We start from the raw sequence: 114,014 nt of genomic DNA on the forward strand, positions 1-114,014 counted from the left end.
TGGCTCCGCACAAGATTGATTTGCAGTTCCGCCAGCTTGTCGCCCGGTACGCGAACATCCGCCAGCTTTCCAAACCCGGTGTTCACGCCATACACCGTCTCACCCGCCGCCAGAATCCCCTCAATCAGCCCGCGGCTCTCCGCTACACGCCTCAAAGCCTCCGGCGCCACCTCCACCCGCATGCCTTTAGCCGCCACATCCTCGATCTCGTTCAGCGTCAGCGCCTGCCCATCCAAAACCAGCTTTTCCATAAAGCCGATCTTAGCGCGACGGCTCCTCCCCGCGGTCGGACGATCGCGTCTACCTCGAAAGCCCGCACCATCAAAGCTGTGCCCCGTTCATCGCTTCGTCCGGGGTCCCCGGGCGACAGGTCTTCGTCGCTGGGGTGGTTGAGCGATGAGCGGGCGTCCTCCTCCCAGTCCGATATCTGCAGCCACAAAGCCCGCACCACCACAAACCCGCTGACTCGGCAACTAGCTACGGCGCGAAGCGCCGCTAACTTGCTAAACGATCAAAAACGACATCATCCACCCTTCAAACTGCTCCTCCATCAGCCTGGCCTTCCGGATCTACCTGTTTAGAAAGGCACCGTCCACATCGTCCGCGACACTACAATCGGTGTGTATCCCTCTTCGAGGTCCCATGACCATCACACGCAGAGACTTCTCCCGCCTTGCCGCTTTCGGCGCAGCCGCTCATTTAATCCCCGCATCTGCCCGCGCCCAATCAAGCGAAAAGAAAATCGGCTACGCCGTCATCGGACTCGGCCGCATCGCCGGACACTTCATCGCCGGTGCACATGCTACCAACAACTCGCAAATCACCGCCCTCGTCAGCGGACACCGCGACAAAGCCGAAAAGATCGCTGCCCAGAACAACATCCCGTCCAGTTCCATCTACAGCTACGAAAACTTCGACGAGATCGCCCGCAATCCCGCCGTTGACGCCGTTTACGTCGCCCTGCCCAACTCGATGCACGCCGAGTACACCATCCGCGCCGCCAAGGCCGGCAAGCACGTGCTATGCGAGAAGCCAATGGCCACCAGCGTCGAAGACTGCGAAAAGATGATCGCCGCTTGCAAAGCCGCTAACAAAAAGCTGATGGTCGCCTACCGATGCCACTATGAGCCCACCAACCTGCGCTCCATCAAGCTCATCCGCGACGGCGTCCTCGGCCAGGTGCAGACCATCCAGAGCGCCTTCGGCTTCAACATCGCTAAAGGCGAATGGCGTCTCAGCAAAGCGCTCGCCGGCGGCGGGCCGCTCTACGACGTCGGCATTTACTCGCTCAACGCCTGTCGCTATCTCACCGGCGAAGAGCCCGGCCACATCTCCGCGTACTCCTCCGTCATTGATCACGACGGCCGCTTCAACGAAGTCGAAGAGAACGTCTCATGGTCGATGCACTTCCCCTCCGGCATCCTCGCAAGTTGCAGCACCACCTACGGCGCCAACATGGGGGGCTACTTCCGCGTCTACGGCTCCAAAGGCTGGTTCCAGGTCGATAACGCCTTCGCATATGACGGCCTCCATCTACGCGGCGAGCTCTCCGGCAAGCAGCTCGACGAGCCAAACCCCTCGAAAGACCCTTCCCACTTCCAGGCCGAATCCGAACACTTCTCCCATTGCCTTCAAAACAACCTCGAACCGCAGTCGCCCGGAGAAGAAGGTCTCCGCGACATGCAATACATCGCTCAGATCTATAAATCTGCCGGCATTGCCGTGTGACGCGCCCAGCCCGACTCCTGAGTACCGCCATTCGACCGTGGCGCATTTGACGCACCCGCGCCATCTCCCTGAGACTTCTGTGTGACAACAGAACGAAAGTTGAGGAGCTTCAATGGCTGTTCAGCGCAAATTGCGCATGGGAATGGTAGGTGGCGGACCAGGTGCTTTTATTGGACCGGTGCATCGCATCGCCGCAGAACTTGACGGCAAGATCGAACTCGTAGCTGGAGCGTTCTCTCAGTCTCCGGAGCGCTCGCGCGCCGCCGGCGAGATGTACAAACTTGACCCGGCCCGCGCCTATGCCGATTACAAGGCAATGATCGAAGCCGAGAAGAAGCGCAGCGACGCCATCGACTTCGTCGCTATCGTCACGCCCAACCATCTCCACATGCCCGTCGCCGTAGCTGCGCTCGAGGCTGGATTTCCGGTCATGAGCGACAAGCCGGCAACGGCGACCTACGCCGAAGCCGTTGACCTCGAAAAAGCCGTCGCAAAGAGCGGCCTCCCCTATGGCCTGACTCACACCTACGCCGGCTACTCCATGGTCCGCGAAATGCGCCACATGGTCGCGAGCGGCAAACTCGGGAAGGTTCGCAAGATCGCTGTCGAATATCTGCAAGGCTGGCTGTCGAATCCCATCGAAACCTCTGGCCAGAAGCAGGCCTCCTGGCGCTCCGACCCCGCGCAGAGCGGTGCCGGCGGATGCATCGGCGACATTGGCACGCACGCGTTTCATCTCACCGAGTACGTAACCGGCCTCAAGGTCGTTGGCGTCAACGCCTCGCTTCTCTCCGTCGTTCCGGGCCGTAAGCTCGACGACGACTGCACCGCTCTTCTGCGGATGGACAATGGTGCGCAGAGCGTTCTCATGACCTCGCAGATTGCCGCGGGCGAACGCAACGACATGCGCCTCCGCGTCTATGGCGAAAAGGGTTCGCTGGAGTGGCATCAGGAGGATCCGAATCGCCTCAGCGTCAAGTGGCTCGACGGCCCGGAAGAAATCCGGCACGCCGCTGCGGGATATCTCAGCGACGACGCACGCGCCGTCACGCGTCTACCCGGCGGCCACCCCGAAGGCTACCTTGAAGCCTTCGCGGTCCTGTACCGAGAGTTCTCGGACGCGCTAATAGCGTGGCAGGACAGCCACACAGCTTCACTCCCATCCACGCTGCCCTCAATCGAAGCCGGCGTGCGTGGCATGCGCTTCATCGATCGCGCCGTTGAGAGCAGCAAAAAACAGAGCTGGGTTGAGTTTTAGAGCAGGATTCATAGGAGCGAAATCATGAAAACAATTCTTGGGCCGGCAATTTTCCTTGCTCAATTTGCTGATGATCAGGCGCCGTTCAACACCCTCGAAGGCATGGCGCACTGGGCCTCGCAGCTCGGCTTCGTAGGCGTCCAGATCCCCTCATGGGACAGCCGTCTGTTCAACCTCAAACTAGCCGCCGAGAGTCGCGACTACTGCGAAGAAATTACGGGCATCCTCGACGGCGCAGGCCTTAAGCTCACCGAACTTTCAACGCACCTCCAGGGTCAGCTCGTAGCCAGCAATCCCGCCTACGATGCTCTGCTCGATGGGTTCGCGCCAGCCCAGATCTCCGGAAGGCCGAGAGAGCAGCAGGTCTGGGCAACGCAGCAGTTGCAGTGGGCTGCCGAAGCCAGCAACAATCTCGGCCTCAAAGCGCACGCGACCTTCTCAGGCGCTTTGGCCTGGCCCTACTTCTATCCATGGCCGCAGCGTCCCGCAGGCTTGGTCGAAGAAGCCTTTGACGAACTAGGCCGGCGCTGGACTCCAATCCTCAATCTCTTCGAGGAAGCAGGCGTCGACGTCTGCTTCGAGTTGCATCCCGGCGAAGATCTCCACGACGGCGTCACCTTCGAGCGCTTCCTCAAGTCAGTAAACAACCACAGGCGCGCCAACATCCTCTACGATCCCAGCCACATGATCCTGCAACAGCTCGACTATCTCGAGTTCATCGACTTCTACCACGACCGCATCCGCGCCTTTCACGTCAAAGACGCCGAGTTCCGCCCCAACGGAAAGGCCGGCGTCTACGGCGGCTACCAGGCATGGATCGATCGACCCGGCCGCTTCCGCTCCCTCGGCGATGGCCAGATCGACTTCAAAGCCATCTTCAGCAAAATGGCGCAGTACGACTACCCCGGATGGGCCGTGCTCGAGTGGGAGTGCTGCATCAAGCACCCCAAGGTCGGAGCCGCCGAAGGCGCGCAGCTCATCAAACAGTGGATTATCAAGGTCACGGAGAAAGCCTTTGACGACTTCGCCGGATCGGGAGCCGACGCCGAAAAGAACCGCAAGATCCTCGGGCTCGGCGCAAAGCAAAGCGGATCCGGTGCGGATCAGGGTGCCTCTTCGGAACAGACTGTAGAAGCAGCTGACAAATCCCGGGCCGAAGGTTAGGGATCCTCGCAACGGCCGGGCAGTTGCTTCATCAACTGCTCGGCAGCTCCGCCCTCTTGAGTCCCGGCGCCAGCATCCGCAGCAGCAGGAGTGCAATCAGGTACGCACAGCCCGAATAGATAAACAGCGGTACGAATCCCGACTGCGTGTGCAAGTCCTTCGCTCGCTGCAAAACGTCGCCCGCGATCGGCTGAAAAATTGCTCCGCCCAATGCGCCGGCAACCTGCCCAAAGCTCACCACAGTGCCAACATGCTCCGACGGGAACATATCGGACACTGTCGTAAAGATGTTCGCCGACCATCCCTGATGCGCCGCCGCCGCAAGTGCCAGCAGTCCCACCGCGAGCCACTGCGACTTCAAGGTGCCCACCGTAACCACCGGCAGTACGCAGCATGCGCAGGTCAGCATCGCGGCCAGTCTAGCTTTCTTCAGGGGCATCCCCAGCCGCGTGTAGCCCTTCGGCAGCCACCCGCCATAGACACTTCCGAAAGTCGAGACCACGTACACCGACACAAGCGGCAGTCCCATGTGCGTCAGGTCAAGTGAGAAGCGCGAATGAAAATATTGAGGAAGCCAGAACAGAAAGAACCACCACACGGCGTCCGTTAAAAACTTCCCCACCATAAACGCCCACGCCTGCCGATACTGAAGCAGTCGCCACCACGCAAACTCGCTTGCATTCGGCGCCTTGAACGAAGGTCCATCCGCCGAGTCCATCGATTGGCTCGGCTTGCGGTACTGGATAGACCACCAGACGATCCACACCAGCGAGAAGATCCCCGTCACCAGAAACGACGCTCTCCAGCCGAAGTGCACAGCAACCCACGGCACGAGCACCGGCGCAACAATCGCTCCAACACCGGCGCCGGAATTGAAGATCCCCGTTGCCAGCGAGCGCTCCCGCGGTGGGAACCACTCCGCCGTAGCCTTGATCGCCGCCGGAAAATTCCCGCTCTCGCCGAGCCCGAGAAAGAATCGCGCCACTCCAAATCCAGCCACTGAGCGAACCAGTGCATGCGACATCGCTGCCAGGCTCCACAATCCGGTCACAAGCGGATAGCCCTTTCGGCAGCCCATCCGGTCCACAAGCCGCCCGGCGAAGACGACTCCCAGCGCGTACGCGATCTGAAACGCCCACAGAATCCATCCGTAAGCGTGATCCGTGATATTGATCCTCGTCTCGAACGAAGGCCATCCCGGGAACAACGGATGCAACTGCACCACCTGTCCGCGCAGGTCCGGTTTGAGCACGGAGAGAACCGTACGATCCACATAGTTGATCGTCGTCGCCACAAACAACATTGCGCAGATCGTCCAGCGCCCCTTCAGTGCCGGAACTTCTTCTCCAGCCATCGTCCGTGTTCGCTCGTCTACCGGCTTCGTCGGATTCACCATTTGTCTCACCAGTCCGTGAGTGTTCCATCCAGCTTACGGTTCACGGGCAGATACGCCCGCTCGTACTCGTACTTCGCCGCAAGCTTTTCATCCAGATCCACGCCAAGCCCCGGAGCATCGCCCGGATACATCATTCCATCTCTGAAGCTGTAGTTATGAGGAAACACAGCGTTCGTCTCGTCCGTATGCGGCATATGCTCCTGGATACCGAAGTTGTGTATTGCCAAATCAAAGTGCAGCGCCGCAGCCATCGTCACCGGCGACAAGTCCGTCGCCCCATGAAATCCAGTCCGCACGTGATACATCGCCGCGAAGTCCGCCGCCTTCTTAAGGTGCGTCAGCCCGCCTCCATGCACCACCGTCATACGCAGATAGTCGATCCACTGGTTACGAATCAGCTCATGTGCATCCCACACTGAGTTAAACACCTCGCCAACAGCAATCGGCGTAGTCGTGTGCTCGCGAATTCTCTTGAAACCTTCCTGCAACTCCGCCGGCGTCGGATCCTCCATCCAGAACAGATGGAACGGCTCCAACTCCCTGCCCAGCCTTCCCGCCTCAATCGGAGTCAGCCGGTGGTGGCAATCATGCAACAGGTGCAGTTCCTCGCCGAATTCCTCCCGTACACGCGCAAACAGATTCGGTACATGCCGCAGATACAGTTCCGTCGACCACTCATACTCATGCGGCAATCCGCGCTCCGCTGGCTCATAACGCCCCGCCCCCTTCGGAACCCCGTACGTGCTCTTCAGCCCTGGAATCCCACTCTGCACGCGAATCGCCTTGTATCCAAGCTCCTTGTGCTTCGCCACATCTCCAATCGCAGCGTCGATGTCGCCTCCGTTCGCATGCGCATACACCAGCACGCCCTCGCGGCTCTTTCCCCCAAGCAGGTTGTACACCGGCGTATTCAGCGCTTTGCCCTTGATATCCCACAGCGCCACATCCACGGCCGCAATCGCCGTCATCGTCACTGGCCCGCGCCGCCAGTACGCGCCGCGATAAAGGTACTGCCAGATGTCCTCGGTCTGAAAAGGATCGCGTCCAACAATACACGGAATTACATGCTCAGTGAGATAGCTCACCACAGCCATCTCACGCCCGTTCAGCGTGCCATCCCCGAGTCCGTAAATCCCTTCGTCCGTCTCCACCTTCAGCGTGACAAAGTTCCGCCCCGGCGAAGTGACATTGACGTACGCATTCGTGATCTTCAATTTGCTTCACCCGCCCTGCGATCCGGGCCAGTTCGCATACGCGCCAATCTGATCACTGACCCTGACCACTGATCCCTGTCCCTACTGATTCACTCCACTCGCCAGGAACCCGCCATCCACCGCCACAATCTCGCCCGTCACATACGACGCCGCTTCTGATGCAAGAAAAATCGCCGCTCCCGCCAGTTCGCTCGTCTTCCCCCAGCGGCCCATCGGCACGCGCATGTGCAACTCCTCGCCTCGTGGCGTGCCCGTGATCAGCTTTGCGTTCAGTTCAGTCGGAAACATTCCCGGCGCAATCGCATTGACGTTCACGCCGGTCTTCGCCAGTTCCACAGATAGCACTTTGGTCAGCGAACCCACCGCGGCCTTCGACGCCGAATACGCCGCCACCTGGAAGAAACCAACAAAGGTCGTGAGCGAAGCAATATTGATAATCCGCCCGTATCCAGCCTTCACCATCGTCTTCCCAAAAATCTGGCATGCGCGCAGCGTCCCGGTCAGGTTCGTCTCAATCACCCGCGACCAGTCCGCCTCTGAGGTCTCCAGCGTCGGAGCCTTATACGTCACTCCTGCCGCATTCACCAGAATGTCGACCTTGCCAAACGCGCTCAGCACCTCATCATGCACCTTCTCGAGCGAACCGCGATCGAGCACATCGCTCGTCACCCGCAGAGTCTTGCGCCCCAGCGCCTCAATCTCGCCGGCAGCCTTCTCCACCTGCTCCTTGCGCCGCGAACTCGCCACCACGTCCGCCCCAGCCTCCGCCAGTCCCAGCGCAATCGCATGGCCTATGCCCGTGGTCCCACCCGTAACAACTGCAACCCTGCCGCTCAAATCAAACAGCTTCGTGCTCATCTCTATCCTCGTGTTTTCTAAAGGCGAGCGCTCAACTTCGCGCTCCAGGTCAACCCCATTTTGCTGACCCCCAAAATCTATCACGGTGCATCGCTGCGCCTCTCAGCCAGGTAGCCACGCACCACCTCGCCCACCCCATGCATTACAGTTTTCAGTGAATCGATTTTCTCTATGGAACCTCTTCTGATTCCCGACGCAAACCGCCGCTGGGACTGCATCAGCCTCGGCGAAGTCATGCTGCGCCTCGACCCTGGCGAAGGACGCATCCACACCGCGCGCCAGTTCACCGTCTGGGAAGGCGGCGGCGAATACAACGTCGCCCGCGGCCTTCGTCGCTGCTTCGGCCTGCGCACCTCCATCGCCACCGCGCTTGCCGACAACCCGGTCGGCCGCCTTGTGGAGGACTTCATTCTTCAGGGCGGCGTCGACACCTCCCTCCTCCGCTGGATTCCCTACGATGGCGTCGGCCGCACCGTACGGAACGGGCTCAACTTCACTGAGCGCGGCTTCGGCCTTCGCGCCGCCGCAGGCTCCAGCGATCGCGGACACACCGCCATCAGCCAGGTCAAACCCGGCGACTTCGACTGGTCCGCAATCTTCGGCTCAACGAACGGCGCCCGCTGGCTCCACACCGGCGGCATCTTTGCCGCCCTCTCCGCCTCAACTGCCGACGTTGCCGCCGAAGCCATGGACGCAGCCCGCGCGCACGGCACGCCCGTGTCCTACGACCTCAACTACCGCGACTCACTCTGGCGCTCCATCGGCGGCAAGGCCAAGGCACAGGAAGTCAACCGCACCCTCGTCCGCAAAGTCGACCTCCTCCTCGGCAACGAGGAAGATTTCTCCGCCATGCTTGGCGTCGAGTTGAAAGGAGTGGCCGAGGACTTTTCCGAACTGCCCGTCGACGCATATGAAGAGATGCTCCGCGAAGTAGCCGCTCTCTACCCGAATCTCAAGCTCATCGCCAGCACGCTTCGCACAGCCACCACAGCCAGCCGCAACGCCTGGGGTGCGATCGCCCTTTACCAGGACAAGATCGTCCACGTCCCGCAGTTCGAAATGGACATTCTCGATCGCGTCGGCGGAGGCGACAGCTTCGCATCCGGGCTCATCTACGGCCTGCTCGCCGCCAAGCCGATTGACTGGGCTGTCCGCTGCGGCGTTGCCCACGGCGCGCTTGCAATGACGACCGCCGGAGACACCAGCATGGCCACACTCCCCGAGGTCGAACGCGCCATGAAAGGCGGCTCTGCCCGCATCGCCCGCTAGCCGCGAAAAATCAACCTGCGTGGTTCACACCGTGCGAGTGCGCATGACTCCGTCTGGCGGTATGGCCATAATCCGCGAAGGCAGTCATTGGCTTGCCGCTCAACTCTTCATAGACTTTCTGAACCTGGCCCGGGAAGCCATCGTCCTTCCCTCCATCGGAAACATAGCGTGCCACCTGAGCATTGACCTTCATCGCCTTGCGGATTTCTTCGATCTTCGCCTTTGCGACCTCGGGCGAAGCGTTCATCAGCTTCGAATGCACCTGGTCCTGTAGAACCTTGAAGAACGCCTGCTGATCATCCAGCACCGATGCCACCGATCGCGGACCGTGTCCTGTGCAGATCGTCGTGGCGCCCAGCTTCTTCGCCGCTTCCAGAGTGGCGATCCACTTTTCCACATCGCCATCGCCGACAAAGTTGTACGGCCCGTTCACGCACACATCGCCGGTAAACAGGATCTTCTCCTTCGGCAGCCACGCCACCGCATCTCCGCGCGTGTGCGCAACGCCGAGGTGCATCAACTCCACGCGATGCTTTCCGTCATCAAAGTAGAGTTCCTTCGGAAACAGCACACTGGGAGGCTTCAGCCTTGTGTCCTTCAGATCGGGCCTCCCACCAACCGCCTGCTCCCACCGCCCGGGCTTGCCTCCGTAGTAGCCCGTCTCCAGCCGCCGCATTTCATCCAGCACGCCCGTGTGCGCCACGGGAACTGCGCCGGCCTCAACATACACCTGATTGCCGTAAGCGTGATCTCCATGATGATGCGTGTCGAAGGCGAACCGGATCGGCTTATCCGTGAGCGCTCGAATCTTGCTAATCATCAGTTTGGCCCCAGCCGGATAGTTGGCGTCCACCACAAGAACGTAGTCCTCAAAGACAATCCATCCGTTGTTGCAGGCCGCAGGAGCATCATCTGCAAGGCTGCCTTCGTGGAAATAGACGCCCGGAGCGATCTGGTCCACATCCACCGATTCCGCTGCAGATGCCACCGTCCTGCCGCGCAGAATCTCCGCTTCGGCCGCCACGCTCAAAAACGCCGTGCTGGTCGCAAGAAACTCCCGTCGATTCACCTTGCACATCGCGCACCCTCCTGCCCTGTTCATGAATGCGCGAATTATACCGGTCGACCTTGGGCCCCGGCGTACAATTGCGAAACCTACGAATCGGTCAGGACAGGTCAGTGAGGGTGCTGAGGATCTTCGCGCTTTTAGCTATCGTCGCCTACGCCGCGATCGTCGCGGCTTTCTACTTCTCTCAGCGAAGCCTGCTCTATTTCCCACCGCGCGGGTATCTGGAGAAAGCACCGAATAAGAGGTTTCTGGAGGTCCCCGTCACCACAGCGGACGGTCTCAGCCTGAAGGCATGGTACGCTCCGGCAAGCTCAAAATCTTCCACTATCGTGTTCTTCCATGGCAACGGTGACTCGCTGCTCGGTGCCGCCCAGATCGCCGAGCCGTACATCAGGGCCGGTTACGGATTTCTCGCAGTAGAATATCGCGGGTACAGCGGATTGCCGGGCAAACCGACTGAAGTAGGTTTGTACAACGATGCACGCGCCTGCATCGAGAAACTGATCGCAAGCGGTGTTGCGCCGCAGCACATCATCTTGTACGGACACTCTCTCGGCACCGGCGTAGCTGTGCAGATGGCGCGTGAATTCCCGGTGGGTGGCCTGATGCTTCTCGCGCCATGTCTTTCCATTGCATCACTCGCACAGATTCACTACCCTTTTCTCCCCGCAAGGCTTCTTGTCCTTGACCGCTTCGAGAACGACAAGAAGATTAGCCATATTCATGTCCCGGTTCTGATTGCAAACGGTGCGGAAGATCAGTTGATTCCTCCGTCCCACGGCGCGAAGCTCTTCTCGCTAGCTCGCGACCCGAAGGAGTATCACTCAATCCCCGGCACGGGACACAATGATTCCTTCGAAGGGTTCACCCCGATCAGTCTTGATTGGATCGCGCACGCGTGTCCGCCGTGATTTGAGGTTCCGCAGGTTGCCCCCGGTGCCTCGCATTTAGGCACCGAGGTCCCTCGACACCTCAAGTACAAGTTGTGCCTCATTCATCCGCAGCATAACCACGGATGAGTGGGATCGCAGAACCTCTCCCTCGTGCTACCGCAATGGCGCGAAGTAGCCTGACCTCACGTTGATCCTGCTCACTCGATCGGGCGGCTGCAATTCGATGTCGTGAAACGCACCGTCATGTTTCAGTTCCGCCGGGTTGTAGACAAGCATGTACTGATTCCGCATTTCCGACTCGATCTCCTCGAGATCGCGCTGGACCGCAGCCTCCGAGTCGTCCCCTTCGAAGACGCGCCCACCTGTTTTCGAAACAAGTTCTCGCAATACCTTAGGCCCGGTTGACGCATGCGCCGACGAAGTGCTGGAAAGAAACGCGAATATCTCGGTATTGCTTTTCTGGCAGGCTCTCGCCGCTTCATCGGAAGACGTTCGCCCGGCGTTGTCTTCTCCGTCGGAAAACAGCAGGATGACGTTCCCGGTTGCGGCCTGATCGACAGACCTGAAGGAAGACGAGCACGCCTGGAAAACAGCATTGAACAGAGCCGTGCCCGGCAATCTGCTTCCTTTGGCCGACGCGATCTGAATCGCTCTCGCAACAGGCGCACGAGCGCCGCTCCACGGCTGCAGCAATTCCGAGACAGACCCGAAGCTTGCAACGAAGGCCTCATCCACTCCCGGCCGGAAAAGCTGGTTGATGAATTTCTCCGCGATGGCTTTGCTCGATGACAAGCCCGGTTGCATGGACTCGCTTGTATCGAGCAAAATGCCAACTCGCAGACGCCGATCCGTCAGCTGGTCGAACGCCACGATCCGCCGTGGAGAAAGCCCATTGTCCCTGATCCTGATTTCTTCAGCTTTCAGATCGTGCACAGGACGGCCATCCGACGCGACCGCGTTGAATGTGACCACAACCTCATCCACATTCACGCGCAGCGGCCCGGATAAAGCATCAGTCGACCGCGCGCTCTGCTGCTCGCTTGTCTGGCAATGTGTAGCTGGAGATTTCGCGCACAGCTGCACCGCCGAAACGGCAACAATCAAGAACGCGAAGCGCAGTTCCCTCACCCCAGCTGATACTTCTCCTTCAGTATCCGGCAATGATGCTCCACGTGCCCAGGAATGATGAAAGCCAGCGCACGCACCGTGAAGCTGAATCCGCTCGCAATCCCCTTCTTCATCCATGCATCTCTGGGCAGGTTCCGATAGAGCGATATCGTTCCCACGCGCACCCGCGTGAACTCCTCCACATGCGCGCTCCACGGAATCTTCTCTGCTTGTGCAGCAGCCACCGCAACCTCCTGGTCGTAACTGGGCAGCGGGTCGGTGAACCCACGGGCAAACCACAGCGCACGAAATGTGAATGCGCGCTCCGTATCCGAGATATGGTTTAGCACCTGCTTGATGCTCCACTTTCCGGGAGCATAGCGGAACAGCGACTTCTCTTCCGAAATTCGGCGCAGCCACGGCGAATACTGATCGAGCTGATTTTCGATGGCGCGCAAGGGGTCATCGCCATTGACCTTCTGGATATAGGTGAAGTAGTAGGAGTCGGCTTCCTCGGGGCTTGGACGACCAGTCATGCAGTCGATTCTATAAGCCGGCTCGCCCCTCTGCCTCCGCTCTTCCCGGTCTGCGAAACGCACCGACGTATCTGAACCCTCTGCACCATTCGTCACAAGTACGAAGATTTTCGTTGACGCCTACGAAGCGCTTCGTATAACGTCTTCTCATCATGGAACACGGTACGACCATCCCCCGCCCCACCGAAGCTGAACTCGAGCTTCTCCAGATCCTCTGGCAGAAGGAGCCGGCAACCGTGCGGGACATTTATGAAGCTCTCAACGAAGAGAAGCCGTCGGGCTACACCACCGTTCTCAAGCTCCTCCAGATTATGACCACCAAGGGTCTCGTGGTTCGCGACGAGGCCGCCCGCGCGCATGTCTATCGCGCGGCCTTTTCGCAGGACACCATGCAGAGCCGCCTCCTCTCCGATCTCAGCAACCGGCTCTTCGCCGGGTCCGCCGCGCAGCTCGCTCTTCACGCGCTCTCCATGGGGCCGGCAAGCGAGGACGAACTCGCTGAGATTCGTGCCCTCCTCGAAAGCAGGCGGTCAGGCGCCGCCTCATCGCACCAGAACGGCACCACCCCGAACAAATCCGCACGAAAGGACCGGCAATGACCTCCATCCCCGAAGCCGTCGCCTGGACACTCATTCACTTCTGCTGGCAGGCCGCAGCCGTTGCTGCCGCTTACCGCCTGCTCTCAGCCCTGCTTGCCCGCCGCTCCGCGGAGACGCGCTACACAGCGGCCCTCGCTTCCCTTATGCTGATGCTCGCGTGCTCCGTAGTGACGCTCGCGTGGGAGCTCCGATCGGAATCCGCGCCCGCAACCTTCACCAGCACCGCAGCCAATTTCGCCGCTCCGCTGACGCTCGATTTGCCACGAATCGCCGCACCCGGAATGATTCAGTCCCGTCCGGATGTGCAGCACATCACGTTGGCCTCGCTCCTGCCCTGGATTGACGGGCTCTGGGTTGCCGGCGTCCTGGCGCTGAGCATCCGCAGTCTCGGCGGATGGTGGTATCTCCGCCGCCTGCGCCAGTCCGCAATCACTCAGGCCCCCGAAACGGTCCGCGCCAGCTTCGATCGCATCTGCTCGGCCCTTGGTCTCAGCCGTGCCGTAGCTTTGCGCGTCTGCACCGCCATCGACGGCCCCATGACCATCGGCACGCTGCGCGCAATCATTCTCCTTCCCCTTAGCGCGCTCACCTCCCTCGGCCCCGATGAACTCGAAGTCGTCCTCGCGCATGAGCTGGCTCACGTCCGTCGCGCCGACTTCTTCTGGAACATACTCCAGACCATCGCCGAAACCCTCTTCTTTTTCCACCCCGCCGTGTGGTGGATCAACGCCCGCATCCGCCACGAGCGCGAACTCTGCTGCGATGACATGGCGCTCAAAATCTGCCCCAACCCCGTCACCTACGCCAGCGCTCTCTATCGCCTTGAGGAGCATCGCTCGCGCCACCTTCGCCTCGCGATGGCACTCGACGGCCACGCCTCACATTCCACCTTGCTGATGCGCATCGCCCGCATTCTCGGAGAACCCATGACCCGCATCCCCAGCACTCGCCTTCGCCCCTTCTCCCTCGTCGCCGCTTCCGCCGGACTTGTCGCGCTGCTTGTTCCTGCGCCCCACGTCCTGGCTAGCCTCAACCCGGCCCCGCAACCCACGGCCAGCCCCGTCGTCTCTACCGTCGTCACACCTGCAGTCCACGTCAACGCCACCGCCGCGGTCGCAGTAAAAGCCAAGCCCTCGCCCTATCCCGCAATCCAGACCACCACCGACGCTAGCGTGGACACAACCATCGCAGCAGAAACCCAACCGCAAGCCAAGCCGGAACCCGCATCCCAGCCTCACAGCGATTACATCGATCGCATGAAAGCCGCAGGCTATGACGTCGATCTCGACAAGATGATCAACATGAAGATCCAGGGCATCACGCCCGAGTACGCGCAGCAAATGGCGAACGCCGGCTTCGGCAAGCTCAGCGCCGACGACCTTGTCTCCTGCAAAATTCAGGGCGTCACGCCGGAGTACATCGCGGACCTCAAGAAGCAGGGCTATCAGATCGACGACGTCAAAGAAGCCGTCTCGTTCAAGATATTCAACATCACGCCCGAATTCGTCTCCGGCATGAAGGCCGCAGGTTTCGACAACCTGAACTCGAAGCAGCTTCTCAACATGCGCATCCAGGGCGCCACGCCTGAGTTCGCTCGAACCCTCAAGCAAAAGTTCCCCGGCGTCACCGCTGAAGACGTCGTCCAGGCTCGCATCTTCCACATCGACGACGAATTTATCGCCCAGGCCAGCCGCCACGGCTTCACCAACCTGCCGTTCAAAAAGCTGGTGCAACTGCGCATCTCCGGCCTCCTCGACGACGAATCCGTAAAGCAGTAGACGCAAGATCCACCACTCAGCTCATCCCAGGACCCGCCTCTGCGCGGCACAGGAAAACCTCGCCTCAAACGAGGCAATGAGGAGACACTCCGATGCGTATCAGCTCCGCAGCTCTTCTTCTCGCAATGGCAACGGCTTCAATCAGCCTCCGCGCTGAGTCGCTCGAATCCCTTCACGCAAAATGCGCCGTCAGCCCCGGCCGGGATGGCGGCAATGGCAGCAAGCTCAGCCTCCATATTTTCGATACAAAGGACTGTCCCGAAAGCCGCCACTGCGGCTCCGACTTCAGCAATGAATCCATGAGCCGCTTCACCGGCGTCTCCCTCTCCGATCTCGCCAACGAAGGCGCGCACCTCACCGCCACGCTCCACGCCGAAGCCGGCACCTTCACCTGCACCGGCATCGTTCACGATCAGGAACTGTATGGCGACGCCCTCTTCACTCCCGATCAGACCTTCGTCGACACCATGGCAAAGCTCGGCTTCACCGGCTATGACTCGCAGAAGCTCCAGGCCTATGCTCTGCTCGACGTCACCAGCGACTATGCCCGTTCCCTTCAGCAGGCCAACATCAGGGGTCTCACCACCGACAATTTGATCGCGATGCGCATCTTCAAAATCGACACCTCCTATCCGCAGAACTTCGTAGCCATGGGATACGAACAACCCGATGCCGACAAGCTCATCGGACTCAAAGTCCAGGGCGTCAACGCCGACGAAATCCGCCAGATTCGCGACCTTGGCTTCAAGCCCACCCTCGACGAACTCATCCAAATCCGCATCTTCAAGATCACGCCGGAATTCGTGCGCCGCATGCAGAGCCGCGGCCTCAAAGACCTCACCATCTCCAAGCTCGTCCAGATCAAGATCTTCAAACTCGACGAATAATCCGCCTCGCGACAAACTCGCCGGTGCCGATCCGCGCTCTCCGACAAAATTTTTCAATAACCGCGGAGGCCGGCGTGCGTCGAATCCTTGTCCTCTCCCTGATCTGGCTGTGTGCGGCCGTCCCTCTGGCCGCACGGGCTCAAGAAGTTCATCCCGTTGCGAAGGATCCACTGATGCCCCTGCATGCTGAAGGAACATTTGAAGTGAAAAACTTCCCGCTCGGATCTGACGAGGCACTCAACAGCACTGCCATTGGCCGCTTCGGCCTCGACAAGCAGTTCCATGGCGACCTAGAAGGCACAAGCAAAGGCGAGATGCTCGGCGCGGGCAATCCAGCCACCGGAACCGCCGGCTACGTCGCCATCGAGCAGTTTACCGGCACGTTAAACGGACACCACGGCTCGTTCGCGCTGCAGCACTTCGGCACGATGGAAGACAACAAATTCGATCTCACTGTGAAAGTGGTTCCCGGCTCAGGCACCGAAGATCTCATCGGCATCAACGGAACCATGACCATCAGTGTCGCGAACGGCAAGCACTCTTGGAAATTCGACTACGCACTCCCGCCTCACAAGTAAGCGAAAAAGAACCTCCATCCCGGCAGAACGTCTTCCGCAGGATGGAGGCAGGAGGGCTGGTCAGGCTCTCAACGTTTTGCAAAATTCACTTCAAGATTGATATCCACTGCAACCTTCTGGTCGTTCAAGGTTGCGGGCAGATACCGATACTGCCGAACTGCGTTCAACACGCGCTCATCCACCGTCGGGTTCGCTGACTTGGTGAGATGAACGTTCTGCGGTTTGCCTCTCTCGTCAACCGTGAAGCTGACGACGACTTGATGAGCTGAGACATTCTGATCGTTGAAATCGGATGATGAAACCTTGAATGAAGGCTCTGAAATCAGCTTCGGCCAAACCACTCCGGAACTGATACGCAGAGGTTGTGCGTTGCTTGACGCGTCGGTTGAGGGTTGCGACTCACCGTGCGCATACAGCACGCCGGCATAGTTGTTTCTCGCTTCCAGATTGACACTCGAGCCCTTGGCGACCGGTTGGGCGTGGAGCAGCACGGAGGAGAAGATAGCACACACTGCAACTACATTCCGCATGATTGTCTCCTTGAGGTTCGAGGGTACCCATCACCACGTTAGCTTCAACTCAACACGATCGTCAACGAAAAAATACGCGCCTCGTGTTTTCAGCAACTTATCGGTTGCATTTTCCCGCTTACACGAGCAGCGTAAAGATCGAATGAAGATCGGAAGAATTAACATCACGCAGGTTCACGTCCCACACTGAACGCACAACGCGAACCCGGCAACAGAACCCGTTACGATAGACGCATGCCCCGGTTCCCTTCAGGCCAGACGCTCCTCATCGATGCCGATGACACCCTGTGGGAGAACAACGTTTACTTCGAGCGCGCCATCGCTGCGTTCATCAGCTACCTCAATCACCACGAGTACTCAGCCGCCGAAGTCCGCCAGACCCTCAACGCCGTCGAGCGCGAAACCATCCTCGCGCATGGCTACGGGCTGCCCAGTTTCACGCGCTCCCTCATCACCTGCTTCGAGCGCCTGAGCCCGGAGCCAATGGACGAAGAGAAGCTTCGTCGAGTCGAGGGATTCGCGAATTCAATTGCAGAGCAAGAAATCGAACTGCTGCCTGGTGTCGATGAAACCTTGAGAGATCTCTCGACCCGGCATAGGTTGATCCTCATGACCAAGGGAGACCAAGCCGAGCAGGCCGACAAGGTGCGGCGTTCCGGACTTGCCTCCTACTTCTCCGTGGTCGAGATCGTTCGCGAAAAAAATCCTGCTGTCTATCAAGCCGTCATGGCTCGCCACGAACTGATCCCGCACGCAACCTGGATGATCGGAAACAGCCCCAAAAGCGACATCAATCCCGCTTTGGCGGCCGGCCTGCACGCCGTGTTTTTGTTTCACAAAGACACGTGGATCCTTGAGCATGCCGCACTTGACGCAGCTCCGGCCGGTCAACACCTCATCGAGCTCGAGGCCTTCCACAAACTATCGGTTCTCTTTTAACCCCCCGCCCGATCTGGGGATTGCCGATCCGGGGTAAGATACGGTATGCATCAATCCCCCTCCTCTGATGCTGCACACAACGGCAGGGAGTTCCCCGCGCCCCCAAGGGTGCACTGGGCCGTTCTTCTTCTCTTGATTGCCTGCACTGAAGCGCTGGTTTGCTACTTCTTCCCGGAGCCGTATCGAAACTTCGCCATCTACGCCGTCGCGGCAGCCTGGCCTACATACCTCTGCATCTGGATCCGTAGACTCAACCCGCGAGCAAGTTCTCTCTACTGGGCGATCGCTTCGATCGTCACCGGTTACGGATTCCTCTTCTCCTGGCTTCTCGGAGTCGTCGTCATCTTCGAACTTCGCGAGGAACTGCTCGAGCACTACAGCCGGCGAGAGCCCATCGGCCTGCGCCTGAACTGGTTTCTCACCATCATCGGCTCGGTAATCTACTTCCAGTTCGCGCTGAACAAAATCGCCCGTCCGAAAGAAGCTGCTGCCCGCGCACTCGAGGTCGAGTCAGAAGGCTCCGTTCCAGCCTAAATACCGCCTCGCGGCCATCTCACGTTCTGAAGGCTGCTCGAAGCGAAGGCCGCAGGCACCCTGCTCATGACACCCGCGAAATGAATAGGAGGGAGCTGCGAGTAACGAGCACGAAGTGCAGATCTCTCGACTCCTCGCTTTGCTCGTCGCTCGATATGACAGGCAGTTCTTAACAGAATAGAAAAACGCCCGGGATTGGATCCGGGCGTTTCTGTTCATGCGGAGTGTTGTTGTGCGATGAGGCGATTAGTTAGCCTCGGCCACCGCCACCACCCTGGCCGGGACCGCGCCCGCCGCGACGACGCCGGCGACGACGGTTGTTGGCTCCGGGTCCGCCGGGGCCGCCACTGGGACGCGGGCCAGTTCCCTGCCCAGCCTGGACCGGAGCGCCATCAGCGCGGTTGAAGTTAGGCTCGTTCTCTTCGTCGAACTCCTCGCCGCCTTCTTCATCGTCGAAGTCGTCGCCGCCTTCGATCAGGATCGTGCTCTGATTGGAGCGGGGCTGACGCTCGTCGAACTCGCTGCGCGGACGTTGAGGCCGGCTGGGCTGCTGAGGAGCTTCTTCGGAGCGGCTGCTGCCGGCGCCGGAGTCGCCTTCTTCAACTGGGGCGCCCGAAGCTGCGGCAAGCTTGGCCTTCTGCTCGCGGATGAGAGCCTTGCGGCTGAGCTTGATGCGGTTGCCTTCGATGGCGAGGACCTTGACCATGACCTGATCGCCTTCGCGGAGCTCGTCCTTCACTTCCTTGACGCGATGCTCGGCGATCTCAGAGATGTGCAGGAGGCCGTCGGTGCCCGGGAAGAGCTCGACGAATGCGCCGAACTCGGCGAGTCGAACGACCTTCCCGAGGTAGATCTTGCCGACTTCGGGGACCGCAGTGATGTTGCCGATCATTTCGAGGGCGCGCTTGAGACCGTCGGCGTCGCTGGAGGCAACGCTGACCTTGCCGGTGTCGTCGACATCGATCTTGGCGCCGGTCTGCTCGACGATGCCACGGATGGTTGCGCCGCCCTTGCCGATCAGGTCGCGGATCTTGTCGGTGGGGATCATGAGAGTCTCGATGCGAGGCGCGTACTGCGAGCGTTCAGTGCGGGGACCGCTCAGTTCAGCGTCCATCTTGTCGAGGAGGAAGAGACGGCCGCGCTTGGCCTGCTCCATCGCTTCCTGCAGAATCTGACGGGTGAGGCCGCCGATCTTGATGTCCATCTGGAGAGCGGTGATGCCCTTGCGAGTTCCGGCAACCTTGAAGTCCATGTCGCCGTAGTGATCTTCGGCTCCGGCGATGTCAGTGAGGATGGCGTAGTCGTCGCCTTCCTTCACGAGTCCCATGGCAACTCCGGCGACCGATCCGGAGAGGGCGATCCCGGCGTCGAAGAGCGCGAGGCTGGCGCCGCAGACGGAGGCCATTGAAGATGACCCGTTCGACTCGAGGATGTCGGAGACGATGCGGATCGTGTAGGGCTGATCTGCTCCCTCGGGCAGCACAGCTGTGATGGCTCGTTCAGCGAGCGCCCCGTGGCCCACTTCACGACGACCAACGCCGGACATACGTCCAGTCTCACCAACGCTGAACGGCGGGAAGTTGTAGTGAAGCATGAAGTTCTTCTTCTTCTCGCCTTCGAAGCTCTCGAGCCGCTGACCTTCGTCGGCAGTGCCGAGAGTCGCGGTGACGAGTGCCTGGGTTTCGCCGCGGGTAAAGAGGGCGGAACCGTGGGTGCGAGGAAGAACCTTGGTCTCGATGGAGATGGGACGAATCTCGTCGAAGGCGCGGCGGTCGGGACGGATGCGGTCCTTGGTGACCTGCTCGCGGAAGGTGCGCTCGCGGAGCGCCTCGTAATAGTGAGCGAGCTTCTTCTTGGCTTCGGGATCGTCGGCGGGGAGCTCGGCTGCAAGCTCGTCCTTGATCTGCTTGACGAGCGCGTAGCTCTTGATCTTGTCGTGGGTCTTCGTGTCGAGGGCGTCTTTGAGGCGCTCGCCGACCTTCGACTTGAGCGAGTTGTAGTACTCTTCGTCGAATGTGGGGGCATTGAAAGAGCGCTTTTGCTTTCCAGCCTTGGAGACGAGCTCTTCGATGGCGGCGCAGATCTTCTTGATCTCTTCGTGCCCGAACTCGATGGCGGCGAGGATGACGTCTTCCGTCTCTTCCTTCGCGCCCGACTCGATCATCACAATGCCGTCTTTGTGGCCGACGACCATGATGTTGATGGTGGTGTTCGCACGCTCTTCGTAGGTGGGGTTGATGACGAACTCACCATTGACGCGGCCGACGCGGACTGCGCCGACGGTGGCGCCGAACGGAATGTCGGAAAGGGCCAGCGCACAAGCGGCGGCGTTGATGCCAATGACGTCGGGGTCATTCTGCTTGTCGGCAGAGAAGACCAGCGCGATGACCTGGGTCTCGTTGCGGAAGCCTTCAGGGAAGAGCGGGCGGATCGGGCGATCGATCTGACGGGCGGTGAGGATTTCCTTTTCACTCGGGCGGCCTTCACGCTTAATGAATCCGCCGGGGATGCGGCCGCCGGCGTAGGTGTATTCGCGGTAGTCGACAGTGAGGGGGAAAAAGTCGATGCCTTCGCGCTGGTCGGGAGACGCAACCGCGGTGGCCAGAACCACGGTTTCGCCCGTGGATACCAGTGCAGCGCCGGAAGCCTGCTTGGCCATGCGACCGGTCTCAAAGACCAGGCGCTTGCCGCCGGCAAGCTCGACTGTCACTTCTTGTTTAGACATAGTGTCCTCTTTTCGTTTTTTCGCTTGGGAAACTTTTCAGGTGAGCTGTACCGGAGGGGCAGAGATGGGTGCCACGTAGAAACGCCGTCTCGAGCGATTGCTTCGAGGCGGCGTTGGCTTGGGTCTGAGGTGAGGATTGCGGACGGAATGAGCCGACAACTCCGCGCAGGACCCGGCGTGATTCGCGATCTGCCAGGTACACCATTGCCCCTAACTCAGAATGTGACGGGGCCATGACCAGGTTCCGGTCTGGGTGCTTCCGGTTCAACGTTTGCTTTCTGATTTACTTGCGGATACCGAGCTTTGTGATCACGTCGCGGTAGCGATCGCCATCGTGCGTCTTCAGGTAGTCCAGCAGGCGGCGGCGCTTGCTCACGAGCATAAGGAGGCCACGGCGTGAAGCGTGATCCTTCTTGTGGGTCTTGAAGTGCTCGGTCAGTTCGCCAATCCGCTCACTCAGAATCGCGATCTGGACTTCGGGGGAACCGGTGTCCGTCTCGTGGGTGCGGAAGCGTTCAATCAATGAAGTTTTCTTTGCAGTCGCCAACACGGCGTATGGTACTCCTCTTGCGTTCTCAGTCCACTCTCAAAGTGTCTCCATAGAGGTTAACATGAATGACTTGCGGGACGGAAACCCGCGGCGGCGGATCTGCAAGTGTCTGGGTTTGAAGGGGTGTGGCCGAGCCGTGGAAACCGGGGATAATGGGGATAATGCCCTTCACTCTCTCCCATGCGGCTGCGGCACTTCCCTTTCGCCGCACACGGCTGGTGATGTCAGCGCTGGTTTTCGGATGCTTCGGTCCGGACCTCGAGTACTTCCTGTGGCTGCGGCCGCATGGGCACTTCGGGCACACGCTGCCGGGGCTGTTCCTATTTGATCTGCCCGCCTGCCTGATCGCGCTGTTCTTTTTTCAACGCTATGCGAAGGCGCCCTTGGTTGCTTGTTTGCCGATGCACTTGCGAGAGCGAATCCACAAAGACGGTGGGTTGGAGATCAGGACGTTTTCGAAGTTCATGCTGGTGTGCGCGTCGATCATGGTGGGCGTGCTGACGCACGTTGTCTGGGACTCATTCACGCATGACTCGTACTTGTTCGGTCGAGATCTGGAATTCCTGAAGAAGAACGTGGATCTGCCGGTGGTTGGTTTACGAGACTGGGCGCTGATCTTGCAGTATGCGAGTTCGGTGTTCGGACTGGTAGCGATCCTGGTGTGGTTCATCTACTGGTATCGGCACACTGCGCCGGATCATCTCGAGAAGGAGAGCGGCTTCTTCTCGCGCGATCGCCTGGTGGTTGCCGGGGCGTTTGTCGCTGCGATTCTTGTGGGGCTGGTGAGGGCGGCGATCGGTGGATTGCCGAATGGAATTCACGGATACCAGAGGTTTATGACGGTGGCGTCGATTTCAAGCATTGCGACGTTCTGTCTGGAGATACTTGCGTACGGGGCTGTGCACAACAGGCTCGGCGAGAAGACCTGAATGCGACGCCTGCGATTCTATGTGGACGGAGGAGCATGAGCACGTCACCTCACAACTACCTGCTTGCGAATACCAGCCCTGAAGCACCGAAGCGGTTCTCAGCTCTCGCTGAGTTGTTCGATCCGGGTACGGTCCGCCATTTGGACAGATGTGGCGTCGGCCGCGGATGGACGTGTTTAGAAGTGGGGGGAGGAGGAGGATCGATCGCCCGGTGGTTAGGTGAACGCGTTGGTCCGAGCGGACATGTGTTGGTCACCGATATCGATACTCGGTATCTAGAGCCGTTGAACGACGCTGGGATTGAGGTGCGTCGTCACAACATCGTGACGGATGCACCTCTGGAACCGATTTTTCAGCTGGTGCATACCCGTCTGGTGCTGATGCACCTTCCGCAGCGCGAGCGGGCGCTCGAGCGCATGGTTGCAGCACTGGAACCAGGCGGTTGGCTTGTTGTCGAGGAGTATGACACTGCATCGATGCTGCCAGATCCGGAGGTTGCTGCGGGCGAAGTCTTTTTGAAAGCACATCGCGCGATGTTGCAGTTCTTTGATGATGGAGGCGTGGACAGGCGCTACGGGCGAAAGCTGTTCGCGAGACTACGCGCGCACGGGTTGTCCGACGTAAGGGCGGAGGCCCAGGTGTTCATGTTCAGGGGTGGCTCTTCGGGAGCTTCTTTGTTAAAAGCGAATCTCGAGCAGCTCAGAACACCGATGATCGAGCGGAACTACATCAGTGCTAGAGCGTTCGACGAGGATCTCGCTCGATTGGATGATTCCGATTTCATTACACCGTCCGGAGTGATGTGGTCGGCTTCGGGATGTCGCTCGTGATCTCAGGCTTCTTAGCTACTCCGTTGATGAATCGCATTCGCTTCAATCTGCCGTTGATCTTTGTTTTCGCCGTCGCGGCTTTGGCTGTGGCGCAGCAGAGTAACGATGCCAAAATCCGTTTTCGCGATGTCTCGCGGGAGGCGGGGCTGACGACTCAGCCGACGCCATCGCTCGAGAAGAAATATCTGGTTGAGATGATGGGCGGAGGCGTCGCGCTCTTCGACTGCGACAACGATGGGAAGCTGGACATTCTCGCGACGAACGATTCGGATGTGGACCGGTATCGCAAGGGAGGCGATCTGATGGTCACGCTGTATCACCAGGAGTCGGCGCTTCACTTCTCTGACATTACGAGTAAGGCGGGGCTGGGGACGAAGGGCTGGGGCATGGGCATTGCCATCGCCGACTTCGACAACGATGGCCTGCCGGATATCTACGTGACCGGGTACGGTCACAACGTTCTCTATCGCAATGTGGGCGGATGCAAGTTTGAGGACGTGACGGAGAAGGCGCATGTGTCGGGAGGCGGCTTCTCTGCCGGCGCGGCGTGGGCCGACTACGACGGGGACGGAAGGGCGGATCTGTTCGTGTCGCGGTATGTGTACACGGATCTGGATCATCTGCCGGGGCCGGGGGCGAAGGGGTTCGGGTATCGCGATGTGCAGATTGAGCAGCCGGTGGCTCACGATGGCTATGCCGATCTGCTGTATCGCAATCGCGGCGATGGGACGTTTGAGGAAGTAGCGGCGAAGGCCGGCGTGGCGAATGCGGAGCATCGGCTGGGGATGGGCGTGGTGTGGGCTGATTACGACAATGATGGCTGGCCGGATCTGTTTGTGACGAACGACATGTCGGCGAACTACATTTATCGCAACAAGCACGACGGAACATTTGAAGACCTTGGCGTGGCGGCCGTGGCGGCGCTGGGGGAGCGCGGGGAGACTCAGGGGAACATGGCGGCGGACTTTGGCGATGTAGCGCATGATGGCACTCTGGGGCTGCTGATTACGCGCTATGCACACCAGCCGTTGAGCCTGTATCACTACAGCGCTGCTGAGGGATTTGTGGATGATACGTATGTGTCGGGGCTGGGGCATGTGGACAGGAACATGACGCGGTGGGGCGGAGGGTTTGCGGATTTCGACAACGATGGTTGGAACGACGTTCTGGTTGCGAATGGGAATTTCACTCCGCTGATCGACGCGATCCCTACGGACCCGCGGTATGCGGAACCGATGCTGTTGTTCCGGAATACAGGGAGCGCGCATTTTGCGGATGGGTCGAGTGCGTCCGGGCTGAATGAGGGCGCGTTGCAGTCGCGGCGCGGAACGGCATTTGGGGACATCGATAACGACGGCAATGTGGATGTGGTGACGTACAACGTGGGAGCGCCGCCGTCGCTATTCCTGAACGTGACGAAGAATATGAACCACCGGGTGGAGTTTCGGCTGGTGGGCGCGAAGAGCAACAGGGCGGCGATTGGAGCGCGGGTGACTGTGACGACGGGAGCGGGCTCAGGCGAGGTGAAGAGGATCGATGAGGTTCGGGCGGGGGGGAGTTATTTGTCGAGCAGCGATCAGCGATTGCATTTCGGGCTGGGGAGCGCAAGTGTGATGAGCCGAGTTCAGATTCGATGGCCGGATAGGACGGTTGAGGAGCTGAAGGATGTGGCGGCGGATGCGGTGTATACGGTTGTGGAGGGGGAAGGGATCAAGGGAAGTGTGAAGTTTCTATCATCGACGAGGTGATCCAGCTTCATCCGATTTCGCTCAGCCTTCAGCGTGATATGTTGAACTGCCAGCTGAAAGACAGCCACAGATCCTTCGACTCACCACCCCCGAACTGAAAAACGTTCGGGGCCCCTTTCGCTCAGGATGACAGGCATCTTGGCTGATGCTTCCCCTAGTCGGCGCCGCGCCAGTAGTTGGCGCGGGCGATGATTTTGGCGCCGTAGTCTTCGACGGTGCGGACGCGGATGGTGTGGAGGCCGGGAGACGGATCGCTCGGGCTGAAGGTGATGAGGTAGCGGTTGCGCACTTCTTTTGCGGCTTCCATGATGCGGTCTTCGAAGCGGTGGTCGCCGACGAAGGTCATGTACTCGCCTCCGCTCATGATGGCGATTTCTTTCGCCACGTTCTTTTTGAACGCGTTGACGGCCATGACGAGCGTAGAGACCATGCTCATCATGCGATCTTCGCCGGAGTCTTTGACGTCGTGGGCGAACTCGGCTTTGGAAGGCGAGTAGGAGACGCTGAGGACCAGCACGTCTGACCGGCCAATTTTGGCGACGAGTTGCGCGGGCTTGGTGTGCTTGCTGCCGTGATCGCGCTGCTCGCTGATGAGGAGCAGGACGCGGCGGTATTGCTTGGGCTGGTCTTCAAGCAGGGTAACGCCGTAGCTGATGGTGTCGAGAATGGCGGCGCCGCCATCGCCGGGCTCGAGTTGCTGAAGGCTTTCCGATAGCTCTTCCTGCGAATGCGTGTAGTCGTGAATGAGGCGAGGGACGGAGCTGAAGCCGACGAGGGCGGCCTGGCTGCGCGGGTCGGAGAGGAACATTTCCAGCAGAGGGCCCATCTTGTTGAGCTTCTGGAATTCGAGCCAGCCTGAGCGGCCTTCCTCCATTGCGATGACTAGAGCGATGGGCGCGGTGTCGAGTTCTTCCTGGACGTGGATCTTCTGCGGAACGCCGTTGTCTTCGACGACGAAGTCAGACTGCTTGAGGCCGTAGACGATGCCGCCGCCGTGGGGCTTCTCAACGAGGGTGGGGACGAGAACTTCGTTGGTGGTGACGCGAATGGTGGGTCCGGCAGCCTGGGAGCCGGGCATGGCCTGCGGCGCTTCGACGGGAGGCAGGGCGGGCTCCTGGGCCAGGGCGGCCGGGACAACGCCGAGCAGGAATAGAAGGAAACAAAGCCGATGCCGCCGGCGCGGTCCGACGCTCATTCTGATAGAGACCTCCGGGTTCGATGATAGGTGATCGCTGCGATCGCAGTTTCATGCCGAAACGCGGCAAGAATGTGATTTGAATCACGATATTGCTCTCAGTATCGGGGGTGATGCCACCTCCAGGGGTCGAGCCTCACCGTAAAGTCTGCAAATCATTGCACGGGGGTGGGATACAGGCGTACCCACTTCGGGAGTACTGTTTGGTCACGGGAGTAAGGAGAAAGACCCATGGGCCGAACCCACGTTGACGAAACCTATCTCAGCGCATTCCATGCCGCAGTAGAGCAACGCGAGTACATCTTCAGAGAGTTTGAACTGCTGAAGCAGCGGAGAACGCTGCTCGAGCAGGCTGCTCGCAGCCTGGAGCCCCTGGTATATCCGGACGAGTACCACGAGAAGCAGGCGGAGCTGGCAGCGGCAGCCGAACAGGCTGTAAAGGCCGTGGTCGAAATCAGAAGCTCAGCGCCGAGCCCGGAGATCTGGAATCCGACAATTCCGGCCGAGGTACCTGCGCCGGTCGTTGCTCCAGCGCCGGTCCCGGAGGCTGCGCCCGTGCAGGCTGTGACGCAGGTTTATGTGCACGGCGACGGCGAGCCGGACGATGAGATTCAGCGGCGCATCAGCATCGCGATTGGGCGCTCGGCGGCAGACTGAGCACGATTCGCCGCGAAGACTGGAAAAGGCCTCGGTGCGCGCCGAGGCCTTCTGTGTCTCCCTACTAGAGCAGCCTATGCGCGAACCCAGATCCTGTAGCGATAGGTGACGATCCGTTCCTGTCCCGGCGCGAGCGTGATCTCCCAGGTCAGACGGGATTTTGGATTGTCGCTCTCAATTCCCTCACCCAGCTGAACGGTCTTGCCTTCGTCGGATTGGAATTCTGATTTGCCGCGCAGGGTCTTGCCAATGGCGAGGTGGACCTCTTTCGATTTGTAGTTCTTGACCTTGAGCCGGCCTTCAACGGTGACGAGGTCGTAGTTGTAGCCGCGGCGGTGGTTGAGCTCCTGCTGGCGGGCGACTTCGCGTTCCTCGTGGCTGGCGCGAAGGTCAGTGGCGACGGTGATGCGCAACGTTGAGGTTGCACTTTTCTGCGTGTAGGCGAGGGTATCCTGCGAGACGGGTTTGTCGCCGGAGATGACGAGAGCGGGCGCACTGGTCCATGGAAACTTCGTTGAGTTCTTGAGGCGGATGGAGTGCCAGATGCTGTCGGCGTGTGTGTTGTCCGGCATGTTCTGGCCCTGGTTGATGACGTTGCCGTAGGGGTCGACGCGGGGCTGGTCTTCGACTTCCCAGTTGTAGAGATGCTGGTAGCCGACGCTGCCGCTGAAGACGTTGTAAGTGGCGCGTTCGCCTTTGGCGAGGGTTACATCGGAACGGCTGTAGAGGAAGAGATCTTCTTCGGGAGCGCTGGACATCTCGTCGACGCCGTTAACGAGGTTAATGGGCGCGGCTTCCCTCTCGTCGGCCATCATGGCCTGCGCGCTGATGGCGTTGGAGAGAGCGCCGAAGGACTTCTTGCGGTCGTAATCGCGTTCGGCGTCCTTCATGAAGTCCACCAGGGATTGCTGGAGGCTCATGGGCGAGATGGTGTTGGAGTAGGCGAAGTTGGGGACGCCGACGACGAAGAAGAGCTGTGCGTTCTGGAGGTCTTCAGCATCGTCGCTGACGACGGCCTGCATGGTGATTTGGGCGTTGGTGTCGTCGGTGAGCGAGACGAGGTAAGAGGGAGTCCAGCCGAGGCCGTGCTCGAGGTAGCCCATGGAAATCTTTTCTCTGGAAGAGGAACTCTTTAGCTTGAGGCGGAGGGCCTGGGTCGGGGTCTGGATGTTTTCGCGAAGCGTAGCGTCATCGGGAAGAGTCGCCATGGAGATGCCGCCGAGCGGAAAGGCCATGAGGCGCTTGTCGGTGCGGAGGAGGAGGTAGTCTTCGTGCGGCTGAGGCTGCGGGTAGCGGGCGTCGGTGGGGGCGATGGGGTTGGGGGCGGGATCGGTTGGCGTGGGCTGGAGGCCAACCACTTCGCCGGTGTAGTCCTTCATCTGGTAGGTGATGGTGACGGTCTTGCCGGCGTTGGCGCGGAGGATTTTGCCTATGGTCTGGATGGGGCGCTGGGACGTTGTGTTGTAGCGGTAGGCGACGATCTCGTCGATCCGAGCTTCGGGATTGACAGGGGCGATCCAGAGAGTGCCGAGGGTGGCGGTCGGAATCGGCGAGAGGCGAGCAGTGCCGGCGGTAACGGGGATTTCGCCCTGGCGAAGGACGAAGGCGAGTCCGTTTTTAAAGGCGGCTACGGCGACGGTTTTGGGAAGGGGCGCGGGGGCGTCGGCAGTTTCTGCGCCCAAGAGGGCGGCGGCGGGGGCGATCAGGATACAGGCGAGACGCAAGGCTTGCGGAGCGAGACGCATGGTTCATCCTCCAGGTTGCTGACCGGAGAACGGACGGAGGGTGAGGGCTTGCGGAGTTTTTTGATCGGGATTGTTGGGGCTGAGAAGGTGGAGGGCTTTCGTTCCCACCCAAGCAGAGCTTGGATGGGGCACCCGGGTGTTGTGGCAATACGAGGGAAGAACAACTGCGGGTTCCTCGACTCCCGATGGTCGCTCGGAATGACACCCGGTGTTGAGACACGCTCGATTTGTGCACACGCGCTTGGGGATCGCGCGCTCGGGATGACTGACGCTTTTATGGGCGGCGACGGGCTTCTTTTTGCACTTGGCCGGTCCAGAGGAGGAAGCTGAGGAGTTCCCACTTGGAGTGCCACATGAAGGCGAAGATGTCGCGGGCGCGAAGGGTTTCGGCGGGCTTGCTGGAGTAGGTCTCGACGCGCCAGCGGAGGTACTCGCTGCGCCAGGGCGCGAGGCGGTGGCCGCGGGTGGCGTTCCAGATGAATCGGAGTGCGCTGAACATCTGTGAAAAGGATAGCAGCGGCGGCGATGCATTCAGGGAATCCTTCCTCCAGCTTTCTAGTGGAGGTTCTTCGTTCCCACCCAAGCAGAGCTTGGATGGGGCACCCGCGTGTTGTGGCAAGACGGGGAAAAGCAGAGCTTGGATGGGCACCCGCGTGTTCGGGGCAAGGCGGAGAAAGAACAACTGCGGGTTCCTCGACTCCCGTTGGTCGCTCGGAATGACAGTCGGTTTTGAGAGAGCGTGCGATCAGGATTACACCTGTATTTCGGAGAGGCGTATCACGCGTTCGATAGACTTTTGCTTTGGAGAGATTCGAATGGATGTGAATGAGTTTCGTGCGGCGGGGCACAAGGTGGTGGACCGGCTGGCAGAGTACTTCGGGAGCATAGAGTCGAAGGCGGTGTTTCCGAACGCGGATCCGAAGATGATTCGCGAGTTGTTCGATGAGGCGCTGCCGGAGAAGCCGGAGTCGATGGAGGATGTACTCAAGGAGCTTGAGGAGAAGCTGCTTCCCTACTGCACGCACGTGGGGCATCCGGGATACATGGGGCTGATTACGCCATCACCGAATCCGGTGGGTGTGATTGGGGACTTCATCTGCTCGGCGCTGAATCAGAATCTTGGCGTGTATTCGATTGGGCCGTCCGCGGTGGCGATGGAGCGGCGCGTGGTGCGGTGGCTGACGGACATGGTCGGATATGGCGAGAAGGCCGGCGGAAACCTTACGAGCGGCGGAATGCTGGCGAACTTTATCGGCCTGAAGCTGGCGCGGGACTGGGCCTCGAAGGATCGCGCGCAGCATGAGGGCGTTCGCGAGCGTTGGGCCGTTTATGTGTCGGACCAGCGGCACGTGTCAGTGGATAAGGCAGTGGATGCGATCGGGCTGGGGCGCGAGGCGCTGCGGGCGCTGCCGACGGATGCGGAGTTTCGCTTGAGGATCGACGAGTTGGAGGAGGCGATCGCGAACGATAAGCGAGATGGCGTGAAGCCGATGTGTGTTGTCGGCTTATTCGGGACTACAAACACGGGTGCGGTGGACGATCTGACGACGCTGCGACGCATTGCGGATCGCGAAGGGATGTGGCTGCATGCTGACGCGGCATATGGCGGCGGGATGCTGCTGTCGCATGATTTTGCGATGAAGGATGCGGGGGTGGAACTGGCGGATTCGGTAACGATCGATCCGCACAAGTGGTTCTATGCGCCGCTGGATGCGGGCGCGGTGCTGGTGAAGGATGAGACTCGGCTGACGGTGTCGTTCGGGATGAAGCCGGCGTATCTGACGGACGAGATGGAGGGCGCGGAGGAGCGGTACCAGTACTATGTGCACGGGTTTGAGCAGTCGCGGCGGTTCCGAAGTTTGAAGGTGTGGATGAGCTTTAAGCGGTATGGGACGGCACAGATCGGCGACTGGGTCGATAACAACGTGCGGCAGGCGCGGCATCTGTATTCGCTGGTGGAGAACGACGCCGAGTTTGAAGCGGCGAGTGAGCCACCGATGTCGGCGATTTGTATTCGGTATTTGGGGCCGGGTGCGGAGCGCGTTGATGACAAGAAGCTACATGCGGAGGTTGCGGATCGCGTGGAGCGGAGCGGGCGGTTCTGGATTGGCACTACGGAGTTAGAGGGGAAGATGTGGTTCCGGATTAATCCGGTCAACTTCAGGACGCGGCAGGAGCATATGGAGAGGTTGCTGGAGTTGTTGCGGGAGGAGTGCCGGGCGGTTGTGCGGGGCTGAGTCATCCCACGTCTCAGAATCGAGACGTGCGGCACCCAGAGATGTGGCAAAGCGGAGGAAGAGGGTTCCTCGACTCCCGTTGGTCGCTCGGGATGGCACCCGATCATTGAGAGGCGAGCTATCCGCGCTTGGCGAGGAAGCGTTCCATGAATTTGGTGTCGAATTCGCCGGCGCGGAAATCGGGGTCGGCGAAGATTTCCTGGTGGAGCGGGATCGAGGTGTCGATGCCCTGCACGATGAATTGAGAGAGGGCGCGCTCCATTTTGGCGATAGCGGCTTCGCGGTCGACGCCGTGAACGATGAGCTTGGCAATGAGGGAGTCGTAGTAGGGCGGGACTACCCCTTCGGCGTATTGCGCGGTGTCGACGCGGACACCGTTGCCGCCGGGGACATTGAATGCTGTGATCTTTCCGGCTGACGGTGTGAACTTGACGGGGTGCTCGGCGTTGATGCGGCACTCGATGGAGTGGCCGCGGATTTCGATCTTCTCGGGAAGAATGTCGGAGAGGCGCTCGCCGGATGCGATGCGAAGCTGGGCCTTCACGAGGTCGATGCCGGTGATGGCTTCAGTGACTGGATGTTCGACCTGGATGCGCGTGTTCATCTCGATGAAGTAGAGCTTCTTGTCTTCATCCATGAGGAACTCAATGGTGCCGGCGTTCTGATAGCCGATGTCCGACAGGCTGCGGCAGAGGGTCTTGTGAATCTCTTCGCGGAGCTTCGGCGTGACCTGGAGCGAGGGCGCTTCTTCAATGAGCTTTTGATGTCGGCGCTGGATCGAACATTCGCGCTCGAAGAGCGTGGTCACATGACCGTGTTCATCGGCGAGAACCTGGAACTCGATGTGGCGCGGCTGCTCGATGAACTTTTCCATGTAGAGCTCGCCGTTGCCGAAGGCGTTGGCTGCTTCAGTGGAGGCGGAGTGATAGAGATTCGGCAGATCGTCGGAGTTGCGGACGATGCGCATGCCGCGACCACCGCCGCCGGCTTTGGCCTTGAGGATGACGGGGTAGCCGATCTTGGAGGCGATGTCCTGCGCTTCTTCGGTTGAGGAGATGACGCCGTCGGAGCCTGGGAGGATGGGGACCTTAGCGGCCTTCATGGCCTGACGCGCTTTTTCTTTTTCGCCCATCAACCGCGTGACTTCAGGCGGAGGTCCAATGAACTTGATGTTGGAGGCGCGGCAGACTTCGGCAAAGTTGGCGTTCTCGCTCAGAAGGCCGTAGCCGGGATGAATCGCGTCGACGTTGGCGATCTCAGCCGCGGAGATCACGGCGGGAACGTTCAGGTAGCTGTCAGCAGGACGCGGTGGGCCGATGCAGATGGCCTCGTCGGCAAATTTGACGTGGAGAGAGTTGCGGTCCGCTTCGCTGTAGATGGCGACGGTGCGGACTCCGAGTTCGCGGCATGCATTGATGACGCGAAGGGCTATTTCACCGCGATTGGCAATCAGAACCTTACGAAACATTCGGGACCTTTAGAAGCAGCGGAGCTAGCAGAGTCAGCGGGGCTAGCGGAGTTAGTGGGTGCTCCCAATCAAACAATCTGAGATCATCGCGCGTGATTCAGCCAACTCGAATGGAAAACAGCGGCTGGCCGAATTCGATGGGCTGGCCGTTGGTGATGAGGCACTTGACGACCTCGCCGGAGGCGTCGGCCTCGATCTCGTTCATCAGCTTCATGGCTTCGACGATACAAATGACCTGGCCCTTTTCGACGTGATCGCCGGGGGAGACGAAGGGGGGCGCGCCGGGCGATGGCGATCCGTAGAAGGTTCCGACGATGGGCGATTTGACGATATGGAGGTTCGCGTCGGGATCCGCAGCGGGCGGAGCGGCTGCCTGCTGCGCGGCTGGAGCCGCGGCGGGCGCAGCTGCGGCCTGAACAACCGGAGCTGCGGTGACGAGTTTGGCAATGTCGGCGATGCCTGCTGCGGTGGCGGGCTGTGCAAACTTCAGGCGGATCTTCATGTCGCCGCGATCGAGGTCAAACTCCGCGACCTGATATTCCTTCAGGAACTCGATCAGTTCCCTGAGATCCTTCATGTCCTGTGGTTTCATTCGTTCCTTAACTTTCTCGCACGGGCGAGGTCAATCAATGTTCGTGTCAAAAAAAGAGCGTTCAGAATTCGATCAGGGCCTTGGGTGCGGGGGTGAGCACCTGGCCTCCGGTTTTGGTGACGGCCACCATATCTTCGATGCGCAGGCCAAACTTTCCCGGCCAGTAAACTCCGGGTTCAATGGTAACAACCATGCCCGGCTGAAGCTTTGTTTTCTGTCCCGCACCGAGGCGGGGTTGTTCGTGAATCTCGAGCCCTACACCGTGGCCCGTGGAGTGGGTGAAAGCATCCGCCATCCCGGCTTTGCGAAGGAGACTGCGTGCCGCTTCATCGACCTCTCCGCAGCTGGCGCCTCCGCATACTGCGGCAACCCCAGCCTCCTGTGCTTCCAGGACGGCTTCGTACGCTTTTCGTTCTTCCGACCTCGGGGCGCCCAGGCAGACAGTTCGCGTCATGTCGGAGCAGTAGCCCTCCCGGATTATACCGAAGTCGAGTGTCACGAATCCTTTGCGGGGGAGCTGGGCGGTGGAGGCTTTTCCGTGGGGTAAAGCGGAGCGTTCACCGGAGGCGACGATGGTTTCGAAGCTCATGCCTTCCGCTCCGTGAAGGCGAGCCTGGTACTCGAGCTCGGCGGCAACCTCGATTTCGCGGATGCCGGGGCGGATGACGGTGAGGATGTGGTCGAAAATTCTGCAGCCGATGAGGGCATTCTCGCGGATGATGGCAAGTTCGTCTTCGTCTTTGATCAGGCGGAGAGGTTCGACGAGCGGGGCAGCAAGCTGTGTGAGGAAGTTGCGACGGAGTTTGGAGGGAAGTTCTGAGCGGAGACGCGCGAGCTCGGCGACCGTGGTGTGGGTGGGATCAAAGCCGGCGGCAGTAGAGGCGGGCTGGGCGGCGAGCCATTGAGTAGCTGCGATGGCGGGCGGGCCGGAGACGATTTCAACCTGCGCGCCTTGGACCTGCTGAGCGGCTTGTGTGGTGTAGCGGCCGTCGGTGAAGAGGCGGGCGGATCGTTTGGTGACGGCTAGGGCGGCGCTTGAGCCGGTGAAGCCGACGAGGTAGCGAATGTCGATGAGGTGAGTGACGAGAAGGCCTGTAAGTCCGGATTTTGTCAGGCGGCGGCGTAGCGCGCTGAGGCGGCGTGCGTGGTCCATTGGGGAAGATGGTAAATCACGAGACGAATGCTTGATTGAAAGGGACAGAGGGACAGAGGAAGATCGGCTTACGATCTAAACTTGGTTCGGGAGAAAGTACCATGGGCGCTTCATTCAAGGACTTGATTGTTTGGCAGCGGGCGGTAGAACTGAGTGTAGTCACCTACAAATTGACTGCGGCCTTTCCGTCCTCGGAGCGCTTCGGGCTCACAAATCAGTTGCGTCGTGCATCCGTGTCGGTCGCAAGCAACATCGCTGAAGGATACGGACGGGCCACAAAGAGCGAGTATGTTCAATTCCTCGGCCACGTTCGCGGCTCGAGCTCTGAGGTTGAAACGCAGCTGATCAGTGCGAAGAAGGTGGGCTTTGGTAAGAAGCCGGATTTAGAAGCAGCGCAGCACCTGTGTGCGGATGTGAGCCGGTTGGTAGGTGGACTGATGAAGTCGCTGCGACGCTAGCAGTCCGATCCCTTTGTCCCTTAGTCCCTCTGTCTCTGCTCTTACATCGCGGGCTTAACGGGCTTCTTCTGCTCGGGGTTGACTTCCGCGGCGGTGGCGTCGGACTGGCGGTCCATCCACTCGTCGAGGCGGCTGCGCTTGAAGCGCCAGCGGTTGCCAAGTTTGAACGCCGGGACGAAGCCCTCCGAGGCGTACTTGTAGAGGGTGTCTGGCGAGATGCCGAGGTAGTCGGAGGCCTGGCGGATGTCCATGACTTCGCGGATTTCGGGGACAAGGAGATTGGAGCGGAGTGCTGAGTTGCGCATGATGGGTACCCCAGGCGTGATTCCGACAGAGAGTTAGAGGATCTGGCGGTGATCCTGTTTATAACTCGGTTTCGGCGGGGATTTCAAGGTATTTTGGGCAGTTCTGCCGGATTCCAGGGTGAGTTCCCTGCCCTAAGCTGATCCTTTCGTGACGTTTATCCTGTGGAATCGCAATCTGTAGGGGTTTGTAGCTCCGGCGGACCCAAGCGATGGGATTGTTGAAGCGGATGGTGCATTCCAGATGGTCGGACGCCTTCCGGCAAACGATGTGACGAGTTTGTGACGAACGCGCAGACTGCGGGCCATGGCCAACCGTAGACTATGCCTGACTCCGGCTGTCTGGACCCAATGGAAAACCAATCAACCCTCGATGCTGCCACGGCGGATGCGTACAAGATGCGGCTGTTCCCTTTCCTGGGCAGCTTTATGGCCGTCGCCCTGCTGTTCGCTGTTCAATCATGGCTCAATGCGCGGATATGGTATCCCAGGACGCACGTAAACTCGATCCTGCTTATCAGCGCGTGGGAAGTGCAGTACTTTCTCTGGGGAGTGATCTGCTGGCTGTTGTGGCTCTGGCACGGTGAGAAGCTGCGGCAGGCTAGCTGGCGCTACCTGCTCTTTGTGATGGGGCCACTCAGCGTGGTGCTGGGAATAGGCGTGGAGATGGTGCTGGTGGGCATTTTCCCGCAACTCACCATGGCTCACGGGCACCTGACCTTCTGGCAGAGGCTCGACTTCTCGCTTGGCGAGGAATTCCTTGAAAACACGGCGGTGTTCTGGGCCGCTTACGCAATTGCACGCGGGCTCGGACACTATCGGGAGTCACGTCAGCGGGAGAAGGCTATGTCGAAGCTCGCTGTGGAACTGGCAGAGGCGCGCATGATGGCGCTGCGCATGCAAATCAATCCGCATTTTCTATTCAATACTATGAACGCCATCTCGAGCCTGATGTACAGCGATGCGCACGCAGCCGACCGCATGATGGAGCAGCTGAGCAATATGCTACGCGTTTCGCTGGCACGCGGGTCGAAGCAGATGATCACGCTGCAGGAAGAGATGGAGTTCAATGAGATGTATCTTGCGCTGCAGGACATTCGATCGTCGGGCCGGGTGCGGCAGGAGATCGATATCGATCCGCACCTGCACGACGCGTTGATTCCTGCAATGCTGCTGCAGCCGATTGTCGAGAACGCGTACGTGCACGGACTGTCGAAGGTGTGCGATGGGGCTTTCATTGAAATAGCGGCAACCCAGGTGCGGGACATGATGGAGATCGTGGTTCGCAACCTCGGGGCAGGGCTGGCTTCTGTGGAGCAGAGCGGCAGAACGGGAGCCGGCATCGGACTGGGCAACATCAGGAGCCGGCTGCAGTTGCATCTCGGAGAGCGGGCCCATCTGTCGATCTCCGAGAGCTCACCGGGCGTGGTCGAAGTCAAGGTCAGATTCCCCTTGACGTTTGCATCCATGAGCGAGCAGAACGAGGCGTCCGGCGTTGATCGTCAGGTGTTGTACGAGCCGACCCGGAGTCTTGTTGCCGGAAGCACTCGATAGAGCAGGGTGGGGGATGGCGCCATTTATCAGTTTGGACTCGAGCTTGCTGCGAGCGCATCTCGATTGCGGCGCTCGGCGTAGAGAAAATGGATATTCTTTGTGGCGGATTCAAAGCCCGCCAGGTCGCCCGCATCGCGGAATGCAGGCAAGGCGCGGTTGTAGCAGTCCAGGGCGCGTGCCACATCGCCCACATGCGCGTACGCCAAACCCATATTGTTGAGGGTCGTTGCCTGGCTCTTCTGGTCTCCGGTTTCTTCGAAGATGGGGAGAGCCGTGTTGAAGAACTCGATGGCTTTGCGGCGATCTCCAAACTGGTTGTAGACTCCGCCGATATTGTTCAACGTGGTCGCTTCGCCCGCTTTGTTACCGATTGATTTGTAGATGGCAATGGCCTGATTGAAGTAGTCGAGGGCCTTCTTTCTGTCGCGGCGGGCGAAGTAGATCAGCCCCACATTGTTGAGGACAGCGGCCTGACCGGCGCGGTTGCCGGCTTCGATATGCAGCGGCAAAGATTGCAGGTCGAAGCGAAGGGCTTCGTCAGGATCGTTGAGGGCGCGGAAGACTTCCGCGATGTCGCCGAGAGTCGCGGCTTGATGATCTTTGTTGCCCGCAATGCGCCAAAGCGGCAGCGCTTCCTTGTAGGAATCGAGAGCTTCTTCGGCTCGCCCCAGCGCAAATTGAGAAGCGCCCACATCGCAGAGCGCAGTCGCTTCATCGGCCGGCTGCCTGAACTTGCGAATGATTGTCAGGGCTTGCGTAAAGGCTTCGAGAGCGTCGGCTGCATCAGCGTGGGTATAGTAGAGCGCGCCGATGCGGTTGAGGATGACGGACTGGGCATGGGTGTCCTTTAATCTGGTGGCCGCATTCAGACTCTGTGTGAGGGCGGCAATCTGCGATTGAAGCTCCGCCGGTAGTCTTACGGCGGGATGCGGAACGTTGGGGACTTCAGAGGTCTGGGAGATGGCGGCGCTGGGTACGAGCGCCGCGATGACTGCGGCCAGAGACACTTCTGCAAGCAGGCGCAAGAGCACGAATGCACCTCAGTGGAATGAATTTGGCCCAACAGCCAAGGGAAGCCGCGGCCAGAATGGCGGAGAAGTTGTGGGAACTGTACCCCGATTTCAAATGCAGGCGCAATAAAAATCGGAGCAGCTAAGCTGGATTCTTTCCGTGTGTCCAGAAACAGAAACGCCGCTCGGTCCTATGAGGAGGATGAGCGGCGTTTGTGCGGTGCCCCAGGCGCACCGTTGGAGGATGTCGGTTACTGGTTCTGGTCGTCGCGGCGGTGGAGCGTCGGACGATCGTCGCCGTCTTTTCCCTGCCCTGCCTGACCGTTCCTATCGTCGGTGGTGCTGGCGCGGCGGAGAGAAGGCTTGTTCTTGTCCTTGGTGTCGAGCAGGCGGCGCTTGTTCTCGATGCGGGCGAGGCGAGCCTTTACGTCATCGAACTCGGAAGTCGTGACCGTGTACTCATCGCGCGCGGGAAGAATGCGGGCGATCTCCTCCTGCGAGTGGAGGATGCGATCAGGCGTCTGCGGATGGTCAGAGAACGCCTTGGCGACCAGACCGGGCTTGCGCTTTTCGAGAGCCTGCACCTTTTCGAAGAAGGCGATGAAGGCCTGTGGATCGTAGCCGGCACGGTACATGTACTGGATGCCGAGGTAGTCGGCCTGAGCCTCGAAGTCACGCGAGAACTTGAGGAAGGTCAGCGGCACGGCGAACTGCGTGGCTTCGTAAATGCCGTAGCCGGTCCAGCTGTAGCCGGTCATCATGATCAACGGGATCGTGCCGAGCTGCGCGTAGTTCATGCGGGTCTGCTCGCGGACGGCATGGTGCGCGCAGACGTGTGCTGTCTCGTGGGCCATGACGCCGGCGAGTTCGGCTTCTTCATCCGCGTTGAGGATGAGGCCGGAGTTGACGTAGAAGAAGCCGCCCGGAAGGGCCATCGCGTTGATCTCGTCAGAGTCGATGACCTTGATGGTGAACGGGACTTTGCAGTCGGAGTTCTTGACGATGTTCTGGCCGACGCGGTTCACGTACTCCGTCACGACAGGGTCAGTGATGAAGCGGGTGCTCTTCTCGATCTCGGTGGCGTACGACTTGCCCATCTTGATCTCGGTGTCGGTGGAGTACCAGTTGCCCATGCCGCGGCCGCCGATGTCGCGATTGCCCACGGCGCTGACGTCGTGGATGCTGCCGGGCTTGACGTTCTGCTTCTGGCTGCCGACTTCGACGATCTTATCGGGATCGACCTTGACGTTGGTGGCTGCGACGTCCCCTGAAACGGGCTCGGTGCCGACCGGGCAAGGATTGTCCTTGTCGGCCTTGTCCTTCTTGTCCTTCTTATCTTTCTTGTGCTTGTCCTTCTTGTCGCTGTCAGCCGAGGGTACGCAGTCAGAAGGATCGGCAGAGGCGGTGTCCTTCTTGTCTTTGCTGCTGTCGGAGGCCGTCGGCGGCGTGTCTCCGGTGACCGGGACGGTTCCCGGAGGGACAGGCTGAGCCGAGGGCGGAGTAGACTGCGGCGCAGATTGCGCTGAGGGGTCGGTGGGCGAGCTGGGCTGAGGGCTGGACTGGGCCCACGCGAGTGAGCCAAGCGCCAGCGTGACTGCTGCCAGGATTGCCGCTCTGGAATGGTGGAAGGATGCTGTCATGACCTCACCTCTGGTCTGCTTTAGCCTGCGATGCAACTGCCGACAGTGGTGCCGCTTCGCTGTACCTATTAGACGCTACTACGCGGCTGGAGGGGAGCGGTAGTCCCCGGTATTTCCGTTAAGGAATGTGCAGTGTACGGGGTAGGGCCCTGCAGGACTGCCCGTTCAGCCTCGCGACGGCTGTCTCCGCTTCTGCTTGGAGAGGGACGCTGCGTGAATTAAAGTGGTGAGCACGGCAGCAAACTGCGGAGGAGACGTGCGTCGGGCATCTTTGTGGGCCATTGCCGTTTTTGTGCTTTTTGCGGTGCAAGGCCCTGCGCTGCAACTGCATCCGCGTTCTCCGTTCGGCGTCCATGATCGGCGGGAGAAGCCTAAAGCCGCTCCCACCCCCGCGCAGGAGTCGACGGTCGTCGACGCCACGCACTTTGGGTCCCCGATCGTACTGGAAAAGGGCTGGCGAGTAGGCATCAGTTCGGATCCGGCGGCGGCCTCGCCGGGGTTCGACGACTCGGGATGGGCGATTCGCGATGCGACCGGGACCATTGAAGATGTGCACGAGTCTGATGGTTCGGACCCGGACATCAAGCCGCACGACGAGAAATATGCCTGGTTCAGGCTGCATCTGAAGCTGAGCGAGAACCACGGGCCGATCTCACTTTTGATCGAGCTTCCTGTAACCCAGAGTTCCTCGATGAATCTGTCGAACGCGGGCTGGCCGACGGATGTATTCGCGAACGGCAAGTTAATCACTCCGCAGGGGCCGCATCCTGATGAGACGTACAAGTATCCGCAGATTTCGCGGCTGTACGACCTTCAGGTCCCGCCCTCGGAGACCTCTCTCGTTCTGACGGTACGAACCCTTTGGGTTCCCTATGGTTTGACCGGGTATACGAACTATTTCGCCACGCGGAAGCTGAAGCTGGGAAGTCCGGAAGACCTGCAGGCGGCTCTGGACCTGTGGTCGGTTCATACGCTCTTTGAGCGGCTGCCTCGCCTGGTGATCGCAGTTCTGCTGCTGTTCCTGTCTGTTTTTCTGATTACGCTCTTTTTCACGCAAAAGGGGCATGCCGAGTATCTCTGGCTGGCATTGCACGAGCTGGTGCAGGTACCCATGGGCATTCTGGATCTCGCCGGAGCCACTGGACACATCGGCAACGTGGTCTTCGGGGCCTTGTACCTTCAGCTGCTGTTTGTATCGGCTTATCTCTACTTTGAGTTCCTGGTCGCGTTTCTTTCGCTAAAGCGGCGTTGGTACATCAAAGGCCTGCGCTACACAGCGCCGGTGCTGGCGCTGATCGCGCCGACGATTCTGATTGCAGGGCATAACAAGGCTATCGAGCTCTTCATTGTGGTGATCATTGTGCTGGGGGTCTTCTGGGTGATCGGGTGGGCGATCTTTGTGTTCTTCACACTGATCTTTGCCACGATCCGGCGGAACTTCGAGGCCGGGCTGTTGCTGATCCCGCTGATTCTGACGATGGTCGGCATGGCGGAGCCGATCCTGACAGGCGGATTCAACAATCTTGCGGGCATCAGCTACACATCGCCTCTGACCATCCAGGCGGGTCCGATTCCGATTCACTTTGCGGCGATCGCGGACTTTGCAGGGCTTCTGTCAATCATCGTGATCATCTTTGTGCGCTTCCTCAGAATCCAGCATGAGCAGGAGCGGGCCAGCGGAGAACTGGAGGCCGCGCGGAGCGTGCAAGAACTGATGATTCCGCGCGAGAAGGTGGATACGCCGGGATACGAGGTTGATTCGGTGTACAAGCCGGCGGCTGAGGTGGGTGGCGACTTCTTCCACCTGGAGACGATCGTTGATGGCGGCCTGCTCGTAGTTCTGGGCGACGTGGCAGGACACGGTATGCAGGCGGCAATGAATGTGTCGATGCTGATGGGCGTGCTGCGCTATACGCAGGAGAAGAGACCGGCGCGGGTGCTGGAGTCACTGAACCGGGTGCTGCAAGGGAGCGAGAGCTTCACGACGTGCCAGGCGGTCTGGTTTGGGCCTGAGGGTGAGGTGGTGGTAGCAAACGCCGGCCATCTGCCGCCGTATCTCAACACGCAAGAGGTGAGGCTGCCAGGCGGGTTGCCGCTGGGTGTTGTGCCGGATGTGAAGTACGACGAGGTGAGGCTGTATCTGCACCCGGGCGATCGGCTGCTGATGATGTCCGACGGAGTGGTAGAGGCGCGGCAGGGATCGGGCGAGCTGTTTGGGTTCGATCGCGTGCACAACCTGAGCAACCAAACGGCGTTCTACATCGCCGATGCGGCAAAGGCGTTCGGGCAGGAAGACGACATTACGGTGCTGACGATTCGTCGGCTGGCGAAGGCAATGGCGGCGTAATGATGCTCAGACAAGCGAACTTGGGTCCAATCAGAATTGAGCATTCACACATTAGATGTTAAGCTAGCTTAAGCTGGTCGGGGCGGAGGTCAAAATGCGAGCATTCGGGGCGTTTGAAGGCAAGAACAACTTTGGGAAACTGCTGGACCTAGTGGAGGCCGGCGAAGAGGTTGTGATTACAAGACACGGCAAGCCCGTCGCTCGTCTGATCCCGAACTCCGATGCGCTCCCAAGTAAGTTGGACCGCGCTCGCTCCGCGGCGCTACGAATCAGGAGTCGCGCGAAGGTCCGCAAAGCAGGCCCATTCAATTGGGAAGAGTGGAAGGGGTTCCGCGACGAGGGCCGAAAGTGAGTTTAGTTCTTGATTGTTCTGCCACTCTCGCCTGGATTTTCCCGGATGAGACGACAAAACCCATCCAAACACTATTCGAGCAGGTCGTCGAACAGGGCGCTCTGGTTCCCAACTTGTGGCGTATCGAGGTTGCGAACAGCTTGACGATGGCGGTGCGTTCAGGCCGCTTCACTGAAGAGGAGCGAACCTCGTCTCTGAAAGATCTGGCCGATCTTGAGATCGCACAAGATGAGGAGACCTGGTCACGGGTCTGGAACGATACGCTGAGCCTCGCCGATCTCTATCGCCTGACGGTCTATGACGCCACTTACCTTGAGCTTGCATTGCGGCTATCAATACCGCTTGCAACGCTGGATGCTGATCTCCGCAAAGCCGCTCGAAGTGCGCGCGTTACTCTGCTTGGAAAGTGACCTGCTGAATTACCGGCGCCGAACCCAGCATCTACACACAACGAGTGGTAAGTTCCCGGCATCGTAGAGGTTGATGAGCCGAACGTTGCTTCCAGGAAAGCCCTACCCTTTAGGTTCCACTGCATACAAAAAAGGCACAAACTTCGCGCTGTTTTCAGAGTTTGCTGCGCGCGTGGACGTGTGTTTTTACGACGCGGACGGAAATGAGACCGACTGCATCACGCTGCTCGAGCGGACTGCCTTTGTTTGGCATGGGTTCGTGAACGACATTAAGCCGGGACAACTGTATAACTTTCGCGTGCACGGGCCGTGGGATCCGGCGAACGGAATGCGCTTCAACGCGGCGAAGTCGCTGGTCGATCCGTATGCCAAGGCGATCTCAGGCGATGTGGATTGGAAAGCGCCGATCTTCCCGTATGACGTGGCATCCGGCGATCCGATGAAGAAGGACGAGCAGGACAGCGCGCGGGGTGTGCCGAAGTCGGTTGTGATTCACGATCCGTTTGACTGGACGGACGATTGTCCGCCGGAGATTCCGCTGGCAGACTCGGTGATCTATGAAACGCACGTGAAGGGATTCAGCTGGCGGAACCCTGACATACCTGAGAATCTGCGCGGGACGTATGCGGGGCTGGCGCACCCGTCGAGCATTGAGTACTTCAAGAACCTGGGCGTCACTGCTGTGGAGCTGATGCCAGTGCATCACTTCATTGATGAGGGCAATCTCGTCGACAAGGGGCTGAGAGACTACTGGGGATACAACACGCTCGGGTTCTTCGCGCCAATGGCGCGGTACAGCTCGTCTGGAGATCAGGGCGGGCAGGTGCGCGAGTTCAAAGAAATGGTGAAGGCGCTACATAAGGCTGGGATCGAGGTGATTCTCGATGTGGTGTACAACCACACGTGCGAGGGGAACCACATGGGTCCGATGCTGAGCTGGAAGGGCGTCGACAACGCGACGTACTACCGGCTGGTGCAGGACAAGCCCGAGTTCTACATGGACTATACGGGGACGGGTAATTCGCTGAACGTGCGGAATCCGCAGGTGCTGAAGATGATCATGGATTCTCTTCGCTACTGGGTGACGCACATGCACGTAGATGGTTTCCGCTTCGACCTGGCTGCTACGCTGGCACGCGAACTGCACGATGTGAGCAAGCTGTCGTCGTTCTTTGACACGATTCATCAGGACCCGACGCTGGCCGAAGTGAAGCTGATTGCGGAGCCGTGGGATGTTGGCGAGGGCGGATACCAGGTGGGGCAGTTCCCTGTTCTGTGGGCGGAGTGGAACGGAAAATATCGCGACACGGTGCGGCGCTTCTGGAAGGGCGACGGAGGGATGCTGTCGGACTTCGCTTATCGATTGACCGGATCAAGCGATCTGTATCAGTTCGACGGACGCAAGCCGTATGCGAGCATAAACTTCATCACGGCGCACGACGGGTTCTCTCTGTGCGACCTGGTGAGCTACAACGGCAAGCACAACGAAGCGAACGGCGAGGACAATCGCGACGGGTCAGACAGCAACGACTCATGGAATATGGGCGCCGAGGGGCCGACGGACGATCCGAAAATCAACGAAGCTCGCGAACGACAGATGCGGAATTTTCTTGCGACGTTGATGCTCTCGCAGGGGGTACCCATGTTGACGATGGGTGACGAGATCGCACGCTCGCAGATGGGCAACAACAACACCTACTGCCAGGACAGCGAACTGAGCTGGATGGACTGGAATCTGGATGAGCGACGCAAGCGTCTACAGGAGTTCACCTGCAAAATCATCCGGATGAGACGGGAACATCCCAATCTGCATCGGCGGAAGTTTTTCCAGGACCGCGAGATTCGCAGGCGCCGAGACGGAAGCCTGGTGCTTGTGGAGAAAGACGCGACCTGGTTCAATGCGGACGGCAACGAGTTCTCGGACGAGCAGTGGAACGCCGGCTGGACGAAGGCAATTGCACTGCTGCTGAACGGGTGCACGCTGCAGACCACCGATGAGAACGGGGACTGGATCATCGACGACAGCTTCCTGATGCTGATCAACGCGGCGGAACAGGGAGTTGAGTTCACGCTGCCCCCTTCCCCCCGAGGCAAGCCGTGGCGTCAGGTTCTCAACACCGAGAACATCGACAATCCTTTCGCGGCGAAAGACGTTGGGCCGAAGGTGATTGTGGGCGGACGGGCGCTTAAGGTGCTGAGCGATGGGCTCGCACACAAGGAGCCGAAGCAGTCAGCCTAACGCCAGCGGCTGGAGCGGTAAGGTGCCCGCCTATTTCGGAGCGGGAGCCTGGGCCTCCTGCTTGTCGGGCTTCGCGTCTTCCTTGTCGTCGGGCGGTTTGGTGAGGTGCAGCTTTTTGACTTCCTTTGCGCCGGTTTCCGGATCGACGGGGGTCACCTTGATCCCAGTTGCCATCGCGCCTGAGGTCCACTTGAAGTAGTAGGTCTTTCCTGCCTCGGCCTCGAATCGCGCACGCTCATTCTCCTTTTGGCGAGCCTGATTGAGCGCGGCGCCTGCCGACATGATGGCGCTGCCGTAGTACATCTTGGGCAATCCTGCGATGACGACGGTGCCAGGCGGCACTTCGGTGAACGCGTACTCGCTGTTCAGAAGTTTGCCCACGTGCGTGTCATTGATGAAGAGCTCGTCGTGAGCAGCGGAACCGGTGAACCTGTAGGTGCGATAGATGCAGACGATGGCTTTGCCTGCGGAGGGCGCCGGCAGCACGACTGTGGCCTTTGAGTCCTCGGCTGCAGCGACGGAGCAGGTAAAGAGCAATGCGAAAGCGGCAAAGGTAAGCAGGAGAATGAGGATCGACCGGCATGCCTGCCTGAAGTGAGTGGGATTGTGGGCAATGAAGGCTCGGTGAGACATGAGACCTCTCTCTTGTCGGCCGGTGAGGGGTTGAAAGCGGGAGCGGGGGCGCCGGACGAGATGCAAGGAAAGATAGTCGCTCTATGCGGTTCGGCTGTGCGGGCGATCACGGATGGCGGTGATTAGCTAGAAGGCGCGTGCAGGTGGGATCGGAGCATGCGGGCGGAGGCTACATTTGCAGTCCACCTGCCCAGAGAGCGGGCGGGAACGTAGGCGCTTGTGAGCAGCCGAGAGAGCGCGGGACTACAGGCCTACGCTGGTCGTGAGGCTCGAGGCAATGGCGACGAAAGTGTGGTTGACGCTCTGCGCGACCGCCGATTGGCCCGCGACCGTTCCCAGCGCGATGAGGCTGAAAGCCATGGCGTACTCGGTGATGCTCTGTCCGCCTTCTGACTCGAGGACGGAGCGTGCAACGAGATGCAGTTTCCTTACGAGAGCGTTCATCTTGATTCCCCCACTTGCTGTTCGGGCCGTACCACTTAGCTGTGATTACTAGACCGCAAATGGGTGATCTGGGGACAGATGCCTTGGGTCTATGGACTTTGGTACGGCACGGAAGGGCATGATCCCGTGTTGGACTACCGGAGTGTGGGGGGAGCGATAGGAGGGCAGTTGGCGAAGTACAGGCGGATCCCCAGGTCTCAGATCCGAGACCTGGGGCACCCCGCCAAGTCAGTCGTAGTATTCAAGGCCGAGGTGTGTGATGAGGTCAGCGCCCATGATGTGGCGCAGCGTGTTTTTCAGCTTCATCGACTGGATGAAGAGGTCGTGTTCGGGGTAGAGACCCTCGCGCGTCTGAGGTGATTTGAGGTAGAAGCTCAGCCACTCCTGGATGCCGATGTTCTTGAGCGATGGAGTGCGCTGGGCGAGGTCGAGGAAGAGGACCAGATCGAGTGCGATGGGAGCGGCGAGGATGGAGTCGCGGCAGAGGAAGTCGACCTTGATCTGCATGGGGTAGCCGAGCCATCCGAAGATGTCGATGTTGTCCCAGCCTTCCTTGTTATCGCCGCGCGGCGGGTAGTAGTTGATTCGGACCTTGTGGAAGATGTCCTTGTAGAGGTCGGGATAGAGCTCGGGCTGGAAGATGTATTCGAGCGAGCCGAGTTTCGACTCTTCCTTGGTCTTAAAGGACTCGGGATCGTCGAGAACTTCGCCATCGCGGTTGCCGAGGATGTTTGTGGAGTACCAGCCCGAAACGCCGAGGAGGCGAGCCTTGAAGGCCGGCGCGAGGACCGTCTTCATGAAGGTCTGGCCGGTCTTGAAGTCCTTGCCGCAGATGGGAGCCCCGTTCTTTTTAGAGAGCTCGATCATCGCGGGGCAGTCGACGGTGAGGTTCGGTGCGCCGTTGGCGAATGCAACGCCTTCACTGAGCGCAGCCCAGGCGTAGATCTGCGAAGGAGCGATGCCGGGGTCGTTGGACTCGAGGCCCTTCTCGAAAGCTTCGATGGACTGGTGAACGGCCGTGGGCTCGAGGAAGATTTCGGTGGAGCCGCACCAGATCATGACGACGCGATCGACAGTTTTCCTGAAGTTCTGGATGTCGGCGCGGACCTGGTCGGCGAGGTCCTTCTTGTTCTTGCCTGTTTTGACGTGCGTGCCGTGAAGGCGCTTGACGTAGTACTGGTCGAAGACCGCGGGCAGAGGCTTGATGGTTTCAAGGTAGGGCTTAAGCTGCTCGAGTGTTTCCTTCTCGAGGACCTTGGCGTGAGCGGCGCTCTCGTAGACGTTGTCTTCGAAGATGTCCCAGCCGGTGAAGACGATGTCGTTGAGGTCGGCGAGCGGAACGAAATCTTTTACGAGAGGCGACTTGTTGTCAGTGCGCTTGCCGAGGCGGATGGTGCCCATTTGCGTGAGCGAGCCGATAGGCTTGGCGAGACCGCGGCGGACTGCTTCTACGCCGGCGATCATCGTGGTGGCAACGGCGCCGAGTCCGACCACCATGATGCCGAGCTTGCCTTTTGCGGGTGCGGGCTTGTCAACCTGGGCGGTCTTTTGGCCGCTCTGTTCGCTGGTGCTCATTCTTCTTTTCCTAACCTTCCTTGATGAAGTAATTCAGAGTTGAAATCGGGCAGACGAAACAGTGTACGCCCGCAGACCGGGTGCTTTCCTCTCTGGGGAATGTCAGGCTTGTTGGGCCTGACGGACGCGTCTGATGTGTGTCCAGAGGAACCAGACGATGGCGGCGACAAGGGCGAGCTCGACGACGAGATGAAAGCGATGGAACCACTCGTGAAAGCGAGGGTCGGTGTGCCATGCTTCGCCGAGCCGCATTCCGACATAAGCGAGAACGTAGCACCACGGCCAGGAGCCGATGAACGTGTAGATGTGAAAGCGAAGCTGCGGCATGCGGGCCACGCCGGCCGGGAATGCAATGAAGGTGCGAACGACGGGAAGAAGCCGTCCGACGAGGACGGTTATGCCGCCGTACTTCTCAAAGAAGCGCGTGATGCGGTCGAGATCGTGCGGGCTCATCAGCACCCAGCGGCCGTAACGCAGGACGAGAGGACGGCCGCCCCACGCGCCAATCCAGTAGGCTACGACTGAGCCGAGATTGCAGCCGATCGCGCCGGCGGTGGCTACCCAGAAGAGGCTGAAGTGGCCGGTGTACACAAGGTATCCGGCGAAGGTCATGATGATTTCGGAGGGGAGCGGAATGCAGGCGGATTCAATGCCCATCAGGGCAACGATGCCGGCGTATCCGAGGGAGCCGATGACGTGGGTTACAAACTGTACGATGAGCGGCAGAATGCGTTCGGTCATGGGCTTGTTCAGTATATAGGTTGAGGTTGGGCCTCGCAGGAAGCAGGGACCTTCAGGCCCGAACAGCGAATGCTCTTGCTGCTACGATTGAGTTGATTTATCCCGCACGCGAGGTGTTTGAGAGTGGCTGAGTTTCCTCCTGTTCCGTTGACGCTTGAAGGGTCTGCTGTACTGCATCAGTTTTTCCGCTTTGACTGGAAGTCTTGGAAAGCTTGTTCGGCACAGGAGCGCGATCAGATTGCTGGTGAATTTGGCACGGCGCTCGGGAGTATGGAGAAATCAAGTGACGGGAAGGTGCAGTCGGGGCTGTTCTCGCAGCTGGGCCATAAGGGCGATTTGATCCTGGTGCATTTTCGCGATTCGTTTGAGGCGTTGAACCAGGTGGAGCTGGACCTGGCGCAGACGCGGATGTCGGAGTTTCTGGCCCCGACACACTCGTATGTTTCCGTAGTGGAGCTCGGCCTGTACGAGTCGACGCGGAAGACATATGAGGCCGCGGCGTCGAAGGGAGCGGAGCCCTTCTCGCCGGAGTGGAACGCGGACGTTGAAGCGTCAATGAAGCGTGGAGCGGAGGCGATGAAGCCGCGGCTCTTCCCTTCTATCCCTGAGGCCAAGTATCTGTGCTTCTATCCCATGGATCGCAAACGCGGCGAGCAGGTGAATTGGTACACGGTTCCGTTTGCGGACCGGCAGCGGATGATGCACGAGCACGGGCTCATCGGGCGGCGCTATGGCGATGTGGTGAAGCAGATCATCTCCGGATCGATCGGGATGGATGACTGGGAGTGGGGCGTGGATCTGTTTGCCGATGACCCGGTGGTCTTCAAGAAGCTGATCTACGAGATGCGGTTCGATGAGGTGAGCGCGGTCTATGCGTTGTTTGGGGCATTTTATATCGCGCTGCGGCTGCCCGTGGAGAAGCTGGGGGGCTGGTTGAGCGGGAAGCTGTAGCACTCACTCTCGACAGTAAGGACGTTTTGCCTTACCTCTAGTGTAGAGGAGCTTTGATGGCGACGCTCACGATTACCGCAAAGGGGCAGATCACGCTGAAGCAGGAACTGCTGCGGCATATGAAAGTTGCGCCGGGCCAGAAGGTGGAGGTGAGCCCTCTGCCGGACGGTAGGATTGCGATTGGTGCTCCGGCGAAGCGCGGTTCGATCGAAAATTTTATCGGGAGCCTGAAGCGCCGGGGTGGCCCGCATCTCACGATCGAGCAAATCAGGAAGATCACCGAGGATGCCTGGGCAGGTAAGCGGTGAAGACCACCGCAGACACCAATATTCTGCTGCGCGGCGCATTGGCCGATGATCCTCGGCAGTCGGCGACGGCTGCCCATTTGCTTCGGAATGCGGAGTTGATAGCAGTTCCGGTTTCAGCGCTCTGCGAGTTTGTTTGGGTTCTCCGGCAAGGTTACAAGTGGCCTTTTGCACAGGTGGCTGAATCGCTGCGCGCACTCCTTTCCAGTCCCAATGTGGTAACGAACTACGCGGTCGCGGAAGCAGGATTGACTATGCTTGAGGCCGGAGGCGATTTCACTGACGGAGTACTGCAGACTGAAGGCGAGTGGTTGGGAGGCCAGGAATTCGTGAGCTTCGACCGAAAGGCAGTTACGTTGCTGAAAGAACAGGGCAAGCGCGCTCGTCTGCTACAGTCGTGAGCCTCCTTCACTTGAGAGGAATTGAAAGCACCCATCGCTGCGCAAAACGTTTGATTAGGTACGCGATCGGCAGGCCAACGACGAGAGCATGTGTGACCACGCCTTTGAGCAGGTCGCCTAGCTGATAGGGACCGTGGCTATGAAGTGCGGAAAGTGGAAGGACAATAAGCCGCATGAAGTTGTCAACCGCGGCGCCGAAGAAGAGGCCGCAGATCAGCCAGCTCTCCTTTAGAAAGGAAAGCCTGCGGCTTGCAGCGTAGTAGATTGCGGCTGCCGAGAGCGCGATAAAGTAATGCAACGCGACGCCGAGGATATAGGTTCCCTCTCCGCCGTTGAACGCCCCCCTCCCGAGCACGCCGCCGGCGATTACGAGAGGAATATCCCAGCCGAACCAGATGCAGGCCTGCAAAAGATCGAGCGTGCCTGCCACAACGCCTGCGATGCTGATGGCCAGTACTGCTGTTCGGTGCGTTACTGCGTCGCGCGAAAGAACATCGGTCACTTCCCACCTCATCATTTGCTCCGGTGCTGATTTCGCAAGCTGTGAGCCGGCGGTGGACCGGAGCGCTTCCCGACCGTACTTGAAAAGCGTGCAGAAGTCCTGAATCCGCTCTGAATCGGCCTGAAGAGTTCTGAAAAGGCGCCGTCGGCATCGCGATAACGCTACATTGCTACAATCTGGAATTGCCTGCACCGCCGCAATCCTCTGGAGCACGCATGGACCGCCCAGCTACAACAAAGCGCCGCGTCGGAGAGTGGTACGTCGACCCTGATGCCGGCACGATGACGCGGAATGGTGAAACGACCCGGCTGGACTTGCGGTCGATGCGGCTTTTGACGTGTCTGGTCGAACATGGCGGACAGGTGGTGACGATCGACGAACTGATCAGCCACGTCTGGGCTGGGGTTTCGGTCTCGCCTGATTCCGTTTATCAGGCGATCACCGCGCTTCGCCGACAGCTAGGCGACGATCCTCGCAAGCCTGCCTATATTGAAACGGTGCCGCGGCTCGGTTACCGGCTTATCGCGCAAACTACTCCTTGGGCCGGTGCGGAAGCAGGCGATGCGGCTGATCCGGCAGCAGAGAGTCCGGCGGGATCAAAGCCTGTAGCCATCGCGCGGAGGCGCGGGACGAGGAGGATTGCCTGGGCAGCCTTGATTCTCGTTGTTGTTTTGGCGCTGGCCTTCGTGGTGCATGCGAAGCTGTCGGGCGGAACGCGATCTGCCGCCTCGATAGTGAAGCCTGCAACCACGTTGGGCGTGCTGCCCTTTCTGGATCTGACGGAGGGTATGCACAACGAAGAGTTTGCAGACGGAATGACGGAAGAAATTATCGACAAGCTCAGCAAGGTTTCCGGACTGCAGGTTCCGTCGGCGACGGCTTCGTTCTACTACAAGTCAAAGAACCTGCCTGTAACTGATATCGCGCGAGGGCTGAAGGTGAGCTATCTGCTCGACGGCAGCGTTCGCAAGTCGAACGGCAGAGTGCGTATCGCTGCACGGCTCGTGCGCGCCGATAATAGCTACGTGATCTGGACGAATTCGTACGATCGACCGGTAAGCGACCTGATCCTGGTTCAGGACGACATCGCTGGCGAGGTAGCAAAGGCTCTTGAAGCCACTGTTGTGCAACAAAACTGATAAGGAGCGGTTCATGCCCGCGGCAAAGAAAAAACCGAAGCAAATAGAGAAAACTCTCCGCAAGGGCGTAAAGGGCCGCGCGCCGACTGCAAAAGTGCGAACGAAAAAGATGGGCGGCGACGTCGCACCGGAGCGCGTGAACGCAATATTGAAGGGACTGGATGAGGCGTACCCGGAGGCGGTGTGTGCGTTGACGCATCGGACGCCGTGGGAGCTGCTGGTGGCGACGATCTTGTCGGCGCAGTGCACGGATGTGCGGGTGAACATGGTGACGCCGGAGCTGTTCCGGCGCTTCCCTACTCCGGAGGCGATGGCCAAGGCGGAGATTCCGGAGTTGATCGAGCTTATCCGGACGACCGGGTTCTTCAACAACAAGGCGAAGTCAATCAAGGGCGCGGCACAGGCTATCGTGGAGCGATTCGGAGGGAAGGTTCCGGAGACGCTGGCGGAACTGATTACGGTTCCGGGAGCGGCGCGGAAGACGGCCAACGTGGTGCTGGGCGTGAGCTACGGGAAGGCGGAGGGCGTGGTGGTCGACACGCACGTGTTTCGCATTTCAAGGCGGCTGGACCTTTCGAAGTCGGACACGGCGGAGAAGGTGGAGCAGGATCTGATGAAGATTTTGCCGCACGATCGCTGGATCAGCTACTCGCACCAGGTGATCCATCATGGGCGGCAGGTTTGTATTGCGCGGGCTCCGAAGTGCAAAGAGTGCAACCTGGAGACTCTGTGCAAGTCGGAAGACAAGACGTGGTGGAGCTGAAAAGCAGCCGGTAGCCATTAGCCTTTAGCTTGTAGCTTTTGTCTCGTGCTACAGCTACAGGCTACGAGCTACCGGCCTCCCTACCTCCCGTGCGGATGAATGTAATACAGGAGGCCCAGATAGTCGTCGCTGAGGAGGAAGGTGTCCGGCGCGAGGCGGAGGATTGCGCAGGGGCGGCCGTGGACGACAGTCTTGCCGTTGATGGTTGTGAGGAAGCCGGTGAGGAAGTCTTGCGGCTTGCGATCGGCAGGGCTGAAGCGCACGACTTTGAAGCCGCTGCCGATGTGCGGGTGGCTTGCTCCGTGTAGAGCGACAAGGAAGCTGTTGGCGAGAGCTGAATCCTGCTTGCCGAAGTAGGCGAAACCGAGCGGTGAGCTGTGCGCGGCAAAGGTGGTGTACGCGGGTGGAACGTGGTTGCACGATTGAAGAGGCGGGGGAGCTTTGCCGAGGTTTGCGTTGGGATCGGCAGCGTGATGGCCACCGCCGGCGGTGAGATTGGTGCCTGCGGCCGAGACGCCTTTCTGTTCGCCGTAGACTGAATCGCTCGCTGGCGATTTGGAACCTGGAGGCTTGGGCGCTGTCTTCCCTGTTGTTCGGGCGTCGTCGAGCGTCGGCAAGGGAGTCTGGTCAAGGACAGGTTTGCCCTGCGAGAAGTAGCATGCGGGCCAGCCATAGTTGGGTGTGGCGTTGGAGTCAAGGGCGAGTTGGAAGAAGGTGTCTTCGGGGAGCCTGTCTCCAAGGTGGTCGTCGCCCATGTTGGTGGCGAACAGCTCGTCATTGAGTTCGGGGATCTGCTGCATGTCGACGGCGTTCCGAAGGCCCTGCGCTTCGAGGTGCTGGTTCTTGCCGTCGGGGTCCATGCTGACGACGGATGCGCGCAGGACCTCGTCTTCCCGGCAGTAGTTGCACGATGACCCAACCGACACGAAGATGCGCGGCCTGCCGGCGATCTCCGCGACCGCAACGGTACGGGTGAGGTGCCAGCCGCCGTATTTGTAGTGAAGCCCGTAGTCAGGAAACCGGATGAGCGTCTCGGGGGCGGAGGTCGGCGCGGTGTCGCCGGCGTTGTATTTGTATCGAATGAGCCGATCGGTCAGCGGGAGATAAAGCCAGCTCTGCTTCGTTGCGGTATCGGTGTAGAAGGCGAGATTGTTGGGGTTGCGCAGATGGTCGAGGTAGAGGGTGATGTGCGTGAAGCGATGCGATTGCTGGTTCCAGCCTTCGAGAATGTAGACCGCGCCCAGGCGGTTGTCGCTGAGGTCGTGCATCGAGGTGACGAAGATGCGGCCGTCAGGAGACTTCGCAAAGAAGCGGACACGCTTGAGGCCGGTCGCGGCGATGTTGATGTCGAATTGCTCGGGAAGATTGAGGGTGATTTGTTTGCCAGGGGCGTAGGTGAGGGAGTGGGGTGTCTGGGCGGGGATGACCTCCGCCGTGAAGACACACAAGAGCGCCGACAGCAGTGCGCGGGGGAGTGCTCGCTGCATATCTGTAGTTTAGAAGAAATCAGAACTGGCTGATAACGGCGGCGATCAGGCCGGGGATGTCGTGGGGGTCAGCTTCGGCGGCGGGAGGCCAGTTGTGTTCACGAAGAGTGGCGCTGGTGATGGGGCCGATGGAGATGGCTTTGACACCGGAGAATGGAAAGGCGATCCCGGCAACGCGGGCGACGTCGGCGAGATGCGTGACGCTGGAGGAACTGGTGAAGGTAGCGGCGTCGATGCGGGATGCGAGCGCGGCGCGGAGTTTGGCGGGCGCGTCTTGCGGGATGGCGTTCTGGTAGGCGTCAACGACGTCGACGATGGCGCCGGTGGCACGGAGGGTGTCGGGGATGAGGTCGCGGGCAATGGCAGCGCGGGCGAGGAGGATGCGCTGGCCGGAGGCAAGATCGGCGAGGGATTCGAGGAGGCTTTCGGCGACGTATTCCTTTGGAGTGAGGGCGACGGAGAAGCCGGCCTGGCCAGCGGCTTCTGCAGTGGCTTTGCCGACTGCGGCAATCTGAGGCTTCCGCTCGTTGTTGACAACGCCGCATGCAGCGGTGCGTTCAACGATGGCGTGAACTGCGTTCGCACTGGTGAGGATGATCAAGTCGTAAGTGCTGAGGTTGTGGAGGGCGGCGTCGAGGGCATCGTATGACTCGGGCGGACGGATTTCGAGGACGGGAACTTCGACGGGCTCGGCCCCGGCGGCGCGGAGACCGTCGCTCAGTTTGCTGGCCTGGTGAGCGGCGCGGGTGACGAGGATGCGTTTGTGGGCGAGTGGCAGCGACGTCATGATCGACACCGATGGGAGGAACGAGAGTGTTGAAGAAGCAAATCCCTCGCTCCGCTGAAGAAAGCCGCTCCGCTCAGGATGACAGTCTCAAGATTCAAGGCTTGATGGTCCCTGAACGGATTCTATGCCGATGCGCCTGGGGCCGGCTCGGCTGTAGACGCAAGGAGTTCCTTCGCGCCGGCTTTCATGAGCTTGTTCGCGATGAGCTGGCCAAGGGCGAGGGGACCCATTTCGGCGCGGCGGACTTCGTGATGAGCGCGGATAGCCTTGCCGGTAGCGGGGTCGGCCACGACACCGAAAATTTCCTGCCACTCGCCTGATTCGCTTTGCGGGGCGACGCGGCAGTGGATGCCGATGGGAACCTGGCAGCCGCCGCCTAATGCGGCTAGAGCGGCGCGCTCGGCGGTGACGGCGTAACAGGTGGCGGCGTCGTCGAGGAATGCGATGGCGGAGAGTGTGTCGTGATCTTCTTTGCGGGTTTCGATTCCGAGGGAGCCCTGACCTGCTGCGGGACAGAAGTGGTGCGGCTCGAAGCGCTCGCGAACCCACTCGGCTTTCTCGAGACGATCGAGGCCTGCTGCGGCGAGAAGGATGGCATCCACCTGGCCCTCTTCAAGTTTGCGCAAGCGCGTGTCGACATTGCCGCGGAACTCGACGGCTTTGATGTCGGGCCGGAGAGCCAGAAGCTGCGCTCGGCGACGCTGGCTGCTGGTGCCGACAACGGCTCCCTTCGGCAGCGCGTGCAGAGAGTGGTATTTAACCGAGACGAGAACGTCGCGCGGATCGACGCGCTTGGGCGTGGCGGCGAGTCGAAAGGGCGCGGGTAGTTCTGTCGGAAGGTCCTTGAGCGAATGAACGGCAAGATCGACGCGGCCTTCGGCGAGAGCTTCTTCGATCTCCTTGGTGAACATGCCCTTGGAGCCGACCTGGGCGAAGGAGACTTCCTGCAGCTTGTCGCCGGTGGTCTTGATGATCTCGATCTGGACACTGTGGCCGTGGGTGCGCAGCAGTGCTGCGATGTGGTTGGCCTGCCAGAGCGCGAGTTGCGATCCGCGACTGCCGATGCGCAGATTCATTTGCCTCCTACGGCGCTGGTTTCGCTCTCGCGCGGGGAAGTTTTCTTTTCAGGTTGATCGATGGGAACCACTGTAGCTTGCGATTGCGGTTCAGGGTCGGCTGCGGCCGGGAGGGACCATGTTTCGCAGAGGGCCTCGACGCGCGTGGAGTCGTTTTCGCGGGCGGCCTGCTTGAGAGCCTGCATCGGCGGATGGAGGAATTTGTTGACCAGCCCGCGGGTAAGGGCTTCAACCGCGGCGATCTGTTCGTCGGTCAGAGGGCCGAGCTTGGCGTGCATGCGCTTGAGTTCGTTGACGCGAATCTCTTCTGCCTGGCGCTGAAGGCTCACGATCGCTGGTGCGACATTGACAGTGCGGCGGCGCTGGTGGAAGCGCTCGACCTCGGCTTCGACGAGCGCCTCGGCATCGCCGGCCTGCGTTTTGCGCTCGGCGATGTGGGCGGCTGCGACTTGCTGAAGGTCGTCGATGTCGTAGACGAAGATGCCTTCAATCTTGTTCATCGCCGGATCGACGTCGCGGGGCACGGCGATGTCGATAAAGAACATCGGGCGATTGCGGCGCCGATGCATGAACTGCTGGCCGTGCTCCGGGCGGAAGATATGGTGCGGCGCGCCAGTGGAGCTGATAACGATGTCGGCTTCGGTCGTGGTCTCGTAGAGCTTGTCGAAGGGGATGACCCGGCCGTTGAAGGGCTCGGCAAGCTGGCGGGCACGCTCCATGGTGCGGTTTGTGACGAGGATGGCGCCTGCTCCCTGCTGGACGAGGTGGCGGGCAGCGAGCTCGCTCATCTTCCCTGCTCCCACGAGGAAGACGGTGCGGCCATTGAGCGACCCGAATATCTTGCGCGCCAGCTCGACGGCGACAGAGGCGATGGAAACGGAGTTGGAGCCAATGGCGGTTTCGGTGCGGACTTTCTTGGCGGCAGCGAAGGCCGATTGAAGCAGATATTCGAGCTGGCCGGAGACGGTTCCGGCGGCGCAGGCCGAGGCGAAGGCGTCCTTTACCTGGCCGAGGATCTGCGGTTCGCCTACGACCATGGAGTCGAGGCTGGCGGCTACTCGGAAGAGATGCCGGACGGCCTGCTGGTCGCGGTGCTCATAAATGTGAGGCCCAAGCTCAGACTGGGCGATTCCGAAGTGCGTGTACAGAAAGCTGCGGATATCGGTGGCTGGACCATCGACGGCGGCGAGCATCTCGACGCGGTTGCAGGTGGAGACGATCATGCACTCGGTGACGCCGGGCTGGGCGGCGAGAGCGCGGGTGGTTTCCGGCAGCTCGTCACGGTTGATGGCAATGCGCTCGCGAAGGGAGATGGGCGCGGTCTTGTGGTTGACCCCGATGAGGACGAGCTGGCTCATGGGGCACCGAACCTGTGGACGCGGCTGACAATGTTCGCGGCCCAGACGCAGACCATGACGATGAGAACGGCGCCAGAGAGGTACGCAGCTCTTCGGCCCCGAAGGCCGGCGGTCCACCGAAGGAATATGAGAAGGACGTAGAGGCCCCACATCACAAAAGAGGCAAGGACCTTGGGATCGACGAAGTAGGCGGCCCCGAGCGAGGTTTCCTGGACGAGCACGGCACCCAGGATCAGTCCGACGGTCATGCAGGGGAAACCGAAGAGCAGCATGGAGTTGGCGATGCGCTCGAGGGTGTCGAGGGGCGGGAGCCAGTCGAAGGCTGAACGGCCGGTTTCTGTCAGATTCTTGAGTTTGGACTTGAGGCGGCGCTCCAGGGCAAGGTAGAGGATTGACGAGAGCAGGCTGAAGCCCAGAGCTGCGTAGGCGCAAAGCAGTGCGGCAATGTGCGCCACGAGCCAGCTGGTGCGAACTCCCTGTGAGGGAAAGGCATAGCCTTGAGCGCCCAGGGAGGGCACGAATACGAGGAAGAATGTGATCGGCAGGGCGAAGACGCCGAGCGACATGGCCTCATAGAGCCACCAGGCCAGAAAGTAGAGCCCGGCGATGGCAAACCCTAGCAGAGATTCAACTTCGCGCGCTCCGACCGGGACCCAACGGTGGGCCTGAACCAGCATTTCTACCGCAGAGACGAAGTGGAAGAAGAAGGCCATGCCTCCCAGGTGCACACACCAGCGCCGCGCGCGATCTGAGGAACTGAGCACGGCGGGGAAGATGGTGACACTTGCGGCCGCGTATAGGATGGTCGCGACTCGTAGCCACAGGAGATGCATGCCGTACTCAATCTAAAGCCTTAGTACTCAGTATACTGTGATCCAAATCACCAGATGGATGCTTCCCATGGGCTGGCGGGGAGGACATCCCCTGATGTTCCCCGATCCCGCGCTAACTGACACTGTGCACCCGCTCTCCCGGCTCTACCGGTTGCGTTTGCGTCGTCTCACGTACTGAAGTCTCGCGCGCGTATACCCATAGATAGAAGATCGCAGTCGCCAGGAGAGTCAGGGGTACGGGGCAGTCAAGGACTGCGGACTGGAGGCGGCTGTAATGCGCTCCCGCATCGGGGTACAGATGATGCATGAGTCCGAATAGAGCTATGCCGAAGGCGTCACCGGTGACGATGAACGCGCAGGCTGTGATGCCGAGAGCTACCCAGGCAAGGACTTTCCCTCGAGACCACAGCAGCGCGCATGCAGGGACCAATAGAAGCAGAAGCTTGGCGTCATACTGCCGGTGGTACACGGGCAAGAGGGAGAGCGGTGCTATGGTTGCGAGAGCATACCAAACTCTAGCCGGACCGCCCGGCTTCAGCGTGAGCAGGGCCCAGTAGAGAAACATCGGTGCGCAAATCAGGTACGTTGCGAGGTTATAGGCTCCGGGCGTTTCCCACATCAGGCTGGTGACGGCCTGCAAGTTGATCAACCCACAGGTGCCGTGCGGAGTGCTGGGATCGCTCGCGCCGCCCTGGCCGTTCAACACCTGCAGATTGGCTGAGAATTCGTGCATCCACCCGGGCGAGATGTGAAATACCCATGCAGTCGCAGGAATGCTGATGAGGGCAATCAGCAGAAGAGTCCGGGTGGCCTGACGCCGTGACCCTGCAGAGAAAAGGATCAGGAGGATCCAGATGAACGCCGCGTTGTGGGGCTTGAGGATCAGGGACACCGCGAGACAGACCACGCCGACCCAGATGAATCTGTTCTCGAGGAAGCACCATACGGCGATGATTGCGAACGGGACCAGAAAACTGGCCGGATTGCCGAAGTAGAAGAGTGTCGGACTGTTCAGCAGACAAAATGAAACGAGCACAGCCGACAATAACGGAGCGTAGCGGGCACCTCGTTCCCACATGAGGAAGCACGCAAGGATGAAGCTGCCCGCGATAAGCAAGATCCAGAGTGCCCGGCCAAGATCCATCGGCAAGACGGCGAGCGGGATCAAAAATGGAAACTCGCCGGGTAAATAGATATTGCGGGTAGCAACCAGCCGCTCCTGATCGGAGGTAAACGGCGGTTCACCGGCTCTGCGGTAAAGCGCCTCCATATCTGCGCCGCTATACGGGTCACAGTGCTGAACCAGGCAGGTTCCGCGATAGTAGGCGGTGGTGAAGTCCTGCACGGAGTTGCTTCGTTTGGCCGCGACCACGGCTGCGCCAATCAGCAAGAACGCGATGACCCCGATAATGATCAGGTATCTTGCGTCTCGATTGGACTTGGCCGACTCCATCAACGCCAGAGTACGTCAGACAAGGCGCGATCAAAAAATGGAAAGTTGGCACCGCGCCCGGCTTGCGATTACCGAAGAGATATGTGCTTTTCGTCCTTGCATTCCACAGGCAGAGGTGGAAGATCCATGAGAGTAAGCTGAAACCAGCGTGATTAAAGAGAGCCTCCCCTCAGAACAGGCCACAGTCGTGCTGGCCGGCGTTGACCTCGCATCAGGTTCACCAGGTTTGTCCGCAGACTCGGCGGACAGCGGTGCGGTGCGAGCGGGCTCAGATTCTGACAAGTCGCGCGAGATGACGCCCTTCATGCGGCAGTGGACTTCGGCAAAGCGGGAGAATCCCGATGCCCTGCTTTTTTTCCGCATGGGGGATTTCTATGAGCTCTTCTATGACGATGCGGTAACGGCGAGCCGGGAGTTGCAGCTAACGCTGACAGCGCGCGACCGCGAGCGCCAGGTGCCGATGTGCGGGGTACCCTACCACTCGGTGGAGGCGTATCTCACCCGATTGCTGCGACGCGGCTACCGGATCGCGATCTGCGAGCAGATGGAAGATCCCAAGCTCACCAAGAAGATCGTCAAGCGCGAGGTGATCCGGGTGCTGTCGCCGGGTACGGCGCTAGACGCGGGGATTGGACAGGAACAGAACAACTTCCTTGCCGCGTACTTCGAGAGCGGCCCCGAAAAACAGCCGTTTTGCGCAGTGGCGCTGCTCGATGTCTCGACGGGTGAGTTCCGGACCTCGGAGTTTCAGGGCGCGAAGGCGCGGCAGCAGGCACTTGATTCGTTGCTTCTGGCTGGCCCGAGCGAGGTGCTGCTGCCTGCAGGCGCAGAGGTGCCCGGCTCGCTCGAGAAGATTCCGGCGCGGACGCGGGTGGAGGACTGGGTATTCACGCGTGACTTTGCCGTGCCGCTGGTCGAGAGGCAACTACAGGTGCGATCGCTTGAGGGGTTTGGGCTGGTGGGGCATGAAGCCGCGGCAATCGCGGCCGGCGTTCTGCTGCATTATGTCCGCACCACGCAGAAGAACGATGCCCTGCATATCGACTCGCTAAGGTTCCAGGAGCACTCGATGGCACTGGAGCTGGACCAGGTTACAGTGCGCAATCTGGAACTGGTCGAGCCGCTGTTTGCCGGGCAGGACGACAGAGCGACTCTCTTCCACACGCTCGATTGCTGCATTACCCCCATGGGCAAGCGATTGCTTCGGGCCACGATTTTGCGGCCGCTGATCGCCGCTGACGTTTTGAATGCGCGGTACGAGGCTGTGGGAGAGGCGCACAGTGATCTGGTGCAACGCGAAGAGGTACGACGCGCATTTGAGGGCATCCTCGATCTGGAGCGGCTGCTGGCCCGATTGAGCCTCGACTCGGCAGGGCCGCGCGATGTGTGTGCACTGGCGTCGAGCCTGGCAAGGCTGCCGGGGCTAAAGGCCGCAGTCAGTGCGATGCAGTCGCCGCTGTGGCGTGAACTGGCTGCCAGGCTCGACACGCTCGAAGACGTGACCGGGCGAATCTCGGCCACGCTCATTGCTGAGCCTCCACTAACCATGGCCGATGGAGGCGCGATCGCTCCGGGGGTCGATGCGGAACTGGATGATTTGCGATCCATCTCGTCCACGGGTCGGCAATCAATTGCGGCCATTGAAGAGCGTGAGCGAGCGCGAACGGGGATCGGATCGCTGAAGGTTCGCTATAACTCGGTGTTCGGGTACTACATCGAGATCACGAAAGCGAACCTGGCGATGGCTCCGGCGGATTACGAGCGTAAGCAGACGCTTGTCAATGCGGAGCGGTTCACGACTCCGGAGCTGAAGGAGTACGAGGTTAAGATCCTCACTGCTCACGATCGCTGTATTGAAATTGAGAAGCGAATCTTCGGCGAGCTTCGGCGTGCGGTGCTGGAGGCCGCGGGCCGGATCCGGCGAGCATCTGCGGCAGTGGCAGAAGCCGATCTGCTGACGAACTTCGCCCACCTCGCATCTCTGCGGCAATATGTGCGTCCCGCGCTTACGGAAGAGCTGGTGCTCGAGGCAGTGGCGGCGAGGCATCCGGTGATCGAACAGTGGATGGAGGACACGCGTGAGGGACGATTCATTGCGAACGACCTCTACCTGAGCGCCACGGACGAAGGGCCAAGCCTGCTGCTGATTACCGGGCCGAACATGGGCGGCAAGAGCACATATCTGCGGCAGGCGGCGATGCTGGTGCTGATGGCGCAGATGGGGAGCTTCGTTCCAGCTCAGAGCTTGCGGCTGGGGCTGGTGGATCGCATCTACACGAGGATCGGGGCGAGCGACAACGTGGCGCGCGGACGGTCGACCTTTATGGTGGAGATGACAGAGACCGCGACGATTCTGAATACCGCCTCAAAGCGGTCGCTCATTCTGCTCGACGAAATGGGGCGCGGCACGGCAACATTCGACGGGCTTTCGTTAGCCTGGGCTACGGTCGAGTACCTGCATGCTGAGACGGGTGCGCGAACGCTGTTCGCAACGCACTATCACGAGCTGACCATGCTTGCAGAGAAGCTGAAACGCGTTCGGAACTTGCGCGTGGGCATCAAGGAAGGCGCGTCGGGCATTGTTTTTCTGCACACGATTGAGCCGGGTGCAGCGAGCAAAAGCTACGGCATCGAGGTCGCGAAGCTGGCGGGTTTGCCGGCTGCCGTCATCGAGCGTGCAAAGCACGTGTTGAAGCAGCACGAAAAGCAGGAGCGCCAGAGCGTGCAGGTGGAGACCGCGCCGGAGCCGATGCAGTTGACGATCTTCACGCCCCTGTCGCAGCGAATCGTGGACCGCATCGAGCAGGTGGACGTGAATGCGCTGACGCCGCTGCAGGCACTGAATCTTCTGGAAGAACTGCAGCAAGAGCTTAAGGGACAGAGGGACTAAGGGACATAGGAGAGCTGATGGCGGTCACGATCCGAGAAGCGGCGGGGAGTCTGCTGGTGGTGGGGCTGGGCGGCACGGAGCTGACGGCATTGGAGCGTGCCTGGCTCAAGCTGGTACGTCCAGGCGGGATCATTCTTTTCCGCCGCAACATTGCCGATGTGGGACAGACGCGGGCGCTGTTGAACGAAGCTACTGGGCTGGCAGCGCGTTTTGGCGCACGTTGTGTCGACGTCGAGGGCGGGACTGTGAATCGGCTGCGCGACGCGCTGGCGCCGATAGCGTCGGCCCAGGCTGTGGCGGCTGCGGATCGAAATCAGTCTGCTAAATCCGGCAAACCTGCGCTGGCGCGGAAGCATGGCGAGCTCATCGCTCAGGCGGTGAAGGCGTTCGGGTTCAACACCACGTTGGCTCCAGTTGTGGATCTGACGCTGCCGGAGGCTACGGACGTTCTGGGGTCGCGAACGACCGGCGCAACGGCGGCGGACGTCATCGCCTATGCGCGTGACTTTCTCACTGCGCTCGCCGCGCTGGGTGTTGTGGGATGCGGCAAGCACTATCCCGGGCTGGGCGGAGCGACCGGGGATACGCACTTTGTGACGCCGGCTATCGAGCGGAACTGGGAACAGATTTGGAACGAAGACACGGTGCCCTATCGCGAGTTGCACAAGCTGATGCCGATGATTATGACGAATCACGCGGCGTATCCGAAAACAGCCGGTAAAAACATTCCAGCCAGTGCGTCGCGTTTCTGGATTGCCGAGACGCTGCGCAAGAAGATTGGCTACAAGGGCATTGTTTTCTCCGATGATCTGGAGATGGGCGGCATTCTGAAGTTCCTGCCCGTGGAACAAGCGGCGGTTGAGGCAATTCGCGCAGGTTCGGATCTGCTGGAGATTTGCCATAGCGCCGAGTTGATTCTGCGCACGTACGAAGCACTGATCGCAGAGGCTGAGCGGTCGTCGGCATTTCGCAAAGTCCTTTTGAGAACGGCGCAGGAGTGTGGCAGAAAAAGAGCCCGTTTGTATCGAGCCCGACCGACGCCGCGCCCTACGGCAAAAGCTCTCGAATCCCTTCGAGGCAAGATACTCGCCTTCAACGATGCTGTCGCAGCGCAGGCCAATGCTGCCGCGGTGGTCGATCCCCGGGCTGCTAACCCGGCGGAAGCTGTATGACGGCGAAGCGGATGATCGTTGCCGGGGTGATGAGCGGGACATCGGCGGACGGAATTGATGTTGCAGTGGTGCGGGTCGCCGGAGTGAAGCGTCCAAAGCTCACGATCGTCGCACACGAAGCGTTTCCCTACCCCGCGGCCCTGCGCGCGGCTGTGTTGGCGGCTATGAACGCGAAGAAGACCTCGACTGCTGAACTTGCCCGGCTGAACTGGCGCCTGGGCTTGGCGTATGCAGAGGCCGTGAAGGCTACAGCGGACCGGCACAAACTCAGCATCGACCTGATCGGGTGCCATGGGCAGACTCTCTATCACCAGGGCCGGGCGGATCAGTATGCCGGCAGGAATTTTGCGTGCACCTGGCAGGCCGGGGAGGCCGCGCTGATTGCGGCTGAGTTGAAGGTTCCGGTGGTTTCGAATTTCCGCCCAGCCGACATGGCCGCAGGTGGTCAGGGCGCGCCGTTGGTGCCCCTTTTCGATCAGGTCTACTTTGGAGATCCAAAGCGCGGGCGCGTTTTGCAGAATATCGGTGGCATCGCGAACCTCACGGCGATCCCGGCGGGCAGTGAGGGCGGCGAATTGATGGCGTTCGACACCGGGCCGGGCAACATGGTCATCGATGCGTTAACGCAGAAGCTGTTCAGGAAACCTTACGACCGCAACGGCGCAATCGCGGCGAAAGGGTTGGCGCTCGAGACGGTGATCGAGGAGTTTCTGCGCAATCCTTATTTCAAGCGGAAGCCGCCGCGGAGCGCCGGACGCGAGGAGTTTGGACGCGAGTACGCCGCTGCCTTTCAGACCGCATGCAGGCGGGAAAGTCAAAAGCCGCAAGACGCGATCGCAAGCGCGACAGCGCTCACGGTGGAGAGCATCGTGCGCAGCTTCAAGCAGTTTGTGTGGTCCTCAATGCGGAATGCGCCTGTCGATTACATCGTGTCGGGCGGCGGCGCGAAGAACAGGACGCTGATGCAGATGCTGTCGTCGAGACTTGAGCCGATGGGATGCAAGTTGGCCACAACCGAGCAGTTTGGTCTTCCCGCTGAAGCCAAGGAGGCGGCGGCATTCGCCCTGCTCGCGTGGGCCACCTGGAACCGAGTGCCCGGGAATGTACCCAGTGCAACGGGTGCCACAAGGGCGGCGTTGCTGGGACAGATCGCGTACGCGTGATGCGTCGCGCAGAAACTCACACCTTAAAAGAGGCTTAAGATTGGCCCGCGCGTAAGACCCTTCATTCGCAGATCGATACAACACATATCTCAAGTACTTTCGCAGGGTTCACGGTTTGGCACCTGTGCTCAACCTTTTGCGCGGTTGACTCGTCTACCCAAACAGATATCGATTCCAGCCGTACCGCCTCCGGTACGCAAGAGCGAAAACATGAAAAGAATGATCGAGAAACGGGCCTGTGTTTTGCTGGGGTGTGCGCTGATTGTATGTGCACTGGTTGTCCATTCGCCCAGGCTGATGGCGCAGGCTGCAGTCCAGAGATTCGTTGGAACTATCACTTCGATCAGCGGCGATACGCTCACGGTGAAAACCGATGCGGGCGAAGCGCACCAGGTGCAGGTACCGGATTCGGCCACACTGAAACGGATCGCTCCGGGGCAGAAAGACCTGAGCACGGCTGAGACGATCAAGCTGAGCGATCTGGCGACGGGAGACCGCGTGCTCGTCAAGCTCGATCCGGATGCGGCAGGCGCCACTCCGCAGGCGCAGCAGATCGTTGCCGTGAAGCAGACCGATATCGCTCAGAAGCAACAGCAGGACATGACCGACTGGCAGCGAAACGGTCTGGGCGGGCTCGTCAAGAGCGTCGATGCGGCGAGCGGAGTTGTTGTTCTGACGACCGGCGCCGGTCCGACAGCGAAGACCGTGACTGTGCACCTTGCCAAGAACGCGGTATTGAAGCGCTACCCGCCGAACTCGATCCGTTTTGCGGATGCACAGCCGGCGCAGTTGGACGCGGTGAAGGCCGGGGATCAATTCCGTGCACGCGGACAGAAGAATGCGGACGGGACAGAGCTCAACGCGACCGAGGCTGTATCGGGGAGCTTCCGGAATATCTCGGGAACGATCACGAGCGTGGACGCGGCAAACTCCAGCGTAGTGGTAAAAGATTTGGCAACAAAGAAGAACGTCACGGTGAAGGTGACGCCGGACGCGGAGATGAGACGGCTGCCGGACATGATGGCGCGCATGATTGCCGCGCGGCTGAAAGGCACGATGCCGGAGGGCATGGGCGGACCTCCCACAATGGCGGCGCGTCCTCAGGGCGGGGCTCCCCAGGGTCAACCGCCGGCAGCCGGAGCGCGGCCACAAGGCGGACCCGGATCGGGGCCTGGCAGCTTTGGTTCAGGCGCGGGCGGATTTGGAGCAGGGCGCCGCGGACCGGGAGATATGGAGCAGGTGCTGGAGCGCGCACCGGCTATCAAACTCGCTGACCTTCAAAAAGGTGAAGCCCTCATGATGGTTTCGACCGAGGGCACGAATGAAGTCACGGCGATCAAGGTTCTGGCGGGCGTCGAGCCTCTGCTTGAGAGCCCTGAAGCATCGCGCAATCTGCTGGCTAACTGGAGTATGGGCGGCGGCGGCGACGCGGCCGGTGGTGCAACGCAGTAGTTTGAACTTCCCTGATTTTGCGATCTGATTTGCGAGGAATGCGTGTATTTACGAATTGATACTTGTCTGCGTTTTTTGATTTCGGTTGCAATTGGTTTCTGTGCGCTGCTGATGGCGGCTACAACGACATTCGCACAGGGTCAGACGGCCGGCGCCACTGCGACGATCCACGGGCATATTGCCGATCAGACCGGAGCGCTGATCCCCGGCGCGAAGATCACGGTCACGACGGCAGACGGGAAGAGCGCCGGCACAGCAGCCGCCGACGCGAGCGGGGCCTACGCAGTCATGGGCCTCGAGCCGGGCAGCTACATCGTCAAGGCGACGTTTGCTGGCTTTGCGGATTTTCAATCGCAGCCGATCCCAGTTGCAGCCGGCCAGGTGAAACGCGTGGACGTCGCGATGGCCATCGAGGTGGAACAGCAGAATGTCGTCGTAACCGACGACACGCCAACCGTCAGCGTAGAAGCGGGCGGAAACGCCAACGCGATGGTGCTGAAGGACAAGGACCTGGATGCGCTCTCGGACGATCCGGACGAGTTGTCGAACGAGCTTCAGGCATTAGCTGGCCCGTCGGCAGGTCCCAATGGCGGACAAATCTATATCGATGGATTCACCGGCGGACAGCTTCCGCCGAAGTCGGCCATCCGCGAGATTCGCGTCAATCAGAATCCGTTTTCAGCCGAGTACGACCGCCTGGGATACGGGCGCATTGAGATCCTTACCAAGCCGGGTACGGACAAGCTGCATGGCCAGGTATTCATCATGGGCAACGACAGCGCGACGAATACAGGAAGCCCCTTCATTCCGAATGTGCCACCGTACTATCGCGTGCAGTACAACGCGTCGGTGAGCGGCGCGCTGAGTAAGAAAGCCTCGTTTTTCATGAGCGTGGAGCAGCGGAACAACCACGACGAGGCGATCTACAACTACTTTCCCGCGGTGCTCGACCCGGGAACAGGCCTTTACTCGATCTCTCCGACCCGTGCATCAGGCGCGCTTTCGAATCCGCACAACCACATCAACATCTCTCCCCGGCTTGATCTGCAGCTGGGTAAGAACGACACGATGACGCTGCGTTACCAGTGGTTCTATGACTCTGAGACCGGCGACATCGGCTCGACGGAGTTGCCTTCGCAATCCGTTAAGAGCACGAGCAAAGAGAACTCCATTCAGCTGAGCGACTCGCACATCATCAACGATCGTATGGTGAACGAGACACGCTTCGAATATCGGCGTTCGCAGGAGACGAACTCGCCGGCCAGCACTGCGCCGACGCTGGTAGTAAGCGGTGACTTCACGGGAGGCGGCGCGTCGGGACAATCGTCAGACGACCATGCGGATCACTTCGAACTGCAGAACTACACGACGATGAGCGTGGGAAGCCAGACACTGAAGTTTGGAGCGTGGCTGCGCGACAATCGCGACGCGAACTCCTCTTTCTCCAATCGCAACGGATCGATCGTGTTCACAGAGAAGGGCTACGTTGATGCGCTGAACGCTCTTGCGCAGGGAAAGAGCCTGTCCACATTGCCAGCTGGGGATTTCGTGAGCCTGAGCGTAACGGCAGGGCGCGCTGCCTACACGTCGAACATCTTCGATGGCGCTCTATTCGTGCAAGACGACTGGAAGGTAAACCCGAGATTGACCGTATCAGGCGGCCTGCGCTGGGAGACGCAGAACCACGTTCGCGATCACAATGACTGGGCGCCGCGTGTGGCGTTTGCCTATGCGCTTGATGCAAAGGGCAAGCAGCCGGCGAAAACGGTACTGCGCGCAGGATACGGCATCTTCTATGACAGGCTGCCGATCGGAAGTCTGCTTGCGGCAACACGGAACGGATTCAATTCGGGGCAGGTTCGGACCACTCAGTTCTCCGCATCATGCCTGAGCGGAACCGACATCAATCATCTCGACTTCTCCGGGTGTCTGCCCTCGGCTCCGTACACCCCGACGCCGCAGACGACGCTCGTTCAGATCGCTCCCAACTACCACTCACCCTACACGCAGCAGGTGGGTGCAAGCATTGAGCGGCAGCTAACGAAGACCGTCACCTTAACCGGAACTTATCTGCATTCGTTCGGCGTGCACCAGATGGTGACGCGCGACGCCAACCCGTATACACCGGTTCCCGGGACCACTTACTACAACCAGTCGACGGGGCCGCGCCTGAATCCGAATCTCGGCATCATTCAGGAGTACTACCCGGAGGCCGTGTTCAAGCAGAACCAGATGATCCTGAACGTGAACGCACGTATTTCGCCGAAGCTGAGCTTCTTCGGTTTCTACAATCTGTCGTTCGCGAATACGAACGGAGCGGGCGGATTCGGCGGTGGAAGCTTCGCGTCGAATTCCTACAATCTGAGCCAGGACTACGGGCGAGCGGCATTTGTGAATCGCAACATGGTCTTCCTTATGGGCAACTACACCGGCCCGTGGGCGCTGCGGTTTAATCCGTTTCTGATCGCGCGATCGGGGCGTCCGTACAACATCGTGTCCGGAACGGATCTGACGGGAGATAACTTCATCAACGACCGTCCCTCGTATGCGGATGCCTCCCTTTGCACTTCGGGGCAGGCGCAGTATTTCCAGACGCAATTCGGCTGTCTCAATTCCCTTCCCGGTCCTGGAGATTCGCTGGTCCCAATGAATCTTGGCACTGGCCCGGCAAGCGTCGCTCTGAATGTGCGTATGAGCAAGACGATCGGCGTTGGTCCGAAGACGGAGGGAACCGGCGGAGTGAATGGCGGCGGATTCGGCGGACCGGGCGGACCGCACGGGGGCGGACGTGGAGGCATGGGCGGCGGGCTTGGCCCCGGCGGACTCGGCGGAGGTGGCGGCCGCGGTGGTCCAGGCGGGATGATGGGCCCTGCCAGCACCGGGCGCAAGTACAACCTCACCTTCAGTGTGGAGGCGAACAACGTCTTCAACAACGTGAACTATGGAACGCCCATCGGCACGCTGGGATCGAGCGAGTTCGGCAGATCGACGAGCCTGGCAAACGGACCTTTCTCAGGACCGGGTGGATCGACGTCGCGGCGCATGTTCTTCCAGGCGGTGTTTGCGTTCTAAGTCGCTACTCCCGCAGAAGGCCGGAGTCACGCGCTCCGGCCTTTTCATTTGCACGCAGAACGCTGGAGTAGAGCGCTTCCCATTCATCGACCTTGGTGTTGATATTGAAGTCGCGATGAATGATCGCGCGGGCTTGCCTGCCCATTTCATGGCGTTGCGGCTCCGGGAGTCGCATGATCCGCAACATAGCGTCTGCAAGTTCTTCTGGAGCCTTCGGCGGAACGAGCGCGCTCTTGTCGCGGATGAACTCGCGCACGCCGCCAACGTGGGTTGCCACAACAGGTTTCTCCATCGACATGGCTTCGGCGATCACGAGCGGGAGTCCCTCCCACGCGGAACTGAGAACGAAAGCATCGCAGCGCGCAAGGGTTTCCGGCATGTTCGCGGAGAGACCCAGCCACTGAACGCCCGCTTCGTTATTCCGATGCGGGGAAGGCTGGCCCGCAATGCAGAGCTCGGCCTTGGGCATTGAGGCGCGCAGGATTCGAAATGCGGCGAGCAGATTGTCGAAGTCTTTCGCTGGGACATCGCGGCCTGCTGCGAGCCAGACGAAACTTTTATCGGAACGGTGTGGCGGAAGATTTCCGGCCTGATCTGCAAGCGATCTGCTGGGGGAGAACGCGTCCGTGTCGATTCCGTTTGTCAGGACGCTGATCTTCTTCTGAGGCACAGCCTTCGATTTGATGTACTGCTCTGCGACTGCGCGACTGACCGCAGTGGAGCAGACCGTGAGGCGGTCCGTGAGACGATACGCGAACGTGCGGTGCAGGTTTCCTTCGTAGACGTTGTGGATGGTCGAAATCACAAGCGGTGCGCTGCCGGTTGCCCTCAAGGCTCTGGCCATCATGTTCGCCGGGAATGTATGACTGTGAAGTAAATCGGGCCTGATCGTCTGCAGGATGCGACGGGCACGGGGAACGCCGCCGATCGCACTGGGCAAGAATTTCGTCACCCCGAGCCGATGAATCGTGAGCGTTGTCGGCCACTCCTGCTTCTCAGGGTCCTTGAGCACAACGAGCGCGACGTGATGACCGCGCGCTTCCATCCGCTCCGCAATGGAGATGACCTGCTTTTCGGCGCCGCCGATTCCGAGCGAGGTGAGAATGTAGGCGATGCGCATTGGATCCACGCCCTATCGAGTTCGAAGGGCGAGGATAGCGAATCGCTGTCAGGCCATGCTGTGCGCGTGCTCACGCTCCGGCACGAGGCGGCTCTTGAGCAGGGTGTCCAGGGCAAAGAGGCCGGGGCCGAGGATGAGGATGAGCAGCGCGGCGAACCAGTAGGTATAAGGGGAGGCGCCGTAGAAGTCTTCAGGCTTCGAAAAGATGTGCGAGAAGTTGACGCGGTCGTCGGGCACGCTCAGATAGGCCATCGTCATGTTCACGAAAAGGACGAGAGAGGTCAGGCGCGAGGCAATGCCGAGTGCGAAGAAGATGCCTCCGCCGAACTCTATGAGGGCGACAGCGAGGGCAGTCATATGCGGAGCGGGAAGGCTGAGACTCGCGAAAAAATCCGTGACCTTGTCGAGGTGCGTCAGTTTGCCCCAGCCATCCTGCACGAACTGGAAGCCCCAGTAGAGGCGGATGGCCAACAGGAGCGGGCTTTGGAGGCTATTGAGGGCCGAGGCAACTGCTGCATAAACGTTCACTAGCTTGTTCATACGATCCTTTCAGATTGTCCCGGCGTTGCTTTGAGAACTGCTGATGGGCGTTCCCCTGAATACCGTCACCGCCGACCCTTCTGCGATAAACGCGGAGTCCGGTGGCTCTTGGATCAGCCTCGCGAAATCAGCGGCGTAAAACCTGGAGCCGTCTCCCGAGAACTGCGCGGTATCTGCTTCCCTCACCTGCCACTGAGGGTGATCGACCTGGTACTCAACGGTACGGCCGTTCCGAATGGCATAGCCCCAGTAGTGTTCTGTGATGAACTCGCTCAGCGAGCCCTGCTCAGGCAGGTAGGGCTCTTTCGTCGTGGTGGCGGTGATGGTGCAGCGCGCGGCACCAACTCCCCACGAATACTCTGCCAAAAACCTTCCCGCGACCGACTGCAGCTTGTGCGACATCGGCACGCAGGAGTAGTTTTCGCCATAGGCGAGCCGGGCAATCGCGGTAACGGCGACCTTCGGCACCAGTTCGCGAATGAAGACGACGCCCCGCCGCGTTCCGCGCCGAACATAGAAACGCAGGTTCACCTCTTCAAAGGATTGGTGAAACGGAACTGCGCGGTCCAGCAGGCGTGTCTTGTTGAACTGGAATCCGATTAGGCTCGCGTAAGTATTGCCCTCATGGAAATCGAGCTCGGTCCCTGCGGGGACAAAGGGCCGCAGAAGTGCAGGATCTACGGCATAGTTCAGCATGAGCAGGTTCTTCCACTCGGCGGTGAGGAAAGTACGTTGCTGAGTTTGCGTTGTCACACTTGTTTGATTATGGAAACGACGGAGAAGTTACGCGATGCCGGCGCGAAGTTACGTGCTTCGGACAAGTCGATCGAGGTCGGGCGCGCAGATCCAGCCCAGCTCAGCCCATGCGGTAAACCACTGTCGAACCAGTTGCGGTCTGCGGGCCGCGGGTACGCGAGCAGTGGTCACGCCTGCTTCAATTGCCTCGCCTAGAGGTCTGCCGGCGCGGATGGCGCGAAGCGTGTGAAACTCTCCGCGGTTCAGGCGGAGATAGTAGACAGAGTAGTCGACACGATGCGCGGCGAGGTACGTTGGCTTTCGGCGGATGGGCGGCAGCTTCGCGGGAGCGTGATCATCCTCATCGTGCTTCACCCCCGCCTCTGTTGCCTGGCGCTTCTCCTGCTTGTGGAGGTTCAGAACGAGATCGTCAACCGGGTAGGTCAGTTCGACGAGTTGAAGGTGAGGCTGAAGGGCAAGATAGGAGCCGCCGTCGAGCGTGGCGATCTGCTCCAGCGTCAGCGGCTCGTGCTCGGCGCCGTCGAAGGCTTCTACGAAAGCCCACTCGATGCGAGCAACGTCTACCGCCAGGTCGGCGCGGCGAGCGGCAAAGTGCTGATTTGTCGTGAGCCAGCTTGCGAGCTGCCCTCCCAGGTTTCTCAGAGTGAAGGATCGGCTGGGATGCGCCTTGAGATACCCGACAGACATTGCGTCGAATGCGCGGCTGCCGATAACCGTGCGGAGTGCCGGAAAGTCTTCGGCAAGCGCGCCAAGGACCCGGTACCAGTATTGGCGGTTGTAGATTTCCAGGCGTTCAAAGGACGTGAGTCTGCTGTTCGGCGCGATGAACGAGGCGGCCACGCGCTCCATGGAGCGGCCATCGGGCGCTTCTTTGCGCATGTTGTCATCCGGAGTCAGGGGTGTCATGACAGCGGCGGCCATCTCGCGCTGAATCTGCTCAAGCGAAATGGTACTCATTGCGCCGCCTGGGCCATTTCTGGAGCTGTCCGATTCAGGTAGCGCTCCGCCTTCTTCGCTTCGGCGTGCACTTCATCGAAGCTGGGAATGTGATCGTCCCACTCTAGGAGTGTGGGCGTCGGTCCGCAGAGCTCGATGGCTCGTGCATAGAGATTCCAGACCGGGTCGATCACGGGATGATCATGCGTATCGAGAATGTACTTCTCGTACTTGGAGTGTCCGGCGATGTGAATCTGCGCAACGCGTTCCGCCAGAACCGCGTTCACATACTCCATCGGTTCAAACTCATGATTCACCGAGGAGACATAGATATTGTTCACGTCGAGAAGAATGCCGCAGTCGGCGCGTTCAACCACTTCGTTGAGGAACTCCCACTCCGTCATCTCCGACGCGGTGAAGGCGGCGTACGAGCTGACGTTTTCGACGGCGACCGGGATTTCCAGGTAGTCCTGCACCTTGCGGACGCGCTCTGCCGTACGCTCGACGGCTTCCCACGTGTACGGCAGCGGAAGCAGGTCGTGCGTGTAGGTGCCGTCGACTGAGCCCCAGCAGAGGTGATCGCTGAGCCAGGGAGTATTGGTGCGGCGGACCAAGGTTTTGAGGCGCTTGAGGTGCTCGGGATCGGGCTCCGTCACGGAACCGAAGTACATGGACACGCCGTGCTGGACGACGCGGTATTGCTCGAGTATGCGGTCGAGGGTGTGCAGCGGGCGGCCGCCGTCCGTCATGAAATTTTCAGAGATGATCTCGAACCAGTCAACCACGGGCTTGCGCGAGAAGATGTGCTCGTAATGCGGAATGCGCAGTCCGATGCCGATGCCGTGATTCGAAAACGCGTTGAAGCGATTGGAAGACATTCAGAGACAGTCGTCAGTTGCCAGATTTCAGTTCTCAGTTAGAAACGGAATCGGCGATCAGTGAAGCTGCAGTAAACAGAATGCAGATCACTGGTCGCCGAATCGTAGTTAAGACTAGACTGCCTTCGGCATCTTGGAGCCGTCAGTGGCGCAGCCGCCCTTGCCCTTGCAGCTGTTCTTGGCCTTGCAGCCGTTGTCGCTGGACTTGCAGCCGCCCTGGCCTTTACAGTCGTTCTTCCCTTTACAGGAGTGCTTGGCGGGCTTGTCGCCGTTGACGTACTGCAGGCCGGCCTTGGCAGCCTTGACGGTCGTCTTGGAGGCGCTGGTCGTTGCTGCATGTGCAACCGTGGTTCCACCGATCAGGCCGGAGAGAGCAGCCGTCAACAACATTGCATTGAGTTGATTCTTCATGGGTGATTGACCTCGTATGGTTTGGGCGGGAAGCCGCCGGTTGTCACGTTGCGTGGCAGCGATGCTGTCCGACGCAGAAGGATGAGCACGCACATGTGAGTGCGGGCATGCGCGAAAGGTTACAAGGAAAGGGGGCGTGCTGGATATGAATTTCTATGCTCCGGCTTTCCTATGTGATGAACGGGCAACCGGCACCTTTGGATTGGTCAAAATCACGGATGCTATAGTTTGAGGCGGTGGGACGTCTAGATAGCTCGGGAGCCAACATTTTGCAGACGGAAGTAAATCGAGAGAGTCCAGCGGTCGACACGACGGAGTCACCTGGAATGCCGATACGGGTCGCTCGGAGCCGGTCTGTGGGCTGGGCGAGTTTCCTGCTGGCTCTGCTACAGAGCCTCTGCACAGCGGTATTTGCGATCAGCGGTGTTCGCGTAGCCATTGGGCTGTCGGCCCTTGCGGCCGCCAGCGGCATCTATGCACCGGCAAAGGGTTGGCATCAGGACGCCATCCGCATACCAATGTTGATTGTGGCGACAATCGGCGCAGTCATTAACCTGGTCGTCATTGCGTGGATGCGCCACCTGCGGAACCAGCCATCGGCGCAGTGGCGCAGGCGCGAGCGGAGCGCGAAGGAAAAGCGATCCGAGCGGCTCCAGATCATCCTCGCTATCGTCACGCTTGTACTCGTTGGGATCGAGACGTGGACGCATCCCATGGTGCACCGCAAGGGACCGCCGCCACCCTGCAGGATTGCGCACACCTGCTAATCGTCAGGATTCCAGCCGTGCGGTTTTTCCAATTCCCTGTCAATCCGCGCGTGCAGGCGTTCGCTGTAGCCTGCTGGGAGTTCAAAGACGCGGTCGTCTGCCATGAGAATCACAACATTCCGGGTCGAATCGAGCACGGCCGAGCAGATCTCGCAGGTCTCCAGGTGCCGGTCGATTTCGGCGCGGAGTTGCGGATCGACGTCGTTCTCGATGTAGGCCGAGATGTGCTGCCAGACGTGTTTGCAGTCGATTCTCATGCGCGGCCCCCGAACCAGCGTCGTTTTGCGGAGGCAAATCCCTTCAGTTGCGGAGCGAGATCTCGCTGCAGCAGCGCTCGCGCGCGATGCAGCCGAACCTTGACCGACGCTTCACTGATTTTGAGCACGGCTGCGGTCTCGCGGATATCTATCTCTTCGATGTCCCTGAGCAGCACGACGTTACGGTATATCTCCGGCAGCCCTTCAATCGCCTTGCGCAGCAGGTTTCCGAGCTCCTTCTGTTCCAGGGCTTCAGCGGGGATTTCGCGCCAGCTGGTCAGGATTGCAGGGGTGTAATCGCCCGTCTGCTCGTCGGTATCGGCTTCCAGCGAATCCTCTCGGCGATTCGAGATCTTGCGCAAACGGCCTAGGCCCTCGTTTCGCGCGATGGAGAGAACCCAGGTGCGGAACTGCGATTCGCCGCGGAATTTGTCGAGGTTCTGGTAGACCTTGATCACGGTTTCCTGCGCCACGTCCTCCGCCTCGGTTTCGTTCTTGAGAAGCGAAAAGAGCAGGAAGTAGATGGATCGCTCACAGGGCCGGATGAGGTCGTGAAACAGGTGCTTTTCGCCGGCGAGAATGCGGCGTATGCAGTCGGCTTCGAATTCCGGATTCGGGGCGGTCATCCGTGAGTGGACACTCGGGCACTGTATTTGAGTTGGAAAGTCGCCATAAAGTTACAGGCAGACCGATGCGTTAAAACGATTTAACGTCGGTGTAGGTTTCCGGGGATAAAGAAGATTCTTATATTAAATTTACCAAGCTCTATGTACAATCACCGCGAGGACACCCATGGCCGGAGATATGCAACTTACGTGCAGCGATTGTGGACAGGAATTTACGTTCACCGCTGCGGATCAGGCGTTTTTCTCAGAACGCGGTTATTCGACCCCCAAGCGCTGCAAGCCTTGCCGTATGGCAAAGAAGAGCGAACAAGGTGGGGGAGGCTCCGGTTATCGGCAGGCTTCTTCCCACGGCACTCCAGTGATTTGCTCCGGCTGCGGCCAGCCCACGACTGTTCCATTCGAACCACGCGGCGATCGTCCAGTGTTTTGCAGGGACTGCTACCAGGCACGTAAAGGCAGCAGTGCAGGCGCGCGCGGCGGCCGTTATTAGAGAAACAATCGTTCCCGGGCTCCGTTTCTCCTGAAGCACGACAATCCAGCAGACATCATTCAGAAAAGGAATCGGCTCCCAGCCGGTTTCTTTTCTGGACACGCATTTCTGCGTAAATAGTTCCCTCCTCGGCTCGTCTAATCGGCAGATGAAACCCATACACATCCTTCTTTTCGCTTTCGTCACCGCAATCGTTTGCGGCGTCGCGCAGCCGCAGAGCAACGCTTCCCCAGGTGGCTGCACGCTTCGCATCCATGTCGACGGTTTGCGGAACTCAACCGGCGTGGTGGGATCGGCGATCTTCAAGTCGCGCGACGGCTGGCCTGAGGACATGAGCAAGACCGTGAATCACTGGCCCACGCCGATTCCGCAAGGCGCGCGTGAAGCGACAGCGGTGATGGAGAACCTGCCTGCGGGTGATTATGGCGTTGTCGCCATTCACGACGAAACAAGAATCACAAGCTGGACCGAAACTTCATCGGGATCCCCAAGGAAGGGTTTGGCTTCGCGAACAATCCGCACGTAGGGCTGAGCGCGCCGTCGTTTGACGCAGCAAAAGTACACGTCACCTGCCCAGTGACCGAGATCAACATCCACGAGATCTACAAGTAGCAGAAGACCGCCGCTACTGCTTCTGATCCGCCGTAAACTGACTCCACGGTCCAGCTTTCATGTCGTGGAGAATCGGCTTGAGGTAGCTGAACTCCGTGTGCTTTGCCAAAAACGGACCCGCGATGAAGTCTTCGCCACAGGGATGGCCTGCGCGCGCGATCAGCGACATGTTTGCGGCGAGGTCTGAGTCCGTCACTTTTCCTGTGACGGCGCCATCGGGATAGTAAGGCGCATCCCCCCACTCGGGAACTCCCTTCCGATCTGCATCAATATGGCCGCAAAGAGTTCGCGAACTCGGTGCAGTTTTGCCTGTGAAGCTGTCCTCGTGATTCCCCAGAAACGCCTCGGCCATATTCACGTCGAGCTGGCCTTTGTTTGCGGCTATCTTGTGCTCCCAGGTGAGACGTCGCGCATTCATCGATGAGGAGAGATCGTCGGTCTTGAAGCCGCTGGTTTCATCCTTGATCAGCGCGGGATCGCGCGGGAAGTTGGAGCTGATGAAGTAGCCATCTTTCGTTCGCCACACGGGGGTGTTCTTCAACCCTAGCTCCAGGTATGCGATTTCGCCGGTGTTGCGGTCGCCGATCAGCCAATCGTTCGCATACCCGCCGTTGTTCCCTTCCTTGATGATGGCGATGTAGTCGTCGATGGAGTTTGCGTACTGCATGGCTTTGCGGCTGCGCACAAACTCCGGCTTGCCTTCGGCGTTCCAGCCGACGAACTGCGTGATGGTGGTCTCGGTGATGATGAGGCCCGCGTCCGTTTCGCCGAAGTCGTCCTGGCTGGTGATAACACCGGGCTCGCCATCCATGATCATGTGGTGGCCGTGCTCGGGCTTGATGTCGAACATCACAATCCAGCGCTCGCCATCGGCATAGCTCGACCAGTTGTTATGCGCCGCGACGATCTTGCCGCCCTTGGTATAGCTGCCCGTGGCGATGAATGCCGAGCAGTGGCCTTCTGGAAGAATGCGAGGAGCGCTCGCGGAGTGCTCGTGCTTGTTGAGCCACGGCACGTAGTAGGAAGGCAGTTCGATCGAGGCATTGAGAGCGACGATGTCCCAGACGTCGAGCTTTGCGCCTTTCGACTGCGCTCCTTTTGCGATACCTTGCAACTCCTGCTGGTACTCGGCGTCGATGTGCGGCCAGAGCATCGTGCGGCTGGTCTCGCGATAGAAGGCCCAGTCGCGCTTCGTATCGTGAAGCGTTTCGACCTTCATGACATGAAGGAGGTCGAGGATCTCCGTGGAGAGCAGTTGGCCGTGCTGGAAGCCGATTTCGGAGGGCGAGCCCTCGAGATGCACAAACATCCAGCCGCCGCGATCAAAGCGATACCCTGCTCGGCTCGTATTGGGGCCCTGGGCTGCAGCCGGCGTGACGCGTTTAGCTGGAGAGATGGCAGCAATGCTGAAAAACAAGAGGAACAAAAGAAGGGCGCGGGGAATGCGTCGAGACATCAAGTTCTCCGGCGAAGTGATTTGGTCGGAGAATAGCACCTGAACGCTAAGGGCCAGAAAAGTTTCTGGCCCCGACATTCATACAGCTTCAATCGACTTGGTTCAGCGCTTCTTAGCCGGCTTAGCGGGAGCCTTCTTCGCGGCGTGCTTTGCCGGCGGGTGCGGCTTGGCCTTTGCTGGCGCGGCAGGCTTCTTCGAAGGCACAGACTTGTGCGCCGGCTTCGAAGCATGAGCCTTGACCTGTGCTGCCTTGGCCGGAGTCTTCGCTTTGGGCTTTGCAGCATGCTTAACCGGCGGCGCGTGCTTCGCTGCAGGCGCGGGCGCAGCCTTCTTCGCAGGGGCAGCCGGAGGCGTTTTCTTTTCCGGCTTTGCGGGTTCCGGTTTGCTCTTTGCCGCAGGCGCAGCCTTCGCAGCGGGAGCTTTCTCCGGCGCGTGTTTTGCCGGCTTCGGCTCGGGCTTTGCAGCCTGTTTGCCGCGCTTCGGAGCGGGCTTTTCTTCTTCGTCCTCGTCCTCTGATTCTTCCTCTTCGTCGGACTCTTCTTCGTCGATCTCTTCTTCCAGATCGCTTTTCGGGATCTTCAAATCGAGAGGTTCATCATCGTCGTCACCGCCGCCGATATCGTCGAGGTCTTCCTCGTCGTCGCCGCTCTCTTCGGATTCTTCCTCTTGTTCGTCGAAGGACTTCTCTTTGACCTTTTCAGCACGCTTGGCACGCGACCGCTTGATGGTGATCTGCGGCGGAGGCGCAGGCGGAGAGTACGGCTCGAGGAACGCCTTGGTCTCTTCCGGCGTGTTGAGATGGCCGTCGATAAGCTGAAGAAAGATCTGGTGAAGAATCTCGTTGTAGTTGGCCAGTTCCGGCGTGATGCGCATCTCCTGCATCTGCGCATAGGGGATACGCTGACGAACCTCAGGCCAGGTCTTGAGGAAGAGTTCGTATTTGGCCTTAACCGCGCTGTCTTTGCTAGTGAACCCAAGCCAGAGAACCGCTTCGGGATCGTGCGTCGTGAACAGCTTGTAGGTTACAGAAGGGGTCGAGTTCGCCTTGTTGAGGAGAACTTTCGCGAATCCTGCAGCAAGCGAATCGAGGCTGTTCCACTCCTCTACGAAGCCGGGGCGCAGGAGCTGCTTTTTCAGCGACGCCAGATCCTTGGGCGCCATCTTTGCCGTGAGCAGCTGCATTTGCGCGGCAGACATGTCCGGATGAACGCCCTGCATCTGCAATTGAACGCGGAGATCGTGAAGTGCGTTGAGTTTTTCCTCGTCAGCCTTGCTGGATGTCCATGCCGGACAGAGGACCTTCATCCAACCTTCGGCCTCAAGTGCGCGCAGAACGCGAAGGCCGTCGTCTTCATGGCCGATCTGCTCGAGTTCGAAGCTCTTGTCGTGCTCTGAAAGAGACTCGATGATGTTCTCGGCCTTTGCGTTCTCATAGCGCTGCTGCGTACGGGGATCGAGCTCCCATCCAAGGCGCGCCTTGTAGCGGATGGCGCGGATCATCAGGGAGGGCTCTTCCAGGAATCCGTAGTTGGAGACTAGACGCAGCGTACGCGCCTCGATGTCAGCAGCTCCGTTGAGCGGGTCCATTAGCAGGCCATAGGACCCTTCGTTCAGCGAGATCGCCATGGCGTTCGCGGTGAAGTCGCGGCGACGCAGATCTTCCTGTATCGAGGAGAAATGGTAAGCAGGTCTGCCCGGCTTGGGGTAGTCGCGATGGTGTGTGCTGATCAGGTCGACACGAACGGTACCCGGAAAACAGAGGTAGAGGGTGTGGGAGGCTTCGTCTTCTCCCCAGACCTGGGCGCCGAGTTTCTCGATCGGCTTCTTGAGTTTGAGAGCGTTCGCCTGGACCGAAACTTCGATCTCGCGGACGGCATGCCCGCTGGTGAGGTCCCGAACAGCATCGCCGGTCAAAAAAAGGAGGGTGCCGGCTTCGCGAGCCGCTTCGCGCAACTGCCGCAGTGCATTCTGCTGATCGGCTGAGAGCCGGTTCTCAAGAAGGTAAATGTAGTCGGGCATTCCGTTCCTGCTTCCGCTTCCAAAACCAAAGGCAAGTGTCTGATGCAGCGGCGCTTAGGGGGCAAATATGCCGGAGCATGCAAAGCAGTACCTTATCATAACCGGCCCCCGTTGACCAGCGCGATCCGCACCAGTTTTGCGACTTTCCGAGCGGGAGAGGAGCCGGGGCGTGCGAAAATCCATGCCATGGGATCTGCTCGTAAGCCGGTGATTGTGCGCAAGTTCTCGCGCGAGTGGTATGCCGGGTATGCCGGAGCCGCTTTCGGGCAGGACTCGTCGGCGCTTGAGGTCCTGGACCAGGGCGGAAAGGTGTTGACCATCGGCTGGGAGACGGTTAAGTGGGTTTGTTATGTGAGGGATTTCTCGTCGACGGCAGACATGTCAAACCCCGAGCGGCTTCTGCAGAAGCGCTTTGCGGTTCGGCCCCGGACCTCAGGTCTATGGCTGCGGATGACTCTGAACGACGGCGACGAGCTCGAGGGGATCGCAGCCAACGACCGCTCGCTGATCAGCGGTGCCGGGCTCCTGGTAACTCCGCCTGATACGCGTTCGAACACACAGCGGGTGTATGTCCCGCGGCAGGCGATTCAGACCGTGGAGGTTGTCAGTCTCATTGGGGCTGGCGGTCAGAGGCGCCGGACCGAGCCGCAGCCGGAGCTATTCCCTGCAGAGCCCGGCCAGGAGCTCTGAGCCGACCACGGTTCGCAGAAATCTGCAATGCACTGAAGCAGAGAGACCCGTCGCCGGTTCACGGCAGGCGGGCCAAAAGTTCGGTAAATCCGAAAAAACCGGACCAGGCACTAACGAACGATCTGCAAGGTCTGCACATGCCTCGAGATGCTGATCGCCCGCAGATCGGCCTTGATCGGATTTGTGCTATCGAGCGAGACAAAGGCTTTGTACCAGTCCGGCATCTCTGAAGTCGTTCCGATATGGTGCGACTCGCTGAACTTCGACAGAGCCGTGATCACCTTGTATTTCGGATAGCGCCCCTGGTTGTGAGCGGCGAGCAAGGTCAGATCAGGAGCTCCTTTGCTGAGAGCCGGCGTGGCTGGACCGTAGCCCTTCCCATCCTCGCCATGGCAACTGGCGCAGTACGAGTTGTACATCGCCTTTCCCGCATCAACGGGGTGTGGAGTGATGCGGACCATCTTGATCTTCATTTGCGATTCGGTTGTGGAGTTTGCGATTTGGTTGGAGCCTGTGCGAAGGCGACGCTGGCTCCTGCAAGCAACACGAGACACAGTGGTAGTACTCGATGTTTCATTCGGACCCCCGGATTGACGCGTCGATCCCGACGCAGTGTTTAGGAAGTTAGGGGAACCCTGTCCTGCCTCCGGGGGTGTGCGAGGGGAGAGAGAAGTGCTCTTCGGGGAGGCAGAGCTTCCGTATGGATATACAACAAGTTGTCCTTGGCTTCCGTGATTCACGATACGATTCAGCGTGATTAGGAGCTCTGCACAAGGTGCTTGAGACCAGGCGGGTGCTCAACGTTTACTCTTCCATTCAGAGGACCTAGCATGGACTCTGGGAAGAGCGCATGAAACTTGGCGAGTTAGCAAGCAGGCTGGGCGCGGAGCTCCGCGGGAGTCCCGACCTCGAAATCACGGGAGTGAAAGGGATTGAAGAGGCCGGTCCGTCAGAGGTCACATTCGTCGCCAATCCCAAATACGCTGGGCTGGCCAGGAAGACATCCGCAGCTGCGGTCCTTGTCGAGCCGGAGTTCCCCGAGATTGAAGCAGCAACTCTAAGGCTGAGAAACCCCTACCACGCGTTTTCGCGCGCTCTGGGAATGTTCTACCAGCCTCCGGCGTATGCGCCGGGCATCCATCCGACGGCGGTGGTCGATGCGACTGCGGAGATCGGACAAGGAGCCCATATCGGCGCGTACGTGGTGATCGGGCCGAATGTGAAGCTCGGGCCGGGAGCGACGCTGCTTCCGCACGTGGTGCTGTATCCGGGAGTGAAGGCGGGACAAAACTTCTTCGCACATGCGCATGCTGTGGTTCGCGAACACTGCGAGCTTGGCGATGACATCACGCTCGAGAACGGCGCGATCGTCGGTGCCGACGGATTCGGGTTCTCAAAAAACGAAAAGGGCCAATGGGTAAAGATCCCGCAGTCGGGTCCTGTGCGGCTGGGCGACCGGGTCGACGTTCAGGCGAACGCCTGCGTTGACCGGGCTACAGTTGGCTCGACGGAGATCGGCGAAGGCAGCAAGATCGATAATCTTGTGCAGGTCGGACACGGATCGCGCGTTGGCAGGAATACGCTGATCTGCGCCCAGACAGGGCTGGCCGGCTCGTCGGTGATCGGGGACAACGTGATCCTGGCCGGGCAGACAGGAATCGCCGGCCATTGCACGGTGGGCGATGGCGTGATCCTGACGGCGCAATCCGCAGTCAGCCACGATATTCCCGCGGGCAAGATGATCTCAGGCTCGCCGGGATTCGACAACCGGGTATGGCTGAGGGCTGTAACGATCTTCCAGCGCCTGCCTGAGTTGCTGAAGCGAATCGATCGGCTGGAGAAGCGCGTCTCCGCAACCGTGGAAGGCCCAGACGCAAAACAATCGGGAGCTGAACAGTGAGACGGAGAGCCTGCGCTTCGCCTATTGGATGGGCATCGCTATCCGTCTGCGTCTTTGTGTTGACTGCATGCCACTCGTATCACATCGAGGCCACGGTCAAGAACGATACCGGCGCTCCGATCTCTCTGCTTGAAGTGGATTACCCGAGCGCGAGTTTTGGCGCAGATGCGGTGAGTGCGGCCGCCGAAGTCCATCATCGGATTCAGACCAGAGGCAATGGTCTGCTCAAGGTGCAGTACACAGACGCAAGCGGGAAACAAATCCAGATCACGGGCCCGACGCTCTACGAGAACCAGGAGGGCCGGATCGACATCGATCTGCAGCCCAGCGGCAAGGCCGATTTTCGTCCCGCTTTGAATCCCGCGCACTAGCAAACGCAGAGGCTATCCCACAGATTCCACTCCTCATCTCCGCGGCGACAATGCCGATAGGTGTTCCTAGACGTTCTTTTTTTCGGAAAACGCGGGAGAGCCTGGTGATCGATAAGAACCGGCGAGGAGAACACGCGCGAAGACTGCTGTCCCAGCGATATCGCCAGTGGCTGAGACTGAGCGAATGCTTCGTGTTTGTTTTCGCGGCTTCTGCCGTGGTCGGAATAGAACACTGTGGACAGTTGATATGGGTCGCAAATGGACTTGGGCTGTCGTACCTGCTGCTGGCGCCTCGCTGGTTGTGGATGCGATATGCTGCGGCCATCTTTTGCGGCATGCTGGCGGGCGGGCTCGTTGCTGGTCCAGAGAGCTGGGGCTACTGCGCGGCATTGTCGGCGTGCAACCTCATCGAAGTTTTGCTGGCCGCGTTCGCGCTGCGCAAACGCTCGGCACAGATGCCGAATTTCTGCGATCAAAGATACCTGCTGCGATTTGCGGTGTACGCAATCGGCGGCGCGCCGGTCATCGCATCTCTCGTGCTGACGGCCGGATTCAGTCTGTGGGATCGCTCAGTGACATGGGCGCAGATAGCAAACTGGATCACAACTGACGGTCTGGGGAACGCGATCACCACGCCAGCTTGTGTCGCGCTGTTTCAGAATCGGCTCAGGCTCCCGGAGGGCCGCAAATCGTGGCCACTTCTGCTGGTCCTCATCCCGATCACAATCGGCGCCTTCGCACCATGGAAAGTTCCGCTGGTATTTCTGCTCTATCCGGCGGTAGCGCTTATCCTGTTTCGATTCGGGCTTGGCTGGGCCGCAATGAGCACGCTCTTCATTACGGCTGTCGGCAGCTGGTTCACGATCCATAACATGGGTCCGTTCGCGATGGTCGGCGCGGCGCTGTCTCGTAACCCAACAGTGCTGCTCCAACTGTATCTTGCTTCGGGAATGTTTCTGATCTTCGCCGCATCTTCGGTGGTGGATTCTCTGCGGAACACGGAGCGCCGGTTGCGCGAGACCGCAAGCCTGCATGAACTCGTGGCCGAAAACTCGAGAGACGTGATTATCTTTGCCGACTTCGAGGGCAACAGGAGCTACGTTTCCGCAGCTGCGGAGCGGCTGGGCGGCTGGAGTCGCGAGGAGTTGCTGGGGCATAAGAGTCTCGAACTTGTTCATCCCGACGACCGGGGAAGGATTCGCAGCGTGATTGAGCGATTGCGTTTAGGCGGCAGCGGCGAACTGGCCGAATACAGGATCAGGAATGTCAAGGGCGGCTATCTGTGGGTAGAAGGTAACCTTCGTTCCGTTCATGATCCTTCCACAGGAGTTTCCATTGGCATTCTGAACATGCTGCGCGATATTTCCCACCGCAAAGAAGCTGAGCGAAAACTGCAGGACGCATACGCGACTCTCGAAGCTCTTGCCGCGACTGATCCCCTGACGCATCTCGCAAATCGGCGCGCGTTCGATCAGTGCCTCGCAAACGAGTGGCGTCGATGTCTTCGAGAGCGGCTTCCGCTTTCTGTGTTATTGATCGACGCAGACTGGTTCAAGTCCTACAACGACGCCTATGGGCATCCTCGCGGGGACAGATGCCTGAAGCACATCGCCGACTCTGCGCTCGAAGCGGTGTCGCGCTCGAGCGATCTGGTGGCGCGCATCGGAGGCGAGGAGTTTGGAGTGATCCTGCCGAATACACAAAGTGAAGGCGCCAGGCAGGTTGGCGAAAAGATTCGGGCCGCTCTGCGAGGACGCAGAGTCTCCCACTCCGCGAATCCTTCGGGATGCGTAACGATCTCACTGGGATCGGCCACGATGGTGCCCACCATGGGAGATCACGCGAGCACGTTGATCCAGAGAGCCGATGAAGCACTGTACCGGGCCAAGCACGCGGGGCGCGATCGGGTCTGCGACTGGGCAGACACGGCTGAGCTGATGCTGGTGAGTTGAAAGCAAAACGGGAGCCGAAGCTCCCGTTTTGCAGAGCAGTTGAGCGCACCCGCTAGCGGACCATGCTCTGGAACAGCGTTGAATTCAACAGATTGTTGAAGTCATTATCGGATGTTGCGAAGTGAATGTTCAGCAAACCGGAGTTGGAGCTGATGTCCGTGGCAGCGAGCGCGGCCTTTTCCGTCTCGTTGCCGCTCATCTTTTTGTAGATGACGGCCGCTGACAGCAGAGACGAGACCGTTGCAGCAGCGAAGGTATCGCCGGTAGAGATCGTCAGGTTGAACTTCACGCCATGCTGGAAGTCCATGCCGTACCAGGAGGAGTCAAGCCGCTTGCGGACGGATTCATAGTCCGCAACTGAACCCGCTTCGCCGAGCACCTGCTTCATCATGATCTGCGTTCCGCTCTTGTCGAGAACGCTCCAGAGGGGCTGAGAATCAACAGACCGCATCGCATCCATGATGCTGCCGTTGGTCAGCATGCCGGGCTTGAGGCCGTCGCGAACATCAAGCGCCGCCTTTACTGCTTCGGGGCTGCCGAAGACCATGGTCGACGGATCGACAAAGCAGAGAACCATGCCTGTCCGCGCCAGTGGATAGGTCTTGTTTGCCCGGATCGACTTGGGCACAATCTTCTGCTTCTTGAAGTTGGCCATGATGCTGTCCATGTCGAACTGGCCCTGCGCAATTCCGACGGTCTCGAGCGAGTCGGCCGAATTGCCGAGGCGGAAGAGCGCAAACGCAAGCTCATCGACATCGTGATTGTCGTTCAGACCGGAGTGCCTCAACGCTTCTTCGAAGGACTTGAGGTCCGGCGGCATCACGCGGTCGCGAAGCTGCATGGCCGTGTTCGAGTTCTGCATCGCCCTGTAGTCGATTACGACCAGCTGCTGCACATCGTGCGGAATAGCCGCGCGCGCATCGCCGGAGAGCTGCGCCGCGGAAGCGGAGATAGCCGCAGCGGCAAGGAGGGCCGATGTCGAATATAGAGCGAATTTCTTAAGCACTTTCATCCTCCGGGAAGCCTGAGGGCTTGCCGTAAATAGCTTTAGGGGAGCAGGAGGATTTACGAGGTCCTGCTTATCCATTCTACCCCTGTACTGATTGTTAGACGCGCCAGGTCTACGTGTTGGTACTGTTACCCTGGCCGGGCCAGGCGAGAGGTGAGTCGAGGCGGCGCTCCAGGACCTTGGTCTGATCATCGAACTCACCTAACTGACGCATCCATTCACTTTCCCGCTCACAGGCTGCTTCGGGAATTAGCCCGGTGACTTCTCCCTCAACGGGAGCGGTCTTGTGTTTCGCGGCCAGGCGTGACACCGTGCTGTACACCTGCGATATCGGGGTCGCCTTGAAATCAGTGATGTTCATCGACAACTGGGCCCGGCCATGGACAAGGAGGCCCATCGCCTTCACTCCGTGCAGCCCGCCGAAGGAAGCGCGTACTTCGCGCGCGATGGCTCGCGCGACCCCTACGTCGTTTGAATCGAGATAGAGGCAGTAGGTGACAAGGAACTTACGCGCACCCACGGCACAGGCACCGGCTGTGGGATGCAGGCCCGGGCCGCCGAGATCGGGCCGGCGTGCCGCCTCTTTGCGAACGGCATCCCGAAGGCCTTCGAATTGCCCGCGGCGCACATCGTCGAGATTGGCGCGATCGGGACGCGATGCTGCAGCTTCGTAGAAGTAGACAGGCACGCCGTAGCGGCGCCAGATCTCAAGCCCCGCCTGACGCGCCAGCATCACGCATTGCTCAAGCTTGATTCCGGTGACCGGAACAAACGGAACGACGTCGGCTGCACCGATGCGGGGATGGAGGCCCTCCTGCCCGGTCAGGTCGATAAGTTCGACGGCCTTGCCTACCCCGCGCAAAGCGGATTCGAGAACTGCGGTCGGTTCGCCGGCGATGGTCACGATAGAGCGGTTGTGATCGGCATCCATCGACCAGTCGAGCAGGCGCACACCCTCGATGTGCATGGCAGCGATGATCGATTCGACACGCCGGGCGTCCCTGCCCTCAGAGAAGTTCGGAACGCACTCGACAACCTGATCTTTCATGTCTTCTTTCGCAGCCCCGATCTCATTCGGCACTGCTCCGCATCGTGCGGGTTATTTCCAGTAGGTGTAGCCAAGCTGGATCTGCCAGAGCGCGTTCACGCCGGGATTTCGATCCCCCAGAGATGCCGACGAAATGTGAACCGCGTTGACACCAACATCGATGGAGCGCTTCGGCCGGGTGAAGTAGTGGATGCCGACTCCGCCCCGGGGCGAAAAGTTCCAGACGGAGGTCGCGCCGGGCGTTCCATGGGGCACAAGGATGTCTGGCGGGAACTTATGGGTTGTATAGATTAGGCCGCCAGCGCCCTGGAACCAGGGTTGGACCCGCTGGGAGTGAGTCAGGAAATTCCAACGGAAGATGACGGGCGTGATGCTCGCGCCTGTGTAGGTGCCGCCGCCAACGGGATAGGTATAAGTCTGACCCTTGAAGACGAATGACTGGTTGTGAGGACCCGGAGTATACGCCTGCCAGAACGGCATGATGTTGCCGGCATACTCGAATTGACCGCTCAGGATCCCCGCATGAATCGGCGGGGTGAGAATCTTGCCGATCTGACCGCCCGCGGCAAAAAACCAGTACTTCGAACGATCGCCGCCAATGCCATTCCCGAAGTTGACGAATGGGCCATACTCCCAGCTGCGGTCGGCTCTCACCTGCGCCACCGGTGAACTGTCGAGAGGCCGGGCCGGCTGGGCTGTGCCGGGAGTGCAGACGCTGAGCGCCAGAACCAATCCTGATACAAACTTCGCAGTTGAGGTCAACGTTCTCTTCCTGTTTTGAATATGTACTGCATGAAAAAGGCCGCCATCTTCAGGCGGCCTTCGGATTGCCAGCCTGCTTCAGCTATCCCGCCACCTGCTCCATCTGTTCGGCGCTCATATCGAAGTTCGAGTAGACGTTCTGGGTGTCATCGAAGTCTTCCAGCGCCTCAAGCAGGCGGATCATGGCATTCGCCTGCTGCCCTTCGAGCTTGGTGTACGTCGAGGCAAGCATGGTGACTTCGCTTGATGCGACGGGGATGTTCGCGGCCTTGACCGCATTGACGACGCCTTCAAAGGCATTGGGCTCGGTCACAATCTCCCACACATCGCCTTCATCGCGCAGATCTTCTCCGCCATGCTCCAGAACGATGTCCATCAGCTGCTCTTCAGTCGCTCCAGACTTCTCGATATCGACGACACCCTTCTTCGAGAACATGTGAAGGACAGAACCCGTCGAGCCGAGATTGCCGCCGTTCTTTGAGAATGCGTGCCGGATCTCGCTGACTGTCCGGTTGCGGTTGTCAGTGAGCACGTCAACGATGATGGCAACGCCTCCGGGACCGTAGCCCTCGAAGGTGATCTCCTCGTAGTTCACGCCCTCGAGCTCGCCCGTGCCGCGCTGGACGGCGCGCTTGATGTTGTCGGCCGGCATGTTCTCTGCCTTGGCTGCGAGGATTGCGGTGCGCAGCCGCGGGTTGCCATCCGGGTCGCCGCCGCCGTTTTTTGCGGCAATGGTGATTTCCTTGATCAGGCGAGTGAAGATCTTGCCGCGCTTGGCGTCGAGCGCGCCCTTTTTGTGCTTGATTGTCGCCCATTTCGAATGGCCGGACATGGGAACCTCTATGAGACGTAGAAATACGGGCGCGGACTACGCCATCTGAGAGAACGTTCAGAATGGGATTTGTTGAGCTCCGCTACCCCTGTGAGTATATCACTGGCCCGCTTGGGTTAAGTAGCCGCCTGGGCCGGATCAAACCGGTCCGGACGGCCATGTCGATCACCATACGCGGCATGCATTTGCGGGGCGCATCGGCTGTCCAACCTTGCATCCAAAGGCCTCTCCCGCCTCGGGCATGTTCTGGATGACTCCGTTGATGCGAAACTTCGGGGGCGAATGCGGGTCGGTCTGTACGCCGAGCCGGAGAACCTCAGGCCGCTGAACACTGCACCAGTTCTGACCGAAGGCAAGGAAGAACTGCTGAGCCGGGGTGTATCCGTCCTGCTTCGCGTTCACGTCGATGTTCTTGCGCTTGGCGTCAGCCAGAAACGCAATGTAGGCCAGACGGATGCCGCCGTTATCCGCGGTGTTTTCACCGACCGTGAGACTCCCGTTCAATTTGAGATCATCGAGTGCCGTGAAAGAGCCGTATTCCTTCACTTCGCAGTCCGTCATGGCCTTGAACTTCGTCGCATCTTCCGCCGTCCACCAGTCAGCGAGATTCCCTTTTCCGTCGAATTTCGCTCCCTGATCGTCGAAGCCATGAGTCAACTCATGGCCCACCACTGCCCCAACGTGCCCGTAGTTCTCGGCGTCAGTAGCAGCCGGGTCGTAGAAGGGCGACTGCAGAATGCCGGCCGGGAAGTTGATGTCGTTCATGCTGGGGTTGTAATACGCGTTGATGGTAGGCGGCGACATGCCGAACTCGCCGCGATCGACCGGCTTCCCGATCTTGTCCAAAAGTCGCCGATTTTCGAACTCCACCGAGGCGAGCGCATTGTGCATCGCGTCGCCGCGAATTACTTCGAGTTTCGAATAGTCCCGCCACTTGTCGGGATACCCGATCTTGTTGGCGATCTTGTGCAGCTTCTCCTTCGCGTTTGTTTTGGTCGCCGGCGCCATCCAGTCGAGCGCATCGATCTCCTTATCCATCGCGTCTTCGATATCGCGCACCATCTGCGACGTATATGCCTTGCTCGATGGCGGGAAGTACTTCTGCACGTACACCTCGCCGAGAGCTTCACCCAGCGCTCCATCGGTGGCCTGCACGCACCGTTTCCAGCGAGCGTTCTGCTCAGGCTGTCCCTGAAGGATGTGGCCGTAGAAGTTGAAATGCTCTTCATCGAGATCCTTGGGCAGCGCTGTGGACGCGACTGAATTGACGAGCTGCCAGCGCAGGTAGGCCTTGATGGTGTTTATGTCGGTTGAGGCCAATATGGACTGCAATCCCTTGAAGAAATCCGGGTTCGAAACGTTCAACTCCGAAATCGTCGGCGCTCCCCCCACCGCAAACAGGCGTTGCCAATCGATCTGCGGCGTCATCGTGGTCAGCTCTTTTGTCGGGACAAAGTGGTAAACGTTCTTCGGATCGCGGCGCGAAGTGATGTCCATCGACACCTTGGCGAGAGCCGTTTCGAGTTCCATCACCTTCTCTGCTTCTGCACTCGCCTCATTCTCCGGATCGCCGAGCAGGTGAAACACCTTCGACAGGTGCTCCACGTATTGCTTCCGAGTCTTCTCCGCATCGGCACCGGTTCGGAAGTAGTAGTCCCGCTCCGGCAAGCCCAGTCCGGCCTGATCCACCACAGCTATCTGTTTCGAAGCATCTGCGAAGTCCTGTTGTTCGCCGGCGGCAAAAAACGCGGGCACGTTCATGATCTGCATCTCACCGAGCAGTTCCGTCAGTTCGCTTGTGCTCTTGATGCTCGCAATGCGGTTCATCCAAGGAGCGAGTGGGGCGAGGCCTGCCTTGTTGATCGCGCTCTCGTCCATGCACGACGCATAGAAGTCACCGATCTTTTGCTCATTGCTCGTCCGCTTTGCATCGTTCGCGGCCACACCTTCCAGCAGCGTGCGCAGGTGCATTTCCGTGTTTTCGAAAAGGAGAGCAAAGATGTCCCACTGCGATTGGTCTGATGGAATGGGATGGAGCTGACTGAAGTGCCCACAGGCGTATGCGGCGAAATCTACACAGGGATCCGCCTTCAAATCGATGAGACTTTTGTCCAACCCCGGAATTTGAGCGTTTGCCTTAACGTCACTCGATTGGGCGGGAGAAAGGCCGGAAACCGTAAGAAGAACCAGCGCGCAAGCGGCAAGCGAATGTTTGCGAAAAGAAAAGCCGAACATAATTCACCCCTGAGTGGAAACCACAGCTTGAGAGGATGTGCAGTGAATGGGAATCGTCCAAGTCTTGCCGATGCGGGAGAAAATGTCCACCAGGAAGTTACGGGTGTGCGGCTAATGAAAAAGCCGGGAGGGCGACGCGCAGCCCTCCCGGCTTTCGATTGAGCAATCGTAATTTGAAGCTCTAGAATCCGCCGCCGTCGTCCATACCTCCACCGCCGTCATCGAAGCTGCCGGAGTCGTCGAAGCTGGAGCCGCCATCCATCGACTGATCGCTCAGACCCTGGTCGTCGGGGCTTTGCTCGTCGAGGCCCTGATCGAGACCAGACTGATCATCGAAGTTCGCCTGGTCGGCGAATGCGGAGACGTCGTTTGCTGCATCCCCAGTGGAGTTGCCGGAGCCGGAGTTGTCGAAGCCGCGGAGATTATCGCCGGAATCGTTGTTGCGAGGGTCGTAGCCGCCATCGTTCAGGCCATGATGCTCCCCGCGCTCAGCCCCGCGGCCGGGCTCGTCGTAGTAGTTGTTGTTTATGACTTCAACGGGCCGCTCGCCGAAGCCGCCCCCGAATCCCGGACCGCCCCAGCCATAGCCGCCGTGACCGAAGCCGCGGAACATGGACTCGATGCCCTCGAACGCGAGCGCACCGGCGGCAACACCGGCAGCGGTCTGAAAAGCTCCGCGCAGGAAGCTGGGCTGCCCGGCAGGCGCGTACTGCGGTGGGTATCCCGCCGACGGATATTGCGGCGTTCCGTACTGCGGCGGAGGTGCATACTGCGGCGGAACCTGCTGATAGCCAGACGCGGGCCCCTGTTGCTGAGAAGGCGGAGCGGGCTGCTCATCTCGCTCTCCAAGCAGACGGCCCAGGAAGCTGGTGGTGTGCGCAGGCTGTGGGCGTTGCTGCTGCTGTTGCTGCATCTGCTGTTGCAGTTGCCCAATCTGCGCTTTCGCCTGGTCGAGCGCGATGTTCTGCACGAGCACGGTTTGCGCCAGCATGTAGAGGGCGTCAGGATTCCCGGCTAAACGCTGGTTCAGCAGGGCCTCGGCGTCCGGATCTTTTTCCTGGAGAGACGTCTGGTTCAGGCGATCGATGAGGGAGTTGAGAAGCTGTTCTTCCTGGGGAGTCACGAAATCTAACCTCCGGCGGAGCTTCTGCATACGGGCGGTCCGCCTCTCGTGATTGAGACGCGATACCCCGGACGAAGTTGCTCCGTCCCGTTCAAGTACGAGAGAAAAGCGTGCGAAGTTCCGGCGGCGCCGAAGAGATGCGATAGCGGCACTTGTGCAGCTTGCCTCCAAACCGGCGGATGCCGCAGCTTGGGGGCACGTCAACGATCTCCACGAACTCCGCCCCGGCGATCTCCAGGCTGCGGCGTGACGCAACGTTTTCGGGGTCGCAGGTGATCCAGACAGGATCGATTCCATGCCTTAGCGCGAGCGGAAGGAGCAATGCAACGGATCGCGCCGCATAGTGATGACCTCGATGCGCCGGATGCACGCCGTACCCGATGTGGCCTGCATATTGCTCAAGGTGTCTGGTCGATCCGATGCGCAGGTTGATCTGCCCAAACTCCTGACCGGAGTTCTGACTCAGCATCCAGAAGGAATACGTGGGAACGCGATGAAGGGAATGCACCGAGTAGTCCGTGAGGCGCAGTTCAAGATCGCCGTGTTTCAGGTGGAGCGACCGCAGGGACTCGACGGCTTCGTCGATGTTGAGCATTAGAGTCTGACGTCAGTTTCGTCCGACAAGTTCCAGGGCCCGTATCTCTTCTTTGCGTACCGTCAGCTTGTCGACCAGATCGGTACGGACTTCATATCCGCGGCCAGGTGAATCGGGAATAATGATCTCGCCTTCGGAGGTTACAGTCACCTCGGGTTCGATGATGTCTTCGGTCCAGTAGCGAGCGGAAGCGGAGACATCGCCCGGCAGCCGGAAGTTCTCCAGCGTAGACAGGGCGATGTTGTGCGAACGGCCTATGCCGGACTCAAGCATGCCGCCACACCAGACGGGTATTCCCTTCTCCTGCGCTGCATTGTGCACCGCGATGGCTTCAGAGAATCCGCCGACACGGCCGAGCTTGATGTTGATAATCCTGCAGGACTCCATCTCAATGGCGGCGAGAGCATCGCGCCGGTTGCGAATCGACTCGTCAAGACAGATCGGCGTCGCCATACGCTTCTGCAGCATCGAGTGGTAGTAGAAATCGTCGTGCCAGAGCGGCTGCTCAACCATCAGCAGGTCGAAGTTGTCGAAACCGGCGAGGTGGTCGGCATCGCGAAGCTTGTAGGCGGAGTTTGCATCGCACGACAGCATGATGTCGGGCCACTGGTTGCGAACTTTCTCGAAGACTTCAGTATCCCAGCCCGGCTTGCACTTGAGCTTGATGCGCTGATAACCAGCCGCCAGTTCCCTTTCGATGATGTCCATCAATTCGGGTATGGACTTCTGGATGCCGAGCGATACTCCGCATGGAATCTTCTCGCGAACGCCACCGATCAGCCTGGATAGCGATGTGCCTTCGCGTTGCGCTTCGATATCCCAGATGGCGTTCTCCAGAGCCGCCTTTGCCATCGGATGCCCGCGAACAATGTCGAAAAGCTTGGGGCAGCTTCCGCCGTGATCGGGATGAGCGCCTGCAAGGATCGGCCCGAGTTCATCGACGATGACCTGCCAGGCGGTGTCGGTCGATTCACTGGAGAAGTGCGGCCGCTCGCCGGCGGTGCACTCGCCCCAGCCAGTCAGTCCCTCCGACCTGACCTCGACAAGGAGAATTCTGCGGTTTCGCGTGATGCCAAAACTCGTCTGAAAGGGGCGCACGAGGGGCATGTGCACTTCGCGGAGGATGATGCCATCGATTCTCATACAGTGTCGTTCCTTCAGCGGTTGCGGCCAATGAAGATGCGTAAAGACCTAAGCGATTGCGGGTTGAGTGAAGCGGCCAAGCTCGAAGACTCCATTCCCTTCCGCGTCTCTGGTGAATGCGACGACAGCCAAGCCATGAGTGAATGCATCCTGAAATTTATGCCGATTCTCGGCCTGCAAAGCCAGCGCTCGTTCCCGGTCCTGGGGAGAGGCCTTCCACTGGTAGATGGCGGCCGGCACCTGGATTCGTTCCTCGATCTCCTGCACCGCAGAACTTTGGCCCCCAAGCGCCTGCTCGACACGTTCTGAGTCGAGGTACCACTCGGCGACGAGGCGGTCGGTCGGCAGCCCACCCTGCAGTCGAGAAGAGGATACACCATAGAAATTCACCAGATATGAACGAACCACCGCCCCAAGCTTGTAGATGTTGAGATGCGCATTCTTGATTTCGAGCGGATCGAATGTCCACTCCATCAGGCGTATTCCACGGGAGAGTGCTTCGCGCCGCTGCTCCAGCTTGAGTTGCGCGCCGACGCCCCGGTCGCGATAGCGCTCGCGGACGGCCAGCATATGCGAGTGCAGATAGGGCTGTGGTTTGCCGTTCCCGGAATGCAGGCCGGTTTTCATACCGGGAAAAGAGATGGCAAAGCCGACCATGGACTCCGGAGTGCCGTTAGGGCCGGCTCCGGGAAGGTCGGTGTCGAATGCGCCCAGTACCTGGCCGCCAATCTTCTGGGAAACGAGAAAGGCTTTGCGAGGGATGACGTCGGTTTCGTCGTAGCCCCATGTTTCAATCTGGAGCTGAACACATGCTTCGAGTTCGTCGTGCCCGGAGCAGGAGCGGATGAGGATCATCGCGGCTGCTCCGCAGTGGAGGTGTGAGAATCAGATGTCGGTTCAGCGAGAGCGCGCTTCGCCCTTGCCCATAGTGCTTCGAGTTCGTCCGGCTTCAGTTGTTCGAGAGGGCGGTCGGAAAGCTCCTCCATTTTGCTGAAGCGTTGCCGAAAGCGCAGATTGCAGCCGCGAAGAGCCATCTCCGCATCGACGTTCAGATGGCGCCCAAGATTCACGACGGTAAAGAGCAGGTCGCCAAGTTCTGCCTCAACGCGGGCCTGATTCGCAGGCTCCTTGGACTTTTCGACGAGTGCGGCTTCAGCCTCGAGTTCCGCGGTTTCTTCGGTGAGCTTCGGCAGCAAATCGCGCCAGTGAGGCCAGTCGAACCCAGACTTGGCGGCCTTCGAGCCGAGTTTGACGGCTTCGGCCAGCGCCGGCATGGCGCGCTGGACTGAATCGAGCCGCGACTTCGATGCGTCCGGATCCGAGGCTTTCGATCCCTTTTCCGCCGCCTTGATTTCTTCCCAGTTGCGCAGGACCTTGCTTGCCGATCCTTCGACGGCTGCATCGACGACCGCTTCATTCCCCGCGGCCCGCGATGCTTCTTCCCCGAAGACGTGCGGATGCCGCCGGATCAGCTTGCGGTTGAGATGATCGAGCACATCCGAGATGGTGAAGTGGCCCTCGTTCGCAGCCATTTCGGCGTAGAACAGCACCTGCAGGAGCAGGTCGCCGAGTTCTTCGGCTAGGTGCGGGAAGTCGCGGCGCTCGATCGCGTCGAAAACCTCATAGGCCTCTTCCAGGGTGTATTTGCGAATGGTATCGAAAGACTGTTCGCGGTCCCATGGGCATCCCCCTGGAGCCCGAAGCCGGGCCATGATGGCAGCTGATTGCTCAAAGAGCGATGCCGCATGCTTGGGATCGGTCAACAAATTGTCTTCGAACGAGTCGGGCATTGGACTGGCTGGGAGAGAGTCCATCTGCGCCTATTCTAAACGGGCGCTCTCTTCGGTTCGGAATTCAACTCCTGCCGCTGTCGCGCTACTTCTTGCGAATCAGCGGTGCTCCGGGGATGTTCAGGCGGATGCGGTATACGCTGCTGCTGGCCGTGATGAAGAGCGTTCTGCGATCGGCGCCACCCCAGGCAACGTTCGCGGATTTCTCCGGCATCAGGATGATTCCGAGCGGCTTCCCCTCCGGACTGAATATCCAGACCCCGCCGGGCCCCGTGCTGTAGATGTTGCCGTCGATGTCGACCTTCATCCCGTCGGGAGCGCCGGGGCGTTGATCAGAAGTGGCATCGTAGAAAAGCTTCGCCTCGGTCAAGCTTCCGTCCGGCTGAACGCGGTAACGCATCCAGATCTTCTTCGGTTCGGAATTGTTGACGTAGAGGTATTTCTCGTCGGGCGAGAACGTGATGCCGTTGGGACGAGTCAGGTCGGAGACGAGCAACTGCAGTTTCGACGAAGGCTTGGCCCCGGCCTGCTGACCCGCGGCATTTGGCATGCGATAGACGCCGTTGACGTTTAGCTGCTTCTCCGGATCCTGATCCGACTGCGTTCTGAGACCGTACGGCGGATCGGTAAAGTACAGCGAACCGTCAGAGCGGTAAACCAGATCGTTGGGGCTGTTCAGCTTCTTGCCCTGGTAGCTGTCAGCGAGGATCGTGATCCGGGAATCCGGATTGAGCTCTTCGAGACGGTACACATCGCGCTGCGCATGTCCTGCGACAGTGAGGCGACCCTGAGTGTCCGCGGTCATGCCGTTTGATCCGGGTTCGGGGCCTCCATAGGGCGTGTGGCCGTGATACCCGCTGGGCGTGATGAACACTGAAGGCTGCTCGTCGCCGGGCTTCCACTTGCGGATGCTGTCGCTGGGAATCTCGGCGAAGTAGAGCGATCCGTTGAGCCAGATCGGGCCCTCCGTCCACTTGTATCCGGTCGCGATGCGCTCGAGCTTGGCCTCGCGTGGAACGATTTTGTCGAGGGAAGGGTCGCGGCGATCAAGCTGGACCGGAGAAGCATCGATCGCGCCCGACTCCTGGCTCCCTTCCTGTCGCGGAGCAGCGGCAAGAAGGATGAGGCTGAGTGTTGTGGAGACCACGGCCGTCGCGGCAAGCGAGGAACGTTTCATCTGTGGTGACCTTCCTGGGATTCGCGACGAGCGTTCGTAGGCGAAAAGTCGTCGACCGTATGACGGCAACCATTCTTTCCTCTGCGAGCGAGTCGCGCAAGAGGCACGTCTGCCGAGTACTGAGGATTTTGAGGTCTCTCGACTCTCCGGCCGTATACTCGACCTTCCCGGTGATCGAATCGATGATCCGCGTATTCTGCACAGTTTTGGCCGGGCTCCTGGGCCTCGCGTTCGGCAGCTTCCTGAACGTGTGCCTCAGCCGCTGGCCGGAGGGCGAAAGCGTGGTGAAGCCGCGCTCACATTGCCGCAGCTGCCGGAGAACGCTGACCTGGTGGGAGAACGTGCCAGTGGTGAGCTGGGTTGCACTGCGGGGCAAGTGCCGGACGTGCGGAGCGATAATCAGCTGGCGTTATCCGGCCGTGGAGCTTGCGATAGGGCTGCTATGGGCAACAGTCGTGTGGCAAGCGGGTGCTGCATCGTTCGAGCAGTTCATTGTTTCTGAGAAACCGTATGCGGCTGTCTTCTCGGTTTTGCTCAAGATGTCATTTCTCTGGCTGCTTGTTGCACTGGCAATGCTCGATGCCGAGCACTTGTGGCTGCCGAACTGGCTCACCATACCGGGCGTCGTCCTCGGTTTGATAAATGTCATCGTCGGCATGTTCTCGGCGCGCCGGTATTCGATTGTGGAGCCCGGCTTGTTCATCGCTGCGTTTGATTGGGCGGGAGGAGTGATCGCCGCAGCCGGTCTGATCCTGATCATCCGCTGGACCTACTGGCTCATCCGCCGACGCGAAGGCATCGGCCTTGGCGACGCGAAGCTGATGGCGATGCTCGGAGCCTGGCTCGGGCTCTCTGGCGCACTTTTTTGCTTCGGCATCGGCGTTGTGCTCGGAGCCTTGTTCGCGCTCACCGCGCTGGCCCTTCCAGCATCCCGGCGCGACTCAGAGAACTGGCTCGCAGCAAAGCTCCCACTCGGCACCTTCCTCTGCATCGGGGGAATCATCAGCGCGCTGTGCGGCCAGCCCATCATTGAGGCCTACAAACGCTGGGCAGGATTCTGATCCCCAGCTACTTCGGAGCCTGATTCGCCGACACCGCAGGTGCATTTGCAAGCTGCGCGCTCTTCAGCAGTTTCTTCGCTTCTTTAGAGTGCTTGCTCTCCGGATCGTCGTAGTCGACGACCTTCTGGTAATTGGCCTTCGCGTCGGCGTAATTACCCAGGCCGCGCTGCGCCTCCGCGATTCCCCAATAGACATCGGGGTTCTCAGAGTCGGTGACGAGAGCGGACCGAAAGCGAGACAGCGCAGCTTTGTAGTTCTTGCGGTCCAACTCAAACTCGCCGACGCTTTCGTCTTCCTTCGCCGTGACCTGGTGGACCGCGGGCTGCTGCTGCCCGCGCCGATGTTTGTCGGGCCGGTCTTCGTCGGGGATGTTCACATCGCCGCTGCCGGCAAGGCTCGAGCTGAATCCATCCGCACCCGCAGAACCGCTATCCACGGCATCGTCAGGACTGTGCACCGGATCGTTGTCGTTCTTCAGGAGACCCGTAGTCTCCGCGCCACCGCTCTCTGCAGGGCTCTCCGCAGCCGGAGGCGCTGCTGGAGGCTGGGCAGTGGTTGGGACAACCGGCACGCTTGTCGTGTCTTCAGGAAAGGGATTCGATTCGGACGGCTTTTGCGCGGGCTGTTGAGCAGGAGGCTTCTGCTGCGGTGCGGGAGGGGACGCCTGCGCGAGCAAACCAACGGCCGAGATAAGGCCGCATCCAACGGTAAGCGCGATGTTTGTTCTCAGCTTCATTTTTCAATCAGCGCCGTTCGTTTCCGCCACTTCAATGTTACGATGCGTTGCATAGCGTACTTCAACTCACCCAGGATTTCTGCTTCCCTATGGCCCTAGTCATCCGCTCCTCAGCCATTCATGCAGCCGGCTGCTACACGACGTCCTCAGTCCGCAAAGGTTCGCGCGTGGCCGAATACACAGGGCCGCGCATGACCAAAGATGAAGCCGACGCGGCAAACGAAGAGTCGCCCATCACCTATCTCTTTGGACTCGGCGACGGCTCGGTCGTCATCGACGGGCACTGCATGGCGATGTTCATCAACCATAGCTGCGACCCGAACTGCGAGACGGAAGAGATCAAGGGACGCGTCTGGATCAAGGCCATCCGCAAGATTGAACCCGGCGAAGAGATCACGTACGATTACTGCCTCTACGATGGCGGCGAAGACGACGCAACCTGCAACTGCGGCGCGAAGAAGTGCCGAGGCACCATGTACTCGGCCACCGAGATCCGCCGGCGCAAAGCTGCAGCAAACAGAGCAGCCAGGAAGAAGCAGGAGCGCCGCAGGGTACGCGTCAAGCCGACGGAGATGCCGTCACCCCGTACAAATGAGGTCGACGAAGAAGAGAACGCCGCGTAAGCTCGCACAGAAGCTGGAGCAGGCAGCCTGCACGGAGCAGGGTCAAGGCGCTAGCATTGGTCAATGAAGACGGAGCCCGAGCAGCGGCCGCTATCCGATGAGCAGATGGATGTGCTCCGGCGCTACGCTCTCTTCGAAGTAGGGCTCGAAGAAATGCTGACTTCCCTTAAGGGCGCCTTCGACATCGACTTCGAAGAAACCAGAGCAGGAGATTCCAGCCCGACACAACGACGCTCCGCCAATAACCGGTTCCCCATCCCCGAGCCGGGCATCGTCATCACCCGCGAACACATTTCCAATGCTCTGGAACGCAAGCGCTTCGAGCTCGTCTCGGAGCGGGACCTGGTCTACTGGGCCACGGTACTGCTCCTCAATGATGCGTACGTGTTCGATCCCGGCGATGAAGATCTGATCGCAGAATGGCTCAACGACATCAGCTTCAATCTCGATGCGAGCTAAACCTCTGCAAAGATGGAATGCAGCGGTTTTCCACGTCCGCCCTCTGCACCTCCGGAACGATACAATCTGACCTAGCGCTCTCTAGCGAAATCACCGACAGTTGGGAGTAGTTGATCGCATGGGTTATCAGGTTCTGGCTCGCAAGTATCGTCCGCAACGGTTTGCCGACGTCGCCGGGCAGGACCACGTCACGCGCACGCTCCTGAACGCCCTGACCCAGAACCGCATCGCGCACGGCTACATCTTCTCGGGCCATCGCGGCATCGGCAAAACCACCATCGCCCGCATCCTGGCTATGGCTCTGAACTGCCGCAGCGAAGTGGGCACAGCCGACCGTCCCACCCACGAGCCTTGCCTCAAGTGCGTCTCCTGCCGTGAAATCTCCTCCGGGGGCAATGCCGACGGGGGCGAACTGGCGACCCACTCCTTCGACTTCATCGAGATCGACGCGGCTTCGAATCGCGGCATCGATGACGTCCGGTCCATTCGCACCCAGGCTTCTGTCCAGCCGGCGCGCGACAAGTACAAGATCTTCCTCCTCGACGAAGCCCACCAGATCACCGACGCAGCCTTCAACGCCATCCTAAAGACGCTCGAAGAGCCTCCCGAGTGGACCATCTTCATGATGGCCACGACCGAGCCGGAAAACATTCCACAGACCATCCGCTCGCGCTGCCAGCACTTCAGCTTCCACGCCGTAAAGTTCGACGACATCCTTGGCCAGCTGAAAATGATCGCGCAGCAGGAGAGCGTAAGGGCCGAAGATGCCGCGCTTGCGCTGCTGGCCGAGGCCGGCGACGGCTCGATGCGCGACGCCCTCAGCATCATGGACCAGGCGATCGCGTCGGCTCCCTGCGATGCGAACAATTATGCCGTTCTCGAGGCACAGCAGATCCGCGATTTGATGGGCTCGGTCCCCAACACCGTGTTCGAACACCTGCTCGAAGCCGTCGCCGCAGGCAACAGCGCAGGCGTCATGGGTCAGCTCAATGAACTGCTCAGCGCAGGACACAGCCCGCAGTCGCTCGCACGGCAGATCGTTCGCTACCTGCGTAACACGTTGATGGCGAAACTCGGCGGAGAGCAGACAGAACTCCTCCAGATCTCCGGCGACGAACGGGCGCGTGCCGCCCGCACCGCTCTTCTCTTCACCGAAGAAGAGATCACGCGCAATCTGCAGTTAATGCTGCGAACCTTCGATGACCTGAACTACCGCCAGGAGCAGCGTTTTCATCTCGAACTCGGCCTGATGAAGCTCGTGCACGCCCGGCGTCTCCTGCCCCTCGAGGAGTTGCTCAGCGGCGTGGCGAGTGGCGCTCCCGTAAGAAGCGGCGGATCCGCGGCTCCCGCTGCACCGAGAACACCTCCTCCATCGGCTCCGCGCAGCACTCCTGCAGGTCCGCGCTCTTCGTCCTCAGCCGTATCCTCAAGCGCGCCACCGCCGCCGCGCTCACCGTTCGGTTCAGGGCCGCTGATGCAGACCACCCCAATCCCCGAAAGCCTCGGCGTCAGCGGGTCGGCCGCTCTCGCCGCGCAACCGGCACCGGTCGAGCCTGCGGGCGAAGTGATTCCCTTCCCGAGCGTTGCTGCAAAACCGGAGATAAAGTTAGAGCCAGCGCCCGTCCCCGCTCCGCCCGTGCCGGAGATCAAATCCGAGCCGGCGCCAATCAACACCCCCGCCGCGATTCCACCGGCGCCGGCTATAGTCGCGGAATCTCCCGATCCCGTAGCGCCTCTTCGTCCCGCAGGAGCGCTCGACGCGGAAGCCGCGAAGCACGCCATTGTGACGGCCCTCGCCCAACAGGGTCACGCCTCGGCATCTCAGTTGATCTCAACAGCCCGCTTCACGCTCGAAGCAACAAGCCTTCGTATCGAAGTTCCTGGGATCAAAACGAAGATGCTGTCCCTCACCGTGAACGCTGCCGCGGAAAAGATAATAAAGCAGGAAGTGCAGCGCCTGGGCGGTCCATCGCGGTTCATGGTGATCCCCGGAGAAGGTGTGGCCGCCACAACACCGGTCGCAGCTCCCGCAGCGGGAAGCATCCAGCAAGCCGCCATGGAGCACCCCATGGTGCAGCGGGCCAAGGAAATCTTCAATGCCGAGGTCCGCAGCGTCGTCGATCTGCGCAACAAGTAATTCGCAAGCCGAGACACAGAGGAGGGCCGGGATGTTCAATCCCCTCAAAATGGCGGAGATGCTCCAGCAGGCGAACACCATGCAGGAGGAGATGCAGCGCAAGCTGACCCAGACGGTGGTGGAAGGCACCAGCGGCGCGGGCGCCGTAACGGCAACCATGAACGGCAAAAAGGAACTCCTCAAGATCAAGATCGATCCCTCCGCCGTCGCCAGCCTCACTGGAGCGAATCCCGACGTAGAAATGCTCGAGACCCTCATCGTCGGGGCGGTCAACGATGCCGGGCACAAGGCCGATGAGGCTATCCAGTCGAGCCTCAAGGGAGCGCTCGGCGGGCTTAACCTGAATATCCCCGGGCTGGGCTGAACTCGTACAATCGCATTCTGGCGTTGCAGTGTGTTGTTGTGGACTAAAGGAGGTCTCGATGACTGCTGGGCTCAATCGCAGAAATTTTCTTCAACTCGGCGCGACCGCGGGCGCGGCGGCTCTCTTCGAGCGCTGGGGCTTTGCGCAGGCTGCGCAGGCCGCAGCTCCCGCGGACCGCGCTGCGCAGATGCGCGCCGCCGGGGCCTCCACCCCCATCAAGACCACGAAGCTCTACGACAACCTCTGGCTCCTCCAGGGCGCCGGCGGCAACATGGCCGTGCAGACCGGCAAAGACGGCGTGATCCTGATCGACTCCAGCTTCTCCACTGCCGTGCCCCACATCAAAGAGGCCATCGCCGCTCTAGGCCCCGACGCGCCTCATGCTCTCATCAACACGCACTGGCACATCGATCACGTGGACGGCAACGAAGGAATGCACGCCGCGGGATTCACCATCGTCGCTCATGAGAAGACAAAAGAACGCATGTCGAAGCCGGCGGAGATGAAACTGTTTCACATGTCGCTCCCGGCGTACCCTGCGGGCGCACTGCCGACCGTCACCTTCGCAGACACCATGAAACACGATCACAACGGCGACACGGTCGAGCGCGTCCACTACGAACCAGCCCACACCGACACGGATATCTACATTCACTTCCACAATGCAGATGTGCTGCATTGCGGCGACATCTTCTTCAACAAGTCCTACCCGTTCATCGACGAAGGCTCGGGTGGATCGATCGGCGGCACCATCGACGCAGCACAGAAGTCTCTGAGCCTCGCCGGAGACAAGACCAAGATCATCCCGGGCCATGGCCCGCTGGGCGACAAAACCGATCTCAAGGCGTACATCGACATGCTCTCGACCGTACGCGACAAAGTAGCGGCTCTCAAAAAGTCCGGAGCCAGCGAGCAGGAAGTGATCGCAAAGAAGCCCACGGCAGACCTCGACGCCACGTGGGCGCACGGTGGCTCACCCGACATGTTCCTCGGGATTGTTTACCGAACGGTATAGGAGGATGCGCTGTGGCACGCTACGCCGAGCCCATGGCCCGGCTCATCGATGAGTTGAAGAAGCTTCCCGGGGTGGGAACCAAAACTGCCCAGCGCTTTGCCTTCCACATTCTGCGCTCGAGCGAGGATGACGCTTCCTCTCTCGCCGATGCCGTCCGTGGCCTGAAGGCCAGCCTCCGCCTCTGCTCCATCTGCAACAACATCACCGACGTCGATCCGTGCCTCTACTGCACGAGCCCCACGCGCAATCAGAGGCTCGTTTGCGTGGTGGAGGAGCCAACCAACATCGATGCGGTCGAGCGCAGTCGATATTCCGGCGTCTACCACGTTCTGCACGGAACGCTCTCGCCGCTCCACGGAGTGGGGCCGGATCAGTTGCGCACCAGGACACTGCTGCAGCGGGTCGAGCGCGGAGAGCTGGACGAAGTCATCCTCGCCACCAGTCCGACGCTCGAAGGCGAAGCTACAGCCACGTGGCTGGCCGGAGCTCTGCGGCAATTCCCTGTAAAGATCACTCGCATCGCGACCGGCGTACCAGCCGGCAGCGACATCGAGTATGCAGACGAGGTCACCATGGCGCACGCACTCGAGGGGCGCCATGAGGTGAAGCTCTAAGGTAAGGGGTTGAACTAGCCGCGAAGCTTGGCGAGAAGATCCTGTGGGTGAACCGGCTTTGCAAGAATCTCGAACTCGTACCCTCTTGCCCGAGCCTTCTCCAGCAGATCAGCGGTAGCCGCTTGGCCGGAAAAGAGCAGAATCTTGATCTTCGGAAGCAGAGCGCGAATCTGGATCGCCGCATCGATGCCGTTCAAGTCGGCCATGATGACGTCAGCGATAAGCATGTCGGGCTGGTAGGTCGAGGCTGTCTCAAGCGCAGCTTCACCGGAGTAGACGGCCGTTGCCTGGAACCCGCTCTGGTTAAGGATCATCGAGAGCGTGTCCGCGATGACGCGTTCGTCGTCTACGACAAGTACTTTGGGCTTAACGTGATTATCGGGCATACACTCCTGAACGCCGAACGTGATTGGCGCAGCCTTTCAGTCGAACGCGCCGCAAAGCGAAGCCGAAAAGCACCGCGAGCGGTACGATCAGCCTGGAATACATTTTCAGGATACCATCCTGCAACAGGCAAGATGGCCTGGTCAAAACCCTGGACTGTCTCGCAAGTCTGCCGCGCCGGCGACGCTGCGCGGGAAAGACGTCTCCCCGCCATCAGTCGATTGGACGCACAAACAGGTCAGGGGAGATGCCGGGCAAATGCTGAAAAATGTGCCTCACGGTCATCGAAGGGCCGTCACCGGTGCGAGCGGAACTGCGATACTCTGAAGCTTGCGCGTATCCCCGGCCCTTCCGATTCATCAGAGCGCAACGCGTTCCTCATAAGCTTGCAATGTTTCCCCATTCCCCTTCCAGGAGAGATGCATGCAATCTGCTGGTCTCCAAAATGGTATGCAGGCTGCCGCTTCCGAGGAGTCGGACCGCCCCACCACAGAGGCAATCATCCGCGCGGAGAAGATCGAGAAGTTCTACGCGCAGCCTAGCCAGAACCGCATCCAGGTTATCTCCCCAACCGACCTGAGCATCGTCCCCGGCGAGATCGTTGCACTCCTGGGCCCCTCCGGCTCGGGGAAATCTACCATGCTGCGCATGCTCTCGGGACTCTCCAGGCCCTCTGGCGGGCAGGTTTACTGGCACGAAAAGCCCATCGCTGAGGCGGAGATCAACGTCTCGATCGTATTCCAGAGCTTCGCCCTGTTCCCGTGGCTCACTGTTCTGCAGAATGTCGAGGCTCCTCTCCAGGCCCGCGGCATCGATCCTGAAGAACGCCGTGCGCGCAGCATGCGCATGCTCGACACCGTCGGTCTGGACGGTTTCGAGTCCGCTTATCCCAAGGAACTCTCCGGCGGCATGAAGCAGCGCGTCGGCTTCGCCCGCGCCCTTGTGGTCGAACCGGAAGTCCTCTTCATGGACGAGCCGTTTTCCGCCCTCGACGTGCTCACCGCCGAGAACCTGCGCAGCGAGCTCCTCGAGCTTTGGGCCAAGAAGACAATGCCCACCCGCTGCGTCTTCATCGTCACGCACAACATTGAAGAAGCCGTTTTGCTGGCCGATCGCATCATTGTCCTCGGGCGCAATCCAGGGCACATCCGCACGGATTTCCGCGTGCAGATCCCGCAGCCCCGCGATCGAAAGGCTGAAACCTTCACGCAGCTCGTGGACTTCATCTACAAGGTGCTGACAAGGCCCGATGTCGCTCCCGCCGAGGCGCCCACCGGCCCGCGCGTCCGCGATCAGCGCCAGATGAAGTACCAGATGCTGCCGCACGCCCGCCCCGGCGGAGTGGCCGGGTTGCTCGAATTGCTGATCGACAAGAACGGCCGCGACGACATCTATCGCCTTGCCGACGATCTGGCTTTCGAGATCGACGACCTGCTGCCCATCGTCGACGCCGCCCAATTGCTCGGCTTCCTCAAGGTGGAGGAAGGCGACGCGAGCATCACCGAGCTCGGTGCCGAGTACGCGAACTCCGAGATTCTCCGCCAGAAAGAGATCTTCCGCGACGCGGCAATCGAGAATGTCCTGCTGCTGCGCCAAATTCGCCGCGCGCTGGATGCGAAGAGCGACCACACCGTCTCCGAAGAGTTCTTTCTCGACATGCTGGATGAGCAGTTCAGCGGCGAGGAGTCGCAACGCCAGATCGAAACCGCGGTCACCTGGGGTCGGTATGGCGAGATCTTCGACTTCGACGCCGCGCGTCGCCGCTTCGTTCTGCCTGACGTTCTGCAGGAAGAGGCTGCCGGAGGCGGCGAATGAGCTTGCAGCGCACCCTGACGCGCTCGCTGGTCATGGTGCGTACGTGGCCCGTGGTGATCGACATGGGCGTCGGCCTGTGCGCGCTCGCGCTGTTCATGGCGATCGTTCACCTTGCCGCTTATTGGATGGGCACCGCCGTTCCTGTCTCGCACGTGACCGAGAACGCCCGTTCCCTTCCTGTCTATGCGTTCTACTCGGTGATGCGCATCGGCATCGCCTACGTGCTCAGCCTCGTCTTCGCGATCGCCTACGGATACATTGCGGCCCGCAACGCACGCGCCGAAGCCTGGATGATCGCGGTGCTCGACATCCTGCAGTCGATCCCGGTACTCAGCTTTCTACCTCCTGTGCTGCTGGCCATGATTGCGCTTGTCCCTCACCGCCAACTGGGAATTGAACTCGGCGTCATCCTGCTGATCTTCACCGGGCAGGTCTGGAACCTGGCATTCAGCTTCTACTCCTCCATGAAGGCGATCCCGCGCGAGATGCTCGAAGCCTCGCGCATCTATCGCTACTCCGGCTGGCAGCGTTTCTGGCAACTAGAAATGCCCTACGCCGCCATCGGCCTGGTTTGGAACTCGATCATCTCGGTCGCAAACGGCTGGTTCGCGTTGATGGCATGCGAAATGTTTCAGCTCAAGAACCGCAACTTCGAGCTCCCCGGCCTCGGCAGCTACATCCAGAACGCCACTTACGACGGCGACATGCGCGCGCTTGTCAGCGGCATCGCCACAATCGTGCTTATCGTCGTCGCGACCGATCAGCTCATCTGGCGGCCGCTCATCGCCTGGAGCGAGAAGTTCAAATTCGAACAGGTGGAAGCCGCCGATCACGTCTCCTCTCCGATTCTCGCCCTCCTGCAGCGATCGAGGCTCCTCGGCACACTCACCGGTCGTCTCTGGACACGTATCGAGGAGCCCGTCTATCGGCGTCTATCGCGGTCCCGCGAGACGCGCGTCGTACAGCCCATAGACACGGATGGTGACCGCCGGCGTCCCTCCATTCTCTACTGGTTCGCGGGAATCACTTTCGCACTCGTGATCACCTGGGGCGCGGTGCAATGCGCATTGATGCTGCGGCAGGTCAGCTGGGCCGAGCTGCGAATGCTCTTTACCGGCGCGGCCGCCACCTTTCTTCGCGTCAACGCTTCCCTGCTGCTCTCCGCCCTGTGGACTGTCCCGGTAGGTGTCGCCATCGGATTCAGCCCGAAGCTGGCGCGCGTCGTTCAGCCCGTCGCACAGGTCCTCGCATCCGTGCCCGCAACCGCCTTCTTCCCCATACTCCTCATCGGCCTGCTCAAGATCGGCGGCGGTCTCGGCATCGGCTCCATCGCGCTCATGCTGCTGGGCACGCAGTGGTACATCCTCTTCAATGTCATCGCTGGCGCCATGTCGATCCCGTCAGACCTGAAGGAGGCAGCATCGCTCTACAAATTCACAAGTTGGCAGCGATGGACGACGCTGATCCTGCCCGGCATCTTTCCCTACCTCATCACCGGCATGGTCACAGCCTCCGGCGGCGCATGGAACGCGTCGGTGTTCGCCGAATACGCAAACGTCCAGAACCGCACCATCCAGACCAACGGCCTCGGCGCACAGATCGACACAGCAACGGCAGATGGCAACTTCCCCATCCTTCTGCTCGCAACCATCCTCGTTGCGTTGATGGTTGTTACCATGAATCGCCTCGTCTGGAGGCGTCTCTATCGCCTTTCGGAGACAAGATATAAACTCGAAGGCTAAACAAGCTCATGAAGTTTCGTCGCGATCGGGGGAGCCAATGATTCGCGTTGGGGTAGTCGGTTTTGGACTGGCGGGCCGCGTCTTCCACGCACCGCTCATCTCTTCTGTTGAAGGCCTCGAACTAGCCGCCGTTGTTGAACGCAGTTCCAACAATGCCGCGGAGCGGTATCCCGGTATTACTACGTACCGATCGGTGGACGAGCTTCTCGCAGACGCTTCCATCAAGCTGGTTGTCGTCGCAACGCCGAATGCCTCCCATTTCTCCATCGCCATGCAAGCTCTGGAAGCCGCCAAAAACGTCGTGGTCGACAAACCGGTGGCCCTCACGTCCGACGAGATACGCCAGCTGTCAGAGCTGGCCGGCGGCATCGGCCTGCAACTTTTTCCGTTCCATAACCGCCGTTTCGACAGTGACTTTCAGACGCTGCGCAAAGTACTGGATGAGCATCACGTGGGCAGGAACGTCCACCTGGAATCAAATTTCGACCGCTGGCGTCCGGGGCTCACGCGCCGCCCCTGGAAGGAAGACCAGGATCAGGGCGGATTGCTTTTCGACATTGGTACGCATCTCGTAGACCAGACGCTGGTTCTCTTCGGCCTTCCGGCATCGGTCGGTTGCGACGCGCGGCGGGAACGCGACGGGGACGGAGCCACCGATTCCTTCAGCATCCGCCTGCACTACCTCACCGGCTTCTCCGCAACCCTGAACTGCAATCTTCTCTCTTCTCTGGCCAGGTCACGTTTTCACTTGCGAGGCACGCGTGGCAACTTCTGGAAATGGGGACTTGACCCGCAGGAAGATGCGCTCACCAAAATCACAAAAATCGAAGATCCGGCTTGGGGTCAGGAGCAGTCGGATCGCTGGGGCACGTTGAGCGTCGGTCTCGACGGCGATCCGGTCGAGACCCGCGTGCCATCCCTCCCCGGAAACTATCGACGCTTCTATGTGGGGGTCCGTGATGCCCTGCTCGGCACGCTATCTCCGGATCTTGCGACCGCGACCGACGCATGGCGCGGCGCTCGCATCCTTGAGTGGGCCAGGCAGAGCGCCGAAGAGCATCGCGACATCGAGTGCGACTGGAGCAGCGAGCCGGCCTGATCAGCTCGCCGATTCCGCTGGATCCTTCTCCACAAGCGGCACCCAGAACCGAAACGTGCTGCCATGTTCCGGGCTGCTTTCGACCCCCAGATCGCCGCCATGCGCCCGCACGATGGCACGCGCGATTGCCAGCCCCATGCCGGTTCCCTTGCCGATGACCTTGCCCTTTTTCCCGCGATAGAACTTCTCGAAGATGTGCGGCAGATCGGCTCTGTCGATTCCCGGCCCGTTGTCTTCCACTTCAAACTCCAGGCGTCCCTCAACCCGTCGCGCCCGCAGCACAATCCGGCTCTCCGGCGGAGAATAGCGCGCAGCATTCTCAATGAGGTGCCGAAACACCCGCCCCAGCAGCCGAGCATCGAACCACACCGGCCTGTCCGGCTCCTGCACCATCAGCACCGCCTGGTGCCGCCCCAGCGAAGCGCGCGACTCGGCGACCACCTGCTCCAGCAGCGTGCGCGTGTGGCGCGGTGCAGCCTGCACCTTGACCACATTGGCATCGATCTCCGCCATCTCAACAGCCTCGCCGATCAGAGCATCGAGCCGCGCCGACTCCTCGTCAACCACTGTGGCTAGTTCTTTGCGCACCGGATCATCCAGCCCCTGATCCTGCGTGAGCGTAGTCGCGGCGGCGCGGATCGCGGTCAACGGCGTCCGAAGCTCATGCGTCAGCGAATCGATGAGCGCCGCACGCAACCGCTCGCTCTCGCGTGAAGCCTCGAGCCGCGCGCTGGCCTCAATCGCCATGGCGCGCGAAAGCGCAATCCCAATCTGCGCGGAGACCGCAGTCGCCACTTCCTTCGACAGCGTTGGAGGACTCCACGCAAGCGCCCCAACAGGGCGCACGCCAACAAACAGCAGGTGCGACTCAAAATTATCCCGCACAGCAGCCGCGATCTGAGTGGATGACTTCGCCAGGTCCCGAAGGTTCGCCTTGAACATCCCGGCCGGTTCTTCCGACGTCGACTCGAACTGATCGCGATCCTGCACGTAGAGAGCGACATCCTCGAGTGAGAAGATTCGCTTCAGCAGGTGCGGCAAATCCCGGATCAGGCTGGCTGCATCCTGATGCAGAATCATCTCCTGGCTGATCTGAAACAGCCGCTCCACATCTTCCCGCCTCTGCTCCGCCTCATCTTTTTGTTTGCGTGCGCGCTCTGATACACGGCCGGCAACGAGCGAACTGATCGCGAACGTGACCATCGATACCCATTCCTGAGGGCCGGCGAGAATAAAAGTGCGAAAAGGGGGAAGGAAGAAGTAGTCGAATGCGAGCGCGCACAAAACGGCGCTGTACAGCGATATGAAGAGTCCCGCCTGTGTGGCCGTGACCACAACCACTACCAGGAAGATCATGCCTGCGGTCGCGGGATGCGCATGCGCAGCACTCAGGCCCACCGTCGTAAGCACGGCTGCAAGCGTGGCGGCGAGCCACTGCACATAATGGTGCGGCCTGGGTCTGAGCTGCATCGGTTCTCAGGCTGATGATACTCGCGCGCCGCGATGATGTAAGCTTTGCTCAAAGAAGAAGACCATGCCCGGACGCATTCTTGTCATCGACGATGAACCGCAAATCACGCGTGTGCTGCGAGCCTCGCTCTCCGCACAGGCCTTTGATGTTCGCACGGCGAACGATCCCGAGGAGGGTCTGCGGCTCTTCTCCGAGTGGCTTCCAGACCTCGTCATCACCGACCTCATGATGCCCGGACTGAGCGGCGTGGAAGTCTGCCGCGCAATTCGCACGACGTCCTCAACTCCGATCCTGGTGCTGTCCGTCCGCGACCACGAACGCTCCAAAATCGAGGCCCTCGACTCCGGCGCGGATGATTATGTAACCAAGCCTTTCAGCATTCAGGAACTGCTCGCACGCGTGCGCGCCCACCTGCGCCGCGCGCCAGAGAGGGCAGAATCTGCCATCAGCGCTGGCGATTTTGTGATCGACGCAGCTGCGCACAGCGTTGAGGTCCTGGGCAAGCCGCTCCACCTGACTCCCAAAGAGTTTGAACTGCTCGTACACCTGGCGCGCCACGCAGGCAAGGTCATCACTCATCGCGCGCTCCTCACCGGAGTGTGGGGTGTGCAGTCGGCGCATCAGCCGGAATATCTGCGCGTCTTCGTCGGCCAGTTGCGCAAGAAGCTCGAAGCTGAAACTGGCAAGCAGTACATCCAGACCGAGCCATGGATCGGCTATCGCTTCGTTCCAGAAGGCCTTAGCGGAGCAAGTGATCAGGAGTCCTAAGACCTCTCTCCGGAGACTGGGGCAGCCCTGAACCTGCCTTTATCTTTCCTTTAGCATTCCCTTCCGCTATTCCAACGCAACTCCTCGCAGAATCATTCCTGGATTGGGCAAAGCACCGCGCCCAAATCGAGGAGAGCCATGCAGGATCTCACCATGCTTTTCTACACCGCGATCTTCTTCGCCGGAGCCTTTCTGTACGTGAAGGCCTGCCAGAAGCTGAGGTAGCCCATGAGTCTCGTCACAGCACTCGCACTTCTCTGCTCCGTTTTGCTGCTCGTCTACCTCGCAGTCTCACTGCTTTATCCGGAGAAATTCTGAAATGTCGGCAAATGGATGGCTGCAATTTGTCGTTTACTCGCTGGTTCTGCTGCTGACTGTAAAGCCGGTCGGAATCTACCTCGCGCGCGTCCTTGAAGGCCAGAGGACCTGGCTCGACCCGATCCTTCGCCCGATCGAGCGCCTCACCTACCGGCTGTGCGGCATTAACGCGGAGCACGAAATGAACTGGCGACAGTATGCATTCGCCATGCTCGGCTTCTCTGCCGTCACCATGCTCGTCACCTACATCATCGAGCGAGCGCAGGCTGTTCTTCCGTGGAATCCGCAGCATCTCGCAAACGTCGGACCCGATCTTGCATGGAACACTGCCGCGAGCTTCACGACCAACACCAACTGGCAGTTCTACACCGGCGAAAGCACCATGAGCTATCTCACCCAGATGGCCGGGCTCGCCACGCACAACTTCTTCTCCGCTGCCGTCGGTATCGTCGTCGCCATTGCCCTGGTACGCGCCATCAAGCGAACCCAGTCCGACACCATCGGCAATTTCTGGGTCGATACAACACGATCGTTGCTCTACATCCTGCTCCCCGGGTCGGTCCTCTACGCAATGCTTCTGGTTGCGATGGGCGTTCCGCAGAACCTCCACTCCTACACAAGTGCGCACACTCTTGAAGGGCAGACGCAGACCATCGCCCAGGGGCCGGTCGCCTCGCAGGAAGCCATCAAGATGCTCGGCACCAATGGGGGCGGCTTCTTCAATGCCAACAGCGCACACCCCTTCGAGAATCCGACGCCCCTCACGAACTTCCTCCAGATCCTCTCCATCTTCATCATCCCCGCTGGCCTCACCTACACCCTCGGACGCATGACCGGATCGCCTGGCCATGGATGGGCGGTCTTCGCCGCGATGTACCTGCTCTTTGCTGCTGGATTCGGAACGCTCTACTGGGCTGAAGCGCATCCGCACCCGCTCATTCACGGAGCAGCACAGACCATCACCGCGTCCGCCCCCGGCGGCAACATGGAAGGCAAGGAAGTGCGTAACGGCATTGCTGAGAGCGCTCTCTTCGCCACCATCACCACCGATGCAAGCTGCGGCGCAGTGAATGGCATGCACGACAGCTTCACTCCGCTTGGCGGCCTGATTCCCCTCACCAACATCATGCTTGGCGAAGTCATCTTCGGCGGCGTGGGTGCCGGCCTTTACGGAATGCTGATCTTCGTTGTGCAGGCAGTGTTCATCGCCGGCCTCATGGTCGGCCGAACACCTGAATATCTGGGCAAGAAGATCGAGTCTTACGACGTGAAGATGGCGATGCTCTACGTCCTGATATTCCCGCTGATCATTCTGTCGCTCACGGCCATCTTCGTGCTCATGCCCAACGTCGGCCTCGGCACCACAAACAACGGCGGCCCGCACGGCCTCAGCGAGATTCTCTACGCCTTCACGTCAGGCGCAGGCAACAACGGATCGGCCTTTGCAGGACTCGGTCCGAACTGGTGGTACAACGTCACCATCGGCTGGGACATGCTCATCGGGCGTTTCCTGATGATCATCCCGGTCCTCGCGCTTGCCGGCAATCTTGCGCAGAAGAAGAGCGTTCCCCCTTCCCCCGGCACATTCCCCGTGAACACGCCCCTCTTCACTGTCCTTCTTGTGGGAGTGGTTCTGATCCTCGGCGCGCTCACCTTCTTTCCCGCTCTGAGCCTCGGCCCAATTCTCGAACACCTGCTGCTGAAGTCCGGCCAGCTTTTCTGAGGAGATCGAATCATGAGTTCCTTTTCTAGATTGAATTTTGCTGCCCAGGCGGAGTTGCCGTCCGATCCCTCCCTTCAGGACTCGCAGGTTCTGCTGCCGCCGTCTCCATCGCTGCCGCCGGAGCACCACGGCAAGCGCCAGAAGAAATCAATCCCCGGCGTGGTCGAACAGAAAAGCCTCTGGAACGCGGAGATTATCCGCCAGGCGCTGGTCGACGCCTTCCGCAAACTCAATCCGCGCTGGATGGTCAAGAACCCGGTGATGTTTGTCGTTGAGGTCGGCAGCGTGCTGACGACGCTGCTCCTCATCGACAACACGGTCCACCAGCGCGCCGGCTTCGGCTTCAACCTCCAGATCACGCTCTGGCTCTGGTTCACAGTCCTGTTTGCGAACTTCGCCGAAGCCATGGCCGAAGGTCGCGGTAAGGCGCAGGCAGACACGCTCCGCAAAGCGAAGGGTGAGACCATCGCCCAGCGCTACATTGCCTCCGGCGCGCTCGAGCAAGTCGCGAGCGGCCAGCTTCGATCCGGCGACGTGATCTACGTGCCTGCGGGACACTACATTGCCGGCGACGGCGAGGTCATCGAGGGCGTTGCTTCCGTGGACGAATCCGCCATCACCGGTGAATCCGCTCCCGTCATTCGCGAGGCCGGAGGAGACCGCTCGGCCGTCACCGGCGGTACCAAGGTCCTCTCCGACTGGATCAAGGTTCGTATCACCTCAAATCCCGGCGAAACCTTTCTCGACCGCATGATCGCCCTCGTTGAAGGCGCCACTCGTCAGAAGACGCCTAACGAGATCGCGCTCTCTATCCTGCTCTCCGGCCTCACCATTGTCTTCCTTCTCGCCGTCGTAACTCTTCAGCCCTTCGCCATCTACTCGAAAGCCCCTCAGACGGTCTTCGTGCTTGTCTCGCTGCTCGTCTGCCTCATCCCCACCACCATCGGCGGGCTGCTCTCCGCCATCGGCATCGCCGGCATGGACCGTCTCGTCCAGTACAACGTCCTTGCTATGAGCGGCCGTGCCGTCGAAGCTGCAGGTGACGTCAACACTCTTCTGCTCGACAAGACCGGCACCATCACGCTCGGTAATCGCCAGGCCACCGAATTCATTCCCGCCCCAGATATCACTGCTGAGCGGCTCGCCGACGCGGCGCAGCTCGCGTCGTTGTCAGACGAGACTCCCGAAGGCCGTTCCATCGTCGTCCTCGCAAAAGAAAAGTACAACCTCCGCGGTCGCGATCTCGGCGGCATCCATGCGGAGTTCGTTCGCTTCTCCGCACAGACACGCATGAGCGGCGTCAACCTTCCCGGCATGCGCATCCGCAAGGGCTCAGCTGCAGCCATCGCGCGCTTCCTCGAGGATCAGGGGTCGTCCCTCCCCAAACAGGTCCGCGACTCCGTCGAGGAAATCTCGCGTGCCGGCGGTACGCCGCTCGTAGTCGCCGAGAATGCCGCCGCTCTCGGTGTCATCTACCTCAAAGACATCGTCAAGGGCGGGCTCAAAGAACGTCTC

At 60.0% G+C, this 114,014-nt stretch carries 107 protein-coding genes and 1 pseudogene (2 of these 108 cut by a window edge); 53 read left to right on the top strand and 55 right to left on the bottom strand.

What is annotated here, in order from left to right; all coding sequences use genetic code 11:
- Positions 1-251 carry the start of a histidine ammonia-lyase gene (gene hutH, locus DHV10_RS03010; RefSeq protein ID WP_109484821.1) on the bottom strand. It extends 1,267 nt beyond the left edge of the window, so the window shows 251 of its 1,518 coding nt (coding positions 1-251); the start codon lies at positions 249-251; the stop codon falls past the left edge of the window.
- A gap of 391 nt (positions 252-642) precedes the next feature.
- On the opposite strand from hutH, the gene DHV10_RS03015 reads away from it, so the two are divergent.
- The 3 genes from DHV10_RS03015 (at position 643) to DHV10_RS03025 (ending at position 4,150) form a co-directional block, all read left to right on the top strand.
- On the top strand, positions 643-1,728 hold the full coding sequence (locus tag DHV10_RS03015; RefSeq protein ID WP_109484822.1) for a Gfo/Idh/MocA family protein: 1,086 nt from the start codon (positions 643-645) through the stop codon (positions 1,726-1,728).
- Between the two features lie 112 nt (positions 1,729-1,840).
- Entirely contained in the window at positions 1,841-2,986 is a 1,146-nt protein-coding gene (locus DHV10_RS03020; RefSeq protein ID WP_204101306.1) for a Gfo/Idh/MocA family protein, read from the top strand.
- 24 nt (positions 2,987-3,010) lie between these two features.
- Positions 3,011-4,150, top strand: coding sequence for a sugar phosphate isomerase/epimerase family protein (locus tag DHV10_RS03025; RefSeq protein ID WP_109484823.1), 1,140 nt, complete (start codon positions 3,011-3,013; stop codon positions 4,148-4,150).
- Between the two features lie 31 nt (positions 4,151-4,181).
- Here the strand turns inward: DHV10_RS03025 and DHV10_RS03030 are convergent, their stop codons facing one another.
- The 3 genes from DHV10_RS03030 to DHV10_RS03040 all read right to left on the bottom strand — a co-directional run bounded on the left by DHV10_RS03030 (position 4,182) and on the right by DHV10_RS03040 (position 7,618).
- Positions 4,182-5,546 carry an MFS transporter gene (locus DHV10_RS03030; RefSeq protein WP_239461264.1) on the bottom strand — a complete coding sequence of 455 codons (1,365 nt, stop codon included), beginning with the start codon at positions 5,544-5,546 and terminating at the stop codon, positions 4,182-4,184.
- Positions 5,547-5,551: 5 nt separating this feature from the next.
- Complete coding sequence (gene manD / locus DHV10_RS03035) at positions 5,552-6,760, bottom strand: D-mannonate dehydratase ManD (RefSeq protein WP_109484824.1); 1,209 nt, start codon at positions 6,758-6,760, stop codon at positions 5,552-5,554.
- A gap of 81 nt (positions 6,761-6,841) precedes the next feature.
- Positions 6,842-7,618, bottom strand: a complete 777-nt coding sequence (locus DHV10_RS03040; protein WP_109484825.1) for an SDR family NAD(P)-dependent oxidoreductase — start codon at positions 7,616-7,618, stop codon at positions 6,842-6,844.
- A 171-nt stretch (positions 7,619-7,789) separates the two neighbouring features.
- Here DHV10_RS03040 and DHV10_RS03045 point away from each other — a divergent pair, with 171 nt between their 5' ends.
- Positions 7,790-8,887, top strand: coding sequence for a sugar kinase (locus DHV10_RS03045; RefSeq protein ID WP_109484826.1), 1,098 nt, complete (start codon positions 7,790-7,792; stop codon positions 8,885-8,887).
- Positions 8,888-8,897: 10 nt separating this feature from the next.
- Here DHV10_RS03045 and DHV10_RS03050 read toward each other — a convergent pair whose 3' ends face one another.
- Positions 8,898-9,965: an MBL fold metallo-hydrolase gene (locus tag DHV10_RS03050; protein WP_162601147.1), complete on the bottom strand. Its 1,068-nt coding sequence runs from the start codon at positions 9,963-9,965 to the stop codon at positions 8,898-8,900.
- A gap of 101 nt (positions 9,966-10,066) precedes the next feature.
- Between DHV10_RS03050 and DHV10_RS03055 the strand changes: the two genes are divergently transcribed.
- Complete coding sequence (locus tag DHV10_RS03055) at positions 10,067-10,867, top strand: alpha/beta hydrolase (RefSeq protein ID WP_162601148.1); 801 nt, start codon at positions 10,067-10,069, stop codon at positions 10,865-10,867.
- A 135-nt stretch (positions 10,868-11,002) separates the two neighbouring features.
- On the opposite strand, the gene DHV10_RS03060 is transcribed toward DHV10_RS03055, so the two are convergent.
- Positions 11,003-11,977 (bottom strand): VWA domain-containing protein, encoded by a 975-nt coding sequence (locus DHV10_RS03060; protein ID WP_162601149.1) that lies wholly within the window; start codon positions 11,975-11,977, stop codon positions 11,003-11,005.
- Positions 11,974-12,492: a DinB family protein gene (locus DHV10_RS03065; RefSeq protein WP_109484830.1), complete on the bottom strand. Its 519-nt coding sequence runs from the start codon at positions 12,490-12,492 to the stop codon at positions 11,974-11,976. The genes DHV10_RS03060 and DHV10_RS03065 overlap by 4 nt, the downstream gene beginning before the upstream one ends.
- A 152-nt stretch (positions 12,493-12,644) precedes the next feature.
- On the opposite strand from DHV10_RS03065, the gene DHV10_RS03070 reads away from it, so the two are divergent.
- The 4 genes from DHV10_RS03070 to DHV10_RS03085 all read left to right on the top strand — a co-directional run bounded on the left by DHV10_RS03070 (position 12,645) and on the right by DHV10_RS03085 (position 16,334).
- Entirely contained in the window at positions 12,645-13,091 is a 447-nt protein-coding gene (locus tag DHV10_RS03070) for a BlaI/MecI/CopY family transcriptional regulator (protein ID WP_109484831.1), read from the top strand.
- Positions 13,088-14,869 carry a M56 family metallopeptidase gene (locus tag DHV10_RS03075; protein ID WP_109484832.1) on the top strand — a complete coding sequence of 594 codons (1,782 nt, stop codon included), beginning with the start codon at positions 13,088-13,090 and terminating at the stop codon, positions 14,867-14,869. Before DHV10_RS03070 ends, DHV10_RS03075 begins: the two co-directional genes overlap by 4 nt.
- 92 nt (positions 14,870-14,961) lie before the next feature.
- Positions 14,962-15,756, top strand: coding sequence for a hypothetical protein (locus DHV10_RS03080; RefSeq protein ID WP_109484833.1), 795 nt, complete (start codon positions 14,962-14,964; stop codon positions 15,754-15,756).
- A gap of 74 nt (positions 15,757-15,830) precedes the next feature.
- Positions 15,831-16,334, top strand: coding sequence for a DUF3224 domain-containing protein (locus DHV10_RS03085; RefSeq protein ID WP_239461265.1), 504 nt, complete (start codon positions 15,831-15,833; stop codon positions 16,332-16,334).
- A 68-nt stretch (positions 16,335-16,402) separates the two neighbouring features.
- Here the strand turns inward: DHV10_RS03085 and DHV10_RS03090 are convergent, their stop codons facing one another.
- Positions 16,403-16,864 carry an energy transducer TonB gene (locus tag DHV10_RS03090; protein WP_109484834.1) on the bottom strand — a complete coding sequence of 154 codons (462 nt, stop codon included), beginning with the start codon at positions 16,862-16,864 and terminating at the stop codon, positions 16,403-16,405.
- Positions 16,865-17,098: 234 nt separating this feature from the next.
- Here DHV10_RS03090 and DHV10_RS03095 point away from each other — a divergent pair, with 234 nt between their 5' ends.
- Both DHV10_RS03095 and DHV10_RS03100 read left to right on the top strand, forming a co-directional pair.
- Positions 17,099-17,803 (top strand): HAD family hydrolase, encoded by a 705-nt coding sequence (locus DHV10_RS03095; protein ID WP_109484835.1) that lies wholly within the window; start codon positions 17,099-17,101, stop codon positions 17,801-17,803.
- A 45-nt stretch (positions 17,804-17,848) separates the two neighbouring features.
- Positions 17,849-18,337 (top strand): hypothetical protein, encoded by a 489-nt coding sequence (locus DHV10_RS03100; protein ID WP_162601150.1) that lies wholly within the window; start codon positions 17,849-17,851, stop codon positions 18,335-18,337.
- Between the two features lie 250 nt (positions 18,338-18,587).
- Here the strand turns inward: DHV10_RS03100 and pnp are convergent, their stop codons facing one another.
- Both pnp and rpsO read right to left on the bottom strand, forming a co-directional pair.
- Positions 18,588-21,062, bottom strand: a complete 2,475-nt coding sequence (pnp, locus tag DHV10_RS03105; RefSeq protein WP_109484837.1) for a polyribonucleotide nucleotidyltransferase — start codon at positions 21,060-21,062, stop codon at positions 18,588-18,590.
- Positions 21,063-21,345: 283 nt separating this feature from the next.
- Positions 21,346-21,612, bottom strand: coding sequence for a 30S ribosomal protein S15 (rpsO, locus tag DHV10_RS03110; RefSeq protein WP_109484838.1), 267 nt, complete (start codon positions 21,610-21,612; stop codon positions 21,346-21,348).
- Between the two features lie 161 nt (positions 21,613-21,773).
- Here rpsO and DHV10_RS03115 point away from each other — a divergent pair, with 161 nt between their 5' ends.
- From DHV10_RS03115 to DHV10_RS03125, 3 genes are read left to right on the top strand one after another with little or no spacing between them, the layout of a single operon-like run.
- Entirely contained in the window at positions 21,774-22,541 is a 768-nt protein-coding gene (locus DHV10_RS03115) for a DUF4184 family protein (RefSeq protein ID WP_162601151.1), read from the top strand.
- 35 nt (positions 22,542-22,576) lie between these two features.
- Positions 22,577-23,371, top strand: a complete 795-nt coding sequence (locus DHV10_RS03120; protein ID WP_109484840.1) for a class I SAM-dependent methyltransferase — start codon at positions 22,577-22,579, stop codon at positions 23,369-23,371.
- Positions 23,372-23,397: 26 nt separating this feature from the next.
- On the top strand, positions 23,398-25,119 hold the full coding sequence (locus DHV10_RS03125; RefSeq protein WP_162601152.1) for a CRTAC1 family protein: 1,722 nt from the start codon (positions 23,398-23,400) through the stop codon (positions 25,117-25,119).
- A 154-nt stretch (positions 25,120-25,273) separates the two neighbouring features.
- Here the strand turns inward: DHV10_RS03125 and DHV10_RS03130 are convergent, their stop codons facing one another.
- The gene (locus tag DHV10_RS03130; RefSeq protein ID WP_109484842.1) at positions 25,274-26,314 is read right to left on the bottom strand and encodes a VWA domain-containing protein; all 1,041 of its coding nucleotides are present in this window, start codon (positions 26,312-26,314) and stop codon (positions 25,274-25,276) included.
- 231 nt (positions 26,315-26,545) lie between these two features.
- Between DHV10_RS03130 and DHV10_RS03135 the strand changes: the two genes are divergently transcribed.
- Positions 26,546-26,971, top strand: coding sequence for a hypothetical protein (locus DHV10_RS03135; protein ID WP_109484843.1), 426 nt, complete (start codon positions 26,546-26,548; stop codon positions 26,969-26,971).
- 74 nt (positions 26,972-27,045) lie between these two features.
- On the opposite strand, the gene DHV10_RS03140 is transcribed toward DHV10_RS03135, so the two are convergent.
- Both DHV10_RS03140 and DHV10_RS03145 read right to left on the bottom strand, forming a co-directional pair.
- Positions 27,046-28,716 (bottom strand): DUF4139 domain-containing protein, encoded by a 1,671-nt coding sequence (locus DHV10_RS03140; protein WP_109484844.1) that lies wholly within the window; start codon positions 28,714-28,716, stop codon positions 27,046-27,048.
- A 274-nt stretch (positions 28,717-28,990) separates the two neighbouring features.
- On the bottom strand, positions 28,991-29,215 hold the full coding sequence (locus DHV10_RS03145; protein WP_109485681.1) for a hypothetical protein: 225 nt from the start codon (positions 29,213-29,215) through the stop codon (positions 28,991-28,993).
- Between the two features lie 316 nt (positions 29,216-29,531).
- Between DHV10_RS03145 and DHV10_RS03150 the strand changes: the two genes are divergently transcribed.
- The gene (locus DHV10_RS03150; RefSeq protein WP_162601153.1) at positions 29,532-30,953 is read left to right on the top strand and encodes a pyridoxal phosphate-dependent decarboxylase family protein; all 1,422 of its coding nucleotides are present in this window, start codon (positions 29,532-29,534) and stop codon (positions 30,951-30,953) included.
- Positions 30,954-31,071: 118 nt separating this feature from the next.
- On the opposite strand, the gene accC is transcribed toward DHV10_RS03150, so the two are convergent.
- The 3 genes from accC to DHV10_RS03165 all read right to left on the bottom strand — a co-directional run bounded on the left by accC (position 31,072) and on the right by DHV10_RS03165 (position 34,166).
- Positions 31,072-32,421, bottom strand: coding sequence for an acetyl-CoA carboxylase biotin carboxylase subunit (gene accC, locus DHV10_RS03155; protein WP_109484846.1), 1,350 nt, complete (start codon positions 32,419-32,421; stop codon positions 31,072-31,074).
- Between the two features lie 97 nt (positions 32,422-32,518).
- On the bottom strand, positions 32,519-33,013 hold the full coding sequence (accB, locus tag DHV10_RS03160) for an acetyl-CoA carboxylase biotin carboxyl carrier protein (protein ID WP_109484847.1): 495 nt from the start codon (positions 33,011-33,013) through the stop codon (positions 32,519-32,521).
- Positions 33,014-33,074: 61 nt separating this feature from the next.
- Positions 33,075-34,166: a M24 family metallopeptidase gene (locus DHV10_RS03165; protein WP_109484848.1), complete on the bottom strand. Its 1,092-nt coding sequence runs from the start codon at positions 34,164-34,166 to the stop codon at positions 33,075-33,077.
- A 101-nt stretch (positions 34,167-34,267) separates the two neighbouring features.
- On the opposite strand from DHV10_RS03165, the gene DHV10_RS03170 reads away from it, so the two are divergent.
- Positions 34,268-34,624: a four helix bundle protein gene (locus DHV10_RS03170; RefSeq protein ID WP_109484849.1), complete on the top strand. Its 357-nt coding sequence runs from the start codon at positions 34,268-34,270 to the stop codon at positions 34,622-34,624.
- A gap of 41 nt (positions 34,625-34,665) precedes the next feature.
- On the opposite strand, the gene DHV10_RS03175 is transcribed toward DHV10_RS03170, so the two are convergent.
- Positions 34,666-34,929, bottom strand: a complete 264-nt coding sequence (locus DHV10_RS03175) for a helix-turn-helix domain-containing protein (protein WP_239461266.1) — start codon at positions 34,927-34,929, stop codon at positions 34,666-34,668.
- 348 nt (positions 34,930-35,277) lie between these two features.
- Between DHV10_RS03175 and DHV10_RS03180 the strand changes: the two genes are divergently transcribed.
- Positions 35,278-36,480, top strand: a complete 1,203-nt coding sequence (locus DHV10_RS03180; RefSeq protein ID WP_162601154.1) for a sensor histidine kinase — start codon at positions 35,278-35,280, stop codon at positions 36,478-36,480.
- A 26-nt stretch (positions 36,481-36,506) separates the two neighbouring features.
- Here the strand turns inward: DHV10_RS03180 and DHV10_RS03185 are convergent, their stop codons facing one another.
- A complete protein-coding gene (locus DHV10_RS03185; protein ID WP_109484851.1) occupies positions 36,507-37,511 on the bottom strand; it encodes a tetratricopeptide repeat protein in 1,005 nt (334 codons plus the stop codon).
- A 230-nt stretch (positions 37,512-37,741) separates the two neighbouring features.
- A complete protein-coding gene (locus tag DHV10_RS03190; RefSeq protein WP_109484852.1) occupies positions 37,742-39,130 on the bottom strand; it encodes a M48 family metalloprotease in 1,389 nt (462 codons plus the stop codon).
- Positions 39,131-39,386: 256 nt separating this feature from the next.
- Between DHV10_RS03190 and DHV10_RS03195 the strand changes: the two genes are divergently transcribed.
- From DHV10_RS03195 to glgX, 4 genes are all read left to right on the top strand, one after another.
- The gene (locus tag DHV10_RS03195; RefSeq protein WP_162601155.1) at positions 39,387-41,477 is read left to right on the top strand and encodes a PP2C family protein-serine/threonine phosphatase; all 2,091 of its coding nucleotides are present in this window, start codon (positions 39,387-39,389) and stop codon (positions 41,475-41,477) included.
- Positions 41,478-41,571: 94 nt separating this feature from the next.
- On the top strand, positions 41,572-41,829 hold the full coding sequence (locus tag DHV10_RS03200; RefSeq protein WP_109484854.1) for a type II toxin-antitoxin system Phd/YefM family antitoxin: 258 nt from the start codon (positions 41,572-41,574) through the stop codon (positions 41,827-41,829).
- On the top strand, positions 41,826-42,239 hold the full coding sequence (locus DHV10_RS03205; RefSeq protein WP_109484855.1) for a type II toxin-antitoxin system VapC family toxin: 414 nt from the start codon (positions 41,826-41,828) through the stop codon (positions 42,237-42,239). Before DHV10_RS03200 ends, DHV10_RS03205 begins: the two co-directional genes overlap by 4 nt.
- 73 nt (positions 42,240-42,312) lie before the next feature.
- Entirely contained in the window at positions 42,313-44,478 is a 2,166-nt protein-coding gene (glgX, locus tag DHV10_RS03210; RefSeq protein WP_109484856.1) for a glycogen debranching protein GlgX, read from the top strand.
- Between the two features lie 30 nt (positions 44,479-44,508).
- Here glgX and DHV10_RS03215 read toward each other — a convergent pair whose 3' ends face one another.
- From DHV10_RS03215 to DHV10_RS03230, 4 genes are all read right to left on the bottom strand, one after another.
- Entirely contained in the window at positions 44,509-45,111 is a 603-nt protein-coding gene (locus DHV10_RS03215; RefSeq protein ID WP_109484857.1) for a DUF2846 domain-containing protein, read from the bottom strand.
- 243 nt (positions 45,112-45,354) lie between these two features.
- Entirely contained in the window at positions 45,355-45,555 is a 201-nt protein-coding gene (locus DHV10_RS03220; RefSeq protein WP_109484858.1) for a Flp family type IVb pilin, read from the bottom strand.
- 228 nt (positions 45,556-45,783) lie between these two features.
- A complete protein-coding gene (locus DHV10_RS03225) occupies positions 45,784-47,130 on the bottom strand; it encodes an inositol-3-phosphate synthase (protein ID WP_109484859.1) in 1,347 nt (448 codons plus the stop codon).
- A 102-nt stretch (positions 47,131-47,232) separates the two neighbouring features.
- On the bottom strand, positions 47,233-47,871 hold the full coding sequence (locus DHV10_RS03230; protein WP_109484860.1) for a DedA family protein: 639 nt from the start codon (positions 47,869-47,871) through the stop codon (positions 47,233-47,235).
- 123 nt (positions 47,872-47,994) lie between these two features.
- Here DHV10_RS03230 and hemQ point away from each other — a divergent pair, with 123 nt between their 5' ends.
- Genes hemQ through DHV10_RS03245 form a run of 3 tightly spaced genes read left to right on the top strand, consistent with a single transcriptional unit; the run spans position 47,995 to position 49,528 of the window.
- Positions 47,995-48,822, top strand: coding sequence for a hydrogen peroxide-dependent heme synthase (hemQ, locus tag DHV10_RS03235; RefSeq protein WP_109484861.1), 828 nt, complete (start codon positions 47,995-47,997; stop codon positions 48,820-48,822).
- A gap of 56 nt (positions 48,823-48,878) precedes the next feature.
- The gene (locus DHV10_RS03240; protein ID WP_109484862.1) at positions 48,879-49,130 is read left to right on the top strand and encodes an AbrB/MazE/SpoVT family DNA-binding domain-containing protein; all 252 of its coding nucleotides are present in this window, start codon (positions 48,879-48,881) and stop codon (positions 49,128-49,130) included.
- Positions 49,127-49,528, top strand: coding sequence for a type II toxin-antitoxin system VapC family toxin (locus DHV10_RS03245; protein ID WP_109484863.1), 402 nt, complete (start codon positions 49,127-49,129; stop codon positions 49,526-49,528). The genes DHV10_RS03240 and DHV10_RS03245 overlap by 4 nt, the downstream gene beginning before the upstream one ends.
- A 7-nt stretch (positions 49,529-49,535) precedes the next feature.
- Here the strand turns inward: DHV10_RS03245 and DHV10_RS03250 are convergent, their stop codons facing one another.
- The gene (locus tag DHV10_RS03250) at positions 49,536-50,030 is read right to left on the bottom strand and encodes a hypothetical protein (protein WP_239461267.1); all 495 of its coding nucleotides are present in this window, start codon (positions 50,028-50,030) and stop codon (positions 49,536-49,538) included.
- 215 nt (positions 50,031-50,245) lie between these two features.
- Between DHV10_RS03250 and DHV10_RS03255 the strand changes: the two genes are divergently transcribed.
- On the top strand, positions 50,246-51,169 hold the full coding sequence (locus DHV10_RS03255; protein ID WP_109484865.1) for a winged helix-turn-helix domain-containing protein: 924 nt from the start codon (positions 50,246-50,248) through the stop codon (positions 51,167-51,169).
- Between the two features lie 13 nt (positions 51,170-51,182).
- Positions 51,183-51,932 carry an endonuclease III gene (nth, locus tag DHV10_RS03260; protein ID WP_109484866.1) on the top strand — a complete coding sequence of 250 codons (750 nt, stop codon included), beginning with the start codon at positions 51,183-51,185 and terminating at the stop codon, positions 51,930-51,932.
- An 80-nt stretch (positions 51,933-52,012) separates the two neighbouring features.
- Here the strand turns inward: nth and DHV10_RS03265 are convergent, their stop codons facing one another.
- From DHV10_RS03265 to DHV10_RS03290, 6 genes are all read right to left on the bottom strand, one after another.
- The gene (locus DHV10_RS03265) at positions 52,013-53,419 is read right to left on the bottom strand and encodes a PQQ-dependent sugar dehydrogenase (protein ID WP_109484867.1); all 1,407 of its coding nucleotides are present in this window, start codon (positions 53,417-53,419) and stop codon (positions 52,013-52,015) included.
- Positions 53,420-53,438: 19 nt separating this feature from the next.
- Positions 53,439-54,206: a uroporphyrinogen-III synthase gene (locus DHV10_RS03270; RefSeq protein ID WP_162601156.1), complete on the bottom strand. Its 768-nt coding sequence runs from the start codon at positions 54,204-54,206 to the stop codon at positions 53,439-53,441.
- 122 nt (positions 54,207-54,328) lie between these two features.
- A complete protein-coding gene (gene hemC, locus DHV10_RS03275) occupies positions 54,329-55,282 on the bottom strand; it encodes a hydroxymethylbilane synthase (RefSeq protein ID WP_109484869.1) in 954 nt (317 codons plus the stop codon).
- Positions 55,279-56,640, bottom strand: coding sequence for a glutamyl-tRNA reductase (gene hemA / locus DHV10_RS03280; protein WP_109484870.1), 1,362 nt, complete (start codon positions 56,638-56,640; stop codon positions 55,279-55,281). Before hemA ends, hemC begins: the two co-directional genes overlap by 4 nt.
- Positions 56,637-57,473 carry a cytochrome C assembly family protein gene (locus DHV10_RS03285; protein WP_109484871.1) on the bottom strand — a complete coding sequence of 279 codons (837 nt, stop codon included), beginning with the start codon at positions 57,471-57,473 and terminating at the stop codon, positions 56,637-56,639. The genes hemA and DHV10_RS03285 overlap by 4 nt, the downstream gene beginning before the upstream one ends.
- 112 nt (positions 57,474-57,585) lie before the next feature.
- Entirely contained in the window at positions 57,586-58,926 is a 1,341-nt protein-coding gene (locus DHV10_RS03290) for a DUF2029 domain-containing protein (RefSeq protein ID WP_109484872.1), read from the bottom strand.
- Positions 58,927-59,218: 292 nt separating this feature from the next.
- Between DHV10_RS03290 and mutS the strand changes: the two genes are divergently transcribed.
- From mutS to DHV10_RS03315, 5 genes are all read left to right on the top strand, one after another.
- On the top strand, positions 59,219-61,816 hold the full coding sequence (mutS, locus tag DHV10_RS03295) for a DNA mismatch repair protein MutS (RefSeq protein ID WP_109485683.1): 2,598 nt from the start codon (positions 59,219-59,221) through the stop codon (positions 61,814-61,816).
- A 17-nt stretch (positions 61,817-61,833) separates the two neighbouring features.
- Positions 61,834-62,988: a beta-N-acetylhexosaminidase gene (gene nagZ, locus DHV10_RS03300; RefSeq protein WP_109484873.1), complete on the top strand. Its 1,155-nt coding sequence runs from the start codon at positions 61,834-61,836 to the stop codon at positions 62,986-62,988.
- A complete protein-coding gene (locus DHV10_RS03305) occupies positions 62,985-64,151 on the top strand; it encodes an anhydro-N-acetylmuramic acid kinase (RefSeq protein ID WP_109484874.1) in 1,167 nt (388 codons plus the stop codon). Before nagZ ends, DHV10_RS03305 begins: the two co-directional genes overlap by 4 nt.
- Positions 64,152-64,361: 210 nt before the next feature.
- On the top strand, positions 64,362-65,603 hold the full coding sequence (locus tag DHV10_RS03310; protein ID WP_162601157.1) for a DUF5666 domain-containing protein: 1,242 nt from the start codon (positions 64,362-64,364) through the stop codon (positions 65,601-65,603).
- Positions 65,604-65,714: 111 nt separating this feature from the next.
- A complete protein-coding gene (locus DHV10_RS03315) occupies positions 65,715-68,675 on the top strand; it encodes a TonB-dependent receptor (protein WP_162601158.1) in 2,961 nt (986 codons plus the stop codon).
- A 4-nt stretch (positions 68,676-68,679) separates the two neighbouring features.
- Here DHV10_RS03315 and DHV10_RS03320 read toward each other — a convergent pair whose 3' ends face one another.
- From DHV10_RS03320 to DHV10_RS03345, 6 genes are all read right to left on the bottom strand, one after another.
- On the bottom strand, positions 68,680-69,795 hold the full coding sequence (locus DHV10_RS03320; protein WP_109484877.1) for a glycosyltransferase: 1,116 nt from the start codon (positions 69,793-69,795) through the stop codon (positions 68,680-68,682).
- A 48-nt stretch (positions 69,796-69,843) separates the two neighbouring features.
- On the bottom strand, positions 69,844-70,335 hold the full coding sequence (locus DHV10_RS03325) for a DoxX family protein (protein ID WP_109484878.1): 492 nt from the start codon (positions 70,333-70,335) through the stop codon (positions 69,844-69,846).
- Positions 70,336-70,344: 9 nt separating this feature from the next.
- Positions 70,345-71,088: a YqjF family protein gene (locus tag DHV10_RS03330; protein WP_204101307.1), complete on the bottom strand. Its 744-nt coding sequence runs from the start codon at positions 71,086-71,088 to the stop codon at positions 70,345-70,347.
- A 51-nt stretch (positions 71,089-71,139) separates the two neighbouring features.
- Positions 71,140-72,048 carry an HvfC/BufC N-terminal domain-containing protein gene (locus DHV10_RS03335; protein ID WP_109484879.1) on the bottom strand — a complete coding sequence of 303 codons (909 nt, stop codon included), beginning with the start codon at positions 72,046-72,048 and terminating at the stop codon, positions 71,140-71,142.
- Positions 72,045-72,905 carry an MNIO family bufferin maturase gene (gene bufB / locus DHV10_RS03340; protein WP_109484880.1) on the bottom strand — a complete coding sequence of 287 codons (861 nt, stop codon included), beginning with the start codon at positions 72,903-72,905 and terminating at the stop codon, positions 72,045-72,047. Before bufB ends, DHV10_RS03335 begins: the two co-directional genes overlap by 4 nt.
- Before the next feature lie 114 nt (positions 72,906-73,019).
- The gene (locus tag DHV10_RS03345; RefSeq protein WP_109484881.1) at positions 73,020-73,316 is read right to left on the bottom strand and encodes a hypothetical protein; all 297 of its coding nucleotides are present in this window, start codon (positions 73,314-73,316) and stop codon (positions 73,020-73,022) included.
- Positions 73,317-73,672: 356 nt separating this feature from the next.
- Between DHV10_RS03345 and DHV10_RS03350 the strand changes: the two genes are divergently transcribed.
- On the top strand, positions 73,673-74,083 hold the full coding sequence (locus DHV10_RS03350) for a hypothetical protein (protein WP_204101308.1): 411 nt from the start codon (positions 73,673-73,675) through the stop codon (positions 74,081-74,083).
- Here DHV10_RS03350 and DHV10_RS03355 read toward each other — a convergent pair.
- Positions 74,080-74,340, bottom strand: a complete 261-nt coding sequence (locus DHV10_RS03355; RefSeq protein ID WP_109484882.1) for an anti-sigma factor family protein — start codon at positions 74,338-74,340, stop codon at positions 74,080-74,082. The genes DHV10_RS03350 and DHV10_RS03355 overlap by 4 nt on opposite strands.
- Entirely contained in the window at positions 74,337-74,966 is a 630-nt protein-coding gene (locus DHV10_RS03360; protein ID WP_109484883.1) for a sigma-70 family RNA polymerase sigma factor, read from the bottom strand. The genes DHV10_RS03355 and DHV10_RS03360 overlap by 4 nt, the downstream gene beginning before the upstream one ends.
- A gap of 178 nt (positions 74,967-75,144) precedes the next feature.
- On the opposite strand from DHV10_RS03360, the gene DHV10_RS28150 reads away from it, so the two are divergent.
- Positions 75,145-75,456, top strand: coding sequence for a CxxC-x17-CxxC domain-containing protein (locus DHV10_RS28150; protein WP_420818737.1), 312 nt, complete (start codon positions 75,145-75,147; stop codon positions 75,454-75,456).
- 148 nt (positions 75,457-75,604) lie between these two features.
- A pseudogene (locus DHV10_RS03370) lies at positions 75,605-76,068 on the top strand (DUF2141 domain-containing protein).
- 13 nt (positions 76,069-76,081) lie between these two features.
- Here DHV10_RS03370 and DHV10_RS03380 read toward each other — a convergent pair.
- Together DHV10_RS03380 and DHV10_RS03385 are read right to left on the bottom strand one after the other, a co-directional pair.
- Positions 76,082-77,524, bottom strand: coding sequence for a C45 family autoproteolytic acyltransferase/hydrolase (locus DHV10_RS03380; RefSeq protein WP_109484886.1), 1,443 nt, complete (start codon positions 77,522-77,524; stop codon positions 76,082-76,084).
- A gap of 102 nt (positions 77,525-77,626) precedes the next feature.
- Positions 77,627-79,543 carry a tRNA nucleotidyltransferase/poly(A) polymerase family protein gene (locus tag DHV10_RS03385; protein ID WP_109484887.1) on the bottom strand — a complete coding sequence of 639 codons (1,917 nt, stop codon included), beginning with the start codon at positions 79,541-79,543 and terminating at the stop codon, positions 77,627-77,629.
- A gap of 186 nt (positions 79,544-79,729) precedes the next feature.
- Here DHV10_RS03385 and DHV10_RS03390 point away from each other — a divergent pair, with 186 nt between their 5' ends.
- On the top strand, positions 79,730-80,233 hold the full coding sequence (locus DHV10_RS03390) for a DUF6982 domain-containing protein (RefSeq protein WP_162601160.1): 504 nt from the start codon (positions 79,730-79,732) through the stop codon (positions 80,231-80,233).
- Positions 80,234-80,343: 110 nt separating this feature from the next.
- Here DHV10_RS03390 and DHV10_RS03395 read toward each other — a convergent pair whose 3' ends face one another.
- Positions 80,344-80,706, bottom strand: coding sequence for a c-type cytochrome (locus DHV10_RS03395; protein WP_109484889.1), 363 nt, complete (start codon positions 80,704-80,706; stop codon positions 80,344-80,346).
- A gap of 377 nt (positions 80,707-81,083) precedes the next feature.
- On the opposite strand from DHV10_RS03395, the gene lpxD reads away from it, so the two are divergent.
- The 3 genes from lpxD (at position 81,084) to DHV10_RS03410 (ending at position 84,456) form a co-directional block, all read left to right on the top strand.
- Positions 81,084-82,133: a UDP-3-O-(3-hydroxymyristoyl)glucosamine N-acyltransferase gene (gene lpxD, locus DHV10_RS03400; protein WP_109484890.1), complete on the top strand. Its 1,050-nt coding sequence runs from the start codon at positions 81,084-81,086 to the stop codon at positions 82,131-82,133.
- Positions 82,130-82,504, top strand: a complete 375-nt coding sequence (locus DHV10_RS03405) for a hypothetical protein (protein WP_162601161.1) — start codon at positions 82,130-82,132, stop codon at positions 82,502-82,504. The genes lpxD and DHV10_RS03405 overlap by 4 nt, the downstream gene beginning before the upstream one ends.
- Positions 82,505-82,695: 191 nt before the next feature.
- Entirely contained in the window at positions 82,696-84,456 is a 1,761-nt protein-coding gene (locus tag DHV10_RS03410) for a bifunctional diguanylate cyclase/phosphodiesterase (protein ID WP_162601162.1), read from the top strand.
- Positions 84,457-84,508: 52 nt separating this feature from the next.
- Here DHV10_RS03410 and DHV10_RS03415 read toward each other — a convergent pair whose 3' ends face one another.
- The 11 genes from DHV10_RS03415 to DHV10_RS03465 all read right to left on the bottom strand — a co-directional run bounded on the left by DHV10_RS03415 (position 84,509) and on the right by DHV10_RS03465 (position 96,170).
- Positions 84,509-85,468, bottom strand: coding sequence for a hypothetical protein (locus DHV10_RS03415; protein WP_109484893.1), 960 nt, complete (start codon positions 85,466-85,468; stop codon positions 84,509-84,511).
- Positions 85,469-85,577: 109 nt separating this feature from the next.
- Complete coding sequence (ftcD, locus tag DHV10_RS03420) at positions 85,578-86,546, bottom strand: glutamate formimidoyltransferase (RefSeq protein ID WP_338042562.1); 969 nt, start codon at positions 86,544-86,546, stop codon at positions 85,578-85,580.
- A gap of 18 nt (positions 86,547-86,564) precedes the next feature.
- Entirely contained in the window at positions 86,565-87,275 is a 711-nt protein-coding gene (locus tag DHV10_RS03425; RefSeq protein ID WP_109484894.1) for an acyloxyacyl hydrolase, read from the bottom strand.
- An 82-nt stretch (positions 87,276-87,357) separates the two neighbouring features.
- Positions 87,358-88,107: a YebC/PmpR family DNA-binding transcriptional regulator gene (locus DHV10_RS03430; RefSeq protein ID WP_109484895.1), complete on the bottom strand. Its 750-nt coding sequence runs from the start codon at positions 88,105-88,107 to the stop codon at positions 87,358-87,360.
- 165 nt (positions 88,108-88,272) lie between these two features.
- Entirely contained in the window at positions 88,273-90,342 is a 2,070-nt protein-coding gene (locus DHV10_RS03435) for a M13 family metallopeptidase (protein ID WP_109484896.1), read from the bottom strand.
- A 181-nt stretch (positions 90,343-90,523) separates the two neighbouring features.
- Positions 90,524-91,465 carry a DUF2076 domain-containing protein gene (locus tag DHV10_RS03440; protein WP_162601163.1) on the bottom strand — a complete coding sequence of 314 codons (942 nt, stop codon included), beginning with the start codon at positions 91,463-91,465 and terminating at the stop codon, positions 90,524-90,526.
- 91 nt (positions 91,466-91,556) lie between these two features.
- The gene (locus tag DHV10_RS03445) at positions 91,557-92,060 is read right to left on the bottom strand and encodes a GNAT family N-acetyltransferase (protein ID WP_109484898.1); all 504 of its coding nucleotides are present in this window, start codon (positions 92,058-92,060) and stop codon (positions 91,557-91,559) included.
- A 12-nt stretch (positions 92,061-92,072) separates the two neighbouring features.
- Positions 92,073-93,203, bottom strand: coding sequence for an o-succinylbenzoate synthase (gene menC, locus DHV10_RS03450; RefSeq protein ID WP_109484899.1), 1,131 nt, complete (start codon positions 93,201-93,203; stop codon positions 92,073-92,075).
- Positions 93,204-93,251: 48 nt separating this feature from the next.
- Positions 93,252-94,058, bottom strand: a complete 807-nt coding sequence (locus DHV10_RS03455) for a GNAT family N-acetyltransferase (protein ID WP_109484900.1) — start codon at positions 94,056-94,058, stop codon at positions 93,252-93,254.
- Positions 94,055-95,017, bottom strand: a complete 963-nt coding sequence (mazG, locus tag DHV10_RS03460; RefSeq protein WP_239461269.1) for a nucleoside triphosphate pyrophosphohydrolase — start codon at positions 95,015-95,017, stop codon at positions 94,055-94,057. The genes DHV10_RS03455 and mazG overlap by 4 nt, the downstream gene beginning before the upstream one ends.
- 61 nt (positions 95,018-95,078) lie before the next feature.
- A complete protein-coding gene (locus DHV10_RS03465; protein WP_109484902.1) occupies positions 95,079-96,170 on the bottom strand; it encodes an SMP-30/gluconolactonase/LRE family protein in 1,092 nt (363 codons plus the stop codon).
- Positions 96,171-96,352: 182 nt separating this feature from the next.
- Here DHV10_RS03465 and DHV10_RS03470 point away from each other — a divergent pair, with 182 nt between their 5' ends.
- Entirely contained in the window at positions 96,353-97,231 is an 879-nt protein-coding gene (locus tag DHV10_RS03470) for a prepilin peptidase (protein ID WP_162601164.1), read from the top strand.
- 7 nt (positions 97,232-97,238) lie between these two features.
- On the opposite strand, the gene DHV10_RS03475 is transcribed toward DHV10_RS03470, so the two are convergent.
- Positions 97,239-97,967: a tetratricopeptide repeat protein gene (locus tag DHV10_RS03475; RefSeq protein WP_109484904.1), complete on the bottom strand. Its 729-nt coding sequence runs from the start codon at positions 97,965-97,967 to the stop codon at positions 97,239-97,241.
- Positions 97,968-98,056: 89 nt separating this feature from the next.
- Here DHV10_RS03475 and DHV10_RS03480 point away from each other — a divergent pair, with 89 nt between their 5' ends.
- The 6 genes from DHV10_RS03480 to recR all read left to right on the top strand — a co-directional run bounded on the left by DHV10_RS03480 (position 98,057) and on the right by recR (position 103,179).
- Complete coding sequence (locus DHV10_RS03480; RefSeq protein ID WP_109484905.1) at positions 98,057-98,590, top strand: SET domain-containing protein; 534 nt, start codon at positions 98,057-98,059, stop codon at positions 98,588-98,590.
- 63 nt (positions 98,591-98,653) lie between these two features.
- Entirely contained in the window at positions 98,654-99,049 is a 396-nt protein-coding gene (locus tag DHV10_RS03485; protein ID WP_109484906.1) for a hypothetical protein, read from the top strand.
- Between the two features lie 118 nt (positions 99,050-99,167).
- Positions 99,168-101,186 (top strand): DNA polymerase III subunit gamma/tau, encoded by a 2,019-nt coding sequence (gene dnaX, locus DHV10_RS03490; protein ID WP_109484907.1) that lies wholly within the window; start codon positions 99,168-99,170, stop codon positions 101,184-101,186.
- A gap of 31 nt (positions 101,187-101,217) precedes the next feature.
- A complete protein-coding gene (locus DHV10_RS03495) occupies positions 101,218-101,550 on the top strand; it encodes a YbaB/EbfC family nucleoid-associated protein (protein ID WP_109484908.1) in 333 nt (110 codons plus the stop codon).
- Between the two features lie 58 nt (positions 101,551-101,608).
- Positions 101,609-102,565, top strand: coding sequence for an MBL fold metallo-hydrolase (locus tag DHV10_RS03500; RefSeq protein WP_109484909.1), 957 nt, complete (start codon positions 101,609-101,611; stop codon positions 102,563-102,565).
- A gap of 11 nt (positions 102,566-102,576) precedes the next feature.
- Complete coding sequence (recR, locus tag DHV10_RS03505) at positions 102,577-103,179, top strand: recombination mediator RecR (protein WP_275425886.1); 603 nt, start codon at positions 102,577-102,579, stop codon at positions 103,177-103,179.
- A 14-nt stretch (positions 103,180-103,193) separates the two neighbouring features.
- Here the strand turns inward: recR and DHV10_RS03510 are convergent, their stop codons facing one another.
- Positions 103,194-103,565 carry a response regulator gene (locus tag DHV10_RS03510; protein WP_109484910.1) on the bottom strand — a complete coding sequence of 124 codons (372 nt, stop codon included), beginning with the start codon at positions 103,563-103,565 and terminating at the stop codon, positions 103,194-103,196.
- 448 nt (positions 103,566-104,013) lie between these two features.
- Here DHV10_RS03510 and DHV10_RS03515 point away from each other — a divergent pair, with 448 nt between their 5' ends.
- Genes DHV10_RS03515 through DHV10_RS03525 form a run of 3 tightly spaced genes read left to right on the top strand, consistent with a single transcriptional unit; the run spans position 104,014 to position 108,219 of the window.
- A complete protein-coding gene (locus DHV10_RS03515) occupies positions 104,014-105,378 on the top strand; it encodes an ABC transporter ATP-binding protein (protein WP_109484911.1) in 1,365 nt (454 codons plus the stop codon).
- The gene (locus tag DHV10_RS03520; protein WP_109484912.1) at positions 105,375-107,120 is read left to right on the top strand and encodes an ABC transporter permease; all 1,746 of its coding nucleotides are present in this window, start codon (positions 105,375-105,377) and stop codon (positions 107,118-107,120) included. The genes DHV10_RS03515 and DHV10_RS03520 overlap by 4 nt, the downstream gene beginning before the upstream one ends.
- A 37-nt stretch (positions 107,121-107,157) precedes the next feature.
- On the top strand, positions 107,158-108,219 hold the full coding sequence (locus DHV10_RS03525; RefSeq protein WP_109484913.1) for a Gfo/Idh/MocA family oxidoreductase: 1,062 nt from the start codon (positions 107,158-107,160) through the stop codon (positions 108,217-108,219).
- On the opposite strand, the gene DHV10_RS03530 is transcribed toward DHV10_RS03525, so the two are convergent.
- Positions 108,220-109,689 carry a sensor histidine kinase gene (locus DHV10_RS03530; RefSeq protein WP_109484914.1) on the bottom strand — a complete coding sequence of 490 codons (1,470 nt, stop codon included), beginning with the start codon at positions 109,687-109,689 and terminating at the stop codon, positions 108,220-108,222.
- A gap of 64 nt (positions 109,690-109,753) precedes the next feature.
- Here DHV10_RS03530 and DHV10_RS03535 point away from each other — a divergent pair, with 64 nt between their 5' ends.
- The 4 genes from DHV10_RS03535 to kdpB all read left to right on the top strand — a co-directional run.
- Positions 109,754-110,458, top strand: coding sequence for a response regulator transcription factor (locus DHV10_RS03535; protein WP_109484915.1), 705 nt, complete (start codon positions 109,754-109,756; stop codon positions 110,456-110,458).
- 228 nt (positions 110,459-110,686) lie between these two features.
- Positions 110,687-110,776 carry a K(+)-transporting ATPase subunit F gene (gene kdpF / locus DHV10_RS03540; protein WP_109484916.1) on the top strand — a complete coding sequence of 30 codons (90 nt, stop codon included), beginning with the start codon at positions 110,687-110,689 and terminating at the stop codon, positions 110,774-110,776.
- A 1-nt stretch (position 110,777) separates the two neighbouring features.
- Positions 110,778-112,499 carry a potassium-transporting ATPase subunit KdpA gene (kdpA, locus tag DHV10_RS03545; RefSeq protein WP_109484917.1) on the top strand — a complete coding sequence of 574 codons (1,722 nt, stop codon included), beginning with the start codon at positions 110,778-110,780 and terminating at the stop codon, positions 112,497-112,499.
- A gap of 12 nt (positions 112,500-112,511) precedes the next feature.
- Positions 112,512-114,014 carry the 5' portion of a potassium-transporting ATPase subunit KdpB gene (kdpB, locus tag DHV10_RS03550; protein WP_109484918.1) on the top strand. It continues 678 nt past the right edge of the window, so 1,503 of the gene's 2,181 nt are visible here — the first part of the coding sequence; its start codon is at positions 112,512-112,514; the stop codon falls past the right edge of the window.

This window comes from Occallatibacter savannae (genome assembly GCF_003131205.1).
GTDB lineage: Bacteria > Acidobacteriota > Terriglobia > Terriglobales > Acidobacteriaceae > Telmatobacter > Telmatobacter savannae.

Excerpts from the sequence above, each read along its gene's own strand:
- DHV10_RS03435 (WP_109484896.1), bottom strand. The coding sequence starts at position 90,342 with ATGTTCGGCTTTTCTTTTCGCAAACATTCGCTTGCCGCTTGCGCGCTG.
- DHV10_RS03455 (WP_109484900.1), bottom strand. The coding sequence starts at position 94,058 with ATGATCCTCATCCGCTCCTGCTCCGGGCACGACGAACTCGAAGCATGT.
- DHV10_RS03255 (WP_109484865.1), top strand. The coding sequence starts at position 50,246 with ATGGACCGCCCAGCTACAACAAAGCGCCGCGTCGGAGAGTGGTACGTC.
- DHV10_RS28150 (WP_420818737.1), top strand. The coding sequence starts at position 75,145 with ATGCAACTTACGTGCAGCGATTGTGGACAGGAATTTACGTTCACCGCT.
- DHV10_RS03215 (WP_109484857.1), bottom strand. The coding sequence starts at position 45,111 with ATGTCTCACCGAGCCTTCATTGCCCACAATCCCACTCACTTCAGGCAG.
- DHV10_RS03150 (WP_162601153.1), top strand. The coding sequence starts at position 29,532 with ATGGATGTGAATGAGTTTCGTGCGGCGGGGCACAAGGTGGTGGACCGG.
- glgX (WP_109484856.1), top strand. The coding sequence starts at position 42,313 with ATGAGCCGAACGTTGCTTCCAGGAAAGCCCTACCCTTTAGGTTCCACT.
- DHV10_RS03225 (WP_109484859.1), bottom strand. The coding sequence starts at position 47,130 with ATGAGCACCAGCGAACAGAGCGGCCAAAAGACCGCCCAGGTTGACAAG.
- DHV10_RS03190 (WP_109484852.1), bottom strand. The coding sequence starts at position 39,130 with ATGACAGCATCCTTCCACCATTCCAGAGCGGCAATCCTGGCAGCAGTC.
- DHV10_RS03135 (WP_109484843.1), top strand. The coding sequence starts at position 26,546 with ATGGGCCGAACCCACGTTGACGAAACCTATCTCAGCGCATTCCATGCC.
- DHV10_RS03170 (WP_109484849.1), top strand. The coding sequence starts at position 34,268 with ATGGGCGCTTCATTCAAGGACTTGATTGTTTGGCAGCGGGCGGTAGAA.
- DHV10_RS03065 (WP_109484830.1), bottom strand. The coding sequence starts at position 12,492 with ATGACTGGTCGTCCAAGCCCCGAGGAAGCCGACTCCTACTACTTCACC.
- DHV10_RS03025 (WP_109484823.1), top strand. The coding sequence starts at position 3,011 with ATGAAAACAATTCTTGGGCCGGCAATTTTCCTTGCTCAATTTGCTGAT.
- accC (WP_109484846.1), bottom strand. The coding sequence starts at position 32,421 with ATGTTTCGTAAGGTTCTGATTGCCAATCGCGGTGAAATAGCCCTTCGC.
- DHV10_RS03475 (WP_109484904.1), bottom strand. The coding sequence starts at position 97,967 with ATGAAGCTGAGAACAAACATCGCGCTTACCGTTGGATGCGGCCTTATC.
- accB (WP_109484847.1), bottom strand. The coding sequence starts at position 33,013 with ATGAAACCACAGGACATGAAGGATCTCAGGGAACTGATCGAGTTCCTG.
- DHV10_RS03175 (WP_239461266.1), bottom strand. The coding sequence starts at position 34,929 with ATGCGCAACTCAGCACTCCGCTCCAATCTCCTTGTCCCCGAAATCCGC.
- DHV10_RS03395 (WP_109484889.1), bottom strand. The coding sequence starts at position 80,706 with ATGAAGATCAAGATGGTCCGCATCACTCCACACCCCGTTGATGCGGGA.
- DHV10_RS03515 (WP_109484911.1), top strand. The coding sequence starts at position 104,014 with ATGCAGGCTGCCGCTTCCGAGGAGTCGGACCGCCCCACCACAGAGGCA.
- DHV10_RS03165 (WP_109484848.1), bottom strand. The coding sequence starts at position 34,166 with ATGGACCACGCACGCCGCCTCAGCGCGCTACGCCGCCGCCTGACAAAA.
- DHV10_RS03180 (WP_162601154.1), top strand. The coding sequence starts at position 35,278 with ATGGAAAACCAATCAACCCTCGATGCTGCCACGGCGGATGCGTACAAG.
- DHV10_RS03290 (WP_109484872.1), bottom strand. The coding sequence starts at position 58,926 with ATGGAGTCGGCCAAGTCCAATCGAGACGCAAGATACCTGATCATTATC.
- DHV10_RS03500 (WP_109484909.1), top strand. The coding sequence starts at position 101,609 with ATGACTGCTGGGCTCAATCGCAGAAATTTTCTTCAACTCGGCGCGACC.
- DHV10_RS03015 (WP_109484822.1), top strand. The coding sequence starts at position 643 with ATGACCATCACACGCAGAGACTTCTCCCGCCTTGCCGCTTTCGGCGCA.
- DHV10_RS03525 (WP_109484913.1), top strand. The coding sequence starts at position 107,158 with ATGATTCGCGTTGGGGTAGTCGGTTTTGGACTGGCGGGCCGCGTCTTC.
- DHV10_RS03200 (WP_109484854.1), top strand. The coding sequence starts at position 41,572 with ATGCGAGCATTCGGGGCGTTTGAAGGCAAGAACAACTTTGGGAAACTG.
- DHV10_RS03040 (WP_109484825.1), bottom strand. The coding sequence starts at position 7,618 with ATGAGCACGAAGCTGTTTGATTTGAGCGGCAGGGTTGCAGTTGTTACG.
- DHV10_RS03390 (WP_162601160.1), top strand. The coding sequence starts at position 79,730 with ATGGGATCTGCTCGTAAGCCGGTGATTGTGCGCAAGTTCTCGCGCGAG.
- DHV10_RS03360 (WP_109484883.1), bottom strand. The coding sequence starts at position 74,966 with ATGACCGCCCCGAATCCGGAATTCGAAGCCGACTGCATACGCCGCATT.
- DHV10_RS03145 (WP_109485681.1), bottom strand. The coding sequence starts at position 29,215 with ATGTTCAGCGCACTCCGATTCATCTGGAACGCCACCCGCGGCCACCGC.
- DHV10_RS03285 (WP_109484871.1), bottom strand. The coding sequence starts at position 57,473 with ATGCATCTCCTGTGGCTACGAGTCGCGACCATCCTATACGCGGCCGCA.
- DHV10_RS03510 (WP_109484910.1), bottom strand. The coding sequence starts at position 103,565 with ATGCCCGATAATCACGTTAAGCCCAAAGTACTTGTCGTAGACGACGAA.
- mutS (WP_109485683.1), top strand. The coding sequence starts at position 59,219 with ATGACGCCCTTCATGCGGCAGTGGACTTCGGCAAAGCGGGAGAATCCC.
- DHV10_RS03045 (WP_109484826.1), top strand. The coding sequence starts at position 7,790 with ATGGAACCTCTTCTGATTCCCGACGCAAACCGCCGCTGGGACTGCATC.
- DHV10_RS03470 (WP_162601164.1), top strand. The coding sequence starts at position 96,353 with ATGATCCGCGTATTCTGCACAGTTTTGGCCGGGCTCCTGGGCCTCGCG.
- DHV10_RS03270 (WP_162601156.1), bottom strand. The coding sequence starts at position 54,206 with ATGACGTCGCTGCCACTCGCCCACAAACGCATCCTCGTCACCCGCGCC.
- DHV10_RS03230 (WP_109484860.1), bottom strand. The coding sequence starts at position 47,871 with ATGACCGAACGCATTCTGCCGCTCATCGTACAGTTTGTAACCCACGTC.
- DHV10_RS03050 (WP_162601147.1), bottom strand. The coding sequence starts at position 9,965 with ATGTGCAAGGTGAATCGACGGGAGTTTCTTGCGACCAGCACGGCGTTT.
- DHV10_RS03265 (WP_109484867.1), bottom strand. The coding sequence starts at position 53,419 with ATGCAGCGAGCACTCCCCCGCGCACTGCTGTCGGCGCTCTTGTGTGTC.
- DHV10_RS03125 (WP_162601152.1), top strand. The coding sequence starts at position 23,398 with ATGAATCGCATTCGCTTCAATCTGCCGTTGATCTTTGTTTTCGCCGTC.
- DHV10_RS03325 (WP_109484878.1), bottom strand. The coding sequence starts at position 70,335 with ATGAACAAGCTAGTGAACGTTTATGCAGCAGTTGCCTCGGCCCTCAAT.
- DHV10_RS03220 (WP_109484858.1), bottom strand. The coding sequence starts at position 45,555 with ATGAACGCTCTCGTAAGGAAACTGCATCTCGTTGCACGCTCCGTCCTC.
- dnaX (WP_109484907.1), top strand. The coding sequence starts at position 99,168 with ATGGGTTATCAGGTTCTGGCTCGCAAGTATCGTCCGCAACGGTTTGCC.
- DHV10_RS03465 (WP_109484902.1), bottom strand. The coding sequence starts at position 96,170 with ATGAAACGTTCCTCGCTTGCCGCGACGGCCGTGGTCTCCACAACACTC.
- DHV10_RS03310 (WP_162601157.1), top strand. The coding sequence starts at position 64,362 with ATGAAAAGAATGATCGAGAAACGGGCCTGTGTTTTGCTGGGGTGTGCG.
- DHV10_RS03240 (WP_109484862.1), top strand. The coding sequence starts at position 48,879 with ATGGCGACGCTCACGATTACCGCAAAGGGGCAGATCACGCTGAAGCAG.
- DHV10_RS03345 (WP_109484881.1), bottom strand. The coding sequence starts at position 73,316 with ATGAAGAATCAACTCAATGCAATGTTGTTGACGGCTGCTCTCTCCGGC.
- DHV10_RS03485 (WP_109484906.1), top strand. The coding sequence starts at position 98,654 with ATGAAGACGGAGCCCGAGCAGCGGCCGCTATCCGATGAGCAGATGGAT.
- DHV10_RS03020 (WP_204101306.1), top strand. The coding sequence starts at position 1,841 with ATGGCTGTTCAGCGCAAATTGCGCATGGGAATGGTAGGTGGCGGACCA.
- DHV10_RS03495 (WP_109484908.1), top strand. The coding sequence starts at position 101,218 with ATGTTCAATCCCCTCAAAATGGCGGAGATGCTCCAGCAGGCGAACACC.
- DHV10_RS03430 (WP_109484895.1), bottom strand. The coding sequence starts at position 88,107 with ATGTCCGGCCATTCGAAATGGGCGACAATCAAGCACAAAAAGGGCGCG.
- nth (WP_109484866.1), top strand. The coding sequence starts at position 51,183 with ATGCCCGCGGCAAAGAAAAAACCGAAGCAAATAGAGAAAACTCTCCGC.
- DHV10_RS03520 (WP_109484912.1), top strand. The coding sequence starts at position 105,375 with ATGAGCTTGCAGCGCACCCTGACGCGCTCGCTGGTCATGGTGCGTACG.
- DHV10_RS03070 (WP_109484831.1), top strand. The coding sequence starts at position 12,645 with ATGGAACACGGTACGACCATCCCCCGCCCCACCGAAGCTGAACTCGAG.
- DHV10_RS03130 (WP_109484842.1), bottom strand. The coding sequence starts at position 26,314 with ATGAGCGTCGGACCGCGCCGGCGGCATCGGCTTTGTTTCCTTCTATTC.
- lpxD (WP_109484890.1), top strand. The coding sequence starts at position 81,084 with ATGAAACTTGGCGAGTTAGCAAGCAGGCTGGGCGCGGAGCTCCGCGGG.
- kdpA (WP_109484917.1), top strand. The coding sequence starts at position 110,778 with ATGTCGGCAAATGGATGGCTGCAATTTGTCGTTTACTCGCTGGTTCTG.
- DHV10_RS03030 (WP_239461264.1), bottom strand. The coding sequence starts at position 5,546 with ATGGTGAATCCGACGAAGCCGGTAGACGAGCGAACACGGACGATGGCT.
- DHV10_RS03380 (WP_109484886.1), bottom strand. The coding sequence starts at position 77,524 with ATGTCTCGACGCATTCCCCGCGCCCTTCTTTTGTTCCTCTTGTTTTTC.
- DHV10_RS03530 (WP_109484914.1), bottom strand. The coding sequence starts at position 109,689 with ATGCAGCTCAGACCCAGGCCGCACCATTATGTGCAGTGGCTCGCCGCC.
- menC (WP_109484899.1), bottom strand. The coding sequence starts at position 93,203 with ATGAGAATCGATGGCATCATCCTCCGCGAAGTGCACATGCCCCTCGTG.
- DHV10_RS03075 (WP_109484832.1), top strand. The coding sequence starts at position 13,088 with ATGACCTCCATCCCCGAAGCCGTCGCCTGGACACTCATTCACTTCTGC.
- DHV10_RS03305 (WP_109484874.1), top strand. The coding sequence starts at position 62,985 with ATGACGGCGAAGCGGATGATCGTTGCCGGGGTGATGAGCGGGACATCG.
- DHV10_RS03090 (WP_109484834.1), bottom strand. The coding sequence starts at position 16,864 with ATGCGGAATGTAGTTGCAGTGTGTGCTATCTTCTCCTCCGTGCTGCTC.
- hemA (WP_109484870.1), bottom strand. The coding sequence starts at position 56,640 with ATGAGCCAGCTCGTCCTCATCGGGGTCAACCACAAGACCGCGCCCATC.
- DHV10_RS03120 (WP_109484840.1), top strand. The coding sequence starts at position 22,577 with ATGAGCACGTCACCTCACAACTACCTGCTTGCGAATACCAGCCCTGAA.
- DHV10_RS03115 (WP_162601151.1), top strand. The coding sequence starts at position 21,774 with ATGCCCTTCACTCTCTCCCATGCGGCTGCGGCACTTCCCTTTCGCCGC.
- pnp (WP_109484837.1), bottom strand. The coding sequence starts at position 21,062 with ATGTCTAAACAAGAAGTGACAGTCGAGCTTGCCGGCGGCAAGCGCCTG.
- DHV10_RS03140 (WP_109484844.1), bottom strand. The coding sequence starts at position 28,716 with ATGCGTCTCGCTCCGCAAGCCTTGCGTCTCGCCTGTATCCTGATCGCC.
- bufB (WP_109484880.1), bottom strand. The coding sequence starts at position 72,905 with ATGTCTTCCAATCGCTTCAACGCGTTTTCGAATCACGGCATCGGCATC.
- DHV10_RS03320 (WP_109484877.1), bottom strand. The coding sequence starts at position 69,795 with ATGCGCATCGCCTACATTCTCACCTCGCTCGGAATCGGCGGCGCCGAA.
- DHV10_RS03385 (WP_109484887.1), bottom strand. The coding sequence starts at position 79,543 with ATGCCCGACTACATTTACCTTCTTGAGAACCGGCTCTCAGCCGATCAG.
- DHV10_RS03415 (WP_109484893.1), bottom strand. The coding sequence starts at position 85,468 with ATGAAAGTGCTTAAGAAATTCGCTCTATATTCGACATCGGCCCTCCTT.
- DHV10_RS03335 (WP_109484879.1), bottom strand. The coding sequence starts at position 72,048 with ATGAGTACCATTTCGCTTGAGCAGATTCAGCGCGAGATGGCCGCCGCT.
- DHV10_RS03445 (WP_109484898.1), bottom strand. The coding sequence starts at position 92,060 with ATGCTCAACATCGACGAAGCCGTCGAGTCCCTGCGGTCGCTCCACCTG.
- DHV10_RS03100 (WP_162601150.1), top strand. The coding sequence starts at position 17,849 with ATGCATCAATCCCCCTCCTCTGATGCTGCACACAACGGCAGGGAGTTC.
- DHV10_RS03535 (WP_109484915.1), top strand. The coding sequence starts at position 109,754 with ATGCCCGGACGCATTCTTGTCATCGACGATGAACCGCAAATCACGCGT.
- nagZ (WP_109484873.1), top strand. The coding sequence starts at position 61,834 with ATGGCGGTCACGATCCGAGAAGCGGCGGGGAGTCTGCTGGTGGTGGGG.
- DHV10_RS03080 (WP_109484833.1), top strand. The coding sequence starts at position 14,962 with ATGCGTATCAGCTCCGCAGCTCTTCTTCTCGCAATGGCAACGGCTTCA.
- DHV10_RS03480 (WP_109484905.1), top strand. The coding sequence starts at position 98,057 with ATGGCCCTAGTCATCCGCTCCTCAGCCATTCATGCAGCCGGCTGCTAC.
- DHV10_RS03315 (WP_162601158.1), top strand. The coding sequence starts at position 65,715 with ATGGCGGCTACAACGACATTCGCACAGGGTCAGACGGCCGGCGCCACT.
- mazG (WP_239461269.1), bottom strand. The coding sequence starts at position 95,017 with ATGGACTCTCTCCCAGCCAGTCCAATGCCCGACTCGTTCGAAGACAAT.
- kdpF (WP_109484916.1), top strand. The coding sequence starts at position 110,687 with ATGAGTCTCGTCACAGCACTCGCACTTCTCTGCTCCGTTTTGCTGCTC.
- DHV10_RS03095 (WP_109484835.1), top strand. The coding sequence starts at position 17,099 with ATGCCCCGGTTCCCTTCAGGCCAGACGCTCCTCATCGATGCCGATGAC.
- DHV10_RS03355 (WP_109484882.1), bottom strand. The coding sequence starts at position 74,340 with ATGAGAATCGACTGCAAACACGTCTGGCAGCACATCTCGGCCTACATC.
- hemC (WP_109484869.1), bottom strand. The coding sequence starts at position 55,282 with ATGAATCTGCGCATCGGCAGTCGCGGATCGCAACTCGCGCTCTGGCAG.